We start from the raw sequence: 105,978 nt of genomic DNA, 5'->3' as shown, positions 1-105,978 counted from the left end.
CAAGCTGCGCAATCGCATCGAACGGACCATCGGTAAACTCAAGCAGCTACGCCGTATCGCCACACGATACGATCGCATCCCGCAAAACTATCTCGCTAGCCTATGCCTCGCTGCCCTCAGCTTCTGGTGCTGAATGTCGATTCAGCCTAAGCTTGCAACCTCGTTCCGCGGCCTCGTATCTGGCCACGGAAGGGTCATTCCGCCAGCTTCGCGGGCTCGGGCCACCAGGTCAGCGTGTGCACGTCATGCGCCGAGGTCCATAGCCCTGAATCGGTGAAGCGCAGCGCTCCGCTGCCTTCGGCCTTGCCCACACGCGCCAATATCGCCAGCGATTTCGGATTGATCACGACGAAGGTCTGATCCTCAGTAGTTCGCAGCCACACCATGCCACCGCCGGTGTCGATGTCGCCCCATTTCAGCACCGGGCCGACCTTGGCACGGCCGGTCACGTCCCCGCTTAGCGGATCGATGCGGGCCACCGTTCCGTCGCCTTGTTCCTGAACCCAGACAGCCCCCTCGCCGGCAGCGAGAAAACCCGGCTGCTTGCCGAGCGCGGTGGTCTTGACGACTGTGTCGCTTGCAGGGTCAATGCGCTGGATCGAGCGGCTCTCGCTGCTGACAGCCCAGACCGAATCGAATCCGAAGGCCAGATAATGAGCGCCGGGATTAACCGGAATCAGAGCTATTACCTGGTTCGTGGCCGGATCGATACGGGACAGGATGCCCTTGTTGTCGCTGGCGACCCAGATCGATCCCGCGCCGGCGACCACGTTGAGTTCGCCTTCAGGATTGGCGATGCCGGTGGGGATCGCGGCGACCTTCTGCGCGGTCTGCGTGTCGATCCGGACGAGCGCGCCTTCCTTGCAATCGGCCACCCAAAGCGCACCGGCGGATATCGCCATAGCGCCGCAGGGCTTCGTCATGGCGACCTCGGCGAGCTTGCCTTGCCGGGACCAGCGCTCGACCCTGCCATCATTCGTCGCCCAGACGCTGTCTCCATCGACTGCCAGGAAGTCCGCGAACCCAGGCACGTTGATGACCTGCTCCGCATGCGCCGCCGAAGCCGCAGCACATCCCGCCGCCACTGCCATGACCAATCTCCCAATCGGTTGCATCAAATGCCCTTTCGCTGCGTAGGTCAGGCGCGCTGCGCTATGTAGGCGCGCCAGCCGCCCAGTTGCGTGATGTCCTCGGCACCGTTCAGAGCGCGCGGTTCGGCGACGAAGCCCTTGACGCTGCTGCCATCGGCGAGCGTCACCGTGCCGATGGCCAGCGGTGCGGGCACTTCCACGACGAAGCTGCCGAACTCGGCGACGCCCAACTCGTAAATCTCGACCTTGATCGCTGCGCCATCCTGGCTGTGCGCCAGCGCGGGCTTGGGCGGCACGCTATCGGCGATGGCGTAAAGGCGATAGCTCGGGGCGGTCTCGAAAGCGCCGATGAACTTCGCGTCGCGCGAGGTCAGCTGCCAGTGGAGCGGCATGTCCTTCAGATGAGCGCCGACAACGGCCAGTTTCACGGTTTGCATCTTACCCTCCAGGTCGAGCGGTGGCGGCGACGGAACATCCGCGGCCGAAAGATAGATGTCGGCTGCGTCGAGGAGCGCGACGTCGCTGTCGGCGGGACCAATCAGGGTGATGCCGAACCCGGTCGCATTCGCGCGGACGCCGGCGGGAACCGCGACGGCGGCCATATCCAGCAGGTTCACGAAATTGGTGTAGAAGCCGAAAGCGCTGTTGAGCGCGATCGGCGCGGCCTTGAGTTCCGCGACGCGATAGGTCGTGCCGGTCGTCGGGAAAGCCAGCAGGTCGATGGTTTCCCACAGCGTATCGGCGTGACGCTTGAGTTCCGCGAGGCGGTAGATGCCGTTGAACAATTCGACGGCGCTCATCGCAAGGCCCGGCTCGACAACCTCGCGGACGGTGGAGTCGACGGCACCGGGATTGTCGGCGAGGATCCCGGCCATGGCCGCAGCCCGCTCCGCAACCCAAGGGCCGCTGTAGAGCAACTGCGCCGCTTCCTGGAGCGGCGCGTAGTCAATCTCGACGATATCCCCGAGGGCTGAGAGTGTCTTGATCGCGCGGTCGTAGAGATATTCCGATTCCGCATCGCCGAAGAACACGCGCTGGTCGCGGCGCGGGACGCCGATCGTCTTGCGGCCCAGCGGCCGGTCGGCACGCGGTTTGGAATAGGGATCGGCCGCGTCGAAACCCGCTATGATGTAATCGACCAGACGTGCGTCCGCGGTGTCGCTGGTGAAGGCCGTGATGCAGTCGAGCGTGCGGCAGGCCGGCACCAGGCCCCGGTTGCTCCATCGGCCCTTGCTGGGCTTGAACCCGATCAGGTGCTGAAAGGCGGCCGGAACGCGGCCGGAGCCGGCGGTATCGGTTCCCAACGCGAAAGCCACCAACCCGGCCGCCACGGCGACCGAAGAGCCCGAACTCGATCCACCGCTGACATATTCCAGGTTATAGGCATTCCTGGGGCTTCCGTAGGGGCTTCGCGTGCCGTTCAGGCCCGTGGCAAACTGATCGAGATTGGTCTTGCCGATGCAGATCGCCCCCGCGGCGGTCAGCCGCGCGATGACGGTGGCCGAGGCTTCCGGGCGATAGGCGAAGGCAGGACAGGCCGCGGTCGTATCGAGCCCCTCGACGTCGATATTGTCCTTCGCGGCGAAAGGAACTCCGGCCAGCGGCAGGACTTCGCCGGCGGCCACCCGCACATCGACGGCGCGCGCGGCGGCGAGCAGGTCTTCCGGCGTGGCCCGGCTAATCCAGATCTGCGGCTGGACGGTGTCGTAATGGACCAGCCGCGCGATCGTTTCTTCGATCACAGCGACGGCGCTGACGCCTCCCGCGGTGACGGCGTCTGCGATCGCCGAGGCGCTGCGACGGGTCAGCTCGGTCATGCGTGCCCCCTCAGCGCCATCATCGGCGCGCCTGGCTGCAGCGATTGCCGCTCCTGCACATACAGGGCCTGGACGGTTCCAGAGCCCGGGCTGCGCACCGGGCACTCCATCTTCATCGCCTCGATGATCGCAATCGTATCGCCGGCCTCGACTTTGTCTCCGGCCGCCACCAGCAGTTTCCAAACACTTCCGCCGAAGGGGGCTTCGATCAGATCCGCGCCATCCGGAACTTCGACGGCGCCCGACTGGGGCTGCTCGGCCTCCGTGAGATCGGTCAGGCGGTCGAATTCGCCGCTTCGCTGCCATTCGGCGCGTTCTTCGCCGAAGGCGGCCTGCCGCAGCGCCTGGAAGTCCGTGATCGCCTGCGCATTGTCGGCAAGGAAGGCCCGATAATCGGCGAGGCGGAACTCCGACGGCTCGATTCTGATCGAGCGCCGGCCGCTCGGAAAATCCCGGCGCCATTCGACGAGCTCGTCCGCGCTCACCGGATAGAAGCGGATCTGATCGAAGAAGCGCAATAGCCAAGGCTTGCCTTCGATAAAGGCATCGGTCTGGCGGTGGGTGTTCCACACCTGGATGGTGCGGCCGAACAGCTGGTAACCGCCCGGGCCTTCCATGCCGTAGATGCACATATAGGCCCCACCGATCCCCACGACGTTGGGCGGCGTCCAGGTGCGCGCGGGATTGTACTTGGTGGTGACGAGCCGATGCCGGGGATCGACCGGGGTCGCCACCGGCGCGCCGAGGTAGACGTCGCCGAGGCCGAGAACGAGATAGTTCGCCTCGAAGATCAGGTTCTCCACCGCCGCCGCGTCGGGGAGGCCGTTTATCCGCCGGATGAATTCGATGTTGTCGGGGCACCACGGGGCGTCGTCACGGACGGCGCCCATATATTTCTGGATCGTCTCGATCGTCGCCGGATCGCGCCAGCTCAGCGGCAGATGGACGATACGCGAAGGGATGGCAAAATCGGCCAGATCGCCAAGCCGTTCCTCAGCCGCCATCAGCATGGCCAAAGCGGCGCGCTGGTCCATGGTCTCGCCGTCGAAATGCAACTGTAGCGAGCGAATGCCGGGAACCACGTCGACGATACCGGCGGGGGCGAGCCGCTCGAGTTCGACCATCAGCGCGTGCGCCCGTATCCGCAGTTCGATATCGAGCACGATGGGGCCGTATTCGACGAGGATGTTGCGGTCGCCCTGCTGGCGATAGACCGTGCGCGGGCGGTTCGAACCTGCCGCGATGTCGGCGAGAATCGGGCTGAGCGTCCCGATCGATCGGGCCGGGCCCGTCCCATGCGTGGTGCCGGAGGTGATCAGCCCGCGCTGGCGCAGGTCCGCCGCGCGCGCGTCACCGATGTCGACCGGTGCGAAGCGCAGCTTGTCGCCGGGCGCGAGCTGTCCGATCATCCAGCGATCGGCGGCGATCACCACGAACGGGCAGACGAAGCCACCCAGCGAAGGGCCATCGGGGCCGAGGATGATCGGCATGTCGCCGGTGAAGTCGACGGCGCCGATCGCGTAGGGATTGTCGTGGATGTTGGATGGGTGTAGGCCCGCTTCGCCGCCGTCGGCGCGCGCCCATCGCGGCTTGGGGCCGACGAGGCGGACGCCGGTGCGGTTGCTGTTATAGTGGACCTGCCACTCGGCGGCCACGATCTCGTGTATGTCCTCGTCGGTGAAGAAATCGGGCGCCCCGTGCGGACCGTAGAGCACGCGCAAGGTCCATTCGTTCGTGAATCCCGGCAGAGCCGCTTCGGGCAAAGGGTCCCCGATCGCCTCGCCGGCCAGATGCAATGTGTCGCCGGCCAGCAGCCGGCGCGCGGCATGCCCACCGAACTGGCCGAGCTCGAACGTGCTGCGGCTGCCGAGATAGGGCGCGATGTCGAGCCCGCCGGCGAACATGATATAGCCCCGTATGCCGCCGCCCGTGACCCGGCCGAGGCTGAGCGTCTGGCCCGCTGCGACATTGATGGCGACGCCGCGCGGGGCCGCCACGCCATCGAGCGTCGCGCCGAAATCGGCGCCAGTCAGGCAGATGCGCGCCGGCGCGGTGAAGGTCAGCGACGGTCCGGTATGGATTACCTCCAGCCCGGCGGTGCCTTCGGGATTGCCCACCAGGCGGTTGCCGAGGCGGAACGACAGATCGTCCATCGGACCCGAGGGGGGAACGCCGACGGCCCACAGCCGCTGTCGACCGGGCCAATCCTGCACGGTCGTCGCCGTACCGCCGCTGACCACCCGGATGCTGCGCGGATGATAGGCGATGCTGTCGAGGACGCGGGTCGACACCTCACCGCCGACGAAGGCCGGTGAGCGCACCACTTCGCGAAGCCAGCGCAGATTGGTTTCGATCCCATCCACCCGGCTTCGGTCGAGCGCTGCCTGCATCGCCGCGACGGCATTGGCGCGGGTGGACGCTTGGACGATCAGCTTCGCCAGCATCGGATCGTACCAGGAACTGACTGTGCTGCCCGCCATGCACCAGGTCTCGGCCCGGATGTCGGACGGGAAGTCCACGGCGGTCAGCGTGCCCGAGGTCGGCCGATAATCGAGCGCCGGATCTTCGGCATAAAGACGGACCTGCACCGAATGCCCACTCGGCCGGGGCGGCTCGCCATCGAGGAAGGCAAAGTCCCCGGCGGCCCCGCGGATCATCCATTCGACGAGGTCGATGCCCATCACTTCCTCGGTGACGCCGTGTTCGACCTGAAGGCGGGTGTTCATCTCCAGGAAGAAGAACTCTTCCCGCTCGGCATCGTAGAGAAATTCGACCGTCCCGGCCGACCGGTAGGCCGCCGCTTCGCCCAGCCGGGTCGCGGCTGCGATCAGGGCGCCGCGCACTGCCTCCGGCAGCAACGGCGCAGGCGCTTCCTCGACCACTTTCTGGTTACGTCGCTGAAGCGAGCAGTCCCGCTCGCCCAGCGGCATGACCCGTCCCTCACCGTCACCGAATAGCTGCACCTCGATATGCCGCGCACGCCGAATGTAGCGCTCGAGGAAGATACCGGCGTCGCCAAAGTTGCTCTCGCCCTGGCGCGCCACGACGGAGAAGCCTTCGCGGACCGTGGCCTCGTCCTCGCATACGCGCATGCCGATGCCCCCGCCGCCGGCGGTGGCCTTGAGGATCACTGGGAAACCGATCTCGCGCGCGGCGAGCACGGCTTGCGTCTCGTCCATGAGCAGATCCGTACCCGGCGCGAGGGGGACAGCGTGCGCGGCGGCGAGCGCGCGGGCGCTGTGCTTCAGGCCGAAGGTGCGAATATTGTCTGGCGTGGGGCCGATGAAGATGATGCCCGCAGCCGCGCAGGCCTCGGCGAATTCGACGTTTTCGGCGAGGAAGCCGTAGCCTGGGTGGATGGCGCCGGCGCCGGTCGCGCGGGCCGCATCGAGGATCGCGGCGATGTTGAGATAGCTCTCCGACGCGCGCGCGGCGCCGATGCAGACAGCTTCGTCGGCCATCGCAACGTGAAGCGATTCCTCGTCGGCTTCCGAATAGACGGCGACCGAGCGCAGCCCCATCCGGCGCAGCGTGCGGATGATGCGGGTCGCGATCGCGCCGCGATTTGCTATCAGGACGGTATCGAAGCTCATGCGGCGACGATCATGCGCACAGGCGTGGGATTAAAGCCGTTGCACGGATTGTTGATCTGCGGGCAGTTGGAGACGACGACGATGACGTCCATCTCGGCACGCAGGTCAACGCTCAGGCCGGGCGCGGATATTCCATCGACGATGCCCAGCGATCCGTCGGGCTCCACCGGCACGTTCATGAAGAAGTTGATGTTGGAGACGATGTCGCGCTTGCCCCTGCCTTCCAGCAGGTTCGCCTCGAGGAAGTTCTCGACACAGGCGTGCTCGGCCTTGGTGTGATGGCCGTAGCGCAGCGTGTTGGACTCGCACGAGCAAGCCCCCCCGATGGTGTCGTGATATTCGACGGTGGTGGTGGCGATGGTCATCATCGGGCGCCCCTCGTTCGAACGCAGCACGGTCCCCTTGCGAAGGAACAGATTTCCTTGCGCGGCGACGGTATCCTGCGCGCTGTAGCGTTCCGCATCGTCCTCGGCGGAGTAGAGAAGGAAATCGACGGCCTGGTTGCCCTCCAGATCGACGATCCGAAGGGTCTGGCCCGCCGCGACATGGTGCAGCCACGGCGCGCGCGCGGGGACGATCGCATCATGGACAACGGAGCCGGAAAGTCCGGAAAGGTGGATATCGGCGCTCATGCGAGCCTTTTCCTTTTCAGCGACGGAAATAGTCTTCGACATTCTCGAAAGCCCGCAGGCCTTCAGGGGTGGCCGTGCGGACGGGGTCGTCCGTGGGGGTGATGGGACCGCGCCAGGCGGTCGCGCGAAGCGGCGTCACCGAATAGTCCTTGCGCGGATCAAGGACGTGCGGGCAGTTGGCGATCACCACGATCACGTCCATCTCCGCGCGCAGGGTCAAGCTCCGCTCGGGCGCGAACGGCCCGATCTGCGGCACGATCCTACCGTCGACCTCGATCCTGGCGCCCTTGAACAGATTGACGCACGGATGGACGTCGCGCCGCTGAAGGCCATGCTTGGCGACGCCGAGGAGGAAGCGATCGCGGCCGCTGGGAGTCGGGCCGCTGTTCGCTCCGTTGCCGTATTTCGCGGCGTTGGAGCCAGGGTTGGACGTGCCGCAGAAGCTGTCGTGCGTGCCGGCGCCGTCTTCGAGAAAGCTCATGAGGACGCGGCCCATGTCCGAGAGCAGCAGCTTGCCCGCCCCGAGATAGGCGTTCCACTGCACCTTGACGGTATCCGCGACGTTCAGCCGCTCGGTTGGCAGTTCGGCATTGAACACGAGGAGCGAGGCGCAGGCGTCGCCTCTGAGGTCGATCAGCCGCAACCGCGCGCCGCGTGCCAGCCGTCGCGTGGCGTAGCCGCCGGAGGCGATCGTTTCTTCCCACAGCAGGTCGTCCGAGGACACCCCGTCGGGCAGATCGATGGCGACCGGTGGCAGCACCGGCATGGCTTCGGCCACCTTGCCGGCCATGCCGCGGGCATGGTCGCGCGCCGCCATGGGATTTGCGAGATTAGCGGTCATGCCATTGCTCCTGCGAGCTTGTCGCCGGTCTCCGGTTCGTGGAGCGGCGGCAGGAGAGCGGTCGTCGAAACGAGCTGGAGCTGTTGCACGCCGCGGACCCGGCGAAGCGCATCGCACAGCGCCTTGAGGCGGGATGCGGGTCCTTGCACGAGCAGGACCTCGAGCGACTGGTCGTCCTCCAGGAAGACGTGCTGCGAGGAGATGACCTCCTTGAGATAGTCCGCCTGGGTCTGCGCGAGCTGATGCCGCACGCGGCCACGGTCGCCGCGGTAGACCATCGTGATCGTGCCGGCGAGCGTCTCTTCGGGGCGCGTGAACGCCTCGTGCTCAGCCAGAGCATGGCGGATAAGTTCGGCGATGAGCTGCGAACGCGACGGCAGGCCCCGCTCTTCCACCATCATGTCGAGCTGCCGGAACAGATCCCCCGGAAGGCTCATGCTGAGCCTGGCCAGGGTTGCGGGTTCGCTACCCATGTGAAATCGTCTCCTTTTGATCATGCCGGCTTTCGGGCGCGACGACCGTCGCTTCTGCGGCCGCTTCGCCTGCCTCCTTGCGCAGAGGCAGATCGTAGATCGCCGTCGCGCCGAACCGGTGCCGGGCGTGCGGGTCGTGGCGACGCTTGTCCAGCGCGAGCACCCGTGTTCCAAGCGTAAAAGCTTCGCGGATATCGTGCGTCACCATGATGATCGTCAGCGAATAGTCGCGCCAGAGCCGCGTGATCAGCGCGTGCATGTCGGCGCGGATGCCGGGGTCGAGCGCACCGAACGGCTCGTCGAGCAGCAGGATGCGCGGGCGCTTGATCAGCGCCTGGGCAATCGCCAGCCGCTGCAGCATGCCGCCCGAGAGCTGGGAGGGATAGAGGTGGAGGCTGTCGCCGAGGCCCACGGCGTCCAGCATCTCGGACGCCTCGGCGATAGCTGCGCGGCGCGGCGCGCCGAACAGCCGCGCCGATAGCGGCGCCCCTGCGCATTCGAGCCCGAAGACCGTGTTTCGCAAGACCGACAGATGGGGGAACACCGAATAGCGCTGGAAGACGACGCCCCGATCCGGCCCACATTCGGGCGTGAGCGGCGTTCCGTCGAGGAGAATATACCCCCGGGTCGCGGCTTCCTGGCCGAGGATCAAGCGCAGCAGGCTGCTCTTGCCGGCTCCCGAAGGCCCGATGATCGAGATGAACGATCCCGCCTCGACGTCGAGCGTCATCCGCTCGAGGACGATCTTGTCGCCATACTCGACCCAGACGTCCCGAAGAGAGAGAAGCGCGCTCAATGGCCCATTCCATGCGCCCAGGGGAACAGCCGCCGATCGAGGAAGGTCAGCGCCAGGTCCATCACCACCGCCAGCGCAGCGATCCAGGCGACATAAGGAATGATGACGTCCATCGCGAGATAGCGCCGGACGAGGAATATCCGGTAGCCGAGGCCGACATCGGACGCGATCGCCTCTGCCGAGACCAGGAAGACCCAGGCGGGGCCCAGCGCCAGGCGCATCGCGTGAAGCAGCCGCGGCATGGCCTGGGGCAGCGCGACCCTTATCATGATCTGCCAACTGCTCGCCCCCAGCGTTTGCGCCTTTATGATCTGCTCGCGCGGCAAGGCGGCGACATGGGCTGCGATGTCGCGCACCATGACAGGCGTGATGCCGATGACGATCAGCGCGATCTTCGCCGTTTCGCCGAGGCCCAGGGCGATGAACAGGATAGGCAGCAGGGCGATGGGGGGAATGACTGCGATGCCCGTGACCAGGGGCCCGAACGTCGCGCGCACGGGTGGCAGCACGCCGAGCACGAGCCCGACCGTGAGCGCCGCCAGGGTGGCTATCCCGAGGCCCAAGCCCAACCGCTGGAGGCTTGCCAGGGTGTCCGCCCAGAAGACGAGTTGTCCGGTCAGCTGGTCGGGCTGGAAAAGCAGGGCCGCCATGGCCCCGACCATGCCGCCGGGCAAGGGCAGGATCTTGTCCAGCGAATTGGCGGCATGGCGCTGCGCCGCCAGGAACAGATAGAGCAGGACCAGCAGCAGGATCGGCAAAGCCCCCAAGAGCAGCCGATCGCCTCGGCGAACATGTCGGCTCACCCAACGCATGTCGTCATGTCCCTATCCAAGAGTCTGGCCTGTCCAGGAGGAACCCAGCCGGGAGGCTCAAAGCGCGCCGTCGGCCGCCATCTTCATGAAGCTGTCGTCGAAGCGCAGCGTCACGTGCTGGGCATCGCCAAGCGTCTTGCCGCCTGGGAAACCCATGCCCACCGCGTCGGCCGAGGCGGCGCCCTTGAACAACCCGTGCGCGAAACTGAAGTCGCGGACCTGGGCCATCGTCTTGAGCAACGCCGGTGCCGTCGTCGCGGCAACGGCCGCCTTGGGATCCGAATAGAGATAGGTCGTGGTCAACTGGCTGTCGAAATTCGCAGGCGTCGCGCCCGACAGCTTCGCCATGGCGGCGCGCGCTTCCCTGCCTTTGGCGTCCTGGCGCTTCATCAGGGCCAGCGTCTCGTACCAAATTCCGGCCAGTGCCTTGCCGAGGTTGGGATTGGCCTTGATGGTGGCGGTATCGACCACCATCAAGTCGAGGATCTCGCCAGGGATCTGCGCCGAGCTGAACACCTCCTTGGCACCCGCCAGCCCCTTCATCACCGAAAGCTGCGGGTTCCAGGCGACGGCCGCGTTCACGTCCGGGCTGCTGAAGGCGCCGACGATGTCGGCGTCGGAGGTGTTCACGGTCTTGATATCGGTGGGCTTCATACCCGCCTTCTCGAGCGCGCGAGCCAGCAGATAGTGCGAAACCGAGAGTTCGACAAGATTGACCTGCCTGCCCTTGATCGCCGCAAACTGATCGGCGCCCTTGAGCAGGATGCCGTCGTTTCCGTTCGAATAGTCGCCGACGATGATGGCGCTGGTATCCTTGCCACCGGCGGCGGGGATCGTCAGGGCATCCATGTTGGTGACGGTCACGCCGTCGAACTTGCCAGCCGTGTATTGATTGACTGACTCTACATAATCGTTGACTTGCACGATGTTGATTTTGATGCCGTATTTGTCGGCCCATTTCTTTACGATGCCAGCTTGCTGGGCATAGGGCCAAGGCATCCAGCCGGCATAGATCGACCAGCCGATGTTGAATTCGGTTCGGGGCTTCGAAGGGGTATCAGGCCCTTTCGAACAGGATGCAATCGTAAGTGCTCCAGCCATCAGCGCGATCGTGCCCGCCTTGCGCAACATCCTGATCATGATTCGATTTCCTTCCGCAGTGCAATGTTACGAAAGTGCAGCTTGCTGTCCAGCCAAAAATATTACCGAATCTTATATGGGTAATACCTACCGCGCGCGAAAAACGATGCCGAAAAGGCAGTCGGCAAGGGCGGGCGGCGTCGCCGAGATCTGGCCCATGCAACCATTTCCGCCTGAACTTCGGCGAACTACCGCCATCTGGCGTGAATCGGCAACCATCGACCATGGCTCGCTGCTCCCGATTCGCGAATCGGTAATTCCGAAGCTCGCTGTGACCGGCTTGTGAGCGTTGGCGGGAGCCAGTGAGCGACACAGCTCAAAGCTTAATGATCGAGAAAATCGAGATATTGTGCAGCGCACCTATAATTTGAGTCATACTGTGCAGGTGCACAAGTATTACGCTTGACGGGTTCCGTAATATCCATATCGTATGGTCGTCGCTCTTCATACGGCGGCGAGCACGCAATGCGGGAAACGCACAACTGCAATCCGGTTAATCGGGCGCCGGCTTAGCCAGAGCGCCAAAGGGCGGAGGGTGTCACTTAAGGCTCCATAGCAAAGAGGGGCTAGGTGACTATGAACTTATTTCGCAACACGCTGCTCGGCGCGACCATGTTGATGGGCGTCGGAGCCACTTCCGCATTCGCGCAGAACGTGCCGGCGGACGCCGAAGAGGCCGATGGCAGCGACATCGTCGTGACCGCTACCCGCCGCGCGGTCTCGCTTCAGGACGTACCGATCAACATCAGCGCGGTCGGTGAGGAGCAACTTTCCAGGCAGCGGATCGACGATATCCGCGACATCGCCGACTTCACCCCCGGCGTGACCATTTCGGACACCGGTCCCGGTTCGACTGGAACGATCGTGCTGCGCGGCCTCAACGCGTCCGACTCGACCTCGAACGGCAATAACTATGACACCGCGCTCGGCGTGTATCTCGGCGAGGTTCCGCTCTATTACGACTTCAAGCTTCTCGATATCTCGCGCGTCGAAACGCTGCTCGGACCGCAGGGCACGCTGTACGGCCTTGGCACGCTGGCCGGCGCCATCCGCAATATTCCCTATCGCCCCAACACGAACGACATCGAAGGCGAAGTGCACGGCCGCCTGTACGGCAAGACCCATGGCAGCAAGGCCGGCTATGAGATGGACGGGGTGATCAACATCCCGATCGTCAAGGACCACATCGCCTTCCGCTCAGCTACGGGCTATTTCTACGATCCCGGCTTCATCGACTATCCGCTGCTGTTGCAGACGCCCGGCGTGTCGCTGCCGCAGCCGAGCGGCCCGGTCAGCGTGACGCCCGCGGCCTATGCCGCGAACCTGAAAAGCCGCAAGGATCTCAATTTCGAGAAGACCGTCAGCACGCGCAACCAGTTGCTTTTCCAGCTCAACCCGGACCTCAAGGTCAACTTCACATACGCCTTCCAGCAGACCAAGACGGATGGCGGCCAGTACAACAGCAACGGCGTGCTCGGCACGGGCAAATATGAGAGCGCCGGCCGATATATCGAGCCGGTAAAACGCCGCGCGCATCTGGGCAGCATGGAAATCAATGCCACTATCCCGGACATAGCCGATGTTGTCGCGACAACCGCCTACACCGATGTAAAATTTAAAGATCAGAACGATAATACCGACCTGCTGCTCGACCTCGATTATGATTATGAGGCCTTCCCGGCCTTTTCGAGCTGGAATGAAAGCCATGATCACCGCAAGCAATTCAACCAGGAAGTCCGCCTCGTCTCGGCCCATGGCGGCCCGTTCAGCTGGGTGCTTGGCGGCTTCTACAACCAGCAGAAGCGGCTTCGTGAATATACAGAGCACGTTCCTGGTCTAATCTCCGTTTTCGGACTTTATGGGAACACCATTGCGGATAATCCCGACGAGATCGAATATAATTCCTTCACCAAGTCGAAGGTGACGGAAAAGGCGGTCTTCGGCGAAGGCACGTTCAAGGTGACGCCACACTGGCAGGTGACCGCCGGCGCGCGCTATTTTGGCTATACCTCGGACGTGAGCGGCCGTGCGGTTATCCCCTTGCTGGACATCTTCGATCCTGGGACACAACCCCTCAGCCCTTATGACGCCGATCCCGCAGGCGGAAAGACGAAGAAGAGCGGCTGGGTGTGGAAGTTGAACACGTCGTACAATTTCACGCCGGAAATCATGGCCTACGCGACCTACAGCAAGGGCTATCGGATCGGCGGTCCGAACACTGTCGCGCCCTGCACCGTCATATTGCCTCCACCCGCGCAAAACGTCTGTGCTCTCCCGAACGAACTGCAATTTGGCCCCGACACCACCAAGAACGCGGAGCTTGGCATACGGACCCAATTCTTCGATCGCAGGTTGACGTTCAATTTCAACGTCTATCAGATCAAATGGAAGGGTATCCAGGTCGATTCCGCCACCTTCTATGGCATCGTCGGCATCAAGGTGAACGGCGGCAAAGCCAAGTCGGAGGGCTTCGAAGCGTCGTTCCAGGCTCGTCCGGTCGACGGCTTGTCGATCCAGGGAACCTATTCCTACACGGATGCCAAGCTGACCGAGGACGTGGCCAAGATCATATCCATCAACAACCCGGCGGGGACCTACCCCAGTTCGCCCGTCCAGTTGGACGCACTGTCCGGCGACCGCCTTCCCGGCTCGGCGAAGAACAGCGGAAGCCTGGGTGTGACCTACACCAAGCCGTTCATGGACGGTAACATCATCGCCGACTGGACCGCCACCTATCGCGGAAGTGTCGTGACGCGGCTCGGATGGCAGCGTGCTTATGGCGACAAGCTGCCCGGCTATGTTCTCCACCGTGCCTCGCTGGGCTACGAAACGGATCGCTACAGCCTCATCCTGTTCGCGAACAACATCTTCGACAAATATGCGGTGTCCTCAGTCAATCAAGATCGCTCACGCATCGGCATCAATGATGGCGTCGTGCTGCGTTACTACAAGCGATCGGTCATCAATCCGCGTACCTTCGGCATCGAAGCGCGGGTCAAATATTGATCCGGCCAAACGGGCGGGCGTCATTCCGGGAGGAATGGCGCCCCTCGCTTCAAAGGAGGGGATAAGATGGTCTTCGATCTAAAGGGGATGGCCGCGGGTGTTGGCCTGGCGGTCACGCTGATTGGCGGCGCGCTTTCCGCTTCTTGCGCGAGCGCCAAGGACGCGCCCTTTCCCAGGCTGTTTGCGGAGAAGTGGATCGACGGCACGCTGCCCGAGGAGCCGGCCACGCAGGTGCAGGCGCTCGACGCCGACACCTTCGTCATCCGCCAGTCGGTCAAGACCAACTTCGAAGCGCCGTTCCTCTATTTGCTCTTCGGGCGCGATAGGGCATTGCTGGTCGACACCGGGGCCGAGGGTGGCCAGATCAGGCCGACCGTCGATCGGCTCATATCCGAATGGCTCGCCAAGCACGGGCGCGGCGCGATCCCGCTGGTCGTCGCGCATAGCCACAGCCACGGTGATCATGTCGCCGGCGACGCCGCCTTTCGCGACCGCCCCAATACCACGGTCGTCGGACTCAAGCCCGCCGACGTGGCCGGCTTCTTTGGCATCGCCACCTGGCCGGACGAGATCGTCCGGTTCGACCTCGGCGGCCGCGCGCTCAGCATCATCCCCACGCCCGGGCACCAGGCGGCGGCGATCATGATCTACGATCCCAGGCTCCGGATATTGCTGTCGGGTGACACGCTCTATCCTGGCCGCCTCTATGTCCCGGTCAACTTCCTCACAGACGACCGTGCCAGCGTTGATCGGCTGGCGGCCTTCGCGGAGAAGCATCCCATCCGCGCGGCGCTGGGCGCGCACATCGAGATGACGCGCACCCCCGGCCGCGACTATCCGCACGAAGCGCCGACGCATCCCGACGAGCATCCGCTTGAGCTGCCGGTGCAGACCATCCGCGAACTGCAGACCGGCTTGAAGGCGCCGCTCGACACCCCCGGCAAGCCACAGGTCCACGACCGCTTCATCATCGTCCCTGTGGCCGCGCGCGCCGAATGATCGACAACGTCCGATAGCGCGCCGCGTTCGACACCAGCGTATCGATCAGAGCGCTGAATGCATGCGGATATGGAAATCCCCTAAAGCACTGATTTTACTTGATCTGTGAAGATGGGGGTTTTCGACCCAGCTAATCGAAAATCGACGCCCGAGCGCACCTGTCCCCATTGTCTATCCCCTCCTGATTGTGTCTTCTGACACAAGCAACGAGAAATAAATATTATTTTTCAATGGTTTATCGCTTGGTGACCCCAACGGGACTCGAACCCGTGTTTTCGCCGTGAAAGGGCGACGTCCTAGACCGCTAGACGATGGGGCCGTGTAGCGCTGAGGGGGGCCGATTAGGGCAGCGGCGGCGGGTGGTCAAGGCGGGTTCGGTATATTTCCTACCTGCATCTCAATCGGCCCAAGCCGCATCCTCGATATGGAGTTCGGCCGCGGGGCGGCTGCCCCAGTCGTCGATCTTCGGCCGGCCCGCGATCCACAGGCTGCGCTCGCGGCCCGCGCCGAGCAGCGCTTGCCCAAGCGCGCTGTCGGCGGCGCGGAAGGCTATCGTCTTGATCGAGCGTCCGTCTCGGCCCGAGACGATGGCGCGGACATGCCCCTGCCCCACCACATCGGCCTTGATGATGCGAATGGCGCCCGCGGCGATGCGCGGCGCCGGCCAGCCCGCGCCATAGGGGCCGCCGGCCTCAAGCGCCTCGACCAGCGACGGGGTGACGCCGCCGGGCGCCACCACCGCATCGAGCAGCAGCGCGCGGTCGTCGCGCGCGACGGCGACGGCGCTCGCCAGCCGGGCGTCGAGAAAGTCGGCGAGCGCATCCACCCCGCCGGCGCCGACGGTAAGCCCCGCCGCCATGGCGTGGCCGCCGCCGGCGACGAGCAGCCCCATATCCTTGGCCGCGAGCACCGCCGCGCCGAGGTCGACGCCGCCGATCGAGCGGCCCGAACCCTTGCCGACGCCCTCCGCGTCCAGCGCGATCACGATGACCGGGCGGCCGAGCTTCTCCTTTAGCCGGCCGGCGACGATGCCGATCACGCCGGGATGCCAGCCGCCGCCCGCGACCACCGCGACCGCGCGATTGCCCTGCGTGAGCGCGGCGACCTCGGCCTCTTCCTGGACGCTCTTCTCGATCGCGCGGCGTTCCTCGTTCAGGCGGTCGAGTTCCGCAGCGATGAAGCGCGCCTCCTCGGGATCCTCGGTGGTCAGCAGCCGCACGCCGAGATCGGACTTGCCGACCCGCCCCCCGGCGTTGATCCGCGGGCCCAGAGCGAAGCCGAGATCGGTGCAGGTGGGTGCGCGCGTCAGCCGCGCCGCCTCGATCAGCGCGGCGATGCCGATGTTGCGGCGGCCGGCCATGACCTTGATTCCCTGCGCCACGAAGGCCCGGTTGAGCCCGCGCAGGGCCGCGACATCGGCCACGGTGCCGAGCGCGACGATATCGAGCAGATCCAACAGGCGCGGCTCGGCGCGGGTGGCGAACCATCCCCGCGCACGCAGCAGCCGGACGAGCGCAGCGCCGAGCAGAAAGGCGACGCCGACCGCGGCAAGATGGCCGTGCGCGGCGCCGTCCGCTTCGTCGAGCCGGTTCGGATTGACCAGGGCGAACGCGCGCGGCAGCTCGGCGGCGCATTTATGATGATCGACGACGATCACGTCGATGCCGGCGTCATGGGCGAGCGCGAGCGCCTCGAATGCCTGCGCGCCGCAATCGACCGTGACGATCAGCTTCGTGCCGGCTTCGCCGATCCGCAGCAGCGCAGCGCCCGATGGGCCATAGCCCTCCATGAGCCGGTCGGGGATATAGGCCGCCGCGGGTAGGCCCAAGTCGCGCAGCAGGCGAACGAGCAGCGCTGCCGATGTGGCGCCATCGACGTCATAGTCGCCGAAGATGGTGATCGACTCGCCCTTCTGGACCGCATCGGCAAGCCGTTCCGCGGCGGCGTCCATGTCGCGGAAGATCGACGGATCGGGCATGAAATTGCGGATCGTCGGGACGCGGTGCTCCTCGATCCCGTCGCGAGGGCAGCCGCGCGCCAGCAGCAGCTGGGTAACGAGGCTGTCGGGTTCGAAATCGGCGTCGATGCCGTCCACCGTACCGCCCCGCCAGTGCCACGGCTGGCCGACGATAGAGCGGGTGATGTTGAGGACGGGAGCGCGCATGGCGGGACGTTAATGGGGGATCGGCAAGCTGGGAACCCCTCCCCATTTCCCAGCGCCGTCATTCCAGCGAAAGCTGGAATCTCTCTGCGCTAACCTGTCGAGAAGTGCCAAGAGAGATCCCAGCTTTCGCTGGGATGACGAGCGGAGGGGAAATGTGTGAAGGCCGCAGCTCCACGGGAGAGGGAGATCTTCAGTTCATCCCTTGTGGTGTTCGCCCTTGACCCAGCGGACGGTGCGGCTGGAGGCGCGCATCACCACGCTTTCGGTCGTCATGGTGCCGCCGGCGCGACGCTTGACGCCCTGGAGCAGCGAGCCGTCGGTGACGCCGGTCGCCGCGAAGATCGCGTCGCCCTTCACCAGGTCGTCGAGCTGGTAGATGCGGTCGAGGTCGGTCACGCCCCATTTCCGGGCCCGGGCCTTTTCATCGTCGTTGCGGAACAGAAGGCGGCCCTGGAACTGGCCGCCGACGCACTTCAGCGCTGCTGCCGCGAGCACGCCCTCGGGCGCGCCGCCCGAGCCCATGTAGATGTCGATCGTGGTGTCGGGATCGGTGACCGCGATCACGCCGGCAACGTCGCCGTCCGGGATCAGCACGATGCCGCAGCCGATCTTACGCAGCTCGGCGATCAGCTTTTCGTGGCGGGGGCGGTCGAGCACGCAGGCGATGATCTCGTTGGGCTGGACGCCCTTGGCCGCCGCAAGAGCGGTGACGTTCTCGGTCGGGGTGCGATCGAGGCCGACCAGCCCCTTCTCATAGCCCGGGCCGATCGCGAGCTTGTCCATGTAGACGTCAGGCGCGTTGAGCAGTCCGCCCTCTTCCGCGATCGCCAGCACGGCCAGCGCGTTGGGGCCGGCCTTGGCGGTAATGGTGGTGCCTTCGAGCGGATCGAGCGCGATGTCGATCTTCGGGCCGGTGCCGATGCCGCAGCCCACCTTCTCGCCGATATAGAGCATCGGCGCTTCGTCGCGCTCGCCTTCGCCGATCACCACGGTGCCGTCGAAATCGAGTTCGTTGAAGGCTGCGCGCATGGCCTCTACCGCAGCATGATCGGCCGCCTTCTCGTCGCCACGCCCGACCAGCTTCGATGCGGCGATCGCCGCGGCCTCGGTCACGCGCACCATTTCCAGAACGAGCACCCGGTCGAGCGCGTTACTTGCCTTCACCATGCGGGATTGCCTTCTCTATTGGGGAACGGGGGAGCGTTAGGCGAGGCTCGTGACATTGTCGAGAAGCCGCGCCTCTATTCATCCAGTATATGCATCAGCATAGGTTTGCCCGCGAGGCTCTGCGATCCGTCGAGCCGGTCGAGCGCGTCGGCAACCGCGCGCTCGGGACCGACATGGGTGACCATCGCGATGAGAACATTCCCGTCCTCGGTTGCGCCACGCTGTATGAGGCTTTCGATCGAAACGCCGGCATCGCGCATCGCCGCCGTGATCTCGGCGAGAACGCCTGGCCGGTCGGCGACGGTGAAACGCAGATAAACCCGGCCGCGACGGTCCCCGGCCGGTGCGGTCGCGGGCGTGGCGAGCGACGCCACCGGCATGGCGAAGGCCGGCCCGGTCTCGCCGCGGGCGATGTCGATAAGGTCGGCGACGACGGCGGAGGCGGTAGGGCCCTCCCCCGCGCCACGCCCCTGGAAGAACAGCCGGCCGACGAAATTGCCATGCGCGACGACCGCGTTCAGCGAGCCGGACACATGCGCGAGCGGGTGGCTGAGCGGCACCAGGCAGGGGTGAATCCTCTGGAACAGTCCCCGGGAATTGGCCTCGCCATGGCCGACCAGCCGGACCCGGAAACCAAGCGCGGCCGCCTCGGCGATGTCCGCGGCGATGACATGCCGGATGCCGGTGATCTGGATCGCGTCGAAATCGACGGCGGTGCCGAAGGCCAGGCTCGCCAGGATCGACAGCTTGTGGCCGGCATCGACGCCATCGATGTCGAAGCTGGGATCGGCCTCGGCGTAACCCAGTCGCTGTGCCTCGGCGAGAACGGCGGCGAAATCGCTGCCCTTTTCCTCCATCTCGGTGAGGATATAGTTGCAGGTGCCGTTGAGGATGCCGAACACCTCGGACACGACATTGGCGGCAGCGCCCTCACGCAGGCCCTTGATGACGGGGATACCACCCGCGACCGCGGCCTCATATTTCAGGGCGACACCGCGCTGCTCGGCCAGTTCGGCCAGTTCCAGGCCATGATGGGCGATCATCGCCTTGTTGGCGGTGACGAACGGCTTGCCCGCCGACAGGGTTTCGCGCGCGAGGGTCAGCGCCGGGCCGTCGGCACCGCCGACCAGCTCGACCACCACATCGACATTATCGGCAGCCGCCAGCGTCGTCGCATCGTCCACCCAGCCGAAGCGGGCTAGATCGACGCCGCGATCCCGCGAGCGATCACGCGCGGACACCGCGACAACTTCGATCGACCGTCCGGCACGACGCTCGATCAGCGCACAATTCTCGTCGAGCAGCTTGATGACGCCGGCTCCGACCGTTCCCAGACCTGCTAGCGCAACCCTCAACGCCTGCGGCATGCATGGCTCCCTTTCGATTCAATCGGTGCGTCCTAGGGTGGACCGCCGATATCCGCAACGGCGCACACGCAGTCGCACTCATTGCGTTATCATAATATCGTGTTTCCAAGGCGTTGGCCGCAGCGACAGGAACGTCCCACACTAACCCCCGTTAATGTCCCATCCCTGTTCGGGGATATTCGCAGGAGATTATGCCATGGACGAGAATCGTCAGGGCGGCAGCGACCGCACCAGTCATAGTGAGATGAGTCAGGATCCCTATCCGAACCGCCAGCAGGATCAGCAGCGCGAAAGCCAGCTGGAGCGCCAGCGCCAGCGCCAGGGCCGGGAGCAGGGCGCGCAAGCCGGCCAGGGCAATCAAGCCAGCCAGGCTGGCCAAGGTTCTGGCCAGCCTGCGCGAGAGGATCAGCAGCGTCAGGGCTCGGTGGATCGCCAGCAGAACCAGCAGCGCGACCAGCAGAGCGGAACCGATCGCGACCGCCAGCAGGGCGGGCAGTCGGGCCAAAGCGGCCAGCCGGGCAGCGATCGCGACAGCGACCGGCAGCGCTAAGACGCGACACAGGCTTTGAAGAGCCGACTGGGAGAAGGGGTCGCGAAAGCGGCCCCTTCGTTTGTCGGGGCGGCGGCGGAAGCAGGGCTCCCGACGGCCTCCCCAGCCCCTACAGCAGCGTCCGCTCCAGCGTCACTTCCGCGTTTAGCAGCTTCGAGATCGGGCAGTTCGCCTTTGCGCCATCCGCCAGTCTGGCGAACTCGTCGGGGTCGATGCCGGGCACCTTCGCCTGCAAGGTCAGCGCGGATTTCGTCACCTTGAAGCCATCGCCTTCCTTATCGAGAGAAACCCTGGCGGTGGTGTCGAGTTCACCATCGCCATATCCCGCGCCGGCCAGCGCGAAGCTCAGCGCCATGGTGAAGCAGGAGGCATGCGCCGCGGCGATCAATTCCTCGGGATTGGTGCCCTTGCCATCCTCGAAACGGGTGTTGAAGCCATAGGGCTGATGGTCGAGCACGCCCGACTGGGTGGAGACATGCCCCTTCCCTTCCTTGCCGAGGCCCGAATATTGCGCGGAGCCGCTGCGAACGATCATGAAATACCTCCTCTGATGGATAGCCGCTACTGTAACGCGCGACGCAACCAGTCTCTACCGGCTGGCGTAAATGGCGATAACGGGTAGAGACGGAGACATGATGACAAAGCTGACCCTGGCCGGCCTGGCGCTGCTGATATGTGGTGCGCTGGTGGCCGCGGCCTGCGCGCCGGTGCGCGCATTCGACACGGTGATGCCCAAGGACGGCGGAAGCCGGAAGGTCGCGTCCGACATAGCTTATGGCGAGGGCCCGCGCCGCCAGCTCGACGTCTATGCTCCGGTCGCGGCGGCCAAGGGAAAGCGCCCGGTGATCATGTTCATCTATGGCGGATCCTGGGCGAACGGCACGCGCGAGGGCTATCACTTCGCCGCTCGCGCGCTGTCGGCCGCCGGTTTCGTCACGATCGTCCCCGATTACCGTCTGGTGCCGGAGGTCTATTTCCCCGGCTTCGTCGAGGATTGCGCCGCAGCGGTGCGCTGGACCCGCGCGCACGCCGCAGAATATGGCGGCGACCCGGACCGCATCGTGCTCGTCGGCCATTCCGCCGGCGCCTATAATGCGGCGATGCTCGCGCTCGACCCGCTATTTCTCGGGCGCGATCGGGCCGCTATCAAAGGCTTTGCCGGCCTCGCAGGACCCTATGACTTCCTGCCGCTCGACGGGCCGATATCGGTCAGGACCTTCGGCCGCTGGCCACGGCCCCAGGAAACCCAGCCAATCCACTATGCCGATGCATCGGCACCGCCGATGCTGCTGCTGCACGGCGCGGACGACGATACGGTATGGCCGAAAAACTCTATCAACCTGGATCGCAAGCTGCGTTCGCTCGGCGTTTCGTCGCAGCTGAAGATCTATCACGACCTCGGTCATGTCGGCATCGTCACCGCCCTCGCCCGGCCCTTCCGCGGCAAGGCGCCGGTGCTGGACGATGTGACGGCCTTCGCGCACCGCGTCGCCGGGAGCTGATCTCAGTCGAGCTGCAGAATCCGGCGGGCCTGCGCCCGGACGTCGCCGAGCCGCTCCGCCGGAACTGCGAAATAGTTGGTGGTCCGGCGGGGATAGCGGTGGCTGTCGAGAAAGCCGTCCAGGGTCAGCCCCGGCGCTTCATGGGCGAGGCGGTTCGGGACGAGGACCGCATAGCTGCGATCGTCGAGGAAGGTCCACAAATCGACCTTGCCATATCCGAGTACTTCCTGCGGCCCGCTCTCGAACATGATCACCGGGCGGGTTTTCTCGATCAACGCCGCACCGCCGCGCAGCACCCCGAGTTCGGCACCTTCGACATCGATCTTGATGACGTCGGCGGCCGTTACCAAGGCATCGAGCCGACACAGCGGCACCTCGATCTCGCGGACATCGCCACGGCCCAGCGCCAGCGAGCTGTAGCCCGATCGGGCCAGGTCTATGAAGAAAGACGCCTGGCCGTCGCGATCGGACAGCGCACAGCATTCGACCCGGACGTCGCGAAATTTCGCGCGAAGCCGCTCGGCCTTCTCGGGGATCGCCTCGAACGCGATGATGCTTGCGCCCGGCTGGTGGCGCTTCACTTCGGCGACGATCGAGCCGATATGCGCGCCGACATCGATGAAGGTGCCGCCGTCTTGGACGAGGCGCGCCACCATCGTCCCGGCCAGCTGGTCATTGGCGAGCGTCCCGAGCACCTCCCTGCCGGCCGTCAGCAGCTGGTAGCGGTCGCGCAGCGACAGCGCCGCCTGCCCCAGAAAGGTTCCCAGCAGGCGTTGCCGCATCATTTGATCAGCGCTTCGTCGCGACGATCGCGTCAAGCACGGCCTTGCGCTTGGGCGTCTCCGCAATCGGCTGGCCGCTATATTCGGCGAGACCGAAATGCATCGAGGAGCCGGCCGGACTGACCGAGTGGAAGATCATAAGCAGGTCGCCGAAGCTCCTGTCCCAACCGGCAAGATAGAGCCGATAGGCGTCGCCCATGCGCGGATCGCGGTTCAGGCGGGGAATCAGCGTGCGGTCCTTGCCGGCATAGCTCGCGTGCTGGCCGCCTTCATAGCCGATGTAGCGCAGGCCGCGCGCATCGGCCATCTGCTTGAACTGACGCGCCGAAGCAAAGGTGGATTCGATCGAGCCTTCGAGCTTCGGGAACAACGGCGCGATGTCGCTGCTATCCGCCGGCGGGTCGTTGAGGAGGAGCTGTCCAAAATAGAGCGCGGTCGACAGCGCATCGGCATGGCGGGCGGTGTCCTGGTAATCGATCGCATATTGAAACAGCTGCGGCCAGCTGTTCTGACCGGACAGCACCCGCACGATCCGCTTCGGCTCACGCGCATAGATCCGTTCCCAGACCTTGAAGCCTTCCACCGAATGCTGGGCATAGCGGCGCATCCGCGCCTCATCGCCGGTCTTGCCGAGCTTGGCCGCCAGCCCCTCGGCCAAGGCCTGCCGCCCGGCGGGGAAGCTCATGTTCCAGATCTCGTTGCCGATCTCGACATAGGCGGTGCGGGCCGGATCGAGATGATCATGCACATAGCGCGCAAAGCCTTCCATATAGGCTGCATCGGCGTTCCAAGGCATCACGAACCAGGGATCGACCCCCGCTGCGTTGGCGAGCGCGACGAGATGCTCGACCGCCACGCCCTGCGGATTCGACTGGATCGTCGCGGCCGGCGGCGTGCGCAGCGACCAGTTGCCCGCTTCATTCATATTGGCCTGCTGCCAATCGAGATACCGCACCGCCTTATAGGGCCGCAGGCTGTCGACGAAGGCGGGGTCGAACAGCGCCTTGGGGTCGGCTCCAGCCTCACGACAGTCGACGTGCCGGATCGGATCGGCCGGATCGGTTGCGTCGACCCGGATCTGGGCGGTGGCGACTTCGCGTTTCCAGATGAAATCGAACCGCCCCGGCCCGGCAGCGGGACTGGCCGAGCCGATGCCGCTGACCGAGCCCTTGCCGTCATACCGGCAGTGGATGGCGACATCGCCGCGATAGGCAGCGGGCGGCTTGGTCAACGCGAGGGCCGCCTGCTCGCCCGGCTGCAGCGACAGCAGCGTGCCATTCCGATCGACCAGCCGCGGGTCGACGGCCTTCCAGGATTTGGTCGAGCGCCAGGCGCCGCTGCCCGCCACGAGATTCATGAAGGCGCGCTGGTTGGTCCAGTAGATGACCGAGGAGAGATTGATGCCGAAGGCGGTCGGCTGACGCGGCAGCGGTGCCGCCGCTGTCGCGGGAGACTCTACCGCGTTCGATGCCGGTTGCTGTTTATTGTAGCTGGTGACGCCGGCAATGGCGATGCACAGCATGAGCGCGGCCAGCAGCACTAGCATTCGCTTCATGGTCTTCTCCGCCCGCATCGCCCTCTATTGGACACAGGCGGTGGAAAAGGGAAGCAGGACCGACCGCGGGGCCGAGCGATCAGCCTCTTGGCGCGGCGGGGGCGCATGTTCTACACATGTCCGAATGCTTACCGCGCTCGCCATCAGGGACGTCGTGCTGATCGAGGCGCTCGACCTAGAGTTCGGGCCTGGTCTCGGCACACTGACGGGCGAGACCGGCGCGGGCAAATCGATCCTGCTCGATGCGCTGGGACTCGCGCTGGGCATGCGGGCGGATAGCGGACTGGTCCGTAACGGCGCCGCGCAGGCGACCGTCTCCGCGAGCTTCGAGCTGGAGCGCGATCATCCTGCCCTGGCATTGATCGACGAAAACGGCTTCGACGCGGACCCAAGCGAGGCGCTGGTGATCCGCCGCGTCGTCAAGGCCGATGGCGGCAGCCGCGCCTTCATCAACGACCAGCCCGCATCGGCCGCGACGCTCCGGGAGCTCGGCGGCATGCTCGTCGAGATCCATGGCCAGCACGATGACCGTGGGCTGATCAACCCGCGGGGCCATCGCGCCCTGCTCGATATTTTCGGCCGTCTCGACGTTGCCGGCGTCGCCGCAGCGCACCGAGGGTGGCGGGCGGCGGAGGACGCGCTGGAAACCGCGCGCAGCGACCTGGAAAACGCAGCGCGGGACCGTGAATGGCTCGATCATGCCGTCGAGGAACTCTCCCGTTTCGCGCCCGAACCGGGCGAAGAGGCGGTCCTCGCCGGCGAACGATCGGACATGCAGAAGGGCGTCAAGCTGACCGACGACCTCCAACTGGTGACGGCCCATCTCGACGGTTCGGACGGCGGACTCTCGGCGCTGCGCCAGGCGGCACGGCGGCTGGACCGCATCGCCGCCGATCATCCCCTGCTCGGCGAGGCGCTGGAGGCCCTGGACCGCGCCGTCATCGAAGCGAGCGAGGCGGAAGACAAGCTCGCCGCCGCCGCAGAGGCGATGCGCTTCGATCCCGCCAGGCTGGACCTCGTCGAAACCCGCCTGTTCGAGTTGCGCGCCCTCGCCCGCAAGCACCGCGTCGACCCGGACGGGCTGGCTGCGCTGCACGACGAACTGGCCGCGCGCCTCGACCGGATCGAAGCCGGCGACGCCGGGCTGGCCAAGCTCGAAGCGGCAGCGCGGGCGACCCGCCAGGCCTATGACGACGCCGCGGTTGGGCTGAGCGAGGCGCGGCGCGCCGCCGCGGCTCGGCTCGATGCGGCGGTGGCCGGTGAACTGGCTCCACTCAAGCTCGATGCCGCGCGCTTTCGCACCGTTGTCGAGACGCTGCCCGAGAGCGGCTGGTCTCCGGCCGGGCGTGATCGGGTGGAGTTCGAGATATCGACCAATCCCGGCGCCCCATTTGCACCACTGATCAAGATCGCCAGCGGCGGCGAACTGTCGCGATTCATCCTCGCGCTCAAGGTCGCGCTGGCCGAGCAAGGCGCTGCCACCACGATGATCTTCGACGAGATCGATCGCGGCGTCGGCGGCGCCGTGGCAAGTGCCATCGGCGAACGGCTGCAACGCTTGGCTCGCAACGCCCAGCTGCTGGTCGTCACCCACAGTCCGCAAGTCGCCGCGCGCGGCCGCAACCACTGGCTCATCGCGAAAAGCCATGACGGACTGGTCACCCGCACCGGCGTCCGTCCGCTCGACGCGGACGAACGGCAGGAGGAGATCGCGCGCATGCTTTCGGGCAACGAGGTCACCGCCGAGGCGCGGGCCCAGGCGATGCGACTGCTCGAGGCCGCCTGACCCGTAGAAGAAATCGATCCACGATTTCAGCAACCGTTCGGTTTTGACACATTCATCCGCCGTTTTGATCGGATAACAGCCGCGCGGCCTCCAGCAGCGGCCCAAGCCACTGAGAGCGTAACGAAAATCGCTGGAGACGAACGGATCGGACGTGCTATGAGCCGCAGAGCGGGCCGGGGGGCTGAGCGACACTCAAAACGGGGGGAGACGAACAGGGAGCCGTTAGTGAACGCCGAAACCCTCATCGACGGTCTCGACCGCCGTCACCTGGTGTCTGCGCTGCGCAGTCTTCGCCGCGGCGACTTCTCGGTTCGCCTTCGGGATGATTTCTCGGGGCCGGACAGCGAGATCGCACAGCTGTTCAATGAAGTCGTCGAAATCAACCAGCAGATCACCGAGGAGCTGGGGCGGCTCTCGATCGTGGTCGGCAAGGAAGGCAAGATCACCCAGCGGGGACGCGTCAAATCGGCGACGGGCGGCTGGGAGAACGCGATTCGCTCGGTCAACGAGCTGATCGAGGACATGGTCCAGCCGACCGCCGAGGTCGCGCGCGTGATCGGCGCCGTCGCCAAGGGCGACCTTTCCCAATCGATGACGGTCGAGATCGACGGGCGAGCCCTGCGCGGCGAATTCCTGCGCATCGGCAATGTCGTGAACACGATGGTGGGTCAGCTGGCGTCGTTCGCCTCGGAAGTGACCCGCGTCGCCCGCGAAGTGGGCACCGAAGGCAAGCTGGGCGGCCAGGCGACCGTGAAGGGTGTCGCCGGCACCTGGAAGGATCTCACCGACAACGTGAACCTGATGGCGGCGAACCTGACCGGCCAGGTCCGTAACATCGCCGAGGTGACCACCGCCGTCGCCTCGGGCGATCTGTCCAAGAAGATCACCGTCGAGGTGAAGGGCGAAATCCTCGAGCTTAAGAACACCATCAATACGATGGTGGACCAGCTCAATAGCTTCGCATCGGAAGTGACGCGCGTCGCCCGCGAAGTCGGTACCGAGGGAAAGCTTGGCGGCCAGGCGCGCGTCGAAGGCGTCGCCGGCACGTGGAAGGACCTCACCGACAACGTCAACCTTATGGCCGACAACCTCACCGGCCAGGTCCGCAATATCGCCGAGGTGACCACCGCCGTCGCCTCGGGCGATCTGTCCAAGAAGATCACCGTCGACGTGAAGGGTGAGATCCTCGAGCTCAAGAACACCATCAACGTCATGGTCGACCAGCTCAACAGCTTCGCCTCGGAAGTGACCCGCGTGGCCCGCGAAGTCGGCACCGAAGGCAAGCTCGGCGGCCAGGCGCAGGTGCCCGGCGTCGCCGGCACCTGGAAGGATCTCACCGACAACGTCAACCTGATGGCCGACAACCTCACCGGCCAGGTCCGCAACATCGCCGAGGTGACCACCGCCGTCGCATCGGGCGATCTGTCGAAAAAGATCACCGTCGACGTGAAGGGCGAGATCCTCGAGCTGAAGAACACCATCAACGTCATGGTCGACCAGCTCAACGGCTTCGCGTCCGAAGTGACCCGCGTGGCCCGCGAAGTCGGCACCGAAGGCAAGCTCGGCGGCCAGGCGCAGGTGCCCGGCGTTGCCGGCACGTGGAAGGATCTCACCGACAACGTCAACCTGATGGCCGACAACCTGACCGGCCAGGTCCGCAACATCGCTGACGTGACCACCGCGGTTGCCCGCGGCGACTTGTCGAAGAAGATCACCGTCGACGTGAAGGGTGAGATCCTCGAGCTCAAGAACACCATCAACGTCATGGTCGACCAGCTCAACAGCTTCGCATCGGAAGTCACCCGCGTGGCGCGCGAAGTGGGTTCCGAAGGTAAGCTCGGCGGCCAGGCGCAGGTCGAAGGCGTTGCCGGCACCTGGAAGGATCTCACCGACAACGTCAACCTGATGGCCGGCAACCTGACCGGCCAGGTGCGCAATATCGCCGAGGTGACAACAGCCGTGGCAAGAGGCGACTTGTCCAAGAAGATCACCGTCGACGTGAAGGGCGAGATCCTCGAGCTCAAGAACACCATCAACACCATGGTCGACCAGCTCAACAGCTTCGCATCCGAAGTCACCCGCGTGGCGCGCGAAGTGGGTTCGGAAGGCAAGCTCGGCGGACAGGCCCAGGTCGAAGGCGTCGGCGGCACCTGGAAGGATCTGACCGATAACGTGAACGCGATGGCGGCGAACCTGACCGGCCAGGTCCGCAACATCGCCGAGGTAACCACCGCCGTGGCCCTGGGCGATCTTTCCAAGAAGATCACCGTCGACGTGAAGGGCGAAATCCTCGAGCTGAAGAACACGATCAATACGATGGTCGACCAGCTCAACAGCTTCGCATCCGAAGTCACCCGCGTGGCGCGCGAGGTCGGCACCGAGGGTAAACTGGGCGGCCAGGCCCAGGTGCGCGGCGTCGCTGGCACCTGGAAGGACCTCACCGACAACGTCAACCTGATGGCGGACAACCTCACCGGCCAGGTCCGCAACATCGCCGACGTCACCACCGCGGTGGCAAGAGGCGATTTGTCCAAGAAGATCACGGTCGACGTGAAGGGCGAGATTCTCGCGCTGAAGGACACGATCAACGTCATGGTCGATCAGCTCAACGGCTTCGCCTCGGAAGTGACTCGCGTGGCGCGCGAGGTCGGCACCGAAGGCAAGCTCGGCGGCCAGGCGCAGGTACCCGGCGTCGGCGGCACCTGGAAGGATCTGACCGACAATGTGAACCTCATGGCGACCAACCTCACCAATCAGGTGCGGGGCATCGCCGACGTGGTGACCGCGGTGGCGCAGGGCAACCTCAAGCGCAAGCTGACGGTGGACGCCAAGGGCGAGATCGCGGCGCTGGCCGAGACGATCAACTTCATGATCGATACGCTGTCCACTTTCGGCGACCAGGTCACCAACATGGCCCGCGAGGTCGGCATCGAAGGCAAGCTGGGCGGCCAGGCACGCGTGCCGGGCGCCTCGGGCCTGTGGCGCGACCTTACCGACAACGTCAACGCGATGGCGACCAACCTGACCAACCAGGTGCGCTCGATCGCCGACGTGGCGACCGCGGTCACCAAGGGCGACCTTACCCGCTCGGTGGCGGTGGAAGCCTCGGGCGAGATGGCTGCGCTCAAGGACAACATCAACGAGATGATCCGCAACCTCAAGGAACAGACCTTGAAGAATGCGGAGCAGGATTGGCTGAAGACCAACCTCGCACGCTTCTCGCGGATGCTGCAGGGCGAGCGCGACCTGACCACAGTGTCGAACCTGATCATGTCCGAACTGGCACCGCTGGTGAACGCGCAATATGGGGTGTTCTACGTCGCCAAGCGCGAGGAGAATGAGACGGTCCTCGAACTGGCGGCGAGCTATGGCGCCGAAAAGCGCGAGGAGCTGAAGCCCGTCTTCAACCTGCGCGAGGGACTGGTCGGCCAAGCCGCCGCCGACAAGCGGCCGATCCTGCTGAAGAACGCACCCGCCGACTTCGTCCGGATCGGTTCCGGCCTCGGCCACGCCGCGCCCGCCAACGTCAACATCCTGCCGGCGCTGTTCGAGGACGACGTCAAGGCGGTGATCGAACTTGCCTCGTTCAGCGAGTTCAACGAGACCCACCAGAGCTTTCTCGACCAGCTGATGGAATCGGTCGGCATCGTGCTCAACACGATCGCCGCGACGATGCGCACCGAAGGCCTGCTCAAGCAGTCCCAGCTGCTGACCCAGGAGCTGCAAGCACGCCAGACCGAACTTACCACAAAGCAGGAAGAGCTTCACGCAACCAACGAGGAACTGCAGGAAAAGGCGCAGCTTCTCGAGAACGAGAAACGCCAGGTCGAGGCGAAGAACCTCGAAATCGACATGGCCCGCCGCGCCGTCGAGGAGAAGGCCGAGCAGCTCGCCCTCACCTCCAAGTACAAATCCGAGTTCCTGGCCAACATGTCGCACGAGTTGCGTACACCGCTCAATTCGCTGCTGATCCTGTCGAAGCTGCTGGCGGACAATCCGCAGGGCAATCTCAACGAGAAGCAGACCGAGTTCGCCCGCACCATCCACTCGGCCGGCTCGGATCTGTTGAGCCTGATCAACGACATCCTCGATCTGTCGAAGATCGAGTCGGGCACCGTCTCGATCGAACTCGGGGACATGCCGATGAACAGCCTCAAGCAGCATATGGAGCGGACCTTCCGCCAGCTTGCGGCCGACAAGAATCTCGAGTTCCGGGTTGAGTTCGAAGGCGCCCTGCCCGGCGCGATCCGCACCGATGAAAAGCGCCTGCAGCAGGTTGTGCTGAACCTGCTGTCCAACGCCTTCAAGTTCACCGCGCATGGCAGCGTGACGCTTGCGGTTCGCAATGCCACGGCGGGATGGAGCACCAATCACCCAGTGCTGCGTAATGCCGACGGCGTGGTGGAGATTGCGGTCACGGACACCGGCATCGGCATTCCGAAGGATAAGCAGAAGCTCATCTTCGAGGCATTCCAGCAGGCCGACGGCACGACCAGCCGCAAATATGGCGGAACCGGGTTGGGCCTTTCGATCAGCCGCGAAATCGCGCGGCTGTTGGGCGGCGAGCTGCAGGTCCGGTCGACCCCCGGCTCAGGCTCGACCTTCACCCTGTTCGTTCCCACTCAAGCGATCGCCCCGGCGGCAATCAGCGGCGGCGGTGCGACCGCGCGCTACGACAATAGCGGCGCGAACGTGCCTAACGCCCTGCCCGCGCCGATGGAGGTAACCGACGACCGCGACGGCATCGGCGATGCGCCGTTCGTTCTCATCGTCGAAGACGACCCGGCTTTCGCATCCATCCTGCTCGACGTGGCGCATGAGGCCGGGCTCAAGGGCGTGATCTCCACCGCGGGAGCCGGCACTCTCAACACGGTGCGCAAGATGCAGCCGAACGCGATCACGCTCGACCTCGGCCTGTCAGACATCGATGGCTTCGTGCTGCTCGACCTGCTGAAGCATGACCCCCAGACGATGCGCATCCCGGTCCATGTCATTTCGGGCGCTGACCGATTGGCGGAAGCGCAGGTCCTGGGTGCGATCGGCATCACCGAGAAACCAGCGACGACGGGCCAACTGAAGGATGTCTTCTCCGCCCTGGCCGAACTGGCGAGAAACCAGCCGCACAATCCTTCGCTGACCCTGATCGACCGCGACGGCACCAGTCCATCGCCCCGCGCGGTGCCCGAGCTGGCCGGCGCCAAGATACTCATTGTCGACGACGATATCCGAAACATCTATTCGCTGACCAGCGTGCTCGAAAGCTACAATGTCGAGGTCCTCCACGCCGAACGCGGGCAGGACGGCATCCTCATCCTCGAACAGACGCCTGGTATCGATATCGCGCTGATCGACATCATGATGCCAGAGATGGACGGTTACGAGACGATGCAGCAGATCCGCCATCGTCCGAAGCTGGCCGATCTACCGCTGATCGCGGTCACGGCCAAGGCGATGAAGGGCGACCGGCAGAAATGCCTCGACGCCGGCGCATCGGACTATATCGCCAAGCCCGTCGACATCGAGCTGCTGCTCGCGCTGCTCAGAGTCTGGGTCGGCCGTTCGCGCGAATGGTCCGCCGAAGAACTTGCCCACTCGGCCGCCGAGTGATTGCGCGAATGCCGGTGAAAAACGACAGCGCCCCTATGAAGGGTTCCGATGCCTTCGGCGACGAGCGGGCGAGGATACTCGTCGTCGACGACGACGAACGCAACCTGCTCGCCTTGCAGACCGTGCTTGAGGATGTCGCCGACGTCGTTCTCGCGCGATCGGGCGAGGAGGCGCTGCGGCACCTTCTGAAAGGCGAGTTCGCGGTCATCCTGCTCGACGTCTATATGCCGATGATGGATGGGTATGAGACCGCCCAGATCATCCGGGGCCGCGAGCAGACCAAGCGCATCCCGATCATCTTCCTGTCGGCCGTGAACAAGGAGACAGAGCATCTGATCCGCGGCTATTCGATGGGCGCGGTCGATTATGTGTTCAAGCCGGTCGAGCCGGTGGTGCTGCAATCGAAGGTGGCGGTGTTCGTCGACCTCTACCAGATGCGCCGCGAGATCCAGCGCAAGGCCCGCGCCGAACAGCTGCTGCTCGACGAGAATCTGCGGGCCAATGCGGAACTGCTGCGTACCGAACAGGAGCTGCGGCTGGCCGAGCAACGCCAGCTTGCGATAATCGAGTCGCTCCCGATCATGCTCTATCTCGAGGATCCGCACGCATCGCCGCGGGTGCCAAAATATGTCAGCGGCAATTTCAAGGTCCTCACCGGTTTCGAGTTCGACGATCTCCGGCATTCTCCCGACCTCTGGCGCAAGCGGCTCCATCCCGACGACCGCCAGCGTGTCGAGCAGGCGATGGCGGGCCGGGCCGAGGGCCAGGGCCTCGCCGTTGAATATCGCTGGCAGTGCGCCGACGGGAGCTACAAGCATTTCCTCGACCAGGCCGTGCTTCTCCACGATGCCGAGGGACTCCCCTTCGAGCTCGCCGGAACCCTGCTCGACGTCACCGATCGCAAGGAGCTCGAAATCCAGCTGCTGCAATCGCGCAAGATGGATGCGATCGGCAAGCTGACCGGCGGCATCGCGCATGATTTCAACAACCTGCTCGCGGCGGTTCTCGGCGGCCTCGGCATGATCGAGCGCCGCGTTGCGCTGGAGGACGACCAGCGCAAGATCATTACCATGACGAAGCGCGCCGCCGAGCAGGGCGCCGAGCTCGTCGCGCGGCTGCTCGCCTTCGCCCGCAAGCAGCGACTGGAACCGGCGCCGATCGACGTCGCGGCGCTGGCCGGCGCCGTCAACGATCTGCTCGCCCACACGCTCGGCGGGCTCATCGAGCTGCAATGGAATACCGATAGCGGCGTCTGGCATGCATATGCGGACGATGCGCAGCTCGAACTCGCGTTGATGAACCTCATCATCAACGCGCGCGACGCCATGCCGCAGGGCGGTACGATCACCGTCTCCGTCTCGAACCAAGCGCTTGCGCACGACCATGCCGGGCTGAAGGCGGGCAGCTATGTCGTCTTCGAGGTCGCCGATATCGGGGCCGGCATCCCGCCCGACATGATCGAGCGCGTGATGGAGCCGTTCTTCACCACCAAGCCCGTCGGCAAGGGCACCGGGCTGGGGCTCAGCATGGTCTACGGGTTTGCGCAGCAATCGGGCGGCACGATGCGGATCGACAGCCGGCTGGGCGAAGGCACCAGGGTCCAGATCTGGCTGCCGCGTGCGCCAGACGCTTCGGCGCAGCTGGAGGAGATCGAGAGCCCCGCGCTGCCGATGGAGACCGCCAATCCGCGCGCGATATTGCTGGTCGACGATCATGAAGGCGTCCGCGCCACATCGGGCGCGATGCTGAGCGACATCGGTCATCGGGTTACGACCGCTGCCGACGGCTTCGAGGCGCTGACACTCCTGAGCGACGGCACATGGCCGGTGGACGTCCTGATCACCGACTATGCCATGCCGCAACTGGCGGGGACGGAACTGGTCCGCCGCGCCCGGCAGACACGCCCGGGGCTGCCCGCGATCATCATCACCGGCAATGCCAATGCCTCCGAGCTGGGCGAGCTGGACGACCGCGTGGCGCTGCTCTTCAAGCCCTTCACCGCGGATCAGATGCAACGCTCCATAGCGGCGCTGGTTAGTGCGCCTCTGGAGACGAAAGTGGCGTGAGGTCCGATTGGGCGAGCGCGTCGGGAGAGCGCGACACGCGTGGTTCAAATTGAACCCAAGCGACGCGACCTGATCTGTTCAGGCTGAATCAGCCTGAACCGTGAATCTAGGTCTAAACCATATAGGAGAGCCTGATTCACGCTTTCGGTGGAAGCGCTCAGCGCTTCCACCTTAAAGGATCAGGCTCTAGAACGCGGCGATGACAACCGAATCCCAGGCTGCCGAGCGGCTCGCCTATCTCGCGGCCGAGATCGGGCGCCATAATGCCCTTTACCATCGCGATGACGCGCCGGAGATCACAGACGCCGAATATGATGCGCTGGTCCGGGAAAACGGGGCGCTGGAGGCAGAGTTTCCCCAGCTCGTCCGTCCGGATTCGCCGTCGAAGCTGGTGGGGGCGGCGCCGTCCGGACATCTTGCCAAGGTGACGCACGCCGCGCCGATGCTCAGCCTCGACAATGCTTTCGCCGACGAGGATGTGGTTGATTTCGTCGGGCGCGTCCGCCGCTATCTCAGCCTGGCGGCCGACGAACCGGTTGCACTCACCGCCGAGCCCAAGATCGACGGGCTGTCCTGCTCGCTGCGCTATGAAGAGGGCGTACTGGTGCTCGCCGCGACGCGCGGCGATGGCTCGGTAGGCGAAGACGTCACCGCCAATGTCCGCACGATCGACGACATCCCGCAACGGCTGAAGCAGAACGCCCCGGCGGTGTTCGAAATCCGCGGCGAAGTCTATATGGCGAAAGGGGATTTCGCAGCACTCAATGCCCGCCTGCTTGAGGAAGCCGAAGATCCCGCGAAGGCCCGGCAGTTCGCCAATCCCCGCAACGCCGCCGCCGGATCGTTGCGCCAGAAGGACTCGTCGGTCACTGCCGCCAGGCCGTTGCGCTTCCTCGCCCATGGCTGGGGCGAAGTCTCGGCGCTCCCGGCGGAGACGCAGAAGGAGGTGATGAACGCCATCGCCGATTGGGGCGTGCCGGTTTCGGACGATCTCGTCCGGGTCGACGGTGAGGCCGCGGCCCTGGCGCATTATCGCGGCATCGAGGCACGCCGCGCCGATCTGCCGTTCGACATCGACGGCGTGGTCTACAAGGTCGATCGCCTTGACTGGCAGAAGCGGCTCGGCTTCATCGCCCGCGCGCCGCGCTGGGCGATCGCGCATAAATTTCCCGCCGAGAAGGCGCAGACGCTGCTCAACGCGATCGACATCCAGGTCGGCCGCACCGGCAAACTGACCCCGGTGGCGCGCCTTGAGCCGGTGACGGTCGGCGGCGTCGTCGTCACCAACGCGACACTGCACAATGCCGACGAGATCGGACGGCTCGGTGTCTGGCCCGGCGACCGTGTAATCGTCCAGCGCGCCGGCGACGTGATCCCGCAGATCGTCGATAATCTGTCGCGCGACGAGAGCCGCGGCAGCTGGCCCTTCCCGGAGATCTGTCCGGAATGCGGATCGGCGGCCGAGCGGGAGCCGGGCGAAGTCGACTATCGCTGCACCGGCGGGCTGATCTGCCCGGCCCAACGCGTTGAGCGGCTTCGCCACTTCGTGTCCCGCCACGCCCTCGACATCGAAGGCCTCGGCCTCGTCCATATCGAAAGCTTCTTTCGCGACCGGCTGGTCGAAGCGCCGGCCGACATCTTCCGTCTGACCAAGGACATTCTGCTGTCCCGGGAGCGCTGGGCGGAGGTGTCGGCGGCCAACCTGATCGCGGCGATCGACGCGAAACGGTCACCGCCGCTCGATCGCTTCCTGTTCGCGCTGGGCATTCGTCATGTCGGCGAGGTGACGGCGCGCGATCTCGCCCGCCGCTATCGCAGTTGGGACGCGCTGAAAGGGATGATCGATCGCGCGGTTGCCGCACGCGAGGCGGCCGTTCAGGCCATCGGCGAAAGCGATCAAAAGTTCGCGGCGCGCGTGGCGAAGGAGCTCGCGGCGATCATCGAGACCCCCGGCGTAGGGCCGGAGGTCGCCTTCGCCCTGATCGACTTCTTTGCCGAACCGCATAATGCCGCCGCCGTTGCCGACCTGCTCGACCAGCTACAGCCGGCAGACGTCATCCATGAGACACGGGCATCGGCCGTCAGCGGCAAGACCGTGGTCTTCACCGGCTCGCTCGAGACTATGTCACGCGACGAGGCCAAATCCCAAGCCGAAGCGCTGGGCGCTAAAGTATCGGGATCGGTTTCGGCAAAGACCGATCTGGTCGTGGCGGGTCCAGGCGCCGGATCGAAGCTGAAAAAAGCGGCGGAGCTGGGCATCGATGTTGTCGACGAAGCAGGATGGGCAGACATCGTCGCAGCGTCGCGGTGAATCCCGCCCGGGTTCTCCGTGACTTCTTCCGCAAAAGTACGGGGAGCCGGCCATTTTCTCTTGCGACCGTCCCACAGACGCCTAATAAATCCGCATGGGGGTCGTCAGGCATCGCATTCCGTTCCTGGCCGTGGTCGGTCTGGCGGTCGCCATGCTGGCTGTCATCGCGGCCCTGTTTCTGACGCGCGAGCAGAGCCGATCGGGAGAATGGGCGGCACATTCGCTCCGTGTCGAAGTCCAGCTTACCGAACTTACCGATCATGTCCGCGCGATCGAATCCGATCATCGCGGCTATGTGCTGACCCGCGATCGGCGCATGAAGGCCCAGCTGGTCCAGCTGGCAAGCGAACTTGGTCCGGCAGTAGACCGGCTGCAGCAGGAGATCCGCGACAATCCAACGCAGCTCGCCAATATTGCTCCTCTCCGCAAGACGCTCAATGCCAAGGTGGCTTTTGCCATGCGCGGCGTGGCCGCCGTCGACGCTGGCGAACTGCAGGATGAAGTCGCCCGGATCGAGTCCGGCGAAGGCTTCCGGCGCATGCAGGCGGCGCTCCGCGTGATAAACCGCATGATCAAGGAAGAGGAAAAGCTGCTATCCGAACGGCAGCGTAGCGCCGAATTGCTGGTGCGGATCCTGGGCGGGACGCTGGTCGCCACGGTGCTGGTCGTGCTGCTGGTCGCTTCGATCATCATCACCGACAGCGGAAAGCGCGAAGGCGAGCTTCTGGCGGCGCGTGACGAAGCGATCGGCGCCGAGCGGAAGCTGCGCGATCAGATGGCGGCGCGCGAGAACGCCGAGGAGCAAATTCGCCAGATGCAGAAGATCGAGTCGATCGGGCAGCTGACCGGCGGAATCGCGCATGATTTCAACAATATGCTCGCCATCGTGATCGGTAGCCTCGATCTTGCCAAGCGACGCCTCAACGATCCCGAACGGCTCGAGCGCAATATCGACGCTGCCTATGAGGGTGCCGAGCGCGCCGCCTCATTGACTGCACGGCTGCTCGCTTTTTCCCGGCAGCAACCGCTCGCGCCGCTGACGCTCGACGTCAACAAGCTGGTTGCCGGCATGTCCGAACTGCTGCAGCGGACGCTCGGCGAGGAATATATGATAGAAACCGTCCTCGCCGGCGGACTGTGGCGAACCTTCGCCGACCCCGGCCAGCTGGAAAATGCAATCCTCAACCTGGGCGTCAACGCGCGCGATGCGATGGCCGGCGGCGGGCGTGTGACGATCGAAACGGCGAACGCCTATCTCGATGACGAATATGCCAGCACCCGCGGCGGTGTCGTAGCAGGTCAATATGTGATGCTCAGCGTCACCGACTCCGGAACCGGCATGACTCCCGAGGTAGCGGCCCGCGCGTTCGATCCCTTCTTCACAACCAAACCCGTCGGCAAGGGCACCGGCCTCGGCCTAAGCCAGATTTTCGGGTTCATGAAGCAGACCGGCGGCCATGCCGCGATCTATTCCGAACCCGGACAGGGCACCACGGTAAAGCTGTATCTGCCTCGCCATCATGGCGAGGCCGTCACCCCGCTGGACCGCCTGAGCCATGACAAGACAGCCGTGCCGCAGGCGCGGCGGGGCGAGGTGATCCTGGTCGTCGAGGACGAGCAGCGGGTCCGCCACTTCTCCGTCGATGCCCTACGCGACCTTGGCTATCTCGTAGTCTCGGCCGCCAATGGCACCGAAGCGCTGGAGGCGCTCGCCGAACAGCCGACCATCGACATGCTCTTCACCGATATCGTGATGCCCGAGATGAACGGCCGCAAACTCGCCGACAATGCGCTGGCGATGCGCCCGGACCTGAAAATCCTGTTCACGACCGGCTATACCAGAAATGCCGTCGTTCATAATGGCATGCTCGATGCCGGCGTGGCCTTTCTGCCCAAGCCCTTCAGCGTAACCCAGCTGGGCGTCAAGATACGCCAGGTGCTCGACAATGGCGGCGCGAACCGGCCGGTGTAACTCCTGATACCGTCCGATCCGCCTCCTGTGCCGGACGACCAGTCTTGTGCGGGTGGACACCCCCCTCTATCCGTCGACGCATGTTCCACAAAATTATCGCCGCGCTCGCCGGCTTCATCATCGCGGTGATTTCCAGCGGCGGCTATGGCGGAATCGTCATCCTGATGGCGATCGAGAGCGCCTGCATCCCGTTGCCGTCGGAGATTATCATGCCGTTCGCCGGCTATCTGGTGTCGACCGGGCAATTCAATCTCTATTTGGCGGCGACCGCCGGTGCGATCGGCTGCAACCTCGGATCGATCTTCGCCTATGAGCTGGGAAAGCGTGGGGGGCGGGCCGTTGTCGACCGCTGGGGCCGCTATGTGCTGATGAGCCATGCCGATCTCGATCGCGCCGAGCGCTTCTTCGTGCGCTGGGGCGACCTGACCGTGCTGATCTGCCGGCTGCTGCCGGCCGTGCGTTCGTTCATCGCCTTTCCGGCGGGCGTGGCGCGCATGCCGTTGCTGCGCTTTCATGTCTATACATTTGCCGGATCCTGGCCGTGGTGCTTCGGTCTCGCCTGGGTGGGCATGAAGCTGGGCGACCAGTGGCGAACCGATCCGCGACTGAGCGGCCTGCTCCACAAGCTCGACATAGTGATCGTCGGTGCGATCGTCGCCGCCGCGATCTGGTTCATTTGGCACCGGCTGAAGAGGCCGGCCCCCAGCGCATGAACCCCGTCTACGCCGCGCTGCCGACCACCATCTTCGAGAAGATGTCGGCAATCGCGCGCGAAACCGGCGCGATCAATCTCGGCCAGGGCTTTCCCGACGCGCCGGGCCCGGACGATATCCGCCGGGCAGCCRCCGACGCGCTGTTCGAGCGATCCAATCAATATCCGCCGATGCTCGGCATAGCCGAGCTGCGCCAGGCCATCTCCGATCATTATCGCATGCGCCACGGTCTCGACCTCGACTGGCATTCGGAGGTTGTAGTCACGTCCGGCGCGACCGAGGCGATCTCGGCGGCGATTCTGAGCCTGATCTCGCCGGGCGACGAGGTGGTGCTGATCCAGCCGCTCTACGACGCTTATATGCCGATGGTCCGGCGCGCGGGCGGAATCCCCCGGCTGGTGAACCTCGAACCGCCGTTGTGGACGCTGGATGCGCCAGCCCTCGATGCGGTGATGGGGCCGCAAACGCGGCTGATCATCTTCAACAATCCGGCCAACCCCACCGGCAGGATGTACGATCGCGCCACGCTCGAGCTGATTGCGGAACGCTGCATCCGGCACGAGGTGATCGCGCTATGCGACGAGGTGTGGGAGCATGTCATCTTCGACACGGAGCATATCCCCCTGATCACCCTGCCCGGCATGCGCAACCGCACCGTGAAGATCGGATCGGCCGGCAAGATCTTCGCGCTCACCGGCTGGAAAGTCGGCTGGATGGTCTCGGGAAAGGCGCTCGCCCGCCAGGTTGCCAAGGCCCACCAGTTCATGACCTTCACCACGCCGCCCAATCTGCAATGGGCGGTGGCGCAGGGGCTGGGAAAGCCCGCATCCTGGTTCGAGGAAATGCGCGCGGGCTTTGCGCGGTCACGTTCAAGACTGGTCGCGGGACTGGAGGCCGCGGGCTATGCGGTCCTGCCGAGCCAGGCGACGTGGTTCGTGTCGGTCGATCTGGCGGCATCCGGGATCGCGATGGACGACGCGGACTTTGCCGATCTCATGGCGCTCGCAGGCGGGGTAGTGACGATACCCGTATCGGCGTTCTTCGAGGAGACCCCGGTCCGCAACATCCTGCGGCTATGCTACTGCAAGGACGATGCGACGCTGGACGAAGCAGTGACGCGACTGGCGGCTATGCGGACGAGATTGGTGCCCTAGCCCTCTCCTCCGGGCTCCCGGATTAACACTTCGCCGCTCGCACGAAGAGATCGTTCGAACACAGGAACCTATCCAAGGCCGTCATTCCAGCGAAAGCTGGAATCTCTCTGCGCCAACTTGTTCAGAAAAATGCCAAGAGAGATCCCAGCTTTCGCTGGGATGACGAACCTAAGGGAAGTGTTTTGGAAGTCGTAGCCCCGTAGGGGCAGGCTTGGACTACCGTGCGCTGAACCTGCGCACCGCACCCTTATGCGCACCCGGCGCGCCCTTGGGGCGGCTGAAGTGGCGCTTGGGCTGCGCTTCGCCGGAGCGGCCGCCACCGTCATGGCGACGACGGTCGCCCTGCGGCGACGGCGTGCTCGGCACGGGCTTAGGCAGCTTCGCCTTTTCGGCGATGAAGTTCTCGGGCAGCGGCTGGATATCGAGACTGATCTTGGTCAGCTTCTCGATCGCCTTGAGATAGGGCCGCTCGTCATCCGCCACGAACGCGATGGCGATGCCGGCGGCGCCGGCGCGCGCGGTGCGGCCGATGCGGTGGACATATTGCTCGGCGACATTCGGCAGTTCGTAGTTGAACACATGGCTGACGCCGCCGACATCGATACCGCGCGCGGCGATGTCGGTCGCAACCAGGATGCGGATGTCGCCCTTGCGGAACAGGCCCAGGGCGCGCTCACGCTGCGGCTGGCTCTTGTTGCCGTGAATGGCTTCCGCCTCGATGCCTGCGGCTCGCAGGTTCTTCACGATCCGGTCCGCGCCATGTTTGGTGCGCGAGAAGACCAGCGCACGATCGATCGGCTCCGAGCGGATGCGCAAGGTGAGCAGCGCCTGCTTCTCGGTGGGGTTGCAGAACGTCGCATATTGCTCGACGCGTTCCGCTGTCGTCGCGGCCGGAGCCACCGACACCTTCGCCGGATTGGTCAGGAAACGATCGCCAAGCTCTGCGATCGCCTTCGGCATCGTCGCCGAGAAGAACAGCGACTGGCGCTTCTTCGGCAGCAGCTGGTCGACGCGCTTGAGCGCATGGATGAAGCCGAGATCGAGCATCTGGTCGGCCTCGTCGAGCACGAAGATCTCGACGAACTTGAGGCTCAGCGCACGCTGATCGATCAAGTCGAGCAGGCGGCCCGGCGTGGCGACGAGAATATCGACGCCGCGCTGCAGCTGACGGATCTGCTTGTTGATCGGCACGCCGCCGAACACGGTGGCGACGCTCAGGCGCAGGAACTTGCCATATTGGACGAAGCTCTCGGCGATCTGGCTGGCCAGCTCGCGGGTCGGCGCGAGGACGAGCATGCGGCAACCCTGCGGCGGCGTATGCTTGAGGTTTTCAGACAGGTGGTGGATCGACGGCAGCGCGAAGGCCGCGGTCTTGCCGGTGCCGGTCTGCGCGATGCCGCAAAGGTCGCGGCCTTCCAGCAGCGCGGGAATGGCCTGCGCCTGGATCGGGGTAGGAATGTCATAGCCCTTGGCGGCAAGCGCGCGCTGCAGGGGCTCGATAAGACCGAGTTCGGAAAATTTGGTCACAAATGCACTTTCATAGTGCGGGCGCACGAACGGGCGTTCATGCGACAGCGGGTTCACATGACGACCCGCGTGAATTGGGAAGCCTCAGCTTGGTTTTGCGTCCTGCGGGCCCGAGCCGGCCTGTCCCTTGGAATGGACAGGAGATCACGCTGCTCATCGGCCAAATGCTGCAAAACAGCATCGACGCGAGTTGGGATATGATCCATGTTGGACCAGAATACAAGCCGAGCTGTACACGGCTATCCGAAAATGGCGGAATCTAGCCGCCTGTGTCCTAAGGGCATCAGATTCACGTCGGCACTGGCGACTTCGAGCGAGATCGAAACGGCGCTGCGCCGCAGCGCCTATGGTGGAAACGGCTGCCGACTTTGGCCGTCCATCCGGCGGTCTCTAGAAATCCGGCTTTTCATAATGTTCGGGCGGACCGACCAATTCCATCCGGTCGGCCAGAATGACCCGCAGCGAACGGCGGGATTTCATGCCTGAATACCACTGCTTGGTCTCATCATGACCGCGCCAGTCAATACCGCCGAGATAGTCCGCCACCGAGATGTGGGCCGCGCAGGCAAGATCGGCGAGGCTGAGCAGCGGCCCCCCGATCCAGCGGCGGCTACCGACGAGATAATCGACATAGTCTAGGTGATCGTTGACCGCCTTCATCGCCTGGCGCAGCACGCCTGCGTCTGGCGGAGCACGGTGGACGATGCGCTTCAAGGCGCGTTCGTACAGCAGCGGCCCGACGACATCCCCATAAAATTTTTCGTCGAAATAGGCGACCAGCCTGCGGATCTCGCCACGCTGCGCGGCATTGCCGGGGATCATCGGCATAGGCTCGACGGTCTCCTCCAGATATTCGGAGATCGCGCAGCTGTGGATCAGCGTCGTGCCGAGCGCGGCATCGACGAGGACCGGGGTCTGGCCGACCGGATTGAGATCGAGGAACTCGTCGCGGCGCAGCCAGGGCGATTCGCGCACCAGATCATAGGGAACGCCCTTTTCCTCCATCTGGAGCCGGATCTTGCGGGAAAAGGGACATAGAGGAAATTGATAGAGCTGCCACATCGTGGCGCAACCTATCCGGCCAGGACAGACATGTCAGTAGCCGGACGCGAGAAAAATCGCGCTTTGCTTTTCCAGGGAGCCGGTGGGTGCGGCCGCCGCCCGCTCGACGACCGCATCCCACTCTTACATCCCTGCCCGAAGAGGAGGGAGGCCGCTTGTTTCTATTCCGCCGCCACGACCTGCGCTTCGGCATCGCTTAGCGGATAGTCCAGCCGGCTCACCATCTCCTTGGGGCAGACCTGCCAAATGTAATCGCGCCAGCGGTCCCAGTCGTCGAGCACGCTGTGCGCCCATTTGCTGTCGGTGCGCTCTGCATGTTCGGCGATCAGCGCCTTGCAGCGCATCTCCCAATGCATCGAAGCGAAGCGCTGCCAGAGAATGCTGTCCGGATTCGCGCGGCGCTCGAACTCACCATGCTCGTCGAGCACGAAAGCCATGCCGCCGGTCATGCCCGCGCCGAAATTCTCGCCAACCCGGCCCAGGATCACCGCGATGCCGCCGGTCATATATTCGCAGCCATTGGCGCCACAGCCTTCGACCACCACGGTCGCACCCGAGTTGCGGACCGCGAAGCGCTCGCCCGCCTGCCCCGCCGCGAACAGCTTGCCCGCCGTCGCACCGTACAGCACGGTGTTACCGATGATCGTATTCGACTTTGTCTCGAGCGGCGACGACACCATCGGCCGGACCGCGATGATCGCACCCGACAGCCCCTTGCCGACATAATCGTTGGCGTCGCCGAACACTTCGAGCGTTATGCCCTTGACCGCGAACGCGCCAAGCGACTGGCCTGCCGATCCGCGGAGCCGGATATGGACATGGCCGTCGGCGAGCGAGGACATGCCGAAACGCTGGGTGATCTCGGCCGAGAAGCGGGTGCCGACCGCGCGGTGGGTATTCCGCACCGTATAGGTGAGCTGCATCTTCTCGCGCCGCTCGAACACCGCCTTGGCATCCTGGATCATCTGCGCGTCGAGACTGTCCGGTACTTCGTTGCGGAAGGTCGGGATGTTGAAGCGGCGCTTGCCCTCCGGGGCATCGACCTTGGCGAGCACGGGGTTCAGATCGAGATCGTCGAGATGCTCGGCGCCGCGGCTGACCTGACGGAGCAGCTCGGTACGGCCGATGATGTCGTCGAGTGAGCGCACGCCGAGCTTGGCGAGAATCTCGCGGACTTCCTCGGCGATGAAGGTCATCAGGTTGATGACCTTCTCGGGCGTGCCGACGAACTTCTTGCGCAGCGACTCGTCCTGCGTGCAGACGCCGACCGGGCAGGTGTTCGAATGGCATTGGCGCACCATGATGCAGCCCATCGCCACCAGCGACAGCGTGCCGATTCCGAACTCCTCCGCCCCCAAGATCGCGGCGATGACGATGTCCCGCCCAGTCTTGAGGCCGCCGTCGGTGCGCAGCTTGACGCGGTGGCGCAGCCCGTTGAGCGTCAGCACCTGGTTGGTCTCCGACAGCCCCATTTCCCATGGCGTGCCGGCATATTTGACGGAAGTCTGCGGGCTGGCGCCGGTGCCACCGACATGGCCGGCAACGAGGATCACGTCGGCATGCGCCTTCGCGACGCCGGCCGCGACCGTGCCGATGCCGGCCGAGCTGACCAGCTTGACGCAGACCCGCGCGCGCGGATTGATCTGCTTCAGGTCGTAGATCAGCTGCGCCAGATCCTCGATCGAGTAGATATCGTGGTGCGGCGGCGGCGAGATCAGCATCACCCCGGGCGTCGAATGACGCAGCCGGGCGATCATCTCGGTCACCTTGAAGCCAGGCAGCTGCCCACCCTCGCCGGGCTTTGCACCCTGCGCGACCTTGATCTCGAGCTCCTCGGCCGCACCGAGATATTCCGCGGTGACGCCGAAGCGGCCCGACGCGACCTGCTTGATCACGGAGTTGGCGTTGTCGCCGTTCGCATAGGGCGTGTAGCGGCTCTTGTCCTCGCCGCCCTCGCCCGACACCGCCTTGGCGCCGATCCGGTTCATCGCGATCGCCAGCGTCTCATGCGCCTCGGGGCTCAGCGCACCCAGCGACATGCCGGGCGTTACGAAGCGCTTGCGGATCTCGGTGATCGGCTCGACCGAATCGATCGGAATCCCCTCGCGTGCCCAGTTGAACTCGAGCAGGTCGCGCAGATAGACCGGCGGCAGATCGCGCACGCCGCGCGCGAACTGCAGATAGGTCGAATAGCTGTCAGTCGCGACCGACGATTGCAGCAAGTGCATCAGCTGGGCGGTATAGGCGTGCACCTCCCCCCCTGCCCGCTGCTTGTAGAAGCCGCCGACCGGCAGCGACACGACGACATCGTCGAACGCAGCTTCGTGGCGAAGCATCAGGTTGTGCTGGAGCGAATTATAGCCCTCGCCCGAGATCTTCGCCGGCATGCCCGGGAAGAAATCGTTGACCAGGGCGCGGCTCAGCCCGACCGCCTCGAAATTATAGCCGCCGCGATAGCTGGAGATCACCGCGATGCCCATCTTCGACATGATCTTCAGCAGGCCGTCGTCGATCGCCTTGCGGTGCCGCTTGAGGCATTCCGCGAGAGTGCGGTCGCCGAACAGCCCGCGCGCATGGCGGTCGGCTATCGCCGCCTCGGCCAGATAAGCGTTAACCGTGGTCGCGCCGACCCCGATCAGCACCGCATAATAATGGGTGTCGAGGCATTCCGCCGAGCGCACATTGACCGACGCATAGGAGCGCAGCCCCTTGCGGACGAGGTGGGTGTGGACCGCGGCAGCGGCCAGCACCATCGCGATCGAAACGCGGTCGGCCCCGACATGCTCGTCGGTCAGGAACAGCTCGGCCTTGCCCTCGCGCACCGCGGTCTCGGCCTCGGCACGGACGCGGGTGATCGCCTGGCGCAGCGCGTCAGGGCCGCCATTCGCGTCGAAGGTGCAGTCGATCTCGGCGGCGGAACCGGCGAAATGCTCCTTGAGCGTATGCCAGTCGCGGCAGTGGAGCACCGGGCTTTCGAGCACCAGCACGTCGGCCTGCTGCCCCTCATTGTCGAGGATGTTGGCGAGGTTGCCGAAGCGGGTCTTCAGGCTCATCACCCGCGTCTCGCGCAAGCTGTCGATCGGCGGATTGGTGACCTGGCTGAAGTTCTGCCGGAAGAAGTGGCTGATCAGCCGGGGCTTGTCCGAGATCACCGCGAGCGGCGTGTCGTCGCCCATCGAGCCGATCGCTTCCTTGGCCTCCTCGATCTGCGGGCTCAGGATGAGTTCCATATCCTCCATGGTCTGCCCGGCGGCGACCTGGCGGCGCAGCAGTTCGGGCCGGGACCAGCGCGGGATCATGTCCTCGACCGGCGCCGGCAGATCCTTGAGCAGCCTGAAGCCCTTGACCCATTCGCCATAAGGCTGCTCGGCGGCGATCTTGTCCTTGATCTCGGCGTCGCCGTAGAGGCGGCCCTCCTCGAGGTCGATCGCGATCATCTGACCCGGGCCCATCCGGCCCTTGGCGATGATGGTGCTCTCAGGCACCACCACCATGCCGGTTTCAGAGCCGACGATCAGCAGATTATCGGCGGTCCGCGTGGTCCGTAGCGGACGCAGCGCATTGCGATCGACCCCGGCCACGACCCAGCGGCCGTCGGTCATCGCCAACGCGGCAGGTCCGTCCCAGGGCTCCATTACGGAACCGAAATAGCTGTACATCGCGCGGCGCGGCTCGGGTATGTCGCTGTTCTGCCACGCCTCGGGAACCAACATCAGCTTGGCGGTCGGCGCGTCGCGGCCCGAGCGGCAGATCGTCTCGAACACGGCGTCCAGCGCCGCGGTATCCGAAGCGCCGGCGGGGATCAGCGGCTTGATCTCGTCGGAGTGCTCCCCAAAGGCGAGCGACGCCATCTTGATCTCGTGGCTCTTCATCCAGTTCTTGTTGCCGCGGATCGTGTTGATCTCGCCATTGTGGGCCAGCGCACGGAACGGCTGGGCCAGCCACCATTGCGGGAAGGTGTTGGTCGAATAGCGTTGATGGAAGATCGCGACGCGGCTGACGAAGCGCTCGTCCTTCAGGTCGGGATAGAAAACCGACAGCTCCTCCGCGAGGAACAGCCCCTTGTAGATGATCGAGCGCGCCGACAGCGAGCAGATGTAGAAGCCCTGGATCTGCGCCTCGATGACCTTGCGCTCGATGCGCCGGCGGATCAGGTAGAGATTCTTCTCGAACTCCTCGAGCGACATCTCGTCCGGCATCGGCCCGGCGATCATGATCTGCTCGATCTCCGGTCGGGTGAGCTGCGCCTTCTCGCCGATCACCGACACGTCGACCGGCACCTGCCGCCAGCCATAGATGGTGTAGCCGAAATCGATGATCTCGCTCTCGACGATGGTGCGGCAGGTTTCCTGCGCGCCGAGATCGGTTCGCGGCAGGAACACCATGCCGACCGCCAGCCGGTTGGGCAGCGGCCGATGCCCGGCATATTCGATCGCGTCGTCGAAAAACCGGACCGGCAGATCGACATGGATGCCGGCGCCGTCGCCGGTCTTGCCGTCGGCATCGACCGCACCACGATGCCACACCGCCTTCAGCGCATCGATTGCCGCCGCAACGACACGGCGCGAGGGCTTGCCGTCGGTTGCGGCGACGAGGCCGACGCCGCACGCGTCACCCTCGAACTCGGGGCGATACATGCCTTCGCGGGCGAGGCGTTCGCGTTCCGACGCCATCCAATCGTTTTCGGTGGGATTGCTCATGGGGCGACCTTTCCTTCGGCGCGGTCCTTGAAATAGCCTTCGAAGAAAGCCTTCGTAACTGCCTCGATCTTCGCTTCGTTGTCGGGCGACGGCTCATTTCCCCAGTCCGCAGTGATCTCCGTGATCTCAGGCCGGATTGCCAGCATCTTGGGCGCTAACGGCGAGCTTTCGAGTCGTTGTATCTCCGCCTTATCGGCAGCACTCAGCTCGCTGCCGATTGAGCGAATGCCTACATCAACGCCGGACCGAAGACTCTCCGCGCTTATTTTGGCGTCAGGCGTCTGAATTGCCTCATTGAGAAGCCGCGTAAAATCACCACGCCTCCCGATGACTTCGATCATCCGCGTACCGGTCGGGCTGCGGTAGAAATTAAGCAATTCCCGTAGTTCGCTTTCGGTGAAAGACCGTGCGTAAACCGGTCCGATCCTTGCCCATAGCTCAGGCAGTTTTGGGATCACCGCATCGATGATCAATGGGGACAGCTTTGCGATATACGCTGCCGAGATGCCAGAAAAGCGAGACTCCAGCTCGACGAAATCCGGATTTGCGGCAAATTGCTTTGGTAAGGTTTCACCCAATAGCTTGTTCAACTGCGTCCGCGTCAGCGCTTCGCTATTTGTAACCTGCGCAATCTGATAGCCGAGCGCGACGGCCTCAGCCGACGGCTTGGCAGCAGCGCTCGGAGGCTGCGCGATCAACGGCGTGCTCAACATACTCAATAGCGTGATCGCCAGCAGGATAGCACGCATCACGCCGCCACCTTCTGAGCCTTGGCTTTCGTCTTGAGGTAAAGATGCATCCGCTCGGCGACATCGCGGCCGTCGCGGATCGCCCAGACCACCAGGCTCGCGCCGCGGACGATGTCGCCGGCGGCGAACACGCCGTCGATCGACGTCTGCATCGACTTGTGATCGACCCGCAGCGTACCCCAACGGGTCACCGACAGCTCAGAGGAGCCGAAGGCGCCGGGTAGATCCTCGGGATCGAAGCCGAGCGCCTTGATCACCAGATCGGCGTCGATGCGGAATTCGCTGCCGGGATCGGGTTCGGGGGTCCGCCGGCCCGAAACATCGGGATCGCCAAGCCGCATCCTGATCGCACGCACGCCACTGACGCCGTCAGTGCCTTCGAACGCCTCGGGTGCGGACAGCCAGACGAACTCGACGCCCTCTTCCTCGGCATTTTTCGTCTCACGCTGAGAGCCGGGCATGTTCGCGCGATCGCGGCGGTAGAGGCATTTGACCGACGCGGCACCCTGTCGCACCGCAGTCCGAACACAATCCATCGCGGTGTCGCCGCCACCGATAACCACGACATTCTTGCCCTTCGCGTCGAGCGAGCCGTCGTCGAACGAAGGCACGGCATCGCCGAAGCTCTTGCGGTTCGAGGCGGTGAGATAGTCGAGCGCCTCGACCACCCCCGCCGCGCCGACGCCCGGCGCCTTGATCGCACGCGGCTTGTAGACGCCGGTGGCGATCAGCAGCGCATCGTGGCGACCGCGCAATTCGGCGAGCGAAGCGTCGCGGCCGACCTCGAAGCCTTCATGGAAGATGATACCGGCGTCCTTCAGCCGCTGAACGCGGCGCATGACAATCGGCTTTTCGAGCTTGAAGCCCGGGATGCCATAGGTGAGCAGGCCGCCGGCGCGATCATGCCGGTCATAGACATGCACCTCGTAACCGCGTGCGCGCATCAGCTCGGCAGTCGTAAGGCCCGCTGGGCCGGCACCGATCACACCGACCGATTGGCCGCGCGCAGGGCCAACCGCCACCGGCTCCACCCAGCCATTTTCCCAGGCGGTGTCGGTGATATATTTCTCGACCGAGCCGATCGTGACCGCGCCATGCCCCGAAAACTCGATGACGCAATTGCCTTCGCACAGCCGGTCCTGCGGGCAGATGCGGCCACAGATTTCCGGCATGGTCGAGGTGGCGTTCGAAAGTTCATAAGCCTCGCGCAGCCGCCCCTCGGTCGTGAGCCGCAGCCAATCGGGGATATGGTTGTGGAGCGGACAATGCGTCGCGCAATAGGGCACGCCGCATTGCGAGCAGCGCGATGCCTGTTCCTCGGCTTGAGGCGAAGCATATTTCGGGGCGATCTCGGCGAAATCGGCCACACGCGCATCGGCGGCACGTTTTGGCGGGAAGGCCTGCCCCACGCCCACGAACTTCAGCATCGGATCGTCTGCCATCGAACTGCCCCGCCAGAGCCGCCGCCGCAGCCGGAAGCGCGCGCGCATCCGTCGGGACGTTACAGCTCTCCCTACGTTGGGACCTGCATCTGCCATGAGTGCCGGCTATCCGATCACATCTGCCATGGCGATAAAGGCCTGCCGTCTCCTTGTCATGGAAACAGGACCGAGTCACGTGCTTTTCGCACAATAAGGCAGTATAGCTTACCTATTTCCTGTGGAAATCAACGAAATTGCCAACAGACAGTTTGCTTCGGGCGGTAAATAAGTCCGAGTTGGCCCTATCTGGCGATAAGCCAGACCAGTGCGACCGAACCGACGACGATGCGATACCAGGCAAACGGCGCAAAGCCGTGCTTCGTCACCACGTTCAGAAACCAGCGTATGACGAGCATCGCAACAATGAACGACACGACGAAACCGATCGCAATAGCGGTGGCCTGGGCGTCGCCAAGCTCGTGCCGCGCCTTCCACAGCGCGAGGGTGGTGGCGCCGACCATGGTCGGTATCGCGAGAAAGAAGCTGTATTCCGCAGCGGTGCGGCGCTCCACGCCCAGGGTCAGTGCGCCCATGATCGTGGCACCCGAGCGGCTCACACCCGGGATCATCGACAGGCACTGGATGAACCCGATCCCCAGCGAGGTCCTGAGCGACATGCCCTCGACGCTGTCGCAGCTCGGCTGGCGCACGCTCCGCTCTATGACCAGGATCGCGATGCCGCCCAGGATCAGCGCGACCGCCACCACCATCGGAGTCATCAGCAGCGCCTTGATCGCGCCATAGGCGACCGCGCCGATGACGGCCGACGGCAGAAAGCCGACCAGCACATTGCGCGTGAAGCGGATCGCCGGGGGATCGCGCCGGGCAAGTCCGGCCAGCACCGCCGCGAAGCGATGGCGGTAGAGCACGACGACGGCAAGGATCGCACCGAGCTGGATGACGATATCGAAGGTCTCGGTGCCCTGCGGCACCTGCATGACCTCGCCAGCCAGGATCAGGTGGCCAGTCGAGGACACGGGCAGGAATTCGGTGAGCCCCTCGACGATGCCGAGGAGGATGATCGACAGCAGTGACAGTTCCATCCCGTTCAGGCCACCGACTTGCCGTGGGAGGCGAAGCGCCCATGCTGCCGATACTGGACCAGCCAGGCTGGCGCGACCGCCTCCATCGGCGTGGGCGAGATGCCGAATGCCTCGAAGCCTTTGGCGCCGGGCGAAACGATATTATCCTTCTGCAGCATCCTCCATTGATCGCGGGTGATGGGTGCCCCGGGCAGGACTCCGGCGACGTTGGCCAGGATAGCGCCCACGGCGTCCGGCACAGGCAGAAAAGTGGGATTTCTACCGGTTGCCTGTGCGAGCCAGACATTGAGTTCGGCCATCGTCATCACCTGCGGTCCGCCCAGTTCATAGGTCTTGCCGGCATGCGCTGCGGGATCCATCGCGGCCGCTGCGATCGCCCGCGCGACATCGACGACCCATACCGGCTGGAACTTCGCCTCGCCCCGCAGCACCGGAACGAACGGCAGGCGCTGCATGGCGGCAAATCGATTGAGAAAGGAGTCTTCCTGCCCGAACACCACCGATGGCCGGACGATCGTCGCGGCCGGGAAAGCCGCACGCACGGCGCTCTCGCCCTGCCCTTTGCTCCGACCATAGGCCGATGGGGATTCGGGATCGGCGCCGATCGCCGATATGTGAACCAGCGTATCGGCGCCCGCGGCCTGCGCGGCAGCCGCGACATTGGCCGCACCCTTGTGTTGAACCGCGTCGAAATCGCCCTTCAGGATGCCGACGAGATTGATGACCGCATCGGCGCCTTCGACCGCTGCCGCAAGCGTGGCCGGCCGGATGACACTGGCCGGCAGGAACTGCGTCTGGCCAAGGCCGCCGAGCGGCTTGAGGAACCATGCGTCGGACGGGTCGCGCTCGGCGATCCGAACGCGGGCGCCGGCCTTCAGCAATTCCTGCGCCACATAGCGGCCGAGGAATCCACCACCGCCAAACAGCGTGACAAGACGGCTCATCGTCATATTCCCTTGATGATCAGATTTGCTCCGCATTGCCTTGCGGGACGGCCGTTGACAAGACGGTTGACAAGCCCTCGACCTCACCGCTATCCGCCCGGCCTCCGCTCCGAATGCCCAGGTGGTGGAATTGGTAGACGCGCTGGCTTCAGGTGCCAGTGGCCGCAAGGCCGTGGAGGTTCGAGTCCTCTCCTGGGCACCAATACTGGCTCTGGATACGTCCAGGAACGTCCAGTAAGCCGCTGGTTTAACAGCATTTTTTCGATGATAATCGCCAGACATCGTCCGGCGAAATCCGGCTAGCACCACCAGCAGCACCAACATTTTGTTGGTGCTTTTGATGGTCTCGGATCGACCCGGCTTGCTGGGAAAAACGACCATGCTGACCTACATCCGGATCAATGCCGCAAAGCCTGCGGCGAAGCCCTACAACCTGCGTGATTCTCAAGGGCTGTATCTCACCGTCCAAGCCAACGGGTCGAAGCTCTGGCGGTGGAACTACCGCTATCTCGATAAGCAGAAGACGCTCCACCTTGGATCATGGCCCGGCACCGGCCTCGCCGATGCACGTGCGCGCCGCGACGAGGCTCGAAAGCAAGTCGCCAACGGCATCGATCCGTCGCTCGAGAAAAAACGCGCGCGGATCGCCGCCAAATATGCCGCCGCAAACACGTTCGAAGCGGTCGCTGAGGAATGGCTGGTCAAATGCGAACGTGATGGTCTCACGCCGGTCACCATCGACAAAATCCGCTGGCTTCTCGCCAAGACTTACCCGGTGATCGGCAGCATCCCGATCGCCCAGATCACTCCGCACGAAGCGCTCGCCGTCCTGCGCAAGGTTGAAGCCACCGGTACCTATGAAAGCGCGCGGCGGATGCGAAGCGTTCTGAGCCGCGTCTTCCGCTATGGCGTCGCGACCGCGCGATGCGACAAGGATGTCGCTGCCGACTTGCGCGGTGCAATCGCCGCGCCGAAGGTCAAGCACTTCGCCGCCATCACCAAGCCCTCCGAGGTTGGCGCGCTACTGCGAGCCATCGATGGGTATACCGGGCACAAGGTCACAGTCATGGCCATGCGGCTGTCTCCGCACGTGCTGCTGCGTCCTGGAGAGCTCAGGCAGGCCGAATGGACCGATATCGACTTCGATGAAGCCATCTGGTTCATTCCGGCCGAGCGGATGAAAATGCGCAGGCCCCACCGGGTGCCGCTGTCGCGGCAGGTGATCGCGATGCTGAAGGAACTGCACGAGCACACGCACTGGTGGAAATATCTATTCCCATGCCTCGGTAGGCCGCGCAAAGCGATGTCGGAGAATGCAGTGAACCAAGGGCTGAGACGGCTCGGCTATACCACCGATCAGATGACCGCCCACGGGTTTAGGGCGATGGCTGCCACGCTGCTGAACGAGATGGGCGAATGGAACCCCGATGCGATCGAGCGGCAGCTTGCGCACGTCGACACCAACCAGGTCCGGCGCGCCTATGCCCGCGGCGAATATTGGGACGAGCGCGTGGCGATGATGCAGCGCTGGTCCGATTATCTCGACGAACTGCGCGATGGTGGCAAAATCCTGGGGCCGAATTTTCCTTCCGCCCGCCGTGTGTATTGAATCGTGCCCTCTTGCGCTGGCGGTCGGTCGACCGCCAGCGCTCTCGCGGATATTTCAATTGCGACAAAAAGCGGGACTTTTCTGCCGCCCGATAGCTACGCCGAACGACCACTCTCGCCAGGATCCGACGTTCGTGGGCCGCGTGCAGCGCTTTATCGCGGATGAAGCCGAACCCGAAAGCCGTCGACCCGGTAACTTTCGGCGTTATCTCATTTGTGAAGAGTTTCACCGCGTTCTAACATGCGAACGAAATCCTCGATTTTCCGGGCTCGGGTCTCGGTTTTTTTCACCGCGTCGATTCGATACAAGATTGCGTATCGGTTAGCACCCGTGAGCGTACCGAAGAAAGCTCGCGCCTTGGGATTCGCATCGAGCGCGGCCTGCAAATCCTGTGGAACCTCAGCTTTGCTAGCCGGCGCATATGCAGCTTCCCATCTGCCATCCGCCTTCGCCTTATCGATTTCCGATTGCCCGGCACTCTGCATGCGCCCCGCCGTGATCAGCTGCCGCGCGCGTTTCCTATTGACTTCCGACCACTTGCTGCGCGGTCTGCGTGGTGTAAAGCGTATCAACCAACTATCAGCGTCATATTTGTCGAGCTGACCTTCAATCCAGCCATAGCAAAGAGCACTGTCGACCGCTTCGGCCTTGGTGACGCTGACGACGCCAGAACCTTTCTTGCGAAATCTTATCCATGCACCGTCGGAATCGCAGGGTTGCTGTAGCAGCCAACTTTCCAGTGCTGCCTGATCAGGAAAGGAGACTATCGGAAGGCCGGCGTGGAATTTGGTCATATTCTGCCTTTACCGCGATCCGTGGATCGGGAAAGGTCGGCTTCACAACCATCCGTCGGATAGTTGCCATTCGCCTTTCCTTCCAACCTCGCCTTGCGGTGCTTGCACGACAAACAGGTGGTTTCGGACACCTGAAGCTGGAAACCCTAGCGCCAACGTCGCTGTGCTTCCATCATGTGATTCCTGACGCTTCGATGCAGCCTAAGCCGTTCGTTTGACATCGGGCATGTCAAACAAAACGGGCCAGCATTTCGGTGAGCAGGGGGCTAAGATGCCGAATTTCGTCCCTGTGGGCGCTCGAGAGTTTCGACAGAATCTCTAAAGCTTGGGGCGTCAGCCGCAATTGGGCGCGCCGCCGGTCATCATCGTTCGAATGCCGGGTTACGAACCCCTGCTTCTCTAACCGATCGACCAAACCCGTTGCGCTATGCGGCTTCAACAGCAAGCGCCGGGCAACGAACCCGACTGTAGCGTCATCAATGGGGGCAGCGCGTAGCGCCAGGAGGGCCTGATGCTGTTGGGGCGTCAGGCCCTCTTGCGTTGCCCGTTCGTCGCTGAAAGCCTGAAATTGCCGCAGGGCAAACCGCAAATCCGCCAGCGCGGCATAATCGGCATCATTCAACTCTCCTTCTTTCGTTTCCATAGCACCTACATGTTGAAATATATCGTACTGCGATATAGCCGCGCCGAGCTACTTCTACAAAGAGGGTTTTTATATGATTCGGGAAGCCTCCTCTTCTGCCGAGGCTGTCAGGCTGGGCGACCATAGCGCGGATCGGCGCATGATCATGCTGGCCGCAATGGCGCTGTTCGTTGGGAGTGGCGGCGCAGTAAGTGCATGGGTTCTCCTCAATCTGATCGCGCTGGCGACAAACCTGTTCTGGTTCGGTCGCCTGTCGTTCGCGGAAGTCAACATGGCGGACAATGCTGTCGGGATGGCTGTCCTCGTCATCCCCATGATCGGCAGTGTGATTGTCGGGCTGATAGCCCGCTTCGGCTCGGAAAAGATACGCGGACACGGGATACCCGAAGCGATCGAGACAATATTATTCGGTGAAAGCCGACTGTCGATGAAGGTGGCAATTCTCAAACCCGTATCGTCCGCGATTTCCATCGGGAGCGGCGGACCCTTTGGCGCTGAAGGACCGATCATCATGACGGGCGGGGCAATTGGCTCGCTGTTCGCGCAATGCTTCCACCTGAGCGCAGCGGAGCGCAAGACATTGCTCGTTGCCGGCGCGGCGGCGGGAATGACCGCTATATTCGGGACACCCCTCGCTGCCATATTGCTGGCGATCGAGGTGCTGTTGTTCGAGTGGAAGCCGCGCAGCTTCGTGCCGGTTGTCCTTGCGGTCCTCGTTTCCTTCACATGGCGACCGCTGCTTATTAGCGATGGCCCGATGTTCGCGGCCGATCTCCCGCTGCCAACCGGATCATGGTCGCTGGCCTGTGCATTGGGTATGGGCCTGCTGCTGGGTCTGCAGGCGACCTTGCTTTCAAAGGCACTCTATTGGATCGAGGACGGGTTTCATCATCTGCCGGTGCATTGGATGTGGTGGCCTGCATTGGGTTCGATCGCAGTCGGGCTAGGCGGCCTGGTCGAGCCTCAAGTGTTGGGCGCGGGCTACGGCAATATCCATGCCCTGCTGGGCGATAGCCTGGGAATGCGCGCCATCATCATGCTTCTGGTGGTGAAGGGCCTGGTTTGGCTGATCGCGTTGGGATCAGGAACGTCAGGCGGCGTGCTGGCGCCGCTTTTGATCCTAGGCGGGGCGCTGGGTTGCCTCATGGGCCAGTTCCTGCCTGGAGACCCCGGTTTTTGGGCCATGATAGGCATGGCTGGCATTATGAGCGGCGCGATGCGCGCGCCTATAACCGGGGCGCTGTTCGCGGCCGAGCTGACCGGGCAGTTCGCGGCACTTCCGTTCTGCAACGCGGCAGCGGTCTCCGCCTACGCGATCAGCGTCCTGTTGATGCGCCGTTCGATCCTGACGGAGAAGATCGCGCGGCGTGGGCGGCATATCCTTCAGGAATATAGCGTCGATGCATTGGATCTGTTGCAGGTGAGGGATTTGATGACCGCCGAACCGGAGACGCTTGCTGGCGATATGCCGGTGTGCGAGGTCATCGACTTCTTCGAGAAGGAAGCTCGCCATCGCAGCTATCCCGTCATCGATAAGAGCGGGCGCTTGGTGGGCCTTGTCTCGCGCAGCGACGTATTGCGGTGGGAAGTGGAGGGTTGTGATCAGGCGACGTTGCTTGCCGAAAGCCTTTCTGATGCGTCACAGCCTGCTGCCTTTCCCGACAGTCCCAGCGGCGTTGTGGCCGACCTGATCGTTCAATCCGGCATCGGCCGCATTCCCATCGTTGATCCCGATAGCCGCAAGGTTGTCGGCATTCTCTCGCGCCAAGATTTGCTCAAGGCACGACACAGGATTCGTGCCGGAGAAACGGAGCGGACCCGGCATGTCGGCGGAACAAAGAAAGGAGCTGGCGCTTGATATTTGTATCGCACTACGATATAAATTAGTAGGGAGAGGATGCTGCGAGATAGCATCTCTAGCGGGGTCAGGCTGGAAAGGACGACCCATGTTACTGATTGCCGGAACGTTTGAGGCCATTGGTGCCGTTTTCGGCAGTCTCCTGGTTGTCGTCTTGGTGTGCTGGCTCGCGTCAGGTGTGGCAAACCGCTTGGACCACGGCAATTGGGCGGCGTTTCTGGTTCTCGGGCTGTTGGCGATCGTTCTGCTGAGCGGCCTGACCCAAAGCGGTTTTGTCAGACTATGCGCGGCATATGGGCTGTTCGGCGTACTCTTCTTGTGGCTCACGGCCCGAAACAACAATCTGGGTTCGGACACACTTGAACGGGATGGTAAGTAATGGCGCTGCGTTGCTGGTTTTATCCGGCGCTCCTTGCCGCTATCGGCACACAGCGGCAACCAGATAGGGCGGCACTTCGCTTACTGGTCCGGCGCATACGGCAAGAAGCATTCCCCGGGATCGTAGACCCTGCACAACGACGCCGGCAGGTCAGACAGACGATCAGCGCGTGCCTCAGAACGTAATAGGCCGTGCCGCCGCCAAATCGGCCATTTCCTTCAAGAACCCCATCTTACTGCTCCCCGGAGACGGAAATCAGGTAATTCACGACACCCGAACGGGGCTGTCGGCCCTTGACATATCTGGGTCCCTTTTATGCATCGACCCGTTGTGCCGGCCTCCGCCACAACCGGTCATTCACGCGCTGTGATAGGAATGACTTGAGCTGGTCGGCAGAGGCCCCGTGAGATTTCAGCCCGTCAGCCCAAACGTTCTTCCGATGGCCGTTCTGGCCATTGGAGAACGATCATGGAGATTCTGTAACCGAACCTACAGCCATCAAGCGGCAAGTCTGGAATGCCGGAAGAACCGTCGGCGCGAAACGCGCACTCAAGCCAAAACAAATTTGGGAAATCCGCTTCTACCTCAATCAGGGTCGCCGCCTGCGAGATCGCGCGCTGTTTGACCTCGCGATCGACAGCAAACTTCGGGGCTGCGACCTGGTTCGGATGAAGATCGGCGACCTTGTCAGCGGTGGACAAATCCGAACGCGTGCGATTGTCATGCAGCAGAAAACAGGTCGGCCTGTTCAGTTCGAAATACTCCCTGGCTCGGGCCAGCCTCTTGGCTTGGCTCGATCATCGGGGAGGCACGGTGGACGATTCCCGCTACGCTCTCCAAGGCGACGGCGGGCCGCTCTTCGCTGCCTATCGGCCTGAATCCGGGAACGCACACCCGTGCTCGCACTCACTTCCAAATGCCGGGCCGCTGCGCGCGCCGACATCCCCCGACCCAGCGCACGGCAAAAACGCTCTCGCAAATCTCCAGAATAAGGGCGCATCCATGCCGGCCTCCTACCCGGCCGCCATGATGAATCAGAAAAACCGCCCTTTAGGAATCCCTCGCGATTCAATCACCCTCGGAACGACTCTGGGAGCCAGCGCGCCGGCAGGAGCACTTAGATCGCTCGATCGATCTTGCGTTCGGGCGTGTGGAGGTCGATCCTCGCAATTCCAGCGGACCATTCCCGGCAAGGGAAATAGGCAGGCAGGAGAAGATCAAGATGGAAGGGACTGTTCACGGCACCAGAGCCATCGCAATCGTCGGGCCCGCCGGCACAGGCAAGACGAGCCTCGCCGAGGCTATGCTGTTCGCGGCGGGGGCCACCGTCCGGTTGGGCGCGGTCGATACCGGCAGCAGCGTGGGCGACGCCAGCCCGGAAGCCCGGGCGCGGAAAGGCTCGACCGAGCTTAATCTGATGCGCTTCGAATGGAAGAAGGAAGGCTATGCGCTGATCGATGCTCCCGGCTCCGCAGGCTTCGCGGCGGACGCGGAAATGGCGCTGGCCGTGGCCGATCTGGCGCTGGTGGTGATTGATCCCGATCCGGCGCGTGCGCCGCTGGTCGAACCGACGTTGCGACGACTGGAAGCGCTCCGCCTCCCGCACGCGCTTTTCGTCAACAAGATCGATCAGGCGAGCGGCAGCATCGAGGATCTGCTTGCCGCGCTCCAGCCCTTGAGCGCCACGACGCTGGTGGCGCGGCAAATCCCGATCAGGGCCGGCGAACGCGTAGCCGGCTTTGTCGATCTCGCGCTGGAGCGGGCTTATCATTATCAGCCGGGCCGCCGCTCGACACAGGTCCCGCTGGCCGCCCATCTGCGGAGCGATGAGACTGAGGCACGCTTCCACATGCTCGAACAACTGGCGGATCATGACGATGCGCTGCTTGAGCAATTGTTGAACGACGAGGCGCCCAGCCCCGACATCGTCTTCGGCGATCTCGCGCGTGAGACTGCCGCGGGGCTGATCGTACCGATCTTGTTTGGCTCGGCGCTCAATGGGTTCGGCATCCGCCGCCTGCTCAAAATGCTCCGCCATGATGCGCCCGTCGCCGCGCTGACCGAGGATCGACTTGGTATCGACGGTGCAGCGGCGCAGGTCTTCAAGGTCACACATGGCAGCGCGGTCGGCCGGCTGGCGCTCGCGCGTGTCTTCGGTGCGCCGCTCGCCGAGGGAGCCGAACTGTTAAGCCCCGACGGGAATCCGATGCGTATCGGCTCCTTATTCTCGCTGCATGGAGCCGCGACCACGAAGACCGACCAGGCCGAGCCGGGGGACATCGTGGGCATCGCCAAGGCGGAGGCCGTCCAGGCGGGTGACCGGCTCGGCGCGGCGGGGCGCCCACATGCCGTCGCACATGGGGCGCAGCGGCCACAGGGCAATTGCGCGCTAGCCATCACCGTCACCGACCATAAGGACGAGGTGCGGCTGTCGACAGCGCTCAATCGACTGGTGGAGGAGGATCCCGGCGTGCGCTGGGGGCTTGATGAGGCGACGCGGGAGACGCTGCTCCGCGGGCTCAATCACGAGCATCTGGCCGTCGTCCAGGCCCGCCTGAAACGGCGTTACGGCGTTGTCATAACGGTGCGTCAGCCGGCGGTCGCCTATAAGGAAACGATCCGCAGGACGGTGACGAAGCATGGCCGCCACAAGAAGCAATCCGGCGGCCATGGCCAGTTCGGTGATGTCATCATCGAGCTCCGCCCGCTCGAGCGCGGCGACGGCTTTCGGTTCGAGGAACGGATCACCGGGGGCGCGATCCCCCGGCAATGGATTCCTGCCGTCGAGCAGGGCGTGCGCGATGCAATGATGCGCGGGCCATTCGGCTTTCCGGTCGTCGACGTCGCGGTTGCACTGCTCGACGGTTCCTATCATTCCGTCGACAGTTCGGAACTCGCCTTTCGCACCGCCGGTCGGATCGCGATGGCGGAAGCTCTGGCCGAGGCCGCGCCCTATCTGCTCGAGCCGCTCGCACACGTTACCGTTCGGACGCCGAGCAGCGCCGTTTCGCGGATCACGTCTGCGGCGACCGGCCGACGCGGCCAGGTGCTAGGGATAGCGCCGCTCGAAGGCTGGTCTCGCTGGGACGTGATCGAGTTGCTGCTGCCCGAGGCTGAACTTCCCGGACTGGAGCCCGAACTACGATCATTGAGCCAAGGCATGGCGCATTACGAGACGCGCTTCGACCATCTCGCGGAACTCAGCGAAAAGCTCGCCTGTGTGATAATCCAGCACACGCCCAAACCCGCGTGACCCGCAATGGCTGGGCCCACGCCACATGCGCCTTATGTCCCGTCGTTGCGATTTTTCGAGCTGTCGTTGCGCGATCACGCGCTTGAACGGGAACGCCTTCGACAAGACTTATCGCAGAGGCCGAACACATAAATTCGCAGCGACGAATTACTTTTCAGCCTAACCGTGTGCATAAAAACGCAAAAGCGGAGCCCCACCGCTACCACGACGCTGATCGCTCATAAGCTGCTTGCGCTGTGCGATGCATGTTCGCCAATCCGGAGGTGCAAGCGTTCATCGACTCTGAGGCCTACCGTTTTCACAAACGACTGCGCGTCAGCGCGGGCGACGATCGCAACCTCACGCGGAACCCGGCATTCCTGCTTCATGATCGCCAAACACGCACTATATGCGAACGCCTATACAGAGACGCCGGCTCTCTATTACCGCGAACAGCACGAAAATGTGACGGTTAGCAACGGGTGAGTGCCTTCAAGCTTTTGAAGGGGATTAAGGTCGACCGTCCCACCTTGACCGTCTCGAGATCGCCGGACTGGATCAGTTCGTACAATCTGGAGCGGCTGATGCCGGTAAGCTGCACGGCCGTCGCAATGCGTACGGTCAGCGGCTCTACGCCGAGCGGCTCGGAAGCTGCCTCCCCGGCGGAGGAACACGGCGCGGTCATGGCTTCGTCCGAGCGCGTGAGAACGCCCGGTCGCTCTCGAGGAAGGATCGCAACATGTACGGAACCAGATCGGCCACGACCTCAGATCGACCATAGGTTTCCCGGTACGCCTCGGCATAGTCGATCAGGAGTTGATTCATATCAGGCGTTACGGTGATTGTTAGCTTTACAGGAGTTCGGTCCGGCAACCTGGGAAGTTTGAGCATTGTCTCCTCCTATCCGCGCCAAGGCGCTAAAATGAGATCGCGGTGCACGACCAGCCTGATCGGCGCACCGGGCCTGATCGTGATGGTCGGTTGGATCTGAAGGTTGCGGGACGTGATCTGATCGCCGGCGCGGGACATATTCTGCTGCGTAGATTCACGGATCGCCTGGACGAGATCGCTCTCCCCGGAGATGGTCACGTTCGCGCCCACGCCGAGCAACGTCGAGATCGCGACACCCTTGAGCAGCGTCCATGTGTGGAAATCCACCTTGTCAGCGAACCCGGCATAGCCCGACGGATCCGTTGCCGGCACGTTGTCGAGGGGGATTGAGCTGCCGTCCGGCAAGATGATCCGCTGCCACACGACCAGCGCGCGCTTCTGGCCGAAGGCTACGACGCTGTCGTAACTGCCGATCAGCCGCGCGCCCTGCGGAATGAGAAGGGTGTTGCCCGTTGCGCTGTCAAAGACCCGTTCTGTCACCTGGGCGGTGACCAAGCCGGGGAGGTCGGATCGAAGGCCGGTGATCAGGCTGGCGGCGATGACGCTGCCAGCTGACAGCATGTCCGGCGACGCCGGTGGGTTCAACCGATGCTCGTTTACGTCGCCGCCGGTGTCGCGCGCCGCGACGAAGTCGGCCTTGCGCTGCTGGGCATTGGGATCGCGATCTGGATCGATCGCGAGCCGGTCCTTCTCCGCAGCCGTTACCGGGGGAGAAGATGGTGTCGCATCCGCGCTGCGGGTCGGATCGGTGCGGTTGCCGGATTGCACCAGCAATCCCGATTCGCGCGCCGCCTTTAGCTCTGCTGCCCGTCGATCCCGTTCGGTCGCGGCAGCCTGGTCCGCGCGCGCCGGGTCGCCGCTCGCCGGCTCGATGCCCATGGCACGCTGATGATCGAGGATGGGCCGGCCGAGATCGCCCGGCAGTGGAGGTCCGAGCTTGGGCACGTCGCCATAACTGCCCGGAAGCCCGTTCAGCGTATCAGCCGGCGCCTTCGCCGCGACCGTCTGGTCGTCGGCCTGTCCAGCAAGGTGTAGTGCGGACGGCCGCAGCGCGACCCAGGCCGTCGCGACCAGGCTGACGGAGCCGAGTGCTGCGATTGTCACGACGGCTCCTCGCTTGAAGCGGATCGCCCCCGCAGGCTGGGCGCGAAGCGCCAGCGTTTCCGGGTCCACCTTGCCGGGCAAGGCGGGGGTTTCGGGTGCCGGTGGAACTGCCGCCTCGACGGTCATGATCCCCACCTCTTGGGCGCGCCTTCCGCCACCCTGCTGATGCGGACAATCTGCTGGTGCTTTGTCCCGAGACGAAGCTCGGCGACGTCGAAGATCCGATCGATGACGTAGAAGCGGTCCTTCACGCGATAGTTGACGAGTTGGGCCTCTCCCTTCGCGCCCACCAGGAAGATCGGCGGCGCCTCGCCAACCGCCAGCGTTGCGGGGAATTCTATGAAGGTCTGCCGCCCGTCATCGAAAGCGCGATACGGCCGCCAGGCCGGTCGATCGCCGGAGACGACATAGTTGAAGTGAAGCTGCTCGACCTCGATCCCGGCTGCTACTGGGGCCGCCGCCTCGGTCGCTGCGGCGGCGCGCTTCAATGCGATCAGCGCATCCTGGGGATAGGTCCAGGAGAGCGCCGCCATCGCGGTCTTCGTCGTGCTGGTCAGCGCAATATGATAGCTGCGCCGGTCGGTGGTGATGACGAGGTTGGTGGACAGGCCAGCACTGAACGGCTTCACCAGGACATGCGTCCGCTTCTCCGCGCCCGACCCGCTGCTGGTATCGCCGATCACCCAGCGCACAGTGTCGCCGCTTGCCACGGCGACCAGCGCCTCGCCAGGTTGCAGGGCAATGTCGGTCACCCGCTCCGGGGCGGTGATGACATGATAGATGATGCCGTCGGCGAACGGATAAACCTGCAGAGCGTTGATGAAGCCTTGCGCGACCGGTTCGATCGTCGCTGCGCGGTTGGCGGCGGCGACCGGCGTGGTTTTGTACGTGGTCGCCTCTGCGGGTTGGGCGGTGAGGATCAGGCAAGGCGCCAGCAGCGCGGCGGCTGTGAGAGTTCTAGTCATGGCTGGGTCTCCGTATTGACGGTCGATTGAGCGGCAAGGTTCGGGTCGAGCGGCGAGCCGAGCGGCACGTTGCTGGGCGGCTGGGCGGCGCGCGCGGGCGCAGTCAACGCCGCGGGCTCGAGTTCGCGGCTCCAGTCGATCGCGTCGATGTAGATGCCGAGCGGGTTCTTGCGGAGTGTGTCGGCCGATACCGGAGGCTTCGTCAGGATCGTCAGGATGCCGATCCAGTGGGAGGAGCCTGCTTCGCTGCCGCGCTCATAAGCGGTCTCGGTCCATTTCACCTGGAACGAGCGATCCGATGCCCGGACGACGCTGGTCACCTGGACCGACACGGTGCGCTCGCCGATCCTGGCGAAAGGGTCTGCTGCCCGGGCATAGTCGCCGAGGAACTGGCTCCCCCGCGTCGTGGTGAAGTCATAGGCGGACAGCCAATCGCGGCGCATCAGCACCGGGTCGAGCGAGACCCCGCGGACATTCTGGATGAACTTCGCCAGATGCCACGCGATCTGGGGATCAGTCGGGTGATATCCCGCTTCGGCTTCGGTCACAGCCCGTGCCTCGCCGAGGCGATCGACCTCGACGACATAGGGCGTGACCCGGCTTTGCAGCGACTGCCAGATGAGCGCGCCCGACATGGCTGTCGACAGCGACAGCGTGCCGAACGCCATCAGGCGCCAGTTGCGGGCTTGGACGCGGGCCGATCCGATGCGGTCGTCCCAGACCTGGCCGGCGCGTTGATAGGGCGTCTCGGACTCGGGCGTTTGCGCGTAACGCTGGACGGCGCGCTTAAAGAACATGGGGCATGAAGATCATGGCTCAGTCTTCCCTTTCCTTGATGTCGGGGGTGGCGGATGCGCCGCCGCGGTCGCCTTCCTTCAGTGCCTGCATGGCGACATGGCGGTGGTGACGGGCGTCCTGCTGGCGGCGCAGCGAGCGTGCCCAGGACGGCGCGCCATCGCCGCCGGCGCCCGAAGCTGATCCGGTAGAACCGGCGTCGCCATTGAGAGCGGACCAGGCGGCGTCGCGGCCGCGCTCGGCGGCTTCCGACAATCCCAGCGCTGCTGAGGCCTTCTGGCGCATCGCGTTGCCGGCCGCCTGCGTCATGCCGCCGATGCCGGCGCCGACGCTCGAAGATCCGGCTGCAGTCTGGCCGAGTTGGTAGGAGGCCGAAGCCGCCGTACCCATAGTCGTACCGGCCCGGACAGCGCCCAATGCGCTGCCTCCGATCGCTCGCGCAGCGCCGATCGTCGCACCGCCGGCAAGCATGGTGACGCCCGCCGCGCCGACCGTTGTACCGAGCGCGGCGCCGGCACCGAGCTGCGGCGCGCCAGCCACGAGGCCCGAGGCGATGCTGGGGCCGAAGATCCCGAGGCCGAACAGCGCGAGCGCGCCGAGCGTCAGGCTCATCGCTGCGCCGAGATCGGGTTCCTGCCCCTGCATCGATGTCGTGAACTCGGCGAAGAAATTGGAGCCGATGCCGACGATCACGGCCAGCACCATGACCTTGATACCCGACGAGACGACGTTGCCGAGCACGCGCTCGGCGAGGAAGCTGGTGCGATTCCAGAGTGCGAAGGGCACGAGGATGAAGCCGGCCAGCGAGGTCAATTTGAACTCGATGATCGTCACGAACATCTGCACGGCGAGGATGAAGAAGGCGAGGATGACGATCACCCAAGCAAACAGCAGGACTGCGATCGTCAGGAAATTCTCGAAGAAGCTGACGAACCCGATCATGCTCGACGCCTGCTGGAGCAGTGGCCAGGCGGCCGAGAATCCGGTCGAGGCGACGCGGCCGGGCTTGAGCAGATCATCCGCCGACAGGGTTCCGCCGCCAGCGGTGAGCCCGGCCTGCGCGAACGACTTGAAGATGATGTCGGCCAGGGTCGAGAAGCTGTTCAGGATGAACGCGAACGCGCCGACGTAGAGGATCTTCTTGATGAAGCGGCCGATGACATTGTCTTCGCCGCCCATCGCCCAGAACAGGCCGGCCAGCGTGATGTCGATGCCGATCAGCGTGACGGTCAGGAAGTGGACGTCGCCACCCAGCAACCCAAAGCCGCTGTCGATATAGCGAATAAAGGCCTGCATGAACCGGTCGATGACGCTGAGATCGTTCACTTCGCTCTTCCATCAAGAGAGGTGCCGCGGGGCCGCAGGGGGGAGCATCAGGCGCCCCGCGGCGACGGCGGCGAGGGTGTGAAGACGCGTGGACACGTCTTCGGCGCCGCCGCCCGACCGGCGTCCCACTAGTGGGGCCGGTAGGCGGAGCCGATACCGAGGAACTTCGTCGTGGCAGCACGTCCCTCGGCCTCGGCCTGGGCACGGCGCGCCGCTTCCGTGGCCTGGGCGCGGTATTGGGCCGCCATCAGATTCTGGATCTGGAACTGCTGCTTGGCGGTCAGCGCGAGTAGCTGGTTGGTCGCCTGTTGCGCCTGCAGCGCGCCCTCCGCGCCCTGGCTCCGCGACACGATGCCATTGAGGGTCTGCACATCAGCCTGGACATTCTCGACGACCTGCGCCTGCACGCCCATCGTCCGCCGGTACCCAGCCATTGCGGCATCGAGCCGCGCCTTCGCATCGATCACGCGCTGGTTGGTGGTCAGTGCCTGGTTGAAGTCGGTCGGAAACAGGCGGCTCAACTGCTGGTCGAGGCCGTCGACCCGGAAATCGATCCCCTGGGCCTGCGCCATCAGCCGGTCGATCGCTTTCAGGTTCTGGGTGAGCTGTTGGAGCTGGGGGAAATCGATGCGAGTCAGGTTCTTCGCCTGGTTGGTCAGCATCTGCGCTTCGTTCTGGAGCGACTGGATCTGATTGTTGATCTGCTGGAGGGTTCGCGCGGCGGTGAGCAGGTTCTGGCTGTAGTTGCTCGGATCGAACACGGTGAACTGCGCGTGGGCGCGCTCGCTCGGCACGATCAATGCACAGGCCAGCGAACCGACAGCGCCGGCCCCGAGCGCGGTCGCGACCAGATATTTGCGGATTGGGATACGCATCGCATTTTACTCCTTGGCTTGGGGGACGGAAAAATCGGAGAGCAGGCCAGCGGCCCAGTCGAGGCCGGCTCCTGCAAGAAAGCGGGCCGCGAAATCCTCGGGGCCGTGTTCGGCCAGCAGAGCGTCGATCCGCGCCTGGGCCGCGGGATCGGAGGCGCCGCACAGCGTCAGCGCGATCGGGCCAAGACCCAGTTCGAACAGGCGGTTGCCGCGTGCGGATTGCAGATAATAATGCCGCTTGGGCGTGGCGCGGCTGACCAGTTCGATCTGCCGCTCGTTGAGGCCGAAGCGCTCATAGGCGGCGCGCGACTGCGGTTCGATCGCCCGGTCGTTGGGCAGCAACATGCGCTGCGGGCAGCTTTCGATGATGGCCGGCGCAATGCTGCTATCGGCGATGTCCGCCAGGCTCTGCGTCGCGAACAGCACCGCGACATTCTTCTTGCGGAGCGTCTTCAGCCATTCGCGGATGCGGGCGGCGAAGAGCGGATGGTCGAGGAAGATCCAGGCCTCGTCGAGCACCAGCAGCGTGGGCCTGCCGTCGAAGCGCTCCTCGAGGCGATGGAAGAGATAGGTCAGCACCGGGGCGACCACGCCGGCCTGCCCCATCAGAGACTCGGTCTCGAAGCACTGGACATCGGCGAGCGCGAGATGCTGTTCCGCCGCATCGAGGAGACGGCCATAGGGGCCGTCGAGCGTATAGGCGATAAGCGCGGTGCGCAGCGCATTAGACTGGAGCAGCATGGCGAGCCCGGTCAGCGTGCGCTCCTCCGGGGGTGCCGACGCGAGACTGCCCAGCGCCGACCAGACGGCGTCCTTCACCTCGGGCGTGACCAAGACCTTTTCGTGCGCCAGCAGCGCCGCGATCCATTCTGCCGCCCAGCTTCGCTCGCTCGAATCGTCGATCCGCCGCAGCGGCTGGAACGCCAGGGTCTCGCCGCCGTCCATGCCGAGCCCCAGGGCATGATGAGCACCGCCCATCGCCAGCACCGCCGCGCGTGCCGAATAGCCCTTGTCGAAGATATAGAGCTGCGAGCCGGGATAGCGCCGGAACTGCAGCGCGATCAGCGCCAGCAGCACCGACTTGCCAGCACCAGTCGGGCCGACGACGAGCATGTGCCCGACATCTCCGACATGGGTCGAGAGGCGAAACGGCGTCGAGCGACTGGTCTGGGCGTAGAGCAGAGGCGGCCCGCCGAGATGCCGGTTTTCCCTCGGCCCTGACCAGACCGACGACAGCGGCATGAGGTGAGCGAGATTGAGGCTATGGACCAGCGGCTGGCGCACATTGGCATAGGCCTGGCCGGGCAGCGACGACAGCCACGCCTCAACCGCGTTGACGCCCTCGCGCTTCGCTGTGAAGCCAAGGCCGTTGACGATCCGCTCGACCGCGCGGACCTTGTCCTCGGCGCGGTTGCGATCGGTGTCCGACACCGTGATCGTCGTGGTCAGATAGCCGAAGGCGACATGATCGCCGCCGAGTGCCTGTAGCGCAAGATCGGCATCCACCACCTTGTTGTCGGCGTCGGTGTCGAGAAGCTGGACCGGCTGGTTGTACATCACCTCGCGCAGCAGCGCAGTGATCGACTTGCGCTTGTTGAACCATTGCCGGCGGATCTTCGTCAGCACCTTGGTCGCGTCGGTCTTGTCGAGCGCGATGAAGCGCGTGACCCAGCGGTATCCGAAATCCTGATGGTTGAGCGCGTCGAGGATACCGGGCCGGCTGAGGTTCGGGAATCCGAGTAGCGTCAGCGTGCGCAGATGCCGATCGCCGAGCATGGGCTCGAGGCCGCCGACCAGCGGCGTGTCGGCGAGCAGCGCGTCGAGATAGATCGGCGTATCCGGCACGGCGACCGGGTGGTGACGGTCGGAAACGGTGCCGTGGAGATAGGTCAGCGTCTCGGCGTCGCCCAGCGCCCGAACCTTGGGCATGAATCCCAACAGGAGATCGAGTACGCGATCGGTCTCGGCGATGAAGCCGGCAAGGCTGGCGTGCCAGTCCCGTCCTTTCGCGCCGTCGGGCCGCTGGATCAGCGTCCGTCCCGCCGCATCGCTGCTGTCAGCAGGCGGCAGCCAGACCAGAGTGCCATGATAGATGCTCTCGAAATGCTGGCCCTTGGCTTCAAACCCGGCACGACGCTCCTGCTCGACCAGCCACGACGCCGCGTCGGGAAAGGCGCTCTCGGGATAGCCGAGCGCCTCGCGCCTTTCTGCCTCGAAGAACAGTGCCCAGCCCGAGCCGAGCCGCTTGAGGACATTGTTTGCACGTGCGCAGGTCGACACGAGTTCCGCCTCCGTCGCGCTTTCGAGATCGGGACCGCGAAACGCGAAGCTGCGCTGGAAGCTGCCGTCCTTGTTGAGGACGACGCCGGGCGCGACCAAAGCTGCCCAGGGCAAATGATCGGCAAGCCGGTCGGCGCGCGACCGATATTCGGCAAGGTTCAGCATGCCAGATATCCTTTCTGGCGCAGATGGCGGAGCAGCACGGGCAGAAAGTCCGGGTCGCGGTGGGCAGCGAAGACCGCGATGCTGTGGCCGATCGCCCAGATCGCGATCCCGACCAGCCATTGCTGCAAGCCGAGCCCGACTGCGGCCGCGATCGTGCCGTTGACGATCGCGACGCCGCGGGGGGTGCCGCCTAGCATGATGGCTTGCCCCAGGCTGGCGTGGATGGGCGCCTCGAATCCAGCAACATGACCGTTGTCGATGTGGCTCATGCGACGAGCGCCCCACCGCCAAAGCTGAAGAAGGACAGGAAGAAGCTCGAGGCGGCGAACGCGATCGACAGGCCGAAGATGATCTGGATGAGCTTGCGGAAACCGCCGGCGGTTTCGCCGAACGCGAGCGCTAAGCCGGTGGAAATGATAATCAGCACCGCGACGATCTTGGCGACTGGTCCCTGGACCGACTCCAGCACCTGCTGCAGCGGCTGTTCCCAGGGCATGCCCGCGCCGCTGGCAGATGCGCGGCTGGTCATGGTGATCGACAGACCGAGCATCAGCCCGGTGACGAAGAAGCGGCCGCGGCTGGGAATGCGAAAAATGGTCATGTCAGTCTCCTTCACGGTCACGGGTCAGGGTTGGGGTGAGGTCGACGACGGCGTAGTCGCCAGCTGCGTCGAGGCCGGCGACGCGGGCGATCGTCTCGATGCGCCGCGCGGTGCCGCGTCCGGCGATGAAGACGATCATGTCGATGGCGTCGGCGACCAGGCGGCGCGGCACGGTGACCACGGCTTCCTGGATGAGCTGTTCGATCCGGTAGAGCGCGGACGCCGCGCTGTTTGCGTGGACGGTCGCGATCCCGCCGGGATGGCCGGTGTTCCAGGCCTTGAGCATGTCGAGTGCCTCGCCACCTCGGACTTCGCCGACGATGATGCGATCGGGCCGAAGGCGCAGCGTCGAGCGCACCAGATCGCCCATCGTGACGGCGGTGTGCCTGTCGGACGAGCTTGGCCGGGTCCTGAGCGCGACCGTGTCGCGCGCCGGCGATTGCAGCTCGCGCGTGTCCTCGATCAGGATCACACGTTCGTCGAGATGGGCCATCTCGGTGAGCAGCGCGTTGGCGAGCGTCGTCTTGCCGGAACTGGTCCCGCCGGCGACAAGGATGTTGCGGCGATCGACGACGGCGAGCGACAGGAGGCGCGCGGCCTCCGCCGACATGATGCCGTCGGTCACATAGTCCATCAGCGTGTAGAGGCGTGCCGCCGGCTTTCGGATCGAAAAGCAGGGAGCGGTCGAAACCGGGGGCAGGATTCCTTCGAACCGCTCGCCCGCGCCGGAGCCGAGCGGTGGCAGTTCGGCTGATACGATGGGCTTGTCGCCGTGCACCTCGGACCGGACATGGGATGCCACCAGCCGGATGATCCGCTCGACCTGGGGTGCATCGAGCTTCACGTCGGTATCGACACGGCCTTCGCCGAGGATATCGACGCGCAGTGCGCCGTCGGGATTGACCATGATCTCAATCACCCGCGGGTCGGCGAGCGCGGCGGCTATCGCCGGTCCCATCGCGGTGCGCAGCATCGCTCGACGGCGTTCCGCCGAAACGCTCGTTGCCTGCGCGGACATCATGATGCGGCTCCATCGGGTTCGGCGGGTGCGAGCGTACGCTTGCCACCGGCGATATGGCGGCCGACCTGCGAGACGAACGCCTCGAACCGATCGCGGCCGATCGCGCGAGCGGCGGCATCGGCTTCGGGCAACGGCGCCGTCACCATCAGCTGGTAGCGAACGAACAGCGCCAGGCTTTCGAGCAGCACGTCGATGTCGCGCCGTGCTCCGGCGAGTTCGCGTGTCAGACGGTCGAGGCGAACCTTGAAGAGGTCGTCGACTTCCTTGGCGCCACGGCGCGCGAGCCAATCCTTCAGCGCGTCGTTGACGAGGTGGCTCTTGTTGCCGCGCGGACCGGCGGCAAGCGCTTCCAGCGCGTCGCTGAGTTCGCGGTCGATGTAGAGGTTCTGGCGGATCTTCATCGCGACCTCAGAAATCCGGTATGAGGTCGCGCTTCGCGCCCTCATTGATGGCATGGCCCCGGACGACGGCACCCTGCCCTTGCGCCTGGTCCATGGAGCGCTTGTCGGCGGCGACATCGTCGTCGTCGGGCACGATCTGCAGATCGCGCCTTTCGGCGGCGTCGGTTGACCTCGAAGCCTGTTCGGGAAAGCCGGGATGGCGCTGCTGCTGCATGCCGCCCTCGTCCTCCCCACCTGCGGCGTCCTCTCCCTGATGCAGCCGGTCATCGGTGCCGCGTATCTGGTTGGACCAGTCGTCGCCGCGCGCCTTCGGACGGTCGGCATATTGACCCCATGCCAGCACCGGCGCGGGCGCGACGCGCGTGGCAAAGTTGCGATCGAGGAAATAGCGCAGCTTGCGCGCCCGGATCGGCGCGAGTCCGGAGATGAGGACAAGCTCTTCGTCCGGCGAAAGCTGCATCACCTCGCCCGGCGTTAGCAGCTGGCGGGCCGTCTCCTGACGGCTGACCATGACGTGCGCGAGCCAGGGCGCGAGCCGGTGGCCGGCATAGTTGCGCATCGCGCGCTGCTCGGTCGCGGTGCCGAGCGCGTCGGAAATGCGCTTGGCGGTGCGTTCGTCATTGGTCGCGAAGGCGATGCGGACATGGCAATTGTCGAGGATGGCGTTGTGCTCGCCGTAGGCCTTTTCGATCTGGTTGAGGCTCTGGGCGATCAGGAAAGCGCGGATGCCGTAGCCGGCCATGAAGGCGAGACTGGTCTCGAAGAAATCGAGGCGGCCCAATGCCGGAAACTCGTCGAGCATCATCAGCAGCTGGTGCCGGCGCGCGGAGGTACCGGGCTGGTCGAGCCGCTCGGTCAGGCGGCGGCCGATCTGATTGAGCACGAGGCGGATCAGCGGCTTGGTGCGGCTGATGTCCGACGGCGGGATGACGAGATAGAGGGACAGCGGCCGCTCGGCCTCGATCAGGTCGGCGATCCGCCAGTCGCAGCGCGAGGTGACCTCGGCAACGGTCGGATCGCGATAGAGGCCGAGGAAGGACATGGCAGTCGACAGCACGCCCGATCGTTCGTTCTCGCTCTTGTTGAGCAGTTCGCGCGCGGCGGAGGCAACGACGGGATGGACGCTGGGGTTCTTGTCGTCGCCGAGATGATTGGTGGTCATCATCCGGCGGAGCGTGGCGACGAAGCTGCGCTGCGGATCGGACAGGAAGGTCGCGACCCGTGCGAGCGTCTTCTCTTCTTCGGAGTAAAGGACGTGGAGGATCGCGCCGACCAGCAGCGAATGGCTGGTCTTCTCCCAATGGTTGCGGCGTTCGAGCGCGCCTTCAGGATCGACCAGGATATCGGCGATGTTCTGGACGTCGCGCACCTCGTCGATGCCGCGACGAACCTCGAGCAGCGGATTGTAATGCGCCGATGCGGCGTCGGTGGGGTTCAAGAGAAGACAATGCGAGAACCGCGCGCGCCATCCGGCGGTCAGCGTCCAGTTCTCACCCTTGATATCATGGACGACCGTCGAACCGGTCCAGGACAGCAAGGTGGGGACAACGAGGCCCACGCCCTTGCCCGATCGCGTCGGCGCGAACGCCATGATGTGCTCGGGGCCGTCATGGCGGAGATAGCGGCCAGCGAGCGTGCCGAGCATGACGCCCGCGTCGCGATGGAGCCCTGCGCGCTCGATCTCGCGGGGCGTTGCCCAGCGCGCCGAACCATAGGTGGTGACGTTGCTCGATTGGCGCGCGCGCCACAGCGAGCCGAAGATCGCCGCCGCGCAGCCGACAAAGCCGCTGGCGCCTGCCAACATGCCCGCCTTGTCGAAGACGATGGGGGCATAGGCATCATAATGATACCACCAGCCGAACAGCGCCCAGGGATGGTAGATTGGCATGGTGCCGAGCCGGAACCAGGGCAGCCCCAGTTCGGGCTGATAGGCGAGCATTGCCGCCGCCCACTGCGTCGCGGTCCAGACCCCCGCGATCACGATCGCGAAGACGACGAGGATCTGGCCGATGAGCAATTTTGTGGGTGTCACGTGAGGCTCCCGCCCGCCGAACAGGATCGGCTCGGGCGGATTCAGACTCGGTGACAGGCTCAAAAAACGGAACGGCGCCGATGAGCGCAGATGGGCTCGCCCCGGTCTGTTCCGGTCAGATACCGGAACCGGAAGCTATCCGGCAGGCGTCGCCCTGCGGTTAGAGACCGGCGTCGGCCCGGAGCGTTTCGATGCGTTCGCGCGAAACGACCTCGACGACGTCGCGAAGAGTGCGAACCGAATGCGACAGGGCGTCGAGGTCGTCATTGCCGATCTCGTAGCTCGCCGAATAGCGCGCCTCGACATAAGCCCGCTTGAGTAATTCGAAGCGGCGGCGGTCAACGCGGGTAGCGCGCGGCCATGCCTCAATCAGCCGTAGCTCGCTATCCTCGGCAAGGGAGCGCAGGAACTTTATATTGTGTGAGCGCGGGAAATAGAGAGTGCGGACGAGAAGGAAGCAGGCATAGGCCGTTTCCGTTGCTTGATGAAGGTTGAAAGCAGCCTTTCGACTCCAATCCGCTTCTTGTGATGTCCGCGACACCGAATATTCGGCAAGCTCGATCCATTGATCAAGCGACCTGAGTTGGTCACGGAAGTAACCGCTCGCCATTTCATAAGCATCCGCGGCCGTGAGCGGTTGGGCCGTGGCGAGCGCATTCCCGGGTAATTCGTAGAGAACGATACCGTCGCGGGCGATATCGACCCAGAAATATTCACCGCGGCTCAGCGCCTGGTTCACCTCCTGCAGGGTGTGGACGATGATGTTTACTGGCCGCGCGATCGCGGTATCGCGCAGGATCTTGTCCTCGGCGACGTACCAGTAGTTGGCAATGTCGGTAAGATCGGGATGGTTGACGATGACCAGCAGGTCGTAGTCGGACTGGTAGCCATTCTCGGGTTCATCGACCCAATCGTCCCGCGCATAGCTACCGAACAGGATGACCTTGAGGATGCGCCCGTTCTTCTTCCACGGCTGGTTCGCGCGGGCCGTCGCCTCGGCGAACTCGCCCATCAGCAATTGCTTCACCCGATCCAGTTCGCCTTGCTGGACCGACGGCAAATGATCGAGATCAGAACGCACGGCGGCGATTCTCGCGACTGACCAGGCGCTTGGCAAGCCTTGACCGTGCGCATGGGTATCCCGATGGTTCTACCTCATCCACGGACGCAGCCTTGTCGACTATGAACACGCCTGTGCAATGCCCCTTATCTCCTTTTTCGAATTTACTTACCTTAAACCATTTGCCATCTAAGCTAAGGGCCCGTTGCTTCAAAAAGCAGCTTTCGCATTCCGGATGGTCGATGCCGCATGCGATCGCTGGCAGGCCGCTTAGTCAGACCCCTCATTGCGGGCGACGGTCCGCTAACCTTCATCCCTCCAGCACCCCATCGACTCACGATCTTCGACATGACATGTACAACAAGTTAGCTTCGATGCAGCGCACGGATATGCTGCGGACTGTACGTGGTGGTCCACCTCTGCCACGTGTGTAAGCCCAACTTCGCCATCGAGTTTTGAGTCAGCGTTTTATGCGCGGCGTGCGGTGCCACCCAGTCGTAATCGGACTAATTCGGACAGGCCAGCGATCAGGATCAGGGCCACTGTGCCGACTAATTTAATTCGCATCGCTAGGTCGTCAGGCCCCTCCCGTATTACCCTCTCCGCCTCCCGTAGCGCATCACGCACCATTCGCGCCGCAAAGCGAACGAAAGATTTCTGTCCCTGCGCCAGTTTCCATTGGCCCCCGATAGTGCGGCGGCGCTTAGACAACAAATCACTGATTTGCCCGCGCACTGGATGCTTTACAACGACGTTGTCAGCATAGATGATCGGATAGCCTGCCGCGCAGATGCGCCCCGATAGATCGAAGTCGCCACCCGACTTCAGGTCTCCGTCAAAGCCGCCTAGATCGCGGATTAGCTGGAGTGGGCTAGTCCAATTGGCTGTAGCGCTGTGACCATCAGCGGCATAGCGCTTCTGATTAAGATTAAAAAGACGGTCGAATGCCTCGCAGACCACACTGTCCTCAGGCGACACCCGAAACAAATCGACCCGACCAGCTACTACACCCGCCTCAGGATGCGCTTTTACCGCGGCCAGCGCATTTTGCAGCCAGGTCGGCTCCGGAACACAATCCGCATCGGTAAATGTGACGTAAGTACCCCGCAGGACCTTTAGTCCAGTGTTGCGCGCGCTGTAGGAACCCGGCCGGTGTTCCGAAAGGAGCCGTACAAATGCATAGCGGCCGACAATTTCTGCTGTGCAGTCGGTCGAACCATTGTCGACAACGACAACTTCGAAATGTTCAGAGTCGAGCGTCTGAGCTGCCAGCGCATCAAGCAAAAGATGAATCTCTCGCGCACCGTTCCAAACGGGAATGAGGACGCTGAGCTGAGGCTCGTTCATCCTATGACCTCGATCACCTTAGTCCACATAGCCTCGCTCGCAGCGCGTTCGAGTTCCCCGCGATCTTTAAGCGTCGCGCGAAAAGCATTATCTTCTGCGCTCGCTAGCAACAGCTCAACCTTGGGACACCAACTGGATTGATCGTCAACGTCGACGATCAGGTCGGGGCAACCATAGTCGGCCATCAGTTCGCGATATTTGTGGCTCCAGCCGCAGGCGAGCGATGGCACTGCTGCCGCGAGCCCGCTCACTAAGCCGTGGAAGCGCGACGAGACCTGCAGTTCGGCGACCGAGACAATCGCCTTCGTAACAAGCGCTGAGGGTTCATCGACGATCAGCGCGGGCGTAGCAAGGAGCCCATTGAGTTCATCTGCCAGCTTGCGATCCTTGGCCCCTTCATGGACTAGGATGAACGGATCGCGCCCGCTCCTACGCATTAAGGTTATCGTTTTCATGAGGAAGGCGAGATAATTGGCCCGGACGGTATCACCCTTGCCCGTGACCATTTTTTCATTGGGAATGAGGAGTGCGCGACCACGCAAATAATTAAGCCGGGATGGCAGTTCCGGATGAAGCAGGTTGGTGAAATCAGGCGCGCGATGAACGTTGGCGCGATTGGGCGCAACCGCCGCGACGTACTCGGCTGACGCCCCGTCGCGCACGAATGCGAGATCGAGATTATCAAGCGCAGCGCGAAAGGCGGCGGCCATGCCCGGATTGGCAAACGGCCCCAACGCCTGCGGCAGTAAAATCGCCTTACGCCCGTCCTTTTTCCACAGCTTGAGCCGCTTTGTCAGGCGATCCTCTAGTTTTTCCAAGCCCCAAAAGTCGCCATAGCCAAAACCTGATGCATCGAGCAGCACGTCGACTTCCTCGCCGGGCAAATATCCGAGTGCGTAGCGCAGCCGTTTCGGGGCCTTGCCAAGGAGCGTGGTCAGCCCTGGTTTAGCTGTCGTGCGTGCCGGCGTCGCCCAGAGTCCGTGCCTTAATCGCTCCTCGGGCGGCCAGGATATGGGCGCCGCAAAGCGGGCGTCGGGAAAGCTCTGAAGCAGGCGCGCGCGGATCGCCTCCAGCATCAGCACCGCGCCCTTGTTCGCAGGCCACACGCCGACGATCTCGAAGTTCATCCTTCGCACCAACTCGCCTTTCAATTATATTCACGCAGTTGATCGTGATCGCGCTTCGCTGAATAGGGCACCATTCCTAGCGGGTCGGGATAACCATAGGCGATCAACATAATCACGCGCTCGTCGGGCTCGAGGCCCAAAGATTCCGACATCAATCGCTCTTGAGGCTGCACGTCTGGCCAGTTGATTGGACAGGTCGATACGCCCAACGTCTCAAGCGCGTAAATAAATGCCATAGCCGAAAGCGAGGCGTCTATATAGATTGCGTGCCGATCGCGGGGTTCTGGATAGGCGCGCAATCTGCCAACCAGTACGACCACAGCCGGCAGCTTTTCCGCGAAGCCCTTGGTCCCCATTGGAATCGCCGCGAGCTTACGTGCGACTTCGGGATCGTCGAATATCCTATAGACGAAAGGTTGACGATTGCAGGCGCTCGGAGCCTGTGTCGCCGCCTCCAGTGCCTTGTCGACTATCTCTCGAGGAACCGGCGTGTCAAGGTACCAGCGCACTGATCGGCGGCGGATTGACAGCTGTAAGAAGCTATCGAAATCGACGGGCGAGCTGCTGTTGAGATTGCGAGCATAGGGAACCCGGCGCACATCAGTGGCTCCGGCTGGATGTGCAGGTAACGCTTGAAACCGCTTCCACGCCGATGCGATCGCAGGATCGTGGACGTCAACAACATCAAAAAACTCTCTCAGCACGTCATGTGCCCAATAATGTTCCGAAGTCCAACAGCTTCCTACACTTGTGATTGATCGAGCGTACATCGCTACGGTCTCTTCGAGATAATCGATACCGAACACCTTGCGCCGTGGGCGCATGATAAGACCTTTTTCCAGCCGATGGATGTTACGGCGAAGCAGATAATAGCTTCGGTTGGCCTCAATATGATCTCGGCGATAGCGCACTCGCCCCGCAATCACACCCGCACCCTCACGCGAAAGGCTATCATCGACCAGCGCATAATATATTGCGGCGATACAAGGCCTCGTTGCCAATAACGTTAACAGGCGCCATTTCGTCCAGATAGCGAGCCGCCTCGTCCTGTTTTTGAAGCTCATAGCTTTGGCTCCCCGTCCCCACGGCCGTTAATCAGACGCCAATAGCGATAAACGCGCGCCTTCTGCGTCACCGGATCAGGTGAAAGGATGGATGCCCGTCGATCAGGGCCATTCACGTGCTCGATATATCTAACGACTAGATCGAAGTCTGGTTCGACACCGTTGAATGTGCTGTGGAAGAGCCAATAATCGCCAACACGAGTCTCGGTGCCCGACCGCAAAGGCACTGCCCAAGCCGTCGGCAATAATGTGCGCTGCAGTTTATCGGAATGCGCGAATGCTTTGATGCCGGCCCAGTGTACGCCAGCGTGTGTGGGCACATCCACGCCTGATTGAGCTAGTACGGCAAAACCATAGCAATTATAAAGGTGATAATCGGCTTCCTTCGACATCACCGCTGGGTCCGGCTCGCGCTGCAGACCCAAACGAGCGCGTATTGCTCCGCCTCGTCCTCGTGTCATACCGAGTTCATGTATCACGCGCCCGTCAGAGCGCGTGCCTAGAGTGATAGGCCAGCCCGAGAGGAATGCATTGAGCCCACTGCAAGCCACCGGGCTTTCTGTTCGAAACTTCGCTACAGTCGCAGCAAAATAAAGCTGGTGGTTAAAGGTGAAATCTGGCGAGATCGTACCACCCTCTGGAGTCACTCGTTTCCAGCAATGATAAATGCTGTCGAATTTGTGCCTTTCAATCAACGTGATCGCAGCATCGCGCGCGTCGGTTCTCCCAAAAATACGCCAGGCCGCGTGTAAGGCTTCGATGGCGAAGGCCTGCCCTAAAACGCCATTAGCTTCGTCCTTGCCCCCCCTTGGAAATCGCATCACCAAGCAGCCTGGTGACCGCTCTAACGACGACATGATGAACTCCAGCGAAGCCAAGCCGGCGGTCTTGTAGCGCTCGATCCCAACAGCGCGATAGGCGCTGGAAAATGCCATGAGAGCGTGCGAAGTACACCGTAAGGGCGTCTCTGGATCGCCGTAGGATCCATTATGGCCGTTTGGCATCGCGCCACCTAGGCGCTGAATAGCTATGGCGTCGTCCGCCTCTGTCAGGAGAAGATCACGTAGCTTCAACACTGCCATCACATTTCCTTGCCCGGCATGAAGCGGGGCAGCCCTATGCGGGCGCTGAGCCCCGGCAAGGCACGGGGGAGTTCGAGTAAGGCGTAGATCGAAAGGCCCACGCCGGCCCAGGCAACAACTATCCACGGATTATCATCGGGCGATAACAGGCGGGCAGCGATCCAGGACAGAAGTATCGGCAACTGCAGGAACAGAAGAACCGAAACCGACCTAATCACTTTTATCGCCGTGTTGCCAACTAGCCGATCAAGAAAAACCTGCCGAATAATGTTCGAGATCAGCTTCGTGAGGGCAATAGCGATCGCGACGCCCTCAAGCCCGCCATATACCGCACCGAATATCATGCCGGGGAAAAGTATCCCAACAGTCGTCGCCATGAACAGATTCATGTCGAGTCCAGGGCGGCCGATTCCTTTGTATAGTGTTGATGTGGTGCCACCGGCCGCGTGGATCATCACCGAGAGGGACAGCCAGCGGATCACCGGTCCCATCGGGGCCCAGCTCGGCCCCAAGAAATGGGGCAGTAGGCTGGGCCCGAACAGGAGGAAGGCCGTCATCACAGGGAACAGCACGCGGCAGTTCCATGTCAGGGTGGAAACGAAAGCCTCTTTTAACGCCGCCTTGTCAGTTTGGATGGACGCGTAGTGAACGAACGTGACCCGATTGAGGATCTGCATCAGCGATCGACGCACGGTATCCGTCATGTAACTAGCTAGGCCGAAAAGGCCGACATCGCTCACCGAAACGAGCCGGCCAAGGACAAACACGCCCGCATTGGCGCTGAACGACACCAGTAGATCGTTAGCAAGTACGAAACCACTGAAGCCAAACAGCTCCCTCAGATGCTCACGGCGCAGGGTCAGGCGAAAACGCCAACGTGCTATCGCCATAAGGCCGATGGCCGAGAAAATGGTCGACAGGATTGCCTGCCAGATCACCACCCAAGGACTGGGCCAAAGATAAAGTATTATGCCGGCTATGACCAGGGATGCTAGCGTCGTGACTATCCGGTTTACCGCGACCTCACGATAACGGCGGGCGCGGAACAGCAGTGCTGAGGCGACCGTACTGAACGGTGACGGCAATATACTGATAGACAGCACCACAATTAGAGAGTAAACAAGCGGCTCCTTATAGAAATAGGCCGACAGCGGTGCGACGATAGCTACGGAGATTACTGCAAGAAACGCCGATACGATTACAGATGCCGTGAAAGTGGTGTTAACGAAAGCAGGGGTAACCTTGCTTTCGTGCTTCTGGATCAGCGCGGACGTGAGGCCGAAATCGTTGATGACCTGTAACACCGTGAGTATCGCGAGCACGATCGCCGCCAGACCGAAGTCATGCGGAGAAAGCACCCGCGCGACCACAAGTCGGAACACGAAGGCCAAGCCTGCTGCGACGAACGTGTCGAGCGCGGTCCAGCTAGCATCACGCTTCAGCGACATTCACAAATCACCCACTGCAGTTCCAGTTGTTCGCATTTGCACAAATTCGGCTGCAACGCGAGTCTGCGCGTATGCACGCGGTAGACAGTCAGCCGCGTCCTATGCCCGTATAAGTGAGGCCGGCCGCGGCCACGTCAGCAGGCGGGTAGATATTGCGAAGATCGACAAGGACAGGCGCCTTCATGATGTTGGCGATACGCCTGAGATCGAGCGCGCGGAAGGCGTCCCACTCAGTGACAAGCACTAGCGCATCGGCGCCATCGGCAGTGGCATAGGGACTTACAACGAACTCCACGTCCTTCATTATCGCCTTCGCCTGCTCGACGCTCTCGGGATCGTATGCGCGCACCTTTGCGCCTGCATCCTGCAGCGCCTGAACGATGGCGATCGAGGGAGCATCCCGCATGTCGTCGGTGTTGGGCTTGAAGGCCAGACCGAGCAAACCGACAGTCTTGCCCCGCACCTGACCACCCATTGCGGTGATCACCTTGCGACCCATCGCGCGCTTGCGATTGTCGTTGACCTTTACGACAGCTTCGACGATTCGCAACGGAACATCATTGTCGTCCGCAATCTTTAGAAGTGCCAGCGTGTCCTTGGGAAAGCAACTCCCACCATAACCGGGGCCTGCGTGGAGGAACTTGGGCCCTATACGGCCGTCGAGACCGATGCCACGCGCTACCTCCTGCACGTCGGCACCCGCCCTCTCGCAAAGATCGGCGACCTCATTGATGAACGTGACCTTGGTAGCGAGGAAGGCGTTGGCTGCGTACTTGATCATCTCGGCGGAGCGGCGCGTGGTGATGATCAACGGAGCCTTGTTAAGCGACAGCGGACGATAGATGTCCTGCATCAGCTTTATTGCCTCTGGGCTTTCACAACCCACTACCACGCGGTCTGGGCGTTTAAAGTCCTCGATCGCGGCACCCTCTCGTAAAAACTCCGGGTTAGACGCGACCCAGATCTGCTGGGCTGGAGCAAATTCGGCGATAATCCGTTCGATTTCATCGCCGGTGCCGACTGGAACAGTCGATTTGGTGACAATCACGCACGGCTTCGTCACCGCCTGAGCGACATCCTGGACGGCGGCGTATACATAGCTCAGGTCTGCGTGGCCATCGCCGCGGCGTGATGGCGTGCCGACGGCAATGAACACCGCATCTGCATCCGTGACACCCTCCACCAGATCCGTAGTGAAGGAGAGGCGGCCCGCACGAACATTGCTGGCTACCAGTTCAGCTAGGCCTGGCTCATAGATCGGCATGATACCACTCTCGATCTTGTCGATCTTTGACCTGTCCAGATCAACGCAGCAGACATCATGACCGAAATCCGCGAAGCAGGCTCCAGAAACCAATCCAACATAGCCGGTGCCAATCATCGTGATACGCATCTAAGCCCAACCCCGTCTGTCGAAAGCTTCGTAAAGAGTGGATGTACGGAGTCTGCCTTCGCAAAGGCCAGCGCCCGCGGCAACTTTTTTTTGCAACGCAGCAATTTTTACCGCCACACTGTTCCAAATCCTTGTGCTCAGATGGCAAATCGGGCACTTAGGTGGTCCAATAGCTCTCCCTGTAGGCCGGGATAATATATGCCGAGTGAAGATTCCGTTGCAGCGGTAATTCCCGTGAAGAACCGTCCGGCGCTGTTGGAACGGGCTATTCACAGCATCCAAGCCCAGACGACGCCGATTGCCGAAATCATCATCGTCGATGATGCATCAACCGACAATACACCGGAAGTCGTGCTGGCGATGGCCGAGGCAGACCCCCGTATCAAGCTGCTGCGGCAACCCCGGAGCGGTGGAGCAAGCGCGGCCCGGAACCTGGGATGGCGCAACACAAATGCTACTTGGATTGCATTCCTCGATTCGGACGACGAATGGCTACCGACCAAAATTGAGAAGCAACTGGCAGCTGTGGCAGCGGCACCCGAAGTGGTCGGCTGCTACACTGGCGTTGCAAACGGAGACAATGGAGAAAAGTACATTCCGCCCGCCTCCGTCACGCTGTTCGAACTCCAGCGCAACAATGTTCTCGGCACGACGTCGACCGCATTGGTCCGACGCACCGCACTTGAGGCAGTGGGAGGCTTCGATTCGACCTTGCCGAGCTGCCAAGATTGGGATGTATGGCTGCGCCTGCGAGCAGAGGGACCGGTATCAGTAGTGCGCGAGCCCTTGGTTCGCTTCGAGCAAGTCGGGCTCGACCGAATCACCAAAAACCGCAGCGCAGTGCTGGATGGGCATGCCGTGATTTTTACTAAGATTTTGGGCAATGTTCCGCGCGGCCTGAGGAAGCGCCGAGTTCAATCGGCCCATGCCGCCCGCATGGCGCAGATCATGCTGGACGATTTCCAAGCGCCTTCTGATGCTATCGGTCATGCCGCGCGATCAATGTTCTTCTTCCCGAACCGCTGGGCAGCCAAGCTCGGCATTGCCAGCTTAAAGGCGATGATAAGCCGATGAGGATGGAATCCGTTACCGATATAGGATAGAAGTTGCGATCTTATAAAGTGGCGGGCGTAGGAAGGTCTTCCATGTCAGGAAGGTGGCACCCGCCGCCTTGGCGACCCAGCCCGGATAGCAGACACCCGCGCGCTTTCGGTACCGGGCGTGATATTTATTGATGAAGTAATTATTGTAATAGATGGACCAGCCCAGCCGCCTAAGACGGCTGGTCCGCTGGCCACCGGTGCGCACCTCCTCTATCGGCAGATGAATGCTGTGCACTGCATCATTAATCAGAATCGTGTAGCCGTGAACGTAGAGGTTCATTTGGAAATCGCTTTCCTCGCGGTAACCATTGCCGCGCGCATAATAGCTATCGAGGGGGAAGCGGAGCACAAGCTCTTTACGCGTGAGAAAATTAGCTATCGTAAACGGCACCGACTGGATGCCATTGAAATGCGCGCCGTTAACGATCTCTAGCAGTAGCATGTCGAAGAGGCGACGGCGGCGCGGCCCGCTGCCAAACCGGATGACGGCCGCTTCGGGGGTCTCACCAGCGCGCATGTAGACGCGGCGGCCGGACACAACACCAATTTTTTCATCAACCATCAACGCTAGACAAGCGGCGGCGTAGCCCGGTTCGAGATACTCGTCGTCGTCGCAAAACAATATGTATGGATTGTCAGCGTGCCGCGCACCCTCGCCTCGCGAATAAGACGCTCCCATTCTAGTATCGTTACGCATGTATCGGAACTTAACGTTAGAATGTTGAGCCGCCTCAGCCCTCAAAACAGCCTCTGTATTGTCCTCGCCATCATCATCGACGAGAATCAGCTCCGTCACTCCTTCTTGAAGGAAATAGGAAGGCAACACCTTTTCCAAGGTGTAACTGCGATTGCGCGAAGCAACTACTAGCGTGATCATTCATATTCTCCCACGACTTGTGAAACCACTTGCCGCTTCAGATCAATTGCCGCAGACACGCGCTTGAGCACCCGAAGATGCAGAGATTTTCCCGGCGTCCCTGAGGAGCAACAATTTGCATGCCGCACTATCTCATACAGGTGTCCTCCCCGCCCTGACGATCCTGACAACCACACCTTCATCGGGCGATCACATGTAAACTGAACGCGCTGGATTCCGTTGGGTCGAGTATCACCGTGTCCGTGGCGCTGCAACCGCAGCGCGCCACGTCGATACACTGCGCCACACCAGCACATTTTGTTGCTGCGGTCGTGCGTACTGAGCCTTATAGGATCGCCCGGGGGGTAGTGAATAATGGGCACTAACTTGAGCGAATCGGCTGAAGCACGACGTAGCCACGTGCTTGACGTTCATGCCTTCACGGGGATGGCTGAAGCAGGCCGCCACAACATCCTGGTTGTCATTCCCACGCTGAATGAGGCAGCGCATATCACACAGGTGCTGGCCGATTTGGCACTCGACCCACCCATGAACAGCGATATTTTATATGTCGTTGCCGATGGCGGGAGTCATGATCTCACCTGTGAGTTGGTTGAGGAAGCCGCCGCCGTCCGGTCGGACGTTCGACTACTCCGGAACCCCGAGCGACTCCAATCGGCCGCGGTGAACCTGGCAGTCGAACGCTATGGTAATGCGTGCGATCTGCTCATCCGGTGCGACGCGCATGCTGTGTATCCTCCTGGATTCATCCGAAAACTCGTGGAATCGGCAATAATGCATCGAGCGGACGCTGTCGTCGTTCCAATGGATTCGGTGGGAACGACGTGCTTTCAGCGCGCAGTCGGATGGATCTCGGACAGCAAAGTGGGATCGGGGGGATCTGCTCATAGGGGGGGGCGGCGGAGCGCTTTTGTCGACCATGGTCACCACGCGTTGTTCAGGATGGACAGCTTTCGGCGTGCCGGGGGCTACGAACCCAGTTTCAGCCACAACGAAGATGCCGAACTCGATTGTCGTCAGCGCGCACTCGGTTCGCGCATCTTTCTTGATGCTAGAATACGCCTGCAATACGGGCCACGCTCGACTGCCAAGGCCTTGGCACGACAATATTTTAACTATGGGAAGGGCCGGTCACGGACCGTCCGGCGTCACCCAACCTCTATCCGGGCCAGACAAATAGCGATTCCTGCGCACGTAGTGCTAATTATCCTCTCTTTGCTGTTATCTGTGCTCGACCGCCGCTTCCTTTTTTGGCCGATACTCTATGCGACTCTCCTAGCCAGCGTGGCCATCGATATCGCCATCAAAAAGAAATCCCTTTGCGGTCTTTTGGCAGCCCCGGCGGCTGCGATAGCCCATTTCGGGTGGGGCATTGGGTTCATGTGGGGGTATATAAGCACGCGTGAGAGGCGCTGGGATGTTTCTACCGCGCAGGCGCTATCATAGCGGATTCCGAAGCAATCGCCGCACCCGCCGATCTGAACTGGTGATCGTTCAGGTGGAGACAATTATATGCATTTGCTCCGATTCGGGGCAGATTCGGTGGATTGAGCGCGCACACGCGATTTCAATATTTGCCCCCCAGGCCAATTGATGGCATGCAGCATGCGGCAATGCAGCAATTGGCTGAGTCGGGGGGCGTGTTGTGTATCGAAATTTTTCTCCGGAAGCGGAGGCCGGTCGGCTCGCGCCGTGTCCCGTAACGGTCAAGCCACTGGATCGAGGGAGCCTCAGGGCCTCGACCGTTGAGGCTAAGCTCATCCGAGCAGTCGACATCATAGTCAGTGCGCTCGCGCTCCTTTGGCTGGCTCCTCTTTTTGTAGTGGTCGCCCTGATCGTCAAGAGCAGCGATGGCGGCTCCATCTTTTTTGCGCAGCAGCGCGTGGGGCATGGCGGCGTGCCCTTCCGCTGCTTCAAGTTTCGCACCATGGTGGTAGACGCGCAGGCGCGGCTGGACGAATTGCTCGCAAAGGATCCATTAGCGCGTATTGCGTGGGATCGCGATCACAAGCTGCGCAATGACCCTCGGACCATCCCCTTTGGCAACTTTCTGCGCAAGTGGAGCCTCGACGAGCTGCCTCAGTTCGTCAATGTTCTGCGGGGAGAGATGAGCATCGTTGGACCGCGGCCGATCGTGGTAGCTGAGGTGCCGAGATATGGGCGCTACTTCGCACAGTATATGCAGGTACGCCCCGGAATCACAGGGCTTTGGCAAATTAGCGGCCGCAATGACGTATCCTATCGTCGCCGAGTTGCTTGTGACGTGCTGTATGTCCGGCATAAATCGGTGATTACCAACCTCGCGATAATCCTGATGACCGCCCTTGTGGTGTTGAGAGCGCGGGGATCTTACTGAGCCTGCTGCAGCGCAAAAATAATTAGCGTCGCAACCGGATATGTATTAAGGCGAAACGACCAAGGGCGGGCGTTAATTCCGCTATTTTGCGTTGTTGACCTCAGACGACAGATGAAAAGTGGAGGCAAGTCATGCATATTGCAGCACGGAAAAGCTTGAAGCTATTAGTCTCTGGATCAGTTTTGGCCGTGGCTATTGTGCTGTCGGCTAACCCAGCCATAGGCCAAGGATCACCGGCACCAGCTGCCGATGTGTCAGCCCCGGATGCCGCAACCACTCTAGCTGCTGCGGTCGTTGCGGCTTCCACGCCCGCGCAGGTAACTGCCGCCGTAAGGGCGGCGGTGCTGTTAACTCCGGCCAATGCCTCGGCGCTTGTAGCGGCGGCGATAGCAGCGTCACCTCAATCCGCAGCCCTGATAGTCTCCGCAGCCTCTGCTGTCCCTGGCGCGAATGTGGCCAATCTGGTTGCGGCCGCGCTGAGATCGCTGTCGCCCTCCGCTCGCGCTGCAGCCGCGGCGGTTCTTATTGCGGTGGCGGCTCAGGCATCTGGTCAGTCTATCGCAACGCTTTCGGCAGCGGTGGGGAGTGCCGGCATCGCGGGCGTTCCGGATGTAGCAACCCTCCTCGCGCAGGCCTCCACAGTCGATGTTGCAGCTCAACTGGCCGCCGCCGGCCCAACCGGCTCCACGACTCCCGGCGTGACGCCGGATGGAGGTGGCGCCGGGGTCAATCTGGTCACCACGACCGAGCCAGCTGCAGACGCAACTGGGAGCCCTGCATAGCCGCGATATTCGCTGCCGCATGGATTTTTTAGTTTTGGTTTGGGGGCGTGTGATGGCGGGGCATAGAATTAATCTGGCAGTGCTCGGGCTGATGTTGCTGTCTGGAACATCTGCCTGGGCTCAAGTGGTGTCCGAAAAGGCGCCAATTGCGCCGCCCATTGATCGGCCGCCCCATCTCGATGACGTCGACCGCATCTCTTTTGAGCCAGTCGGCGCGCGCTTTGGAGTGTTTACGCTGCTGCCCCGGTTGGAAACGGCGGTTACATACAACGACAACATCTATGCCTTAGAGGCCAAGACTGATGACGTCGTGTTCCGGATTTCGCCTAGCTTCCGCCTAACGGGAAAGGCCGACCCCTATACGATCAACGTGACGGCGGCGGTCGATAGACTGGAGTTCAAGGATAACCATAGCGAGTCTCGAACCGACTGGACGATCGGATTAGACAACAAATATGAATTGTCGGCTGGGACGTTCGTGTCAGCTTATGGCCGATATAGGCAGGATCATGAAGATCGTGGCGATCCGAATGCCTTGACGACAAATTTGCGGCCGACACTATATAAGAATGGCGAGTTTGGCGCAGAGGTATCTCGTGACGTGGCTCGCCTCGGCATGGCCCTGACGGGTACATATAGCGACTTCAATTATTATAATGCGGCTCAAATCGGCGGCGGGATAACCAACAATAACGACCGGGATCGCGCAGAATACACTATCGCGAGTCGTGTAAGCTATGAATTTTCGCCCGGTTACAGTATTCTGACACGGTTTGCCTATGCCGACGTTAATTATAGCGATCCGCTCGACGACTCAGGATTCTCCCGCGACTCCAAAAGCTACCGGGCCAGTGCTGGTATCAAGCTCGAATTTACCCAGCTTCTTGTGGGCGAAGTGACTGCCGGTTATCTTTGGCGCAATTACAGCGATCCCCGCTTCAAGACATTCAAGCGCGCGGCTTATAATGCGGCGCTGACATGGTATCCCACGGAGTTAACGTCGGTGCGTGTAAGTGCGGACCGTCAGGGGCAGGAAACTGTGGTGGCGGGTTACGCTGGCTATTTCGCGAATACGTTCACCTTCCGGGCGGAGCATGAGCTAATGCGGACCCTGAAGATCAACGTAGGGGGGCGCTACATCATCAATAATTATCTGCGCAGCGGTATCGTTGCGGTGCCGCGGCGCCAAGAAAAATATTATACTGCCTCGGGCGGACTGAAATACGCGTTCAGCCGCAATCTATCGGCTGGATTGGGTTACGAATGGACCAAAAAGTCGTCGCTAGCAATCACGCCCGGTTCTGCCTTTAATCGCAACCGGCTTTCCGCGAATATCAATATCCAGCTCTGAAATACGTTATCCTTCTTGTAATTAGGCCAGTGCGTTGAGCGAACGTTATATTCCAAGCCTGCCGCACACTCCCGTTCGGGTCGAACAGGGGTTGGAAGATGTAGTGCGATTTATTCGGCGACGGTGGACGATAATTGCTGGAACCGCCGCCGCTTTTGCGCTCATTACTTCACTTATTCTAATGCAGGCGGTGCCGCGCTATACTGCCGAGTCTTCAGTTGCAATTTTGGCAGATAAGCAAGTTATCCAGTCGGACCGCGATGGCGACCGCTCGGGCGGTACAAACGACGCGATGATCGCGACTCAGGTTGCGATACTGCAGTCCAACAAGCTGATCAGCTTGTTGATAGATCAACTCAAGCTCAATCAGGACTTGGAATTTAATCCCGACGCGCACGGGACGGTCTCGGGTTTCTCGATTTTGCGGCCGACGAGTTGGTTTGGTTCGGACGACGCGGCCGTTGCACCTCGCCTGTCACCCAAGCAGTTAGCAGAAAAGCGCGCACGGATTATTGAGAGGGTTCGGTCGGCTTTTGGCGTCACCGCGATGCCTCGCTCCTATGTCATCGAAATATCCGCTACTTCGAAGGATCCTTTAAAAGCTGTAAAAATGGCGAATGTACTCGCCGACCTTTACATCCGAGACGGGATTGACGCCAAGTATGAGGCGTCTCGGCGTGCTTCTGCATATCTGCAGAGCCGGGTCAATGAGCTTCGGACCGAAGCGGTACGTTCAGACGCCCTCGCGGTCGGCTACCAGGTTCAGCACGGCCTCTCGGACACGACCGAGGGCAAGACGGTGGACACACAGCAGCTGTCCGAACTCAACTCACAGCTAATCCTCGCGCGATCGGAACGCGCTGGAAAGGAGGCGCAGCTATCGCAGATAAGGGCCCTTAGTCAGAACGAAGGTGAGATCGAAGCGTCAGGTATCATTCTTCAGTCACCGCTGATTATGCGCTTGCGTGAACAGGAAAGTGAGGTGCTGCGCAAGCTCGCCGAGCTTCAGGGAACCTACGGACAAAATCATCCGAAGCTCATCAGTGCAAACGCCGAACTCCGCGATCTGCGCTCGAAGATCCGAGACGAAGTCCGAAAGGTCGCGGTTTCCACCCAGAATGAGGTGGCTGTAGCACGCGCGCGGGAAGGCGCCCTCGCCTCAAGCCTTTCGGGCATCGAAGGACGTGTCAATCAAGGTGGTCAAGCTCAGGTTCGGCTTCGCGAGTTACAGCGCGAGGCCGATGCCAACAAGTCAATCTACGAGGTTTTTCTCAATCAGCTAAAGGAAACGGGCCAGCAGATTGAGGTTCAGAGCGCGGAATCCCGCATCATCTCGCCGGCTACCATTCCGCTGTTTGCCAGTTCCCCTCGCATCAAATTTGCCCTGATTGGGTCTATCCTTACAGGACTGCTGCTCGGCACGTTTGTAGCCCTCATCCTCGAAAAGCTCGACAATACGGTTCGCGGGGCGGAGCTTGTGGAGAAATTGGGTGGCGGTGCGACAATGGCGTTTCTCCCCATTATAAGCGGTGAATATGACCGTCCGGAGGATACGATTATCGAGCGACCGCAGTCGATGGCCGCGGAAGCGCTGCGCACATTGCGCAGCGCAATCGCGCTGTCGGATGTTGATAATCCGCCGAAAGTCGTCATGACTACATCTTCCGTTCCCGCCGAGGGCAAGACATTTGTCAGCCTTGGTCTCGCTCGTGTCTCAGCGCAGGCAGGAGCCCGGACAATCTTGGTCGACGCGGACATGCGCCATCCTCGTGTTCATTCCGCGGCCGGCATCGAGAACGGCCCAGGGTTAATCCAGGTCTTGGGTGGGCAGGTTCGGCTGGAGGACGCGTTAGTGTTCGATAAAGCCACTGGTTTGTCGATCCTGACTGCAGGCAGTGGGGTGGTCAATCCGCCGGATCTGCTGCGGTCCGATGCTATGAAATCTCTCCTTCACAGACTGCGTTCTGAATATGAGATGGTGGTCATGGATACACCGCCATTTACCCCGATGACGGACAGCCAGATACTGACGGGACTGGTGGATAAGGTGATGCTCGTGATCCGCTGGGGAAGCACGCCCATACCGGTTGTCCAAAATACCCTCAAGCAGATCGACCGCGTCGGCGCCCCGCTGGTGGGATCGGTGATGAGCCGGGTGCACCTAGGCCGACAAGCTTATTACGGGTATGGCGATCAAGGATATCATTATTCGAAATATGGCGCCTATTATGGCACTCAGTCCTAAGCTTCATCCTTTAGTCGTTCCCGCGGCGCTTGCGGTGCTCCTTGCGCTTGTGTCGATACCGTCGGTGATCGCAAATGCCATCTCGACCCCATTCCGCGGCGATGTCGAGCGAATCCGCCATGGCGATCACATGTTGCCTATAGAATTGGCCGCGGTAGCCCGGGCTAACTATCGCGCTGCCTTGTTCTTCGAGCCCGGGCGCCATTATTCTGACAGCGCTGCGGCTCTGCTCGCACTTCCAGAAGGTGATCGCTCCGCTGTCGGGCTTGATGCGGAGGAGATTGTCCGCAAGGCGCTCGCAGCGTCGCCAGCATCACCGTATAATTGGAACAGGCTCGCCTATCTGCGGGCTAGGCGGGGCGACCGAGTCGGCGCGTATAGCGCATGGGAAATGTCGGTGCTGACTGGGCGCTACGTGCCGCGGCTGATGAAAGCGCGCTTGTTGCTCGCGTTTCAAATGTTCCCAATCAAAGATCGCGTGATGCTACGCATGCTCGACGACCAAGTCCGCTTGACGGCTCAGGCGCTCCCTAGAGAACTCGGCTATGCTGCCTACAAAAGCGGGTCGGAATTCTACACACGTGCGGTCCTTTGGCACGACGCTGATCTGTTGTCAGCCTATGAGATTGGATATCGCGACGCCCGCTGGATTGATATCACTAAAGCAGAATGATGAATATCCGCCTCTGGTCCATTTTCCCAACGCTTCTTCTGTTGCTTCCGCTCGCTCGCGGGGGACAAAACCCTCTTGCATGGAGCATCACCGGGCTACTTATCGCGGCTCTGGTGCTCGGCCACGCAATTATCAGCTATCGTTCCGCCAGCGAACCGGTCTGGCGCAAGCTGTTGTGGCCACCCGCAATATTATTTTCTCTAGTAGTCGCTTGGATGCTCATTCAGCTCCTCCCGTTAGCCGCCAATCCGCTTTGGGATATCGCTTCCAAGATACTGGGTACACCACTGAAGCCATCGATCAGCGTTGCTCCTGAGGCAACACTGGCTGCGCTAATTCGACTCTTGAGTTTTTCGGGCTGTTTCTGGCTGGCCTTACAGTTCTGTCGGGACCCGGAAAGGGCATATGCATTGCTGCGCTGGTTTTCCTATGTATCGGCGATTTGTGCCTTTTATGGCTTGGTTAACTACCTTGCAGGCAATCACTACCTGCTATGGTCCGCGCGCATCGCCTATGAGGGGGACGTTACCGGGACCTTCGTCAACCGGAATTCCTATGCCACCTACGCCGGGATGGGGTTGCTGACGGCGACTGCCCTATTCCTGAGCAGTTTCCAGCGGGCTTGGCGACGCTCCGATCCGACGCTGCGCCTGGTTAGCCGTGCTATCGAGGCTATGCGGGGCCAGCCCATGATCCACGCGACGAGTTCTATCCTCATCACGATGGCATTGATGCAGAGCCACTCGCGCATGGGTTTTGTCTCGACGATGGCAGGCTTGCTCGCGCTGATCCTTGTCGGTCGGACGCTTCGGACGATCCGGAGTAGGCTCATCACTCTGAGTTGCTCATTCATAGTGGCATTGGCTCTGCTTAGCTCCAGTGGCGAAGGTCTACTCAGCCGCTTAGCAGGAACCGACACGGTGGACCGCCTCCCTATCTTCACGGTTGCGCTGCGGGCGATCGATACAGCGCCGTTGCAGGGTAGTGGCTACGGCACCTTCGCGGCGATTTTCCCAATGTTTCGAGACAACTCGGTACCGGATGACAAGGCCTACATCTTCGCCCATAATACCTATATCGAACTTGCCACGGAGATTGGAATGCCGGCTACGGCGTTGCTGCTGCTTGTGCTGATCTGGTTGGCAGCACTGGTGTTGATTGGCGCCTACACTCGGAACCGGGACAACATAATTCCATCGCTTGCGTTCGCTGCAACGACGCTTGTTGCAATACATGCAACGCTAGATTTCAGCGTCCAGATCCCCGCTGTCGGCTGTATGTTCGCCGCGCTATTAGGGCTTGGCAACGCTCAAGCTTGGACTTCAAACAGGGGTATGGGGCGCAGAAATTCTGACGCCGAGCCCCACTCCGCGGCCGGCAGGCTTCAGCGCGAATGAAAACCGCGGTTCGAATAATCAGCATGCCGGAGGCCACTGCGCGGCGAAGCGAATTTACGCGTGCGGCCGAGCCATCTCAGGTCCTCTGGGAATTCTTTGATGCGGCGCGATCTTGTGAAGCGCCGCTCAACTATGATGAACGTAGAGCGATACGCCGCTTCGGTCGGCCACTACGTCCTGGCGAACTCGGCTGTTATTCCAGCCACTTTCAACTTTGGCAGTGGCTGCTGCAGTCGAGTTACGATCAGTTGATCGTCTTCGAAGATGATGTGACCATTGACTGGAACGTCGTGGCCATCCTGGCCGCAAACGATATGGAAGCCATCGGCATTGGCGTACTCCGGCTCTTCACCACCCACCCCTTCCGTTTTGAGGTTGCCCGGTACAAATTCCTCTCTGACCACTCGCATTTGCTGCGCCTTAAAGGGCATGCCTATGGTACCCAAGGCTATCTCGTCACACGTCAAGGCGCGGCTGCACTCGTGGCATGCGGCCTGCGTGTTGACGCTCCGGTGGACTGGGTAATCAGCCGCTACTGGGAACATGGGATCGCGCAATATTGCCTATTGCCCGCACCGCTCTTTGAAAGGCACGGCACATCCACGATCGGCCATGGCCAAGGAGAAGAATTTATAGAGACCATCTCGAATCGGGTTTTCCGCCAATGCTGGAATGGAATCGAGCGCTTAAGAAGATGGAAGGCGGATCGCCTCATAAAGTCACCAGTGGATTTCATTGATCCCGCCGATTGTGGCGCGGCTTACATCATAAGCTCGTCGGCGCAATAGCCTGCAAGAGATCCACGCTCTCACCCTCGATGACGGCGCAAGAGAGACGTCCGGTAGCATACGCGCCCGTGTCGAGCGAAATCCGGTGGGGACCGATAGCCGCATCGTTAAAAATTGTATGACCATGTACTACTCGCCAGGTCAGATTGGAGCTGGCGAGAAAAGGTTCGCGAATGGTCAGAAGATCCTCTCGTCGCTGAGCGACGAGCTCTCGTCCTGGCCGAACGCCCGCGTGGACGAACAGAAAGCCTCCGATTTCGATAGAGAGCTCAAGGCTGTGGATGAACGAAATATGAGGTGGCGGGAGCACCGCTAGCAGTCCATCCCGCAGCCGGGTTAGGCGATCGCTCCGTATGCCTCCCAGCGGCCTCACGCCATAGCTCGCCAGAGTCGCCAGGCCCCCATAGGCAAACCACGGGTCGCCGGTACTGGCATCGTTGAGAAATTTCAGCATGGCGTCCTCGTGGTTCCCCAGCAGAAAGCGTGCAGCCAAGCCCGCGAAGTTCCGGCGAATGAGCACATTAACCACCCCACGGGAGTCCGGCCCGCGATCGATATAGTCACCCAAGAAGATCACGATGGCCTCTCCCAGCGGAGGACGCTCTCGTAGGTCGCGCAAAATTACCTGCTCCATCATCAGCAAGCAATCGAGTCGGCCGTGAACGTCGCCGACAGCGTATACCCTCAACCCTTGAGGCAACACAGCGCGCGGAGGCTGTGGACGGCGGCGGCGCAAAAATGATAAGGATAAACGGGACATATGAGCTATTTTGCAGTACAGTGCCAGCAGGCTAATATCTAGGCGGGATTTGTCGGTGAAACCCTTGACGTATATGTGTCTTAGTGTTGTTGTGCTCATGCTGTCAGCGGCGCAGCCTGCTTCATCTCAAACGGCGGCAGGCCCGATGCCACCAGAGATCGGAGCTCTGCCGCCTACATCGCCTGCTCCCAGCCGGAACGCTCCCAACGCCGCCAGACTGCCAGAGGCCGTCGCCCAAAGTCTTGCCACTTCGGAACTAAAGGGCACGACAGCCTATCGGCTCGGGTCAGGTGATAAGGTGCGCTTGACAGTGTATAACGAAGACACATTGTCCGGTGAATATGAGGTCGATGGGTCAGGCAACTTGTCGATCCAGTTGGTCGGGGCGATCCCCGCAGCAGGTCGCACCGTGCCAGAGGTCATAGCCTTGGTGATCACGTCCCTCAAAAATGGCGGTTATATGTTGAATCCCTCGGTCGCCATGGAAGTGCTAAATTATCGTCCATTTTATGTCATTGGAGAGGTGAAGGATCCCGGTAAATATGCGTATGTCAGCGACATGAACATGCTCAACGCCGTAGCGCTGGCAGGCGGTTACACCTATCGTGCGAAGAAGGACAAAGTGATGGTCATCCGTTCGAGCGATCCCGAGCATAAGGAGCGCCCCGTCAGCACGTCCGAACAGGTCATGCCCGGCGATATCCTGAGAATTCCAGAACGGTTTTTCTGAGAAGCTTGCGTTCCGGCGAGCGTCTCCGCGACCTAGTCGTGGAGAACAATGCATCATGAGGAGGCCGCGCTGCTTGAATCAAGTGTTAGCAGTGTGGCTATGCGGCTAGCCAGTTGTGGGCCCATCGCCCGAGGCGACACCGATCGTGCTACCGCCGACCGGTCACCCGAACCTCCTGCGATCCGTTTGATGAGTGCTAGACCATGGTATCAGTGACGCCTATAAATCTCGAGATTTCTCCTGAAGGTGATCGTTCACTGCCACCTTTTGCCTCAGTATCCGGTCGCGATCGCAACGCGAGCGCCCTTTTTTTCCACTTTGGTTTCATTTCGTGCTTAATATTGCAAAGATTTGGTTATGAGCTCAGCGGCAGCGCAATTTATGCGGCGCTGCCGCTTTTCATGGCATGCTTATCATGGCTTCTTGCGACTGGCCGCGCGAAGTTCGGCATCAAGCAAATCATGTGGTTCATTCTTCTAGGCGCCGTTGCTGTAGCCAGCTCTACAGTAGCGATGATTGTACCCGACAACAGAGTGGGCATTAGTTTCCTATCACCGATTGCACTATTCTTAAATTGCATGTTATTTCTCGTAAGGCCGGGCGACAATTTCGAGAGACGGGTTGGACTAGACATATTCATATTTTACTGTAAAATTCTTGCAATATTCGGAATATCTCAATATTTCTTGCAATTTGTTGGATTAAAGGCTTTTTCGTTTTCTGAGCTTTTCCCATTTCTACGCCCTATATTAGCTGACAGCGGATACAATTTTAACGCCGTTACCGATTATTATTCTCGGATAGGACGGTCCAATGGATTTTTCCTGCTCGAGCCTTCTATATTCTCACAAGTTCTGACTATCGCAGTCTGTGTCGAGTATTTTATATTCGAACGATTTCGGAACCTACCGCTTTTTGGCATAGCTTACCTCGTATCAGGGTCTGGCACCGGTTTGCTGTGCCTTGCAGTATCCGTGCCGATCTTTGCGCTGGTATTTTATCGGCAGGCCCTGCGGCTAATTCCGTTTTTCATGATGGGCTCGCTCGCTGTTATCCTTTTAGCGCTGCTCTTTCCGGATCAGATCGCCTATCTTATCGGCAGGTCCGCAGAGTTAAATGCACGCGGCAGCAGCGGCAATGCCCGGTATGTGGAGCAATTTAACTCCATCAACGCCGTCATAGATGAATATCGGACTTTGTTTATTGGTTTTGGGCCAGGTGCAACTGAGCGAGCGACTTTCGTGGCACCGGGGAGCTTTGGCTCAATACAAAAACTCACCATTGACTACGGTCTGCTCGGAATGGTCATATATACGACTCTGATTGTGTCGGCCATCTGGCGCATTGATATGGCAATATTACCCATACTTGCGCTGATCGTCTATGCCTTGGGAGGAAATTACATATTCTTGTCGCCCATTATTGTCCTCCTTTTGTTGCTATGCGTTTGGTGTGACCGCCCTCCCCTACCACCACTCCCGAAGAGCGCAAGTGAACTGGAGCCGGGCCACGATGTTTACCGGAAAGGCCCTTAGTAGAAGCGACGAGGTTTGGGAGGTCGCCACTTGCTTACGTTTGAGCCATTTCCACGTAAAGCGGCCGGACTTCTCCGCGTCCTTCTCTTCACACTGGCGGCAATTTGCATCTGGGGTAGTGGCTCGAGTTCGCCCGCGCGGGCCGAAGGATGGCACTTGGTCTTCTTCGACGATTTCACAGGCACCAGCCTCGATCTAGACCGATGGGCGACGCGTTACATCTACCAGCATGGTACACTAGCAAGCCTCGGCTCCGAAGCTGAACGCTATGCCGATAACGCAAACCACGTCGTAGCTGGGGGTAATCTGTCGCTCATTGCACGCTCAGTTTCGAAACTCAGCATCCAGTCCAAGTTCGAGTCGGGCATGATTCGATCGCGACAAACCTTTTATTATGGCTATTTCGAAGCGAGGATATTTCTGCCCAGCGCTAGGGGAGTTTTCCCTGCCTTCTGGCTTAATCCAGACTATGATGCCGATGGCGATTTGCATTGGCCGCCTGAGATCGACGCCTTCGAGTTCGTGATCGACGGCTGGGACTCGCGTCCCGATATGCTTCATTCATCAGTTGTCACAAAGGGGTTTAAGGACCCTCGGCAAGGGGCCTGGCTTTATAGTGCTCCCCAGTTCAATCGCGAATTCTCGTATTTCCGAGGATCCAAACCATTCAATACCGGCTGGCAGGTAATAGGTCTGTTGTGGAAGCCAGACACTGTCACAGCTTACCTGAACGGGGTAAAGCTCTGGACGCGATCTTATCGATGGATCACCAATTCGGGAAATCTGGCCGCGCCAGCGCACATCCTGCTAAACCTCGGCGTGGGCGGTGACTGGGCTGGGCGCAACGGTATTGCCAATGCCGAATTTCCGCAGAAGCTAATGATCGATTATGTAAAGGTTTGCCAATTTTCAGCTGGAAAGGATGGAGAGAGGTTCTGCGCCGGCAGCGCATACACACCAAGCTTTGACGAGAGCCGCTATGATTCAATTGATGATATGCCGAAGACTAGGCTTGTCTCGGCGACTTTGTCGCAGACCGTAGCTCGGCCGGGTGACTTTATCCGACTACGGCTCGCCATAGATGCTGTTGCCACTCCTCGAGAGCGAAGTTTGGCCGTAACGCTCATCGACAGCCGGGGCCAAACTGCACTTATCAAGCTCCTGTCACCAACGGTCCCAACTACTAAATGGCATGGCAGCTACGAGAACCGTTGGAGTATCCGTCTTCCCGCCAAGTTAAAACCTGGATGCTATAGTACTTTTTTTTCACTGGGCAGCATGAACCAGCAAGGCCAATGGATAAACAGCCCGATAACAGCCTCTTCAGCTTTCGGCAGGCGAGACGAATATCTTCGCTTTCGTATCGGTGACATAGCGGTTTCCGACAACCGCCCTTCAAAGCGTACGACTTGCTCAGATTGAACCCGGCAAGAATGGATCTTACCGCGCGACCATAGCTGCGGTCGATTTCCACACACCCTGAGTCATTGGCTGCCACTCCGCTATGCCCTCGAAGGATTAAGTTACGGCTCTCGGCGTCAGCACAACCCATTGACTGCGCACGACCGACCGGTATCGTGAGAGTGAAAAGCCAGGGAGTTTCGTTCCTATGCAATCGGATGAAGCGGCTCGCATCGAGCGAGAAAGAGATTTTCATGACCGTCGATTTGGTGCCGATATTCAGGAAGAGCCGAGGCTCAAATTTTATTGGGCTCTGCAAGATTGCACGAACAATCACAAAAAGGCGATCAGTCTAGCTGCCAAGGACGCTGAAGTCCTTGAGTATGGCTGCGCAGAGGGCGAGTATGCCGTTTCTCTGGCGAGCGTGGCGCGCACGGTCCATGGCATTGATATCTCTCCTGTTGCCATTGATAGTGCCAACGCGCTAGCCCGCGCCGCTGGCACCAAAAACGTGACCTTTTCAGTGGCCGACGCAATGGAAACGGGGTTCGCCGACTGCAGCTTCGATCTCGTCTATGGGAGCGGGATCATCCATCACCTCGACACGGAGCGATCACTGCGCGAGATTCGTCGGATCTTGCGGCCAGGAGGTGTCGCAATTTTTCAAGAGCCGCTAGCAGGCAACTTTATCTTGCAGCTCTACCGGCGCGCCACTCCGGAGAGCCGCACTCCGGATGAGCACCCCTTGGTCTCTGCAGATCTCGCTTTAGGCGATAAGCTGTTTTCAAGGGTAGATTATAAACATTATGGGCTTTTCACCATTGGCGTCGTCCCATTTCGGAAGACGCGCCTCATGCGGCCTATCTACCGCGCCTTGGCCTTCGTTGATCGGATATTCTTCCGCTTACCCGGCCTGCGCTGGCAAGCTTGGTACGTCGGCATGACTATGGTCAAATAGCCTTAGCCATCTCCACCTAGGGCGGTATCAGCTCGCGGCGGCCGATGTAGGGCCACGGATTGCGCTGCTATAAACTTCGGAGGTCAGCCGACCGATCTCAGTCCAGCTCGGAATATCGTCATTAAGGGCCCGCACCGCGCGGCTGCAGTCTGCACGAAACTCAGCATCTTCGATCAGTTTGCTCATCGCCCGCGACAAACCCGCAGTGTCCCCCGGAGCGAGCAGAGCACCATGTTTCTCTGCCAACAGCTCAGCGAACAAGCCAATCTCTGAAGCGATTATGGGCTTACCAGCCTGCAGCGCGAGCATCAGCACGCCTGACGCATCAATCTCCCGGTACGGAAACACAACAACGTCCGAACTTGCGAAAAGGGGACCGATTTCATCATCTTCGATGAAATCCAGGGTGAGGTCGACACGATCCCCAATAGCCAATTCTTCGATTTGATTGAGGATGCCACTCATGTCCATATGCGGTTTTCCCACGATTCTCACGCGGCTTCGCTTGCGAAGTGGCGCCGGTAGCGACGCAAATGCATCAAGAAGGATGTCTAAGCCCTTGTAGGGTTTTATATAACCGAAGAGAAGAAAAATGATCACATCGGGCGTGGTAAGCGGGACGCTCGCGGTCGCGCTTGGCAGCTTCGCGTCTAATATACCATGCGCGATTCGACTGATCCGTTCCGGCGGGACGCCATAGCTTTCGACGCGCTGCCTAGCCTTGTCGGTATGAACGATCAAACGGTCGAAATGCTTCATGATCTCGGTAGAGCCCAGTTGCTGAACCCGTGAAGCCGGTGATTCGTTGAAAGGCGCAGAATCGTGTACAGTGAAAACTATGGGCGCGACCTTCCTCAGCCGTCGAATCAGGAGGCGATCGATGACTGGCAGGGGTGACCATTGGATATGTATTATATCCGGATCCTGGCGCCGGAGCTCGCCAATCAGCCTGAACATCGAAACGATGTGATTCAAGCCTTTCAGTATCAAAAAGGGCTTATCCGGAAGATACTCGAAGAAGCGGTGTTCCAGCGCACGATAAAAATGGATTTTCAGATACTTTTCGTTCTTGATCTTGAACCATGGCCGGCGGCCATAGATCAGCACCTCGTGCCCCTGGCTCTCGAGACCTTCAGCCAGAGCCGCATCATATGGCCATGTGAAAAGCGATGGATCGATCATGGCGATCTTCATGCCGTGTAATTTCCCATTATGCGGTACCAATTTCATGTCAAATCGAAAGAGAGGGTTGGAATGACCGGCATGAAGGCTCGAGCCACTCATCCAAGGGTTCCATTGCTACCGTTAAGCTCAGCGGCGGTGTAAGGCCTCGATTACATTGGTCGTCATCCGTTCCAACAGTCGGGGGCGGTAGTTAGATCGATAATTGCCGGGATGAGTCGTTAGATCAAACAACAAATCGATCGGGTCAAAGCTGGTGGTCGGCTTCACCAAAGCTCCGTCGGGACCTGCGCGCTGAATTAGTAAGGTAAGTTCATTCAGGTGAATGAGAAAATCAGGCGGCGTGGGCTGTGATCGCCCATCGGATATAGCACGCACCATTTCGGCGATGCCGAGCAATTTGTCCTGCGCATATACCTCGCGGCGGCGTAGCCAACTTACGAATTTGTGCTTTATGGAACTACCCACACCTCGCTCAGCCTCTACCGCGTGAGATTTCCACCGACGAATTAACGACAGTCGGCGGCCGCTGATCCCGAACAAGCGAGCAATAAGCGGTTGGGTTCGAATGGTATAAGCTTTACGGGCTCTAAGGCTTACCTTGGAAAAACGCTCAAGGTGGACGGGTGACTGATCATGGAAGGCATTGTCTACGCTGATCTCGCCTTCAAGGCCGATAACGCGGAACCGGTGGTCCCTCGGTGCTACCCAGGAGCAGGTAACGCGGGCCGCTACGCCATTTGCGAAGTTGAGACAGCCAACCGAGAAGTCAGGTGTGTCGGAAGGAACAAGAGGCGTCTTGGTCTTGTGCTCAACCAGTATATTAGAAAATGCGGTAAGGGATTTGACTGGCCCAAACAGCGCACATAACCACACCAGATGATATCCGACATGCTCAACAGTGCAACCCTCCTGCAGTTCTTCCGCATAGGGGAACGGAGCTCCTGTTGGACTCTGCACCGTCTCTAGACCCATTAGATGCGCAGGGTTATCGTCGAGTTCTGCATATACCAGTACGGGTTTACCGATTGCCCCGTCGCGGATCGCTTTCACCATGGTAATGACCGCGTCACTGTATATGTTACACGGCGCCGCAGTTAAGACCAAGCCGCGCGCCTCTGCCAGTGCAAAGAGCTCCCGTGTTTGAGTGAGATCGGTGGTAATGGGTTTCTCGGAATATACGTGTTTGCCAGCTTCGAGTGCTCGCCGGACCGAGTCATAATGCGATTGGATGCTGGTGAGGTTTATAACGACATCCACATCAGGATCACCGAGCAGGGCGTCATAGCTGGGGTAGACGTTGAACCCATAATGCCGAGAAACGGCATGAGAACGGCTCAGATCGATATCAAATACGCCACATACTTCAAGCTCAGGGTGAGCCCATTTGGTCCGCATATAAATATCGAATACATATCCGCATCCGACGAAGGCGATCTTCATTGCGCGATACTCCCTGTGCATGCCTGTTTCGAGACGGCGGTGCGAATCATGTCCATAGTTGTGGCCACAGCAACGCTATCGCTCAACGGCATGATCTTACTTTCTATGTCACCGCGCTCGATGCAGGCTCGCACCTCATTGGCCTCATAGGCGTACCCATTGCCGGCATAGCGATAATCGTGGCGAACGCCACGGCCGCGGCTTGATCGGCCCAGGCGCTGAGCTAGGTGATGCACTAGCGGATGTTGACGCAGGCGCGCGCGCCAACCAAGAGAAAACTCTTCAGAGCTGCGGGGCGTCTCGTGCGCTACGTCTAACCCATGGGGGCGAACGATTGAACCGCGCACGCCGATCATTCCACCTGTACCGAGCAGATGAAAGCTGTCGGGAGCCCATGCGCGAAGACTGACGAAGAAAGACCCGAGGACGTCGCGCGTGTAGCGCAATTGGAAAGCCACATCCTCGTCGACTCCGGTTGATCCTATCGTCCCCATGGCATGAGTCAGTTGAGGTGATCCAAACAACCACTGCGATAGGGATAGCGGATAGGCGCCGAGATGAGACAGGGCACCGCCGCCGAGGGCGGCGTTGAACATGCTCTCGGCGCGATCAGGCGCATAGGAAATGCCGAAGTTTCCCGAGACAAGCCGGACATCGCCAATATCTCGTGCCAGCAGCTTTTCACGCATAGCTTGGGCGGCGGGAAGGAAGCGCGTCCACATCGCTTCCATCGCGAAGACCGAATGCGAGCGCGCTGCATCGGCGATCCTGTTAGCTTCCACGGCAGTGGAGGCGAAGGGTTTTTCAACCAGCACTGGAATGCCCGCTTCAATGCAGAGCAGTGCATGGTCGAGATGAGCCGAGGGTGGCGTAGCAATGTAGATGGCATCGACGCCGCAACGAGCCACTGCTTCCGAATAGCCCTCAACGGCAGTTCCGATACCCATTGCCGCCGCGAACGCCTGCGATCTGGCTAGGGAGCGTGACGCAATGAAAGAGACCTCCGCATCGCGCGCAGCAGCCAGCCCCGATGCAAATTTGGCAGAGATCGCTCCTGTCCCAAATATACCCCAACGGAATTTCGTCATTCGCGGCGTTTCGTAGCAGCGCGCTCACCGATTCGTGATCGGATGCGTTGATCCGTAAAGGCGCGTCGCCACGACCCCATCACGGCCTTCCAATGCGGAGCGGCTTCAACAACCTTCTGCGACGCAGCATTTTTGACCTCGAACACCCGATATAGCTCCAATTCAGCCTGCATCTCACGCGGGACGGTCCGATCGTTGGCCGACCGCCATAAGAGCGCTCGAAGCCCGGCTGATCAAGGCAATAAATTCGGAGGACCGCTTTTCTTCCGACGAAACACCAGCGGTGCCGTGGGCACCCGTTCCGCCCGCCTCGACGGGTGTGCCCCAATGGGTGTGACGCACTGCAGTATACGGCACCTTCGCGGCGCGACTTTCGATGTATCGAGCGGCCGATCTGGTCGCCAGTTCGCGAATAGATATTCCCAAGGCTGTCACAGAGCCCATACGCGCGATGTCTCAGCAGTCCGGCAATATCTGCTAATTCCGCCGCCTTGCGCTTCAGCCATGCGCCCAAGGGTTGCGGGTTACCGGGAAGGGTTGAATAACGGTTGTAAGGCGGCCCGAAAGCAGATCAGTCCAGGCAACCGGCATACTCGCCCTGCCCGAGCGGGCTTTGTCAGCAGCGGCCCACGATGGTGGTTGGCATGCCGACCCTCAACTGGGCTGTGGAAGGCGTAGTAATGCCTGCTGGCCGCCTCTGCTTAATCGACAGACGGCCGAGGATGCGATATCGGCTTACCCGAAACGGTTTGTCCACTCCAGGAGCATCACGTTAGGAATGAAGTTAGAATTTTTGGGGAGCCTTCCTGATCGCTGCGGAGGCAGATTCGATTCTGAGGACCTGGCTGTCATAGATCGGAAGGCAGCATCGGGCTTCTCGATTCGTGAGACCCTATTTGATATTCGGTTGCCACCCGCAAGCGGGAGGTTATCGTCCGTTCGACCATACGTTGCTCAGGGTAGCGTTTGGGCTGAGTCGAGCCAGTTCGTCCAATCGTCATTGCGCGTGCTCGTCACGCTGTCACGTGGTCGTACCCTAAGGACAGGGTCGGCCAATGGCGATGGAGGATGAAATCCACACCCACCTCGCGCTCCTTGGTCGCGAAAACAAGGCCGCCGGGAACCAAACCGTCTATCCAACTCCGCATTCCCAAGGGGCGCCCGGTGCGCCTTAGTGGCCGAGATCGGCCTAAGCGCGACACCTTCGCGCAATTGGTGTCATCGCTGCCGGCAAGAGAGGCGGACTAGAGGCATGGGTGTACCATCCGTTTCATTCCTGTTCCTCGCAGGCGTTGCAGCGTGTCTCTTCAATGTGCATCGTGCGCTGTGGTGGAGGCAAACCGTCCTACTGCTGACCAATATCTTCTTTCTCGTGAGCTTTGCTGATGATCTGGCCGAACTGATACCCTACGCCGGGTTCCTCGCGGGTGGATTCGGCCTTATCCTGCTGATCCGTAGGGGCGTATCTACCGTGACCTATGTTGCTTCGGTCGTCGGCGTCCTGACAGCGTTTTTCTGGCTGAAGCAATATACATTCGTCCCCAAAACGCTCTTCATCACTTCGCCCTATCTGTTAGTCGGACTGTCTTACGTGTTCTTTCGTGTAATGCATTTGGTTGTCGATTCGCGCTTTCCGGAACAAATGCCGCGGATGAATCTTGTTGATTATCTCAATTTCACCTTGAATTTCACAAGCCTGACCTCCGGTCCCATACAGCGTTACGAGGACTATCGTCGGACGGCCATCGACGCACCCTTCGAACTCAAGTTCACCGATATCGGAGCTGGATGTGAACGGATCGTCGGCGGCGCGTTCAAAATACTGGTTGTGGCGGTGATCATTCAGCTAATTCAACGTCATCTCGCAGCCGAAGTGATAGCCAACGCCTATTGGAGCGAGCGCATGGTGAACGGCATCGCCCTCGCCGCTCTGTATCCGGTCTATCTATACTTCAACTTCTCGGGGTACACTGATTTCGTCATTGGAATTGCTCGGTTCTTCCGTATCGAATTGCCCGAAAATTTCAATCGGCCGTTCACAGCGACAAGCTTCATCGATTATTGGAGCCGCTGGCACATGACCTTGTCTAATTGGCTCAAGACATATGTGTACAACCCATTGCTCACGACGATGATGCGGCGGATCCGGAGTCCAAGTTTTATCCCCTATGCTGGCACGATCGCACTTTTCGCTACATTCTTCCTGATTGGCGCCTGGCATGGACGCACATCCAAATTCCTGTTTTTCGGACTCCTCAACGGATTTGGCGTTGCAGCAAACCAATCCTATCGCATCGTGGCGACCAAACACTTTGGCCGAAAACGCTTTGCTGCTCTCACTAGATCACAGCTGTACCTATTCGTTGGACGTGGCCTGACCTTTAGCTGGGTTTCGTTCACCCTCCTTTGGTTCTGGTCGGACTGGCCGCAGCTGGAAGCGATTGCGGTGGCGATGGGCCCCTCTGCGATTATAATTGGTTGGATGCTGCTGCCGATCCTAGCCGCTCTGGCTCTTGAGGGTTTAATCGACCTCCGCAACTTGATACTATCGCCCACCGCAGAGGGACGCCCACTCTTGCGTTCGCGATATGTACGGACCTTTTTGATATCCATCCAACTTGTTTTTCTGATTGCTGTCCAAGGGGTTATGAACGCTGCACCGCCGGAAATTATCTATAAGGACTTTTAATGGCGCTATCCTCACCTGTTCGATGGTGGCCGCTTCCCAAACGCGACATTGTTCTACTGCCCCTCATCGCCCTCGCCACACTAGCATTGATGCTGGTGCCTGCAGAGCTTATTTTGCGGAGAACACATGCTTCCGAGCTAGAGGACAGCTGCATCGTAGAGACAAAAACCATGGTCTATCATGGCAGGCCGCGCTGTGTTTCCCGTACCAAGGCCGCCGAAGGTCCATGGGTAACGAATAAATATAACGAATGTGGCTATCGGACACCCGAACCTTGCGGGCCAAAGCCCGCTGGTTCGCTTCGAATCGCAGTTATCGGAAGCTCGACAAGTGCAGGCTATCTAACGCCATACGCCTATACGCTAGCCGCTCGTGGCGCGCGCGCACTAACCAAACGATGTGGGCGTCCAGTGGAATTCCAGAATTTGGGAGCTCCGGGGAATGTAGAGCGCAGGCTAGTAGCGAGTGCCTCCGAAGCGATGCGGCTCGGTCCGGACGCGCTAGTGCTCGTGGTCACACCGTTTGATTTTGAACCCTCCGGCGGAGGCGGCATCGGCGCCGCGAAGGACCCAGCCAAACCGAATTGGTTACGGCAGGCACGGCAAAGGGTTTCCGCATCGAGCCTGCTCTATATGGAGTCATATCTGCTGTTGCGCGACGATGCCTCCTACGTTCCCTTCTATCTTGCCCTCGGCAGGGGTGCTGATTTCATGCGAGCTCCGATGCCGGAGGGCTGGCAGCGAAGGGTTGAGAGCTTCGACGAAGCAATGGCGAGCATCGATATAATTGCCAAACGTCGGTCAGTTCCCACCCTATTATTATATATCCCGCAGCGTGCACAGGCATCGCTTATAGCCTCACAGCAGAAAAACCCGGACTTCCATCCTGATATTCTTCCGCGTGCCTTGCAAAATATCGCCAATAATTATGGCATAGGGTTTGTGGATATTACACGAAAAATTGCCCCACATACCCCAAGCTCGCACATATTTTACCCTATAAACGGGCATATCAATGCGCAAGGCCATGCACTAGCGGCGGCGGCAATGACACAGTATTTAACGAGTTCAAAAATGTTGGCATTCGCAAGGAAATGCAAGTCTTCACAATTGCACTAGTGTCTCATCGGATGTGTTGTCCGGCGCGTGAGCGCGGGATCGACTGCCGGGCCTTTCCCTTCCTCGGTCGGCCCCCGCAAGACGGTAACCCCAAGCTTTAGTCTCATCCGCGCCGCCGCTGCTCAAAACATTGACTATGCGAGGTGGCCGGCGGTACGAAGCAACGGAAATCCAAGAGTTTAGCATCGAATCCCCATCGACGACGATGCAGGCTATGGCAATCTTCGGCTCCGATTTTAGTCGGCGAAGGCGGCTCCCGACCACCTCCGCGGAAGAATGCCTTGCAGGCCGCATAGGGATTTGCGCGCGATGTATGCACTACAAGCGACCGTCAATCTCGTTCGGTTTCTACGGTATGCTAACCGCTCAGCCATATGGGCTCCTTTTAGGACGGAGCGCTGTCCGAGGCTTGCACTGCTGCCGAAAGCCTGTATTTCGACGCCAAGGGCGGTTAGCTCAGTGGTAGAGCATCTCGTTTACACCGAGAGGGTCGGCGGTTCGAGCCCGTCACCGCCCACCAGATGCAAAGGGCATTCATGGCCGCCGGCGTGCGCGCGGATCAGTTGCTGGTGGATCGCGGGCTCGTCGAGAGCCGCGCCCGCGGGCAG

Annotated in this window: 79 protein-coding genes, 3 tRNA genes and 1 pseudogene; 33 read left to right on the top strand and 50 right to left on the bottom strand. The window is 61.8% G+C overall.

The annotated features are described in order from the left end of the window. Positions 1–194: 194 nt before the first annotated feature. The 9 genes from AC1DQK_RS16045 to AC1DQK_RS16005 are packed head-to-tail and all read right to left on the bottom strand — an operon-like array spanning position 195 to position 11,195. Entirely contained in the window at positions 195–1,091 is an 897-nt protein-coding gene (locus AC1DQK_RS16045) for a Vgb family protein (protein ID WP_477872297.1), read from the bottom strand. A 47-nt stretch (positions 1,092–1,138) separates the two neighbouring features. Further along, positions 1,139–2,908 carry an allophanate hydrolase gene (gene atzF / locus AC1DQK_RS16040; protein WP_477872295.1) on the bottom strand — a complete coding sequence of 590 codons (1,770 nt, stop codon included), beginning with the start codon at positions 2,906–2,908 and terminating at the stop codon, positions 1,139–1,141. After that, a complete protein-coding gene (gene uca / locus AC1DQK_RS16035; RefSeq protein ID WP_477872293.1) occupies positions 2,905–6,501 on the bottom strand; it encodes an urea carboxylase in 3,597 nt (1,198 codons plus the stop codon). The genes atzF and uca overlap by 4 nt, the downstream gene beginning before the upstream one ends. Further along, entirely contained in the window at positions 6,498–7,133 is a 636-nt protein-coding gene (locus AC1DQK_RS16030) for an urea amidolyase associated protein UAAP2 (RefSeq protein WP_477872291.1), read from the bottom strand. Before AC1DQK_RS16030 ends, uca begins: the two co-directional genes overlap by 4 nt. Positions 7,134–7,149: 16 nt before the next feature. Continuing rightward, positions 7,150–7,974: an urea amidolyase associated protein UAAP1 gene (locus tag AC1DQK_RS16025; protein WP_477872289.1), complete on the bottom strand. Its 825-nt coding sequence runs from the start codon at positions 7,972–7,974 to the stop codon at positions 7,150–7,152. Beyond that, on the bottom strand, positions 7,971–8,447 hold the full coding sequence (locus AC1DQK_RS16020) for a CopG family ribbon-helix-helix protein (RefSeq protein WP_477872287.1): 477 nt from the start codon (positions 8,445–8,447) through the stop codon (positions 7,971–7,973). The genes AC1DQK_RS16025 and AC1DQK_RS16020 overlap by 4 nt, the downstream gene beginning before the upstream one ends. Continuing rightward, a complete protein-coding gene (locus AC1DQK_RS16015; RefSeq protein WP_477872285.1) occupies positions 8,440–9,243 on the bottom strand; it encodes an ATP-binding cassette domain-containing protein in 804 nt (267 codons plus the stop codon). The genes AC1DQK_RS16020 and AC1DQK_RS16015 overlap by 8 nt, the downstream gene beginning before the upstream one ends. Then, positions 9,240–10,055, bottom strand: coding sequence for an ABC transporter permease (locus AC1DQK_RS16010; protein ID WP_477872283.1), 816 nt, complete (start codon positions 10,053–10,055; stop codon positions 9,240–9,242). The genes AC1DQK_RS16015 and AC1DQK_RS16010 overlap by 4 nt, the downstream gene beginning before the upstream one ends. Before the next feature lie 57 nt (positions 10,056–10,112). After that, positions 10,113–11,195 carry a putative urea ABC transporter substrate-binding protein gene (locus AC1DQK_RS16005; RefSeq protein ID WP_477872281.1) on the bottom strand — a complete coding sequence of 361 codons (1,083 nt, stop codon included), beginning with the start codon at positions 11,193–11,195 and terminating at the stop codon, positions 10,113–10,115. Between the two features lie 76 nt (positions 11,196–11,271). Here AC1DQK_RS16005 and AC1DQK_RS16000 point away from each other — a divergent pair, with 76 nt between their 5' ends. The 3 genes from AC1DQK_RS16000 (at position 11,272) to AC1DQK_RS15990 (ending at position 15,200) form a co-directional block, all read left to right on the top strand. Then, positions 11,272–11,481: a hypothetical protein gene (locus tag AC1DQK_RS16000; protein ID WP_477872279.1), complete on the top strand. Its 210-nt coding sequence runs from the start codon at positions 11,272–11,274 to the stop codon at positions 11,479–11,481. A gap of 290 nt (positions 11,482–11,771) precedes the next feature. After that, positions 11,772–14,201, top strand: coding sequence for a TonB-dependent receptor (locus tag AC1DQK_RS15995; protein WP_477872277.1), 2,430 nt, complete (start codon positions 11,772–11,774; stop codon positions 14,199–14,201). A 66-nt stretch (positions 14,202–14,267) separates the two neighbouring features. Continuing rightward, positions 14,268–15,200 carry an MBL fold metallo-hydrolase gene (locus tag AC1DQK_RS15990; protein WP_477872275.1) on the top strand — a complete coding sequence of 311 codons (933 nt, stop codon included), beginning with the start codon at positions 14,268–14,270 and terminating at the stop codon, positions 15,198–15,200. Between the two features lie 243 nt (positions 15,201–15,443). On the opposite strand, the gene AC1DQK_RS15985 is transcribed toward AC1DQK_RS15990, so the two are convergent. The 4 genes from AC1DQK_RS15985 to AC1DQK_RS15970 all read right to left on the bottom strand — a co-directional run bounded on the left by AC1DQK_RS15985 (position 15,444) and on the right by AC1DQK_RS15970 (position 19,898). After that, positions 15,444–15,519: transfer RNA gene (locus tag AC1DQK_RS15985), tRNA-Glu, on the bottom strand. A gap of 78 nt (positions 15,520–15,597) precedes the next feature. Next, positions 15,598–17,364 carry a single-stranded-DNA-specific exonuclease RecJ gene (recJ, locus tag AC1DQK_RS15980; RefSeq protein ID WP_477872273.1) on the bottom strand — a complete coding sequence of 589 codons (1,767 nt, stop codon included), beginning with the start codon at positions 17,362–17,364 and terminating at the stop codon, positions 15,598–15,600. 195 nt (positions 17,365–17,559) lie between these two features. Next, positions 17,560–18,531: a class II fructose-bisphosphatase gene (glpX, locus tag AC1DQK_RS15975; RefSeq protein WP_477872271.1), complete on the bottom strand. Its 972-nt coding sequence runs from the start codon at positions 18,529–18,531 to the stop codon at positions 17,560–17,562. A 74-nt stretch (positions 18,532–18,605) separates the two neighbouring features. Beyond that, positions 18,606–19,898, bottom strand: a complete 1,293-nt coding sequence (locus tag AC1DQK_RS15970; RefSeq protein WP_477872269.1) for a homoserine dehydrogenase — start codon at positions 19,896–19,898, stop codon at positions 18,606–18,608. Between the two features lie 196 nt (positions 19,899–20,094). Here AC1DQK_RS15970 and AC1DQK_RS15965 point away from each other — a divergent pair, with 196 nt between their 5' ends. Next, positions 20,095–20,448, top strand: coding sequence for a hypothetical protein (locus AC1DQK_RS15965; RefSeq protein WP_477872267.1), 354 nt, complete (start codon positions 20,095–20,097; stop codon positions 20,446–20,448). A gap of 109 nt (positions 20,449–20,557) precedes the next feature. Here AC1DQK_RS15965 and AC1DQK_RS15960 read toward each other — a convergent pair whose 3' ends face one another. Next, on the bottom strand, positions 20,558–20,983 hold the full coding sequence (locus tag AC1DQK_RS15960; protein ID WP_477872265.1) for an OsmC family protein: 426 nt from the start codon (positions 20,981–20,983) through the stop codon (positions 20,558–20,560). 100 nt (positions 20,984–21,083) lie between these two features. On the opposite strand from AC1DQK_RS15960, the gene AC1DQK_RS15955 reads away from it, so the two are divergent. After that, a complete protein-coding gene (locus tag AC1DQK_RS15955; RefSeq protein WP_477872263.1) occupies positions 21,084–21,950 on the top strand; it encodes an alpha/beta hydrolase in 867 nt (288 codons plus the stop codon). A gap of 2 nt (positions 21,951–21,952) precedes the next feature. On the opposite strand, the gene AC1DQK_RS15950 is transcribed toward AC1DQK_RS15955, so the two are convergent. Further along, positions 21,953–22,735, bottom strand: coding sequence for an FkbM family methyltransferase (locus AC1DQK_RS15950; protein WP_477872261.1), 783 nt, complete (start codon positions 22,733–22,735; stop codon positions 21,953–21,955). A gap of 4 nt (positions 22,736–22,739) precedes the next feature. Continuing rightward, the gene (locus AC1DQK_RS15945) at positions 22,740–24,287 is read right to left on the bottom strand and encodes a hypothetical protein (RefSeq protein WP_477872259.1); all 1,548 of its coding nucleotides are present in this window, start codon (positions 24,285–24,287) and stop codon (positions 22,740–22,742) included. Positions 24,288–24,411: 124 nt separating this feature from the next. Here AC1DQK_RS15945 and recN point away from each other — a divergent pair, with 124 nt between their 5' ends. From recN to AC1DQK_RS15910, 7 genes are all read left to right on the top strand, one after another. Continuing rightward, the gene (gene recN / locus AC1DQK_RS15940) at positions 24,412–26,073 is read left to right on the top strand and encodes a DNA repair protein RecN (protein ID WP_477872257.1); all 1,662 of its coding nucleotides are present in this window, start codon (positions 24,412–24,414) and stop codon (positions 26,071–26,073) included. 225 nt (positions 26,074–26,298) lie between these two features. Then, a complete protein-coding gene (locus tag AC1DQK_RS15935; RefSeq protein WP_477872255.1) occupies positions 26,299–31,680 on the top strand; it encodes a HAMP domain-containing protein in 5,382 nt (1,793 codons plus the stop codon). A 35-nt stretch (positions 31,681–31,715) separates the two neighbouring features. Continuing rightward, positions 31,716–33,746, top strand: a complete 2,031-nt coding sequence (locus tag AC1DQK_RS15930; protein ID WP_477872253.1) for a response regulator — start codon at positions 31,716–31,718, stop codon at positions 33,744–33,746. Positions 33,747–33,945: 199 nt separating this feature from the next. Then, a complete protein-coding gene (ligA, locus tag AC1DQK_RS15925) occupies positions 33,946–36,057 on the top strand; it encodes an NAD-dependent DNA ligase LigA (protein ID WP_477872251.1) in 2,112 nt (703 codons plus the stop codon). Between the two features lie 94 nt (positions 36,058–36,151). Continuing rightward, on the top strand, positions 36,152–38,029 hold the full coding sequence (locus AC1DQK_RS15920) for a CHASE3 domain-containing protein (RefSeq protein ID WP_477872249.1): 1,878 nt from the start codon (positions 36,152–36,154) through the stop codon (positions 38,027–38,029). Between the two features lie 80 nt (positions 38,030–38,109). After that, positions 38,110–38,742 carry a DedA family protein gene (locus tag AC1DQK_RS15915; protein ID WP_477872247.1) on the top strand — a complete coding sequence of 211 codons (633 nt, stop codon included), beginning with the start codon at positions 38,110–38,112 and terminating at the stop codon, positions 38,740–38,742. Beyond that, a complete protein-coding gene (locus AC1DQK_RS15910; RefSeq protein ID WP_477872245.1) occupies positions 38,739–39,896 on the top strand; it encodes an aminotransferase in 1,158 nt (385 codons plus the stop codon). The genes AC1DQK_RS15915 and AC1DQK_RS15910 overlap by 4 nt, the downstream gene beginning before the upstream one ends. A gap of 216 nt (positions 39,897–40,112) precedes the next feature. On the opposite strand, the gene AC1DQK_RS15905 is transcribed toward AC1DQK_RS15910, so the two are convergent. From AC1DQK_RS15905 to AC1DQK_RS15875, 7 genes are all read right to left on the bottom strand, one after another. Beyond that, on the bottom strand, positions 40,113–41,423 hold the full coding sequence (locus tag AC1DQK_RS15905) for a DEAD/DEAH box helicase (RefSeq protein ID WP_477872243.1): 1,311 nt from the start codon (positions 41,421–41,423) through the stop codon (positions 40,113–40,115). A 390-nt stretch (positions 41,424–41,813) separates the two neighbouring features. Next, complete coding sequence (locus tag AC1DQK_RS15900) at positions 41,814–42,485, bottom strand: glutathione S-transferase family protein (RefSeq protein ID WP_477872241.1); 672 nt, start codon at positions 42,483–42,485, stop codon at positions 41,814–41,816. Between the two features lie 161 nt (positions 42,486–42,646). After that, a complete protein-coding gene (gltB, locus tag AC1DQK_RS15895) occupies positions 42,647–47,185 on the bottom strand; it encodes a glutamate synthase large subunit (RefSeq protein WP_477872239.1) in 4,539 nt (1,512 codons plus the stop codon). Then, positions 47,182–47,934, bottom strand: a complete 753-nt coding sequence (locus AC1DQK_RS15890; protein WP_477872237.1) for a DUF2059 domain-containing protein — start codon at positions 47,932–47,934, stop codon at positions 47,182–47,184. The genes gltB and AC1DQK_RS15890 overlap by 4 nt, the downstream gene beginning before the upstream one ends. Beyond that, the gene (locus AC1DQK_RS15885) at positions 47,934–49,376 is read right to left on the bottom strand and encodes an NAD(P)-dependent oxidoreductase (protein WP_477872235.1); all 1,443 of its coding nucleotides are present in this window, start codon (positions 49,374–49,376) and stop codon (positions 47,934–47,936) included. Before AC1DQK_RS15885 ends, AC1DQK_RS15890 begins: the two co-directional genes overlap by 1 nt. A gap of 281 nt (positions 49,377–49,657) precedes the next feature. Further along, a complete protein-coding gene (locus AC1DQK_RS15880) occupies positions 49,658–50,458 on the bottom strand; it encodes an undecaprenyl-diphosphate phosphatase (protein ID WP_477872233.1) in 801 nt (266 codons plus the stop codon). Positions 50,459–50,463: 5 nt separating this feature from the next. Continuing rightward, positions 50,464–51,402, bottom strand: a complete 939-nt coding sequence (locus AC1DQK_RS15875; protein ID WP_477872231.1) for a complex I NDUFA9 subunit family protein — start codon at positions 51,400–51,402, stop codon at positions 50,464–50,466. Between the two features lie 115 nt (positions 51,403–51,517). Between AC1DQK_RS15875 and AC1DQK_RS15870 the strand changes: the two genes are divergently transcribed. Then, positions 51,518–51,604: transfer RNA gene (locus AC1DQK_RS15870), tRNA-Leu, on the top strand. A 177-nt stretch (positions 51,605–51,781) separates the two neighbouring features. Beyond that, a complete protein-coding gene (locus tag AC1DQK_RS15865; RefSeq protein ID WP_477872229.1) occupies positions 51,782–53,011 on the top strand; it encodes a tyrosine-type recombinase/integrase in 1,230 nt (409 codons plus the stop codon). A 209-nt stretch (positions 53,012–53,220) separates the two neighbouring features. On the opposite strand, the gene AC1DQK_RS15860 is transcribed toward AC1DQK_RS15865, so the two are convergent. After that, positions 53,221–53,805 (bottom strand): YdeI/OmpD-associated family protein, encoded by a 585-nt coding sequence (locus AC1DQK_RS15860; RefSeq protein ID WP_477872227.1) that lies wholly within the window; start codon positions 53,803–53,805, stop codon positions 53,221–53,223. Between the two features lie 229 nt (positions 53,806–54,034). Continuing rightward, entirely contained in the window at positions 54,035–54,448 is a 414-nt protein-coding gene (locus AC1DQK_RS15855; RefSeq protein WP_477872225.1) for a MarR family winged helix-turn-helix transcriptional regulator, read from the bottom strand. Positions 54,449–54,521: 73 nt separating this feature from the next. On the opposite strand from AC1DQK_RS15855, the gene AC1DQK_RS15850 reads away from it, so the two are divergent. From AC1DQK_RS15850 to AC1DQK_RS15835, 4 genes and pseudogenes are all read left to right on the top strand, one after another. Next, positions 54,522–56,306: a chloride channel protein gene (locus tag AC1DQK_RS15850; RefSeq protein ID WP_477872223.1), complete on the top strand. Its 1,785-nt coding sequence runs from the start codon at positions 54,522–54,524 to the stop codon at positions 56,304–56,306. 88 nt (positions 56,307–56,394) lie between these two features. After that, positions 56,395–56,685, top strand: coding sequence for a hypothetical protein (locus AC1DQK_RS15845; RefSeq protein WP_477872221.1), 291 nt, complete (start codon positions 56,395–56,397; stop codon positions 56,683–56,685). Between the two features lie 455 nt (positions 56,686–57,140). Then, positions 57,141–57,507, top strand: a pseudogene (locus AC1DQK_RS15840) (site-specific integrase); the annotation flags it as partial. Positions 57,508–57,907: 400 nt separating this feature from the next. Then, positions 57,908–59,938 (top strand): elongation factor G, encoded by a 2,031-nt coding sequence (locus tag AC1DQK_RS15835; RefSeq protein WP_477872219.1) that lies wholly within the window; start codon positions 57,908–57,910, stop codon positions 59,936–59,938. A 451-nt stretch (positions 59,939–60,389) separates the two neighbouring features. Here the strand turns inward: AC1DQK_RS15835 and AC1DQK_RS15830 are convergent, their stop codons facing one another. The 20 genes from AC1DQK_RS15830 to AC1DQK_RS15735 all read right to left on the bottom strand — a co-directional run bounded on the left by AC1DQK_RS15830 (position 60,390) and on the right by AC1DQK_RS15735 (position 80,894). Further along, positions 60,390–60,602 carry a helix-turn-helix domain-containing protein gene (locus AC1DQK_RS15830; protein WP_477872217.1) on the bottom strand — a complete coding sequence of 71 codons (213 nt, stop codon included), beginning with the start codon at positions 60,600–60,602 and terminating at the stop codon, positions 60,390–60,392. Next, positions 60,599–60,808: a DUF2274 domain-containing protein gene (locus AC1DQK_RS15825; RefSeq protein ID WP_477872215.1), complete on the bottom strand. Its 210-nt coding sequence runs from the start codon at positions 60,806–60,808 to the stop codon at positions 60,599–60,601. Before AC1DQK_RS15825 ends, AC1DQK_RS15830 begins: the two co-directional genes overlap by 4 nt. 9 nt (positions 60,809–60,817) lie before the next feature. After that, a complete protein-coding gene (locus AC1DQK_RS15820; RefSeq protein ID WP_477872213.1) occupies positions 60,818–62,038 on the bottom strand; it encodes a TraB/TrbI/VirB10 family type IV secretion system protein in 1,221 nt (406 codons plus the stop codon). Further along, entirely contained in the window at positions 62,035–62,877 is an 843-nt protein-coding gene (gene trbG, locus AC1DQK_RS15815; protein ID WP_477872211.1) for a P-type conjugative transfer protein TrbG, read from the bottom strand. Before trbG ends, AC1DQK_RS15820 begins: the two co-directional genes overlap by 4 nt. After that, a complete protein-coding gene (gene trbF, locus AC1DQK_RS15810) occupies positions 62,874–63,674 on the bottom strand; it encodes a conjugal transfer protein TrbF (RefSeq protein WP_477872209.1) in 801 nt (266 codons plus the stop codon). Before trbF ends, trbG begins: the two co-directional genes overlap by 4 nt. 19 nt (positions 63,675–63,693) lie before the next feature. After that, positions 63,694–64,998: a P-type conjugative transfer protein TrbL gene (gene trbL, locus AC1DQK_RS15805; protein ID WP_477872207.1), complete on the bottom strand. Its 1,305-nt coding sequence runs from the start codon at positions 64,996–64,998 to the stop codon at positions 63,694–63,696. A gap of 128 nt (positions 64,999–65,126) precedes the next feature. After that, a complete protein-coding gene (gene trbJ / locus AC1DQK_RS15800) occupies positions 65,127–65,873 on the bottom strand; it encodes a P-type conjugative transfer protein TrbJ (RefSeq protein ID WP_477872205.1) in 747 nt (248 codons plus the stop codon). Between the two features lie 6 nt (positions 65,874–65,879). Further along, entirely contained in the window at positions 65,880–68,318 is a 2,439-nt protein-coding gene (gene trbE / locus AC1DQK_RS15795) for a conjugal transfer protein TrbE (protein ID WP_477872203.1), read from the bottom strand. Continuing rightward, positions 68,312–68,587, bottom strand: coding sequence for a VirB3 family type IV secretion system protein (locus tag AC1DQK_RS15790; protein WP_477872201.1), 276 nt, complete (start codon positions 68,585–68,587; stop codon positions 68,312–68,314). The genes trbE and AC1DQK_RS15790 overlap by 7 nt, the downstream gene beginning before the upstream one ends. Beyond that, a complete protein-coding gene (locus AC1DQK_RS15785) occupies positions 68,584–68,919 on the bottom strand; it encodes a TrbC/VirB2 family type IV secretion system protein (RefSeq protein ID WP_477872199.1) in 336 nt (111 codons plus the stop codon). Before AC1DQK_RS15785 ends, AC1DQK_RS15790 begins: the two co-directional genes overlap by 4 nt. Position 68,920: 1 nt before the next feature. Beyond that, positions 68,921–69,940 (bottom strand): P-type conjugative transfer ATPase TrbB, encoded by a 1,020-nt coding sequence (gene trbB, locus AC1DQK_RS15780; RefSeq protein ID WP_477872197.1) that lies wholly within the window; start codon positions 69,938–69,940, stop codon positions 68,921–68,923. Further along, positions 69,937–70,341 carry a CopG family transcriptional regulator gene (locus AC1DQK_RS15775; RefSeq protein WP_477872195.1) on the bottom strand — a complete coding sequence of 135 codons (405 nt, stop codon included), beginning with the start codon at positions 70,339–70,341 and terminating at the stop codon, positions 69,937–69,939. Before AC1DQK_RS15775 ends, trbB begins: the two co-directional genes overlap by 4 nt. 7 nt (positions 70,342–70,348) lie before the next feature. After that, positions 70,349–72,373: a conjugal transfer protein TraG gene (locus tag AC1DQK_RS15770; RefSeq protein ID WP_477872193.1), complete on the bottom strand. Its 2,025-nt coding sequence runs from the start codon at positions 72,371–72,373 to the stop codon at positions 70,349–70,351. Between the two features lie 160 nt (positions 72,374–72,533). Further along, the gene (locus tag AC1DQK_RS15765; protein ID WP_477872191.1) at positions 72,534–73,454 is read right to left on the bottom strand and encodes a HEPN domain-containing protein; all 921 of its coding nucleotides are present in this window, start codon (positions 73,452–73,454) and stop codon (positions 72,534–72,536) included. A gap of 447 nt (positions 73,455–73,901) precedes the next feature. After that, positions 73,902–74,780: a glycosyltransferase family 2 protein gene (locus AC1DQK_RS15760; protein ID WP_477872189.1), complete on the bottom strand. Its 879-nt coding sequence runs from the start codon at positions 74,778–74,780 to the stop codon at positions 73,902–73,904. Then, entirely contained in the window at positions 74,777–75,907 is a 1,131-nt protein-coding gene (locus AC1DQK_RS15755) for a polysaccharide pyruvyl transferase family protein (RefSeq protein ID WP_477872187.1), read from the bottom strand. Before AC1DQK_RS15755 ends, AC1DQK_RS15760 begins: the two co-directional genes overlap by 4 nt. Positions 75,908–75,927: 20 nt before the next feature. Beyond that, complete coding sequence (locus AC1DQK_RS15750; RefSeq protein ID WP_477872185.1) at positions 75,928–76,971, bottom strand: nitroreductase family protein; 1,044 nt, start codon at positions 76,969–76,971, stop codon at positions 75,928–75,930. After that, positions 76,968–78,053 carry a hypothetical protein gene (locus AC1DQK_RS15745; protein ID WP_477872183.1) on the bottom strand — a complete coding sequence of 362 codons (1,086 nt, stop codon included), beginning with the start codon at positions 78,051–78,053 and terminating at the stop codon, positions 76,968–76,970. The genes AC1DQK_RS15750 and AC1DQK_RS15745 overlap by 4 nt, the downstream gene beginning before the upstream one ends. Next, complete coding sequence (locus tag AC1DQK_RS15740; RefSeq protein ID WP_477872181.1) at positions 78,053–79,501, bottom strand: lipopolysaccharide biosynthesis protein; 1,449 nt, start codon at positions 79,499–79,501, stop codon at positions 78,053–78,055. The genes AC1DQK_RS15745 and AC1DQK_RS15740 overlap by 1 nt, the downstream gene beginning before the upstream one ends. Before the next feature lie 88 nt (positions 79,502–79,589). Continuing rightward, positions 79,590–80,894: a UDP-glucose dehydrogenase family protein gene (locus AC1DQK_RS15735; protein ID WP_477872179.1), complete on the bottom strand. Its 1,305-nt coding sequence runs from the start codon at positions 80,892–80,894 to the stop codon at positions 79,590–79,592. Between the two features lie 198 nt (positions 80,895–81,092). Here AC1DQK_RS15735 and AC1DQK_RS15730 point away from each other — a divergent pair, with 198 nt between their 5' ends. Continuing rightward, positions 81,093–81,968 (top strand): glycosyltransferase family 2 protein, encoded by an 876-nt coding sequence (locus AC1DQK_RS15730; RefSeq protein ID WP_477872177.1) that lies wholly within the window; start codon positions 81,093–81,095, stop codon positions 81,966–81,968. 12 nt (positions 81,969–81,980) lie between these two features. Here the strand turns inward: AC1DQK_RS15730 and AC1DQK_RS15725 are convergent, their stop codons facing one another. After that, on the bottom strand, positions 81,981–82,874 hold the full coding sequence (locus AC1DQK_RS15725) for a glycosyltransferase family 2 protein (RefSeq protein ID WP_477872175.1): 894 nt from the start codon (positions 82,872–82,874) through the stop codon (positions 81,981–81,983). Between the two features lie 426 nt (positions 82,875–83,300). Here AC1DQK_RS15725 and AC1DQK_RS15720 point away from each other — a divergent pair, with 426 nt between their 5' ends. The 7 genes from AC1DQK_RS15720 to AC1DQK_RS15690 all read left to right on the top strand — a co-directional run bounded on the left by AC1DQK_RS15720 (position 83,301) and on the right by AC1DQK_RS15690 (position 92,466). Continuing rightward, positions 83,301–84,320: a glycosyltransferase family 2 protein gene (locus AC1DQK_RS15720; RefSeq protein ID WP_477872173.1), complete on the top strand. Its 1,020-nt coding sequence runs from the start codon at positions 83,301–83,303 to the stop codon at positions 84,318–84,320. 268 nt (positions 84,321–84,588) lie between these two features. After that, positions 84,589–85,230 carry a sugar transferase gene (locus AC1DQK_RS15715; RefSeq protein ID WP_477872301.1) on the top strand — a complete coding sequence of 214 codons (642 nt, stop codon included), beginning with the start codon at positions 84,589–84,591 and terminating at the stop codon, positions 85,228–85,230. Positions 85,231–85,938: 708 nt separating this feature from the next. Then, positions 85,939–87,363, top strand: a complete 1,425-nt coding sequence (locus tag AC1DQK_RS15710) for an outer membrane beta-barrel protein (RefSeq protein WP_477872171.1) — start codon at positions 85,939–85,941, stop codon at positions 87,361–87,363. A 34-nt stretch (positions 87,364–87,397) separates the two neighbouring features. Then, the gene (locus AC1DQK_RS15705) at positions 87,398–89,608 is read left to right on the top strand and encodes a GumC family protein (RefSeq protein ID WP_477872169.1); all 2,211 of its coding nucleotides are present in this window, start codon (positions 87,398–87,400) and stop codon (positions 89,606–89,608) included. Beyond that, positions 89,550–90,281 (top strand): hypothetical protein, encoded by a 732-nt coding sequence (locus AC1DQK_RS15700; RefSeq protein WP_477872167.1) that lies wholly within the window; start codon positions 89,550–89,552, stop codon positions 90,279–90,281. Before AC1DQK_RS15705 ends, AC1DQK_RS15700 begins: the two co-directional genes overlap by 59 nt. Continuing rightward, positions 90,278–91,678, top strand: a complete 1,401-nt coding sequence (locus AC1DQK_RS15695; protein WP_477872165.1) for an O-antigen ligase family protein — start codon at positions 90,278–90,280, stop codon at positions 91,676–91,678. Before AC1DQK_RS15700 ends, AC1DQK_RS15695 begins: the two co-directional genes overlap by 4 nt. Next, positions 91,675–92,466, top strand: a complete 792-nt coding sequence (locus AC1DQK_RS15690) for a glycosyltransferase family 25 protein (protein ID WP_477872163.1) — start codon at positions 91,675–91,677, stop codon at positions 92,464–92,466. Before AC1DQK_RS15695 ends, AC1DQK_RS15690 begins: the two co-directional genes overlap by 4 nt. Here AC1DQK_RS15690 and AC1DQK_RS15685 read toward each other — a convergent pair. After that, positions 92,444–93,226, bottom strand: a complete 783-nt coding sequence (locus tag AC1DQK_RS15685; RefSeq protein WP_477872161.1) for a metallophosphoesterase — start codon at positions 93,224–93,226, stop codon at positions 92,444–92,446. The two genes, AC1DQK_RS15690 and AC1DQK_RS15685, sit on opposite strands and share 23 nt — an antisense overlap. 73 nt (positions 93,227–93,299) lie before the next feature. Between AC1DQK_RS15685 and AC1DQK_RS15680 the strand changes: the two genes are divergently transcribed. From AC1DQK_RS15680 to AC1DQK_RS15665, 4 genes are all read left to right on the top strand, one after another. Next, positions 93,300–93,956 (top strand): polysaccharide biosynthesis/export family protein, encoded by a 657-nt coding sequence (locus tag AC1DQK_RS15680; RefSeq protein WP_477872299.1) that lies wholly within the window; start codon positions 93,300–93,302, stop codon positions 93,954–93,956. A 203-nt stretch (positions 93,957–94,159) separates the two neighbouring features. Next, positions 94,160–95,491: a hypothetical protein gene (locus AC1DQK_RS15675; RefSeq protein ID WP_477872159.1), complete on the top strand. Its 1,332-nt coding sequence runs from the start codon at positions 94,160–94,162 to the stop codon at positions 95,489–95,491. A 156-nt stretch (positions 95,492–95,647) separates the two neighbouring features. Beyond that, on the top strand, positions 95,648–96,913 hold the full coding sequence (locus AC1DQK_RS15670; RefSeq protein ID WP_477872157.1) for a glycoside hydrolase family 16 protein: 1,266 nt from the start codon (positions 95,648–95,650) through the stop codon (positions 96,911–96,913). A gap of 187 nt (positions 96,914–97,100) precedes the next feature. Further along, positions 97,101–97,850 (top strand): class I SAM-dependent methyltransferase, encoded by a 750-nt coding sequence (locus AC1DQK_RS15665; protein WP_477872155.1) that lies wholly within the window; start codon positions 97,101–97,103, stop codon positions 97,848–97,850. Positions 97,851–97,877: 27 nt separating this feature from the next. Here the strand turns inward: AC1DQK_RS15665 and AC1DQK_RS15660 are convergent, their stop codons facing one another. The 3 genes from AC1DQK_RS15660 to AC1DQK_RS15650 all read right to left on the bottom strand — a co-directional run bounded on the left by AC1DQK_RS15660 (position 97,878) and on the right by AC1DQK_RS15650 (position 101,563). Continuing rightward, on the bottom strand, positions 97,878–99,080 hold the full coding sequence (locus AC1DQK_RS15660; RefSeq protein ID WP_477872153.1) for a glycosyltransferase: 1,203 nt from the start codon (positions 99,078–99,080) through the stop codon (positions 97,878–97,880). Positions 99,081–99,161: 81 nt separating this feature from the next. Beyond that, positions 99,162–100,475 (bottom strand): Gfo/Idh/MocA family protein, encoded by a 1,314-nt coding sequence (locus AC1DQK_RS15655; RefSeq protein WP_477872151.1) that lies wholly within the window; start codon positions 100,473–100,475, stop codon positions 99,162–99,164. Next, the gene (locus AC1DQK_RS15650; protein WP_477872149.1) at positions 100,472–101,563 is read right to left on the bottom strand and encodes a Gfo/Idh/MocA family protein; all 1,092 of its coding nucleotides are present in this window, start codon (positions 101,561–101,563) and stop codon (positions 100,472–100,474) included. The genes AC1DQK_RS15655 and AC1DQK_RS15650 overlap by 4 nt, the downstream gene beginning before the upstream one ends. A 1,252-nt stretch (positions 101,564–102,815) precedes the next feature. Here AC1DQK_RS15650 and AC1DQK_RS15645 point away from each other — a divergent pair. The 3 genes from AC1DQK_RS15645 (at position 102,816) to AC1DQK_RS15635 (ending at position 105,890) form a co-directional block, all read left to right on the top strand. Continuing rightward, entirely contained in the window at positions 102,816–104,252 is a 1,437-nt protein-coding gene (locus tag AC1DQK_RS15645) for an MBOAT family O-acyltransferase (RefSeq protein WP_477872147.1), read from the top strand. A gap of 479 nt (positions 104,253–104,731) precedes the next feature. Then, entirely contained in the window at positions 104,732–105,370 is a 639-nt protein-coding gene (locus tag AC1DQK_RS15640) for a hypothetical protein (protein WP_477872145.1), read from the top strand. A gap of 445 nt (positions 105,371–105,815) precedes the next feature. Then, positions 105,816–105,890 (top strand) — tRNA-Val (locus AC1DQK_RS15635). The last annotated feature ends 88 nt before the right edge of the window (positions 105,891–105,978 follow it).

This window comes from Rhizorhabdus sp. P4_G5 (genome assembly GCF_056401065.1).
The sequence above is the reverse complement of the archived record's forward strand: the minus strand, read 5'-3'. Positions and strand labels throughout refer to the sequence as shown.

Bases quoted from the DNA above. Each gene is read 5' to 3' on its own strand.
- AC1DQK_RS15915 (WP_477872247.1), top strand. From the start codon at position 38,110: ATGTTCCACAAAATTATCGCCGCGCTCGCCGGCTTCATCATCGCGGTG.
- AC1DQK_RS15875 (WP_477872231.1), bottom strand. From the start codon at position 51,402: ATGAGCCGTCTTGTCACGCTGTTTGGCGGTGGTGGATTCCTCGGCCGC.
- AC1DQK_RS15655 (WP_477872151.1), bottom strand. From the start codon at position 100,475: ATGAAGATCGCCTTCGTCGGATGCGGATATGTATTCGATATTTATATG.
- AC1DQK_RS15695 (WP_477872165.1), top strand. From the start codon at position 90,278: ATGATGAATATCCGCCTCTGGTCCATTTTCCCAACGCTTCTTCTGTTG.
- AC1DQK_RS15920 (WP_477872249.1), top strand. From the start codon at position 36,152: ATGGGGGTCGTCAGGCATCGCATTCCGTTCCTGGCCGTGGTCGGTCTG.
- AC1DQK_RS15755 (WP_477872187.1), bottom strand. From the start codon at position 75,907: ATGAACTTCGAGATCGTCGGCGTGTGGCCTGCGAACAAGGGCGCGGTG.
- AC1DQK_RS15750 (WP_477872185.1), bottom strand. From the start codon at position 76,971: ATGAGCTTCAAAAACAGGACGAGGCGGCTCGCTATCTGGACGAAATGG.
- AC1DQK_RS15960 (WP_477872265.1), bottom strand. From the start codon at position 20,983: ATGATCGTTCGCAGCGGCTCCGCGCAATATTCGGGCCTCGGCAAGGAA.
- AC1DQK_RS15885 (WP_477872235.1), bottom strand. From the start codon at position 49,376: ATGGCAGACGATCCGATGCTGAAGTTCGTGGGCGTGGGGCAGGCCTTC.
- AC1DQK_RS15970 (WP_477872269.1), bottom strand. From the start codon at position 19,898: ATGCCGCAGGCGTTGAGGGTTGCGCTAGCAGGTCTGGGAACGGTCGGA.
- AC1DQK_RS15760 (WP_477872189.1), bottom strand. From the start codon at position 74,780: ATGAACGAGCCTCAGCTCAGCGTCCTCATTCCCGTTTGGAACGGTGCG.
- AC1DQK_RS15845 (WP_477872221.1), top strand. From the start codon at position 56,395: ATGTTACTGATTGCCGGAACGTTTGAGGCCATTGGTGCCGTTTTCGGC.
- AC1DQK_RS15790 (WP_477872201.1), bottom strand. From the start codon at position 68,587: ATGAGCCACATCGACAACGGTCATGTTGCTGGATTCGAGGCGCCCATC.
- AC1DQK_RS15785 (WP_477872199.1), bottom strand. From the start codon at position 68,919: ATGACCATTTTTCGCATTCCCAGCCGCGGCCGCTTCTTCGTCACCGGG.
- AC1DQK_RS16030 (WP_477872291.1), bottom strand. From the start codon at position 7,133: ATGAGCGCCGATATCCACCTTTCCGGACTTTCCGGCTCCGTTGTCCAT.
- AC1DQK_RS15850 (WP_477872223.1), top strand. From the start codon at position 54,522: ATGATTCGGGAAGCCTCCTCTTCTGCCGAGGCTGTCAGGCTGGGCGAC.
- AC1DQK_RS15820 (WP_477872213.1), bottom strand. From the start codon at position 62,038: ATGACCGTCGAGGCGGCAGTTCCACCGGCACCCGAAACCCCCGCCTTG.
- AC1DQK_RS15640 (WP_477872145.1), top strand. From the start codon at position 104,732: ATGCGGCTCGGTCCGGACGCGCTAGTGCTCGTGGTCACACCGTTTGAT.
- trbE (WP_477872203.1), bottom strand. From the start codon at position 68,318: ATGCTGAACCTTGCCGAATATCGGTCGCGCGCCGACCGGCTTGCCGAT.
- AC1DQK_RS15735 (WP_477872179.1), bottom strand. From the start codon at position 80,894: ATGCGTATCACGATGATTGGCACCGGCTATGTTGGATTGGTTTCTGGA.
- trbB (WP_477872197.1), bottom strand. From the start codon at position 69,940: ATGATGTCCGCGCAGGCAACGAGCGTTTCGGCGGAACGCCGTCGAGCG.
- AC1DQK_RS15835 (WP_477872219.1), top strand. From the start codon at position 57,908: ATGGAAGGGACTGTTCACGGCACCAGAGCCATCGCAATCGTCGGGCCC.
- AC1DQK_RS15995 (WP_477872277.1), top strand. From the start codon at position 11,772: ATGAACTTATTTCGCAACACGCTGCTCGGCGCGACCATGTTGATGGGC.
- AC1DQK_RS15965 (WP_477872267.1), top strand. From the start codon at position 20,095: ATGGACGAGAATCGTCAGGGCGGCAGCGACCGCACCAGTCATAGTGAG.
- AC1DQK_RS15730 (WP_477872177.1), top strand. From the start codon at position 81,093: ATGCCGAGTGAAGATTCCGTTGCAGCGGTAATTCCCGTGAAGAACCGT.
- AC1DQK_RS15680 (WP_477872299.1), top strand. From the start codon at position 93,300: ATGTGTCTTAGTGTTGTTGTGCTCATGCTGTCAGCGGCGCAGCCTGCT.
- recN (WP_477872257.1), top strand. From the start codon at position 24,412: ATGCTTACCGCGCTCGCCATCAGGGACGTCGTGCTGATCGAGGCGCTC.
- glpX (WP_477872271.1), bottom strand. From the start codon at position 18,531: ATGGTGAAGGCAAGTAACGCGCTCGACCGGGTGCTCGTTCTGGAAATG.
- recJ (WP_477872273.1), bottom strand. From the start codon at position 17,364: ATGCGCGCTCCCGTCCTCAACATCACCCGCTCTATCGTCGGCCAGCCG.
- AC1DQK_RS16000 (WP_477872279.1), top strand. From the start codon at position 11,272: ATGGGTAATACCTACCGCGCGCGAAAAACGATGCCGAAAAGGCAGTCG.
- AC1DQK_RS15740 (WP_477872181.1), bottom strand. From the start codon at position 79,501: ATGTCGCTGAAGCGTGATGCTAGCTGGACCGCGCTCGACACGTTCGTC.
- AC1DQK_RS15955 (WP_477872263.1), top strand. From the start codon at position 21,084: ATGACAAAGCTGACCCTGGCCGGCCTGGCGCTGCTGATATGTGGTGCG.
- AC1DQK_RS15675 (WP_477872159.1), top strand. From the start codon at position 94,160: ATGGTATCAGTGACGCCTATAAATCTCGAGATTTCTCCTGAAGGTGAT.
- AC1DQK_RS15930 (WP_477872253.1), top strand. From the start codon at position 31,716: ATGAAGGGTTCCGATGCCTTCGGCGACGAGCGGGCGAGGATACTCGTC.
- AC1DQK_RS15855 (WP_477872225.1), bottom strand. From the start codon at position 54,448: ATGGAAACGAAAGAAGGAGAGTTGAATGATGCCGATTATGCCGCGCTG.
- AC1DQK_RS15865 (WP_477872229.1), top strand. From the start codon at position 51,782: ATGCTGACCTACATCCGGATCAATGCCGCAAAGCCTGCGGCGAAGCCC.
- AC1DQK_RS15990 (WP_477872275.1), top strand. From the start codon at position 14,268: ATGGTCTTCGATCTAAAGGGGATGGCCGCGGGTGTTGGCCTGGCGGTC.
- AC1DQK_RS15690 (WP_477872163.1), top strand. From the start codon at position 91,675: ATGAAAACCGCGGTTCGAATAATCAGCATGCCGGAGGCCACTGCGCGG.
- trbG (WP_477872211.1), bottom strand. From the start codon at position 62,877: ATGACTAGAACTCTCACAGCCGCCGCGCTGCTGGCGCCTTGCCTGATC.
- AC1DQK_RS15775 (WP_477872195.1), bottom strand. From the start codon at position 70,341: ATGAAGATCCGCCAGAACCTCTACATCGACCGCGAACTCAGCGACGCG.
- ligA (WP_477872251.1), top strand. From the start codon at position 33,946: ATGACAACCGAATCCCAGGCTGCCGAGCGGCTCGCCTATCTCGCGGCC.
- AC1DQK_RS15650 (WP_477872149.1), bottom strand. From the start codon at position 101,563: ATGACGAAATTCCGTTGGGGTATATTTGGGACAGGAGCGATCTCTGCC.
- AC1DQK_RS15745 (WP_477872183.1), bottom strand. From the start codon at position 78,053: ATGGCAGTGTTGAAGCTACGTGATCTTCTCCTGACAGAGGCGGACGAC.
- AC1DQK_RS15880 (WP_477872233.1), bottom strand. From the start codon at position 50,458: ATGGAACTGTCACTGCTGTCGATCATCCTCCTCGGCATCGTCGAGGGG.
- AC1DQK_RS15900 (WP_477872241.1), bottom strand. From the start codon at position 42,485: ATGTGGCAGCTCTATCAATTTCCTCTATGTCCCTTTTCCCGCAAGATC.
- AC1DQK_RS15825 (WP_477872215.1), bottom strand. From the start codon at position 60,808: ATGCTCAAACTTCCCAGGTTGCCGGACCGAACTCCTGTAAAGCTAACA.
- AC1DQK_RS15685 (WP_477872161.1), bottom strand. From the start codon at position 93,226: ATGTCCCGTTTATCCTTATCATTTTTGCGCCGCCGCCGTCCACAGCCT.
- AC1DQK_RS16020 (WP_477872287.1), bottom strand. From the start codon at position 8,447: ATGGGTAGCGAACCCGCAACCCTGGCCAGGCTCAGCATGAGCCTTCCG.
- gltB (WP_477872239.1), bottom strand. From the start codon at position 47,185: ATGAGCAATCCCACCGAAAACGATTGGATGGCGTCGGAACGCGAACGC.
- AC1DQK_RS15645 (WP_477872147.1), top strand. From the start codon at position 102,816: ATGGGTGTACCATCCGTTTCATTCCTGTTCCTCGCAGGCGTTGCAGCG.
- atzF (WP_477872295.1), bottom strand. From the start codon at position 2,908: ATGACCGAGCTGACCCGTCGCAGCGCCTCGGCGATCGCAGACGCCGTC.
- AC1DQK_RS15950 (WP_477872261.1), bottom strand. From the start codon at position 22,735: ATGATGCGGCAACGCCTGCTGGGAACCTTTCTGGGGCAGGCGGCGCTG.
- uca (WP_477872293.1), bottom strand. From the start codon at position 6,501: ATGAGCTTCGATACCGTCCTGATAGCAAATCGCGGCGCGATCGCGACC.
- AC1DQK_RS16045 (WP_477872297.1), bottom strand. From the start codon at position 1,091: ATGGCAGTGGCGGCGGGATGTGCTGCGGCTTCGGCGGCGCATGCGGAG.
- AC1DQK_RS16005 (WP_477872281.1), bottom strand. From the start codon at position 11,195: ATGATCAGGATGTTGCGCAAGGCGGGCACGATCGCGCTGATGGCTGGA.
- AC1DQK_RS16010 (WP_477872283.1), bottom strand. From the start codon at position 10,055: ATGCGTTGGGTGAGCCGACATGTTCGCCGAGGCGATCGGCTGCTCTTG.
- AC1DQK_RS15860 (WP_477872227.1), bottom strand. From the start codon at position 53,805: ATGACCAAATTCCACGCCGGCCTTCCGATAGTCTCCTTTCCTGATCAG.
- AC1DQK_RS15890 (WP_477872237.1), bottom strand. From the start codon at position 47,934: ATGCGTGCTATCCTGCTGGCGATCACGCTATTGAGTATGTTGAGCACG.
- AC1DQK_RS15660 (WP_477872153.1), bottom strand. From the start codon at position 99,080: ATGAAATTGGTACCGCATAATGGGAAATTACACGGCATGAAGATCGCC.
- AC1DQK_RS16025 (WP_477872289.1), bottom strand. From the start codon at position 7,974: ATGACCGCTAATCTCGCAAATCCCATGGCGGCGCGCGACCATGCCCGC.
- AC1DQK_RS15720 (WP_477872173.1), top strand. From the start codon at position 83,301: ATGGCTGAAGCAGGCCGCCACAACATCCTGGTTGTCATTCCCACGCTG.
- AC1DQK_RS15830 (WP_477872217.1), bottom strand. From the start codon at position 60,602: ATGACCGCGCCGTGTTCCTCCGCCGGGGAGGCAGCTTCCGAGCCGCTC.
- AC1DQK_RS15725 (WP_477872175.1), bottom strand. From the start codon at position 82,874: ATGATCACGCTAGTAGTTGCTTCGCGCAATCGCAGTTACACCTTGGAA.
- AC1DQK_RS15700 (WP_477872167.1), top strand. From the start codon at position 89,550: ATGGCGATCAAGGATATCATTATTCGAAATATGGCGCCTATTATGGCA.
- trbJ (WP_477872205.1), bottom strand. From the start codon at position 65,873: ATGCGTATCCCAATCCGCAAATATCTGGTCGCGACCGCGCTCGGGGCC.
- trbF (WP_477872209.1), bottom strand. From the start codon at position 63,674: ATGTTCTTTAAGCGCGCCGTCCAGCGTTACGCGCAAACGCCCGAGTCC.
- AC1DQK_RS15710 (WP_477872171.1), top strand. From the start codon at position 85,939: ATGGAGGTGGCGCCGGGGTCAATCTGGTCACCACGACCGAGCCAGCTG.
- AC1DQK_RS15945 (WP_477872259.1), bottom strand. From the start codon at position 24,287: ATGAAGCGAATGCTAGTGCTGCTGGCCGCGCTCATGCTGTGCATCGCC.
- AC1DQK_RS15665 (WP_477872155.1), top strand. From the start codon at position 97,101: ATGCAATCGGATGAAGCGGCTCGCATCGAGCGAGAAAGAGATTTTCAT.